The organism is Leptospira perdikensis (assembly GCF_004769575.1).
Taxonomy (GTDB): domain Bacteria; phylum Spirochaetota; class Leptospiria; order Leptospirales; family Leptospiraceae; genus Leptospira_A; species Leptospira_A perdikensis.
Genome location: NZ_RQGA01000002.1, coordinates 1 through 92119, shown reverse-complemented (window position 1 = coordinate 92119; position 92119 = coordinate 1). Strand labels below are relative to the sequence as shown.

The 92119-nt window shown below is 38.7% G+C and carries 69 protein-coding genes; 37 read left to right on the top strand and 32 right to left on the bottom strand.

What is annotated here, in order from left to right; translation table 11 throughout:
* The coding region (locus EHQ49_RS01290; protein WP_135575592.1) for an alginate export family protein at positions 1–1693 on the top strand (1693 nt) is incomplete at its 5' end.
* A gap of 134 nt (positions 1694–1827) precedes the next feature.
* On the opposite strand, the gene EHQ49_RS01285 is transcribed toward EHQ49_RS01290, so the two are convergent.
* Entirely contained in the window at positions 1828–2511 is a 684-nt protein-coding gene (locus tag EHQ49_RS01285) for a TetR/AcrR family transcriptional regulator (RefSeq protein ID WP_135575590.1), read from the bottom strand.
* Between the two features lie 134 nt (positions 2512–2645).
* On the opposite strand from EHQ49_RS01285, the gene EHQ49_RS01280 reads away from it, so the two are divergent.
* Complete coding sequence (locus EHQ49_RS01280; RefSeq protein WP_135575588.1) at positions 2646–3605, top strand: NAD(P)-dependent alcohol dehydrogenase; 960 nt, start codon at positions 2646–2648, stop codon at positions 3603–3605.
* 67 nt (positions 3606–3672) lie between these two features.
* Here EHQ49_RS01280 and EHQ49_RS01275 read toward each other — a convergent pair whose 3' ends face one another.
* Positions 3673–3960: a hypothetical protein gene (locus tag EHQ49_RS01275; RefSeq protein WP_208732141.1), complete on the bottom strand. Its 288-nt coding sequence runs from the start codon at positions 3958–3960 to the stop codon at positions 3673–3675.
* 81 nt (positions 3961–4041) lie between these two features.
* A complete protein-coding gene (gene trhA / locus EHQ49_RS01270; protein ID WP_135575586.1) occupies positions 4042–4869 on the bottom strand; it encodes a PAQR family membrane homeostasis protein TrhA in 828 nt (275 codons plus the stop codon).
* A 137-nt stretch (positions 4870–5006) separates the two neighbouring features.
* Here trhA and mgtA point away from each other — a divergent pair, with 137 nt between their 5' ends.
* Positions 5007–7553, top strand: coding sequence for a magnesium-translocating P-type ATPase (mgtA, locus tag EHQ49_RS01265; RefSeq protein ID WP_135575584.1), 2547 nt, complete (start codon positions 5007–5009; stop codon positions 7551–7553).
* Positions 7554–7685: 132 nt separating this feature from the next.
* Here the strand turns inward: mgtA and EHQ49_RS01260 are convergent, their stop codons facing one another.
* Positions 7686–8024 (bottom strand): EF-hand domain-containing protein, encoded by a 339-nt coding sequence (locus tag EHQ49_RS01260; protein WP_135575582.1) that lies wholly within the window; start codon positions 8022–8024, stop codon positions 7686–7688.
* 161 nt (positions 8025–8185) lie between these two features.
* Here EHQ49_RS01260 and EHQ49_RS01255 point away from each other — a divergent pair, with 161 nt between their 5' ends.
* On the top strand, positions 8186–9367 hold the full coding sequence (locus tag EHQ49_RS01255) for a serine hydrolase domain-containing protein (protein ID WP_135575580.1): 1182 nt from the start codon (positions 8186–8188) through the stop codon (positions 9365–9367).
* A 141-nt stretch (positions 9368–9508) separates the two neighbouring features.
* On the opposite strand, the gene EHQ49_RS01250 is transcribed toward EHQ49_RS01255, so the two are convergent.
* The gene (locus EHQ49_RS01250) at positions 9509–11257 is read right to left on the bottom strand and encodes an acyl-CoA dehydrogenase family protein (protein WP_135575578.1); all 1749 of its coding nucleotides are present in this window, start codon (positions 11255–11257) and stop codon (positions 9509–9511) included.
* Positions 11258–11266: 9 nt separating this feature from the next.
* On the bottom strand, positions 11267–13264 hold the full coding sequence (locus tag EHQ49_RS01245; RefSeq protein WP_135575576.1) for an oxidoreductase: 1998 nt from the start codon (positions 13262–13264) through the stop codon (positions 11267–11269).
* Positions 13265–13392: 128 nt separating this feature from the next.
* Here EHQ49_RS01245 and EHQ49_RS01240 point away from each other — a divergent pair, with 128 nt between their 5' ends.
* Both EHQ49_RS01240 and EHQ49_RS01235 read left to right on the top strand, forming a co-directional pair.
* Positions 13393–14043 carry a TetR/AcrR family transcriptional regulator gene (locus EHQ49_RS01240; protein ID WP_135575574.1) on the top strand — a complete coding sequence of 217 codons (651 nt, stop codon included), beginning with the start codon at positions 13393–13395 and terminating at the stop codon, positions 14041–14043.
* 84 nt (positions 14044–14127) lie between these two features.
* Positions 14128–15612, top strand: a complete 1485-nt coding sequence (locus EHQ49_RS01235; protein WP_135575572.1) for a hypothetical protein — start codon at positions 14128–14130, stop codon at positions 15610–15612.
* A gap of 7 nt (positions 15613–15619) precedes the next feature.
* On the opposite strand, the gene EHQ49_RS01230 is transcribed toward EHQ49_RS01235, so the two are convergent.
* Together EHQ49_RS01230 and EHQ49_RS01225 are read right to left on the bottom strand one after the other, a co-directional pair.
* Complete coding sequence (locus tag EHQ49_RS01230; protein ID WP_135575570.1) at positions 15620–16279, bottom strand: TetR/AcrR family transcriptional regulator; 660 nt, start codon at positions 16277–16279, stop codon at positions 15620–15622.
* Between the two features lie 93 nt (positions 16280–16372).
* A complete protein-coding gene (locus tag EHQ49_RS01225) occupies positions 16373–18526 on the bottom strand; it encodes a neutral/alkaline ceramidase (protein ID WP_135575568.1) in 2154 nt (717 codons plus the stop codon).
* A gap of 423 nt (positions 18527–18949) precedes the next feature.
* On the opposite strand from EHQ49_RS01225, the gene EHQ49_RS01220 reads away from it, so the two are divergent.
* Positions 18950–21049: a cellulase family glycosylhydrolase gene (locus tag EHQ49_RS01220; protein WP_135575566.1), complete on the top strand. Its 2100-nt coding sequence runs from the start codon at positions 18950–18952 to the stop codon at positions 21047–21049.
* Positions 21050–21213: 164 nt separating this feature from the next.
* Here the strand turns inward: EHQ49_RS01220 and EHQ49_RS01215 are convergent, their stop codons facing one another.
* Both EHQ49_RS01215 and EHQ49_RS01210 read right to left on the bottom strand, forming a co-directional pair.
* The gene (locus EHQ49_RS01215) at positions 21214–22050 is read right to left on the bottom strand and encodes an SDR family oxidoreductase (RefSeq protein WP_135575564.1); all 837 of its coding nucleotides are present in this window, start codon (positions 22048–22050) and stop codon (positions 21214–21216) included.
* A 54-nt stretch (positions 22051–22104) separates the two neighbouring features.
* Positions 22105–22878 carry a helix-turn-helix domain-containing protein gene (locus EHQ49_RS01210; protein WP_135575562.1) on the bottom strand — a complete coding sequence of 258 codons (774 nt, stop codon included), beginning with the start codon at positions 22876–22878 and terminating at the stop codon, positions 22105–22107.
* A 231-nt stretch (positions 22879–23109) separates the two neighbouring features.
* Here EHQ49_RS01210 and EHQ49_RS01205 point away from each other — a divergent pair, with 231 nt between their 5' ends.
* Positions 23110–24090 carry an LLM class flavin-dependent oxidoreductase gene (locus tag EHQ49_RS01205; protein ID WP_135575560.1) on the top strand — a complete coding sequence of 327 codons (981 nt, stop codon included), beginning with the start codon at positions 23110–23112 and terminating at the stop codon, positions 24088–24090.
* Positions 24091–24111: 21 nt separating this feature from the next.
* The gene (locus tag EHQ49_RS01200; RefSeq protein ID WP_135575558.1) at positions 24112–25140 is read left to right on the top strand and encodes an extracellular catalytic domain type 1 short-chain-length polyhydroxyalkanoate depolymerase; all 1029 of its coding nucleotides are present in this window, start codon (positions 24112–24114) and stop codon (positions 25138–25140) included.
* Between the two features lie 37 nt (positions 25141–25177).
* Here EHQ49_RS01200 and EHQ49_RS01195 read toward each other — a convergent pair whose 3' ends face one another.
* Together EHQ49_RS01195 and EHQ49_RS01190 are read right to left on the bottom strand one after the other, a co-directional pair.
* Positions 25178–26464 (bottom strand): alanine racemase, encoded by a 1287-nt coding sequence (locus EHQ49_RS01195; protein WP_135575556.1) that lies wholly within the window; start codon positions 26462–26464, stop codon positions 25178–25180.
* A 74-nt stretch (positions 26465–26538) separates the two neighbouring features.
* Positions 26539–27249, bottom strand: a complete 711-nt coding sequence (locus EHQ49_RS01190) for a hypothetical protein (protein WP_135575554.1) — start codon at positions 27247–27249, stop codon at positions 26539–26541.
* A 487-nt stretch (positions 27250–27736) separates the two neighbouring features.
* On the opposite strand from EHQ49_RS01190, the gene EHQ49_RS01185 reads away from it, so the two are divergent.
* Entirely contained in the window at positions 27737–28102 is a 366-nt protein-coding gene (locus EHQ49_RS01185) for a hypothetical protein (protein WP_135575543.1), read from the top strand.
* A 57-nt stretch (positions 28103–28159) separates the two neighbouring features.
* Here EHQ49_RS01185 and EHQ49_RS01180 read toward each other — a convergent pair whose 3' ends face one another.
* Genes EHQ49_RS01180 through EHQ49_RS01170 form a run of 3 tightly spaced genes read right to left on the bottom strand, consistent with a single transcriptional unit; the run spans position 28160 to position 29906 of the window.
* Positions 28160–28645: an SRPBCC family protein gene (locus EHQ49_RS01180; protein ID WP_135575541.1), complete on the bottom strand. Its 486-nt coding sequence runs from the start codon at positions 28643–28645 to the stop codon at positions 28160–28162.
* 1 nt (position 28646) lies between these two features.
* Positions 28647–28994: an ArsR/SmtB family transcription factor gene (locus tag EHQ49_RS01175; RefSeq protein WP_135575539.1), complete on the bottom strand. Its 348-nt coding sequence runs from the start codon at positions 28992–28994 to the stop codon at positions 28647–28649.
* Positions 28995–29036: 42 nt separating this feature from the next.
* A complete protein-coding gene (locus EHQ49_RS01170; RefSeq protein WP_244241291.1) occupies positions 29037–29906 on the bottom strand; it encodes a glutathione S-transferase family protein in 870 nt (289 codons plus the stop codon).
* 182 nt (positions 29907–30088) lie between these two features.
* Between EHQ49_RS01170 and EHQ49_RS01165 the strand changes: the two genes are divergently transcribed.
* Together EHQ49_RS01165 and EHQ49_RS01160 are read left to right on the top strand one after the other, a co-directional pair.
* Positions 30089–31051, top strand: coding sequence for a hypothetical protein (locus EHQ49_RS01165; protein ID WP_135575537.1), 963 nt, complete (start codon positions 30089–30091; stop codon positions 31049–31051).
* Positions 31044–32042: a DUF1554 domain-containing protein gene (locus EHQ49_RS01160; protein ID WP_135575535.1), complete on the top strand. Its 999-nt coding sequence runs from the start codon at positions 31044–31046 to the stop codon at positions 32040–32042. Before EHQ49_RS01165 ends, EHQ49_RS01160 begins: the two co-directional genes overlap by 8 nt.
* 28 nt (positions 32043–32070) lie before the next feature.
* On the opposite strand, the gene EHQ49_RS01155 is transcribed toward EHQ49_RS01160, so the two are convergent.
* From EHQ49_RS01155 to EHQ49_RS01140, 4 genes are all read right to left on the bottom strand, one after another.
* On the bottom strand, positions 32071–33174 hold the full coding sequence (locus EHQ49_RS01155; RefSeq protein ID WP_135575533.1) for a helix-turn-helix transcriptional regulator: 1104 nt from the start codon (positions 33172–33174) through the stop codon (positions 32071–32073).
* A 59-nt stretch (positions 33175–33233) separates the two neighbouring features.
* A complete protein-coding gene (locus EHQ49_RS01150) occupies positions 33234–33467 on the bottom strand; it encodes a cysteine-rich CWC family protein (protein WP_135575531.1) in 234 nt (77 codons plus the stop codon).
* A 295-nt stretch (positions 33468–33762) separates the two neighbouring features.
* Positions 33763–34539: an ethanolamine ammonia-lyase subunit EutC gene (gene eutC, locus EHQ49_RS01145; RefSeq protein ID WP_135575529.1), complete on the bottom strand. Its 777-nt coding sequence runs from the start codon at positions 34537–34539 to the stop codon at positions 33763–33765.
* Between the two features lie 4 nt (positions 34540–34543).
* Positions 34544–35929: an ethanolamine ammonia-lyase subunit EutB gene (locus tag EHQ49_RS01140; protein ID WP_135575527.1), complete on the bottom strand. Its 1386-nt coding sequence runs from the start codon at positions 35927–35929 to the stop codon at positions 34544–34546.
* Positions 35930–36384: 455 nt separating this feature from the next.
* On the opposite strand from EHQ49_RS01140, the gene katG reads away from it, so the two are divergent.
* Both katG and EHQ49_RS01130 read left to right on the top strand, forming a co-directional pair.
* Positions 36385–38616 (top strand): catalase/peroxidase HPI, encoded by a 2232-nt coding sequence (gene katG / locus EHQ49_RS01135; RefSeq protein ID WP_135575524.1) that lies wholly within the window; start codon positions 36385–36387, stop codon positions 38614–38616.
* 2 nt (positions 38617–38618) lie between these two features.
* Positions 38619–38993, top strand: a complete 375-nt coding sequence (locus EHQ49_RS01130; protein WP_135575522.1) for a high-potential iron-sulfur protein — start codon at positions 38619–38621, stop codon at positions 38991–38993.
* Positions 38994–39057: 64 nt separating this feature from the next.
* Here EHQ49_RS01130 and EHQ49_RS18765 read toward each other — a convergent pair whose 3' ends face one another.
* Positions 39058–39549: a hypothetical protein gene (locus tag EHQ49_RS18765; RefSeq protein WP_208732140.1), complete on the bottom strand. Its 492-nt coding sequence runs from the start codon at positions 39547–39549 to the stop codon at positions 39058–39060.
* A 190-nt stretch (positions 39550–39739) separates the two neighbouring features.
* Positions 39740–41062 (bottom strand): lactonase family protein, encoded by a 1323-nt coding sequence (locus EHQ49_RS01120; protein ID WP_135575520.1) that lies wholly within the window; start codon positions 41060–41062, stop codon positions 39740–39742.
* Between the two features lie 223 nt (positions 41063–41285).
* On the opposite strand from EHQ49_RS01120, the gene EHQ49_RS01115 reads away from it, so the two are divergent.
* From EHQ49_RS01115 to EHQ49_RS01105, 3 genes are all read left to right on the top strand, one after another.
* Positions 41286–43226: a sensor histidine kinase gene (locus tag EHQ49_RS01115; protein ID WP_135575518.1), complete on the top strand. Its 1941-nt coding sequence runs from the start codon at positions 41286–41288 to the stop codon at positions 43224–43226.
* A 1-nt stretch (position 43227) separates the two neighbouring features.
* Positions 43228–43992: a helix-turn-helix domain-containing protein gene (locus tag EHQ49_RS01110; RefSeq protein WP_135575516.1), complete on the top strand. Its 765-nt coding sequence runs from the start codon at positions 43228–43230 to the stop codon at positions 43990–43992.
* Positions 43993–44349: 357 nt separating this feature from the next.
* Positions 44350–45558, top strand: coding sequence for an Lcl domain-containing protein (locus EHQ49_RS01105; protein ID WP_167482976.1), 1209 nt, complete (start codon positions 44350–44352; stop codon positions 45556–45558).
* Positions 45559–45985: 427 nt separating this feature from the next.
* On the opposite strand, the gene EHQ49_RS18800 is transcribed toward EHQ49_RS01105, so the two are convergent.
* The gene (locus EHQ49_RS18800; protein ID WP_244241290.1) at positions 45986–46318 is read right to left on the bottom strand and encodes a hypothetical protein; all 333 of its coding nucleotides are present in this window, start codon (positions 46316–46318) and stop codon (positions 45986–45988) included.
* A 64-nt stretch (positions 46319–46382) separates the two neighbouring features.
* Between EHQ49_RS18800 and EHQ49_RS01100 the strand changes: the two genes are divergently transcribed.
* From EHQ49_RS01100 to EHQ49_RS01075, 6 genes are all read left to right on the top strand, one after another.
* Positions 46383–47282, top strand: coding sequence for a sensor histidine kinase (locus EHQ49_RS01100; protein ID WP_244241289.1), 900 nt, complete (start codon positions 46383–46385; stop codon positions 47280–47282).
* 82 nt (positions 47283–47364) lie between these two features.
* A complete protein-coding gene (locus EHQ49_RS01095) occupies positions 47365–47889 on the top strand; it encodes a chemotaxis protein CheW (RefSeq protein ID WP_135575510.1) in 525 nt (174 codons plus the stop codon).
* A 15-nt stretch (positions 47890–47904) separates the two neighbouring features.
* Positions 47905–49425 carry a HAMP domain-containing methyl-accepting chemotaxis protein gene (locus EHQ49_RS18845; RefSeq protein WP_135575508.1) on the top strand — a complete coding sequence of 507 codons (1521 nt, stop codon included), beginning with the start codon at positions 47905–47907 and terminating at the stop codon, positions 49423–49425.
* A gap of 8 nt (positions 49426–49433) precedes the next feature.
* Complete coding sequence (locus tag EHQ49_RS01085) at positions 49434–51299, top strand: chemotaxis protein CheA (protein WP_135575506.1); 1866 nt, start codon at positions 49434–49436, stop codon at positions 51297–51299.
* The gene (locus EHQ49_RS01080; RefSeq protein ID WP_135575504.1) at positions 51299–52327 is read left to right on the top strand and encodes a protein-glutamate methylesterase/protein-glutamine glutaminase; all 1029 of its coding nucleotides are present in this window, start codon (positions 51299–51301) and stop codon (positions 52325–52327) included. The genes EHQ49_RS01085 and EHQ49_RS01080 overlap by 1 nt, the downstream gene beginning before the upstream one ends.
* A 12-nt stretch (positions 52328–52339) precedes the next feature.
* Positions 52340–52708 (top strand): response regulator, encoded by a 369-nt coding sequence (locus EHQ49_RS01075; protein ID WP_135575502.1) that lies wholly within the window; start codon positions 52340–52342, stop codon positions 52706–52708.
* On the opposite strand, the gene EHQ49_RS01070 is transcribed toward EHQ49_RS01075, so the two are convergent.
* From EHQ49_RS01070 to EHQ49_RS01055, 4 genes are all read right to left on the bottom strand, one after another.
* Positions 52705–53250, bottom strand: coding sequence for a chemotaxis protein CheD (locus EHQ49_RS01070; protein ID WP_135575499.1), 546 nt, complete (start codon positions 53248–53250; stop codon positions 52705–52707). The genes EHQ49_RS01075 and EHQ49_RS01070 overlap by 4 nt on opposite strands.
* A gap of 195 nt (positions 53251–53445) precedes the next feature.
* Positions 53446–54330, bottom strand: a complete 885-nt coding sequence (locus EHQ49_RS01065; protein ID WP_167482975.1) for an LIC_13355 family lipoprotein — start codon at positions 54328–54330, stop codon at positions 53446–53448.
* Positions 54331–54645: 315 nt separating this feature from the next.
* On the bottom strand, positions 54646–56067 hold the full coding sequence (locus EHQ49_RS01060) for a RecQ family ATP-dependent DNA helicase (RefSeq protein WP_135575495.1): 1422 nt from the start codon (positions 56065–56067) through the stop codon (positions 54646–54648).
* Positions 56068–56175: 108 nt separating this feature from the next.
* Positions 56176–58020 carry an adenylate/guanylate cyclase domain-containing protein gene (locus EHQ49_RS01055; RefSeq protein ID WP_135575493.1) on the bottom strand — a complete coding sequence of 615 codons (1845 nt, stop codon included), beginning with the start codon at positions 58018–58020 and terminating at the stop codon, positions 56176–56178.
* Between the two features lie 322 nt (positions 58021–58342).
* On the opposite strand from EHQ49_RS01055, the gene EHQ49_RS01050 reads away from it, so the two are divergent.
* The 7 genes from EHQ49_RS01050 (at position 58343) to EHQ49_RS01020 (ending at position 68641) form a co-directional block, all read left to right on the top strand.
* Entirely contained in the window at positions 58343–58744 is a 402-nt protein-coding gene (locus tag EHQ49_RS01050) for a hypothetical protein (protein ID WP_135575491.1), read from the top strand.
* Between the two features lie 7 nt (positions 58745–58751).
* Positions 58752–59027 (top strand): hypothetical protein, encoded by a 276-nt coding sequence (locus EHQ49_RS01045; protein WP_135575489.1) that lies wholly within the window; start codon positions 58752–58754, stop codon positions 59025–59027.
* A 5-nt stretch (positions 59028–59032) separates the two neighbouring features.
* Complete coding sequence (locus EHQ49_RS01040; protein ID WP_135575487.1) at positions 59033–59608, top strand: WG repeat-containing protein; 576 nt, start codon at positions 59033–59035, stop codon at positions 59606–59608.
* A gap of 9 nt (positions 59609–59617) precedes the next feature.
* Entirely contained in the window at positions 59618–61198 is a 1581-nt protein-coding gene (locus EHQ49_RS01035; protein ID WP_135575485.1) for a C1 family peptidase, read from the top strand.
* A gap of 454 nt (positions 61199–61652) precedes the next feature.
* Complete coding sequence (locus EHQ49_RS01030; RefSeq protein ID WP_167482974.1) at positions 61653–62480, top strand: DUF1554 domain-containing protein; 828 nt, start codon at positions 61653–61655, stop codon at positions 62478–62480.
* A gap of 374 nt (positions 62481–62854) precedes the next feature.
* Entirely contained in the window at positions 62855–66760 is a 3906-nt protein-coding gene (locus EHQ49_RS01025; protein ID WP_135575481.1) for a fibronectin type III domain-containing protein, read from the top strand.
* Positions 66761–67069: 309 nt separating this feature from the next.
* The gene (locus EHQ49_RS01020) at positions 67070–68641 is read left to right on the top strand and encodes a 7TM diverse intracellular signaling domain-containing protein (RefSeq protein ID WP_135575596.1); all 1572 of its coding nucleotides are present in this window, start codon (positions 67070–67072) and stop codon (positions 68639–68641) included.
* A 133-nt stretch (positions 68642–68774) separates the two neighbouring features.
* Here EHQ49_RS01020 and EHQ49_RS01015 read toward each other — a convergent pair whose 3' ends face one another.
* Positions 68775–69641 (bottom strand): LamG domain-containing protein, encoded by an 867-nt coding sequence (locus EHQ49_RS01015; protein WP_135575479.1) that lies wholly within the window; start codon positions 69639–69641, stop codon positions 68775–68777.
* A 219-nt stretch (positions 69642–69860) separates the two neighbouring features.
* Between EHQ49_RS01015 and EHQ49_RS01010 the strand changes: the two genes are divergently transcribed.
* The 3 genes from EHQ49_RS01010 to EHQ49_RS01000 all read left to right on the top strand — a co-directional run bounded on the left by EHQ49_RS01010 (position 69861) and on the right by EHQ49_RS01000 (position 77756).
* On the top strand, positions 69861–73556 hold the full coding sequence (locus EHQ49_RS01010; RefSeq protein WP_135575477.1) for a LamG-like jellyroll fold domain-containing protein: 3696 nt from the start codon (positions 69861–69863) through the stop codon (positions 73554–73556).
* Positions 73557–74010: 454 nt separating this feature from the next.
* Entirely contained in the window at positions 74011–76521 is a 2511-nt protein-coding gene (locus EHQ49_RS01005; RefSeq protein ID WP_135575475.1) for an ATP-binding protein, read from the top strand.
* A gap of 26 nt (positions 76522–76547) precedes the next feature.
* Positions 76548–77756 (top strand): EAL domain-containing response regulator, encoded by a 1209-nt coding sequence (locus tag EHQ49_RS01000; protein ID WP_135575473.1) that lies wholly within the window; start codon positions 76548–76550, stop codon positions 77754–77756.
* A gap of 60 nt (positions 77757–77816) precedes the next feature.
* Here the strand turns inward: EHQ49_RS01000 and EHQ49_RS00995 are convergent, their stop codons facing one another.
* From EHQ49_RS00995 to EHQ49_RS00980, 4 genes are read right to left on the bottom strand one after another with little or no spacing between them, the layout of a single operon-like run.
* Complete coding sequence (locus tag EHQ49_RS00995) at positions 77817–80795, bottom strand: PP2C family protein-serine/threonine phosphatase (protein WP_135575471.1); 2979 nt, start codon at positions 80793–80795, stop codon at positions 77817–77819.
* Positions 80792–81220, bottom strand: a complete 429-nt coding sequence (locus EHQ49_RS00990) for an ATP-binding protein (RefSeq protein WP_135575469.1) — start codon at positions 81218–81220, stop codon at positions 80792–80794. Before EHQ49_RS00990 ends, EHQ49_RS00995 begins: the two co-directional genes overlap by 4 nt.
* Positions 81221–81230: 10 nt before the next feature.
* Positions 81231–81572, bottom strand: a complete 342-nt coding sequence (locus EHQ49_RS00985; protein WP_135575467.1) for an STAS domain-containing protein — start codon at positions 81570–81572, stop codon at positions 81231–81233.
* The gene (locus EHQ49_RS00980) at positions 81572–82507 is read right to left on the bottom strand and encodes a hypothetical protein (protein ID WP_135575594.1); all 936 of its coding nucleotides are present in this window, start codon (positions 82505–82507) and stop codon (positions 81572–81574) included. Before EHQ49_RS00980 ends, EHQ49_RS00985 begins: the two co-directional genes overlap by 1 nt.
* A 163-nt stretch (positions 82508–82670) precedes the next feature.
* Here EHQ49_RS00980 and EHQ49_RS00975 point away from each other — a divergent pair, with 163 nt between their 5' ends.
* The 3 genes from EHQ49_RS00975 to EHQ49_RS00965 all read left to right on the top strand — a co-directional run bounded on the left by EHQ49_RS00975 (position 82671) and on the right by EHQ49_RS00965 (position 86087).
* Positions 82671–83471 carry an alpha/beta fold hydrolase gene (locus tag EHQ49_RS00975; RefSeq protein ID WP_135575465.1) on the top strand — a complete coding sequence of 267 codons (801 nt, stop codon included), beginning with the start codon at positions 82671–82673 and terminating at the stop codon, positions 83469–83471.
* A gap of 214 nt (positions 83472–83685) precedes the next feature.
* On the top strand, positions 83686–85320 hold the full coding sequence (locus EHQ49_RS00970; protein WP_135575463.1) for a PAS domain-containing hybrid sensor histidine kinase/response regulator: 1635 nt from the start codon (positions 83686–83688) through the stop codon (positions 85318–85320).
* Positions 85321–85511: 191 nt separating this feature from the next.
* Positions 85512–86087, top strand: coding sequence for an LIC12231 family lipoprotein (locus EHQ49_RS00965; protein WP_135575461.1), 576 nt, complete (start codon positions 85512–85514; stop codon positions 86085–86087).
* A gap of 117 nt (positions 86088–86204) precedes the next feature.
* Here the strand turns inward: EHQ49_RS00965 and EHQ49_RS00960 are convergent, their stop codons facing one another.
* Positions 86205–86924 carry a DUF1554 domain-containing protein gene (locus EHQ49_RS00960; protein ID WP_135575459.1) on the bottom strand — a complete coding sequence of 240 codons (720 nt, stop codon included), beginning with the start codon at positions 86922–86924 and terminating at the stop codon, positions 86205–86207.
* 803 nt (positions 86925–87727) lie between these two features.
* On the opposite strand from EHQ49_RS00960, the gene EHQ49_RS00955 reads away from it, so the two are divergent.
* Positions 87728–91630: a fibronectin type III domain-containing protein gene (locus EHQ49_RS00955; RefSeq protein ID WP_135575457.1), complete on the top strand. Its 3903-nt coding sequence runs from the start codon at positions 87728–87730 to the stop codon at positions 91628–91630.
* Positions 91631–92119: the final 489 nt, after the last annotated feature.

Here is a 92119-nt window from a genome sequence, read left to right as displayed (position 1 = left end):
ACCTCCTCCCCCGCCGCCACCGCCTCCTGTTCCTCCAGAAGAACCCGCGGAATATGTAAGCCCAATGAAGGGAAATTTATCTGGCGAATTTCTAAAAAGCATTCAGGTTACCGCCAAACAAAGAAAGGCGATTCAGGAAAATACCAACCTTTGGTTTGCTGATAGGTTTCGCGTTGGTTTTAGCATTCGACCGAAGGCCGATTCACAGTACAATACAGACTTTGATCGCTCAACTCCTGATAACAGAAATACAGTCAGCAACCAAACTCAGTTTTATCTGATTGGAGATTTATCACCGAACATTGCTTTCAAACTTTCTTTTCAAGATGTAAGACTTTGGGGAGGAGAAATTGTCAATGGATCTGCCGACCAAAAATTAGCAGTTATTCCGAACTCAGGAATTTTAGTGGATACCTCTAAACAAAAAGAAGTAGCACTCAATAATTATACCGGGTTTCGAGAAGCCTTTTTAGATTTAAAAACAACCAACCAAATGTTCCGTTTAAGAACTGGTCGCCAAATTTTAGACTTTGGTGACGGAAGGATCGTTGGATCGAGAAACGATAGTTTGAATGGAAACTCCTTTGATGCGGTACGAACTACGATTACAGTACAAAAACAAACTTTAGATTTTTTCGGTGCCGTAATTGGATCTGAAAATAATGCCAATAGTATGGTTTCCAATAATTCCACTCGGCTTGGGGGAACCGGGAATGCCTCTTATTACGGTGCCCATTACGGATTCAAACCTTGGGAATGGTTAGGAATCGAAGTTTATAACTTCACTCTATATAAACAAAAACAAAAAGCCACAAATACAACCGCCAATTATGGATCCGATATCTACTACAGAGGTCCAGACCAACTCAATACCTCAGGTTTCCGTCTAACAAACCGTACAAAAGGGAATATGATCGCTAGTGAAACGGGTATCGACTGGATGGTGGAAGCTGCTTGGCAAACGGGATTTACTGGCGAACGTGTTTCACCAGATTGGTTAAACAAAACGGGGACCTACACTACGGATAAAAAAACAGGGGAAGCTCCTCCCTTATCCGATGTTGTCCGTTATAAAGCAAACATCGTTGCCGTTCAATTGGGATATACCCCTGTAAAAGAATTTCGAATTGGCGTACAATATGTTCAAGCATCTGGAGATCCCAATCGAAATGATGGAAGTGTAGCCACTTACAATCCACTCTTTGCTACAAGACGAATGGCAGGAGGAGGCCTCCCTTTTGCTGGGAACGGTAACTCTGGGATGGTTTTTTGGCAAAACATTAAAGATTATTCTGTTCACATCAAATATGAATCCGCGAAATGGGGGACATTTATTTTAAATCCTCACTGGTATTACAAAGTAAAACTCCAAGATGGTTACTATGATAACAATAGCTATGTGGCAGGAAGTAAAGCGACGGGAGAAACAGCTTCAACGGAAGATTATTTTAATACAGAGGCTTACAACCAGAACCGTCCAAAACTAGGAAAACATGTGGCAACAGAAATCAACTTTATCTATATTGTCACTCCATTTGAAAATGTTTCGTTCTGGTTTGGGGCAAGTTCTCTTTATGCAGGAGATGCAATCCGGAATCAAAAAAACAATCCTTATGAAACAGATCCTTACCACAGATACGATTTCAAACCAAACTCTAGTTATTTCACAATCCAGAGTGTATTCGCGATTTAAAACAAAAACACTCACCCTCTACAATCTAAATACTGTTAGTTTGCAAAAACTAACAGTAAAATATAAAATCTGGCATTCTAGTGATACCGAAAAGAAAAAACACCAAGGATCAAACTCCAAGGGAAAAATAGATTTTACTGATGGTCCAATCCATCTAAAATCAAATCTAAACCAAATTCAAAATCATGTAACCCATTATATTTACCAGAAATCACTTCTTTTGTGAGATTAGTTAAATAGGTAAAAGGACTCCTCTCCAATAGAGGCAAAAACCCTTCTGCTTTTTTCGCATACTCCTTTGGGTCGATAGGAAAATTCAATTCTTGTAATATAAAACCATAAGTATGACTATCAATCGTATTGATAATGTGATCGGCTGTTTGTAAAGAAAAACCTGCAGAGTGAAGGCAACCCAATGTGGCATCAAAGTAGGTCAACATGGCTACCCCTACATTCATTCGGGAAACAACAAGAAAAGTGGCCCAGGGATGCCGAATTAAAACTTCACGAGCAGACTTAGCTCTCTTCTTCATTTCTTTTTTCCAATCACCACCTATTCTCGGTAATGCGATCTTTGAAATTACAAGATCAACAATTCCATCCAGAACTTCATCTTTATTTTTCACATGATTGTATAAAGACATAGCCTCAACACCCAAACTAGATGCCAAATGGCGCATAGACAATTCTTCCAGCCCAAACTCGTCGGCAAGGCGAATGGCAGATTCTAAAACGAGTTCTTTAGATAGGGTCTGTCTTTTTTTGAGCTTTTTGGAGAGTTTTACAGAAGTTAACTTGGGTTTCTTTTTTTGAGGCACGTCCTCTCCTTTTTAGATTTTCTATCACAAATTTGGTGTTATTTCTATTGTTTTATCCACAATCCGGGTAGAAATATATTTCCTTGACAAACTTACAGCGTAAGTATAAATAGTGAATTCAGGAGAGTTCCCCATTGAAAGTCATCACTGCAAGAAAGTACGGAAACCCAGAAGTATTTCAATCTGAAGAATGGGAAACCCCTTCCCCAAAAAAGAATGAAATCCGTATCAAAAATCACAATTCCGCAGTCAATTCCGCCGATTGGCGGCTTCGCAAACCAGATCCGAAACTAGTTCGCTTGTTTTTTGGGCTTACCAAACCAAGACAACCCATCCTCGGGACTTCTATTTCCGGCGTGGTAGATGCTGTTGGTCTAGACGTAACCAGGTTTAAAATAGGAGACAAAGTGTTCGGATCGATGGGCATGCGGCTAGGAGCATATGCCGAATCGATATGTATCCAAGAATCTTCTGTCATCACAATCCTTCCAAAAGAAATTTCTTTTTCCGAAGGTGCAGCCCTACCGTTCGGAAGTTTAACCGCCATTGACTTCCTACAGAAATGTAAACTTCAAAAAGATCAAACAATCATTGTTTATGGAGCTTCCAGTTCCGTGGGAACTTCAGCCATCCAATTGGCAAAACATTTTGGCGCAATCGTTACAGCAGTTTGTAGTAATGGGAATTTTGAATTGGTCAAATCCATCGGCGCAGATTTTGTTATGGATTATTCTGAATTTCATTCAGAGAATCATAAAAAAAAATATGACGTTGTATTTGAGTGTGTCGGAAAATCATCCATCTCATCCAATCTACGTTGTCTACTACCTGGTGGTGTTTTAGTTTTAGTCGGTGCATCCTTCAAAGATATGTTTCAAGCAGTTTGGATTTCTTTAACAAAACGAATCAATATTAAATTTGGACCCATAGCAGAGACTTTGGAAAACTTAAATTTCTTAACAGAACTTACAAAAAATGGAAAATTCAAAGTGGTGATCGACCAGTCTTTTCCACTAGAAGCAATGACAAAGGCGCATCAATACGTAGAAGCCGGCCATAAAAAAGGAAATGTGGTGATCGATATTTGTAAATAATAATTAGATAGATTCTATCCGATTCAAAAACTACCACAGGTTTTTGTGGTAGTTTTTCCCAGTAGGATTAGTTGAATTTGATTTGAGTTTTTTGATTTTGTTTTAAAGTTTCTGCAAATGTAAGATCATTGTAAGAACGATCAACTTTACAAACTTTTACATTGGCTGCTGTGGAACAAGATGCTGTTCCAGAAATTTTACAACCTTTTGCTTCACATGCTTTTCTATCTTTCCCGCGGCACTGCTCACAACCATTGGAGCTACCACTACCACATAGAAAACAATCTTCCGCAACTAACGCAGTTGATCCCAGAACTGTCATTAGCATAAAACTAATCGTGACCAATGTTCTCATATTCTCTCCTTACTTTCTGTTTCACAAACAGAAAGAGGAATGAAGTTTAACTACATGCAATTAATTGACAAATCAATTTTTCTATTTTGGTATGGGGGGAAGGACATAAAACAAAATAGCAAAAAAATGACAGAGACTTCCCGAGAGAACAAATAAATGCCAGATCGCATGGTTAAAAGGCAAACGGTCCCAAAGATAAAAAATAACACCTACCGTATAACTGAGACCTCCTGCCACGAGCCAAGAAATCCCACCCATACCAATGGCTGTTCGAATGTCTTTGACAACAAAAATGGCAAGCCAACCCATAAGAATATAAACCACAACCCGGGCACCACTGTATTTTCCAGGAAATAGTAACAATAACAGAACCCCGGTAAAAGCTAAAACCCAAATGACAAGAAACAATGTCCATCCCCATTCGGAATGTTCACGCAAACTAACAAGAGTAAACGGAGTATACGTACCAGCAATCAACAAATAAATGGAAGCATGATCTATCACTTTAAAGATCCGTTTTGTAGCTGTATGGTAAATACCATGATATAAAGTTGATGCAAGATACAAAATGATGAGAGTGGCTCCATAAATAGCCGAACTAACCACATGCCAAATATTTCCGTACAAAACCGCCATCGTAAGTAGAAGGGAAAGTCCCGCAATGCTCAAACCCCCGCCAATTCCATGTGTAACGGCATTGGCAATTTCATGACCAATCGAATATTCATGAATGGAATCGATAAGTTCAGTGACCGTATGATTTGGTTTTGAGTCTGAGAAAATAACGGACTCGTGAACACTAATTTGTTGAACTTTCTTTTGTTTGGAGACTGTAGTTCGTTTCTTTGATTTTTTTTTGGCTTGTGTTGATTTTTTTCGAGGTTGGGATTTAGACTTTTTCGCTTTCATTGGATGATTCTCCATAAGAAAAGAACAATCCATTCATAACGTCAATCGAAAGAAATCTTAAGATTGACGTTAATCACCGAGAGAACAATTTATAAAGAATCAACTTATCCTCTTCTGTTCTTATTTGAGGTTCACATATGCAAACCAGGTCCAATCTCTCTCCTTGGTGGCAAAAACCATTGAATGATACATTAATTTCATTAGGTGTAGGAAACTATGGTTTAAATGCAGATGAGGTAACCTCAAAACTAAAACAATTCGGTGAAAATGTTTTTGTAGACCGCAAAACAAAACCTATATGGCAAAAACTATTAGCTCGATTTAGAAATCCTCTAATTCTACTTCTATTATTTGCTAGTGCTGTTTCTGCGTTTATGGGAGAATTTTCTAATTTCATCATCATTGCCATTTTAGTTTTTTTTAGTATTCTTCTAGATTTTATCCAGGAACACAAAGCGGGGAAAGCGGCAGACAGTTTGCGCCATTCTGTTTCCGTCCATACAACAGTTGTTCGCGGTGGAAGACCAACGGACATTCCTGTTTCCAAAATAGTTCCAGGAGACCTAGTATTACTTTCTGCAGGTGATTTAGTTCCTGCCGACGGACGGGTGTTAGAGGCAAAAGATTTTTTTGTCAAACAAGCTTTACTTACTGGCGAAACATATCCTGTGGAAAAACATCCAGGAGAACTGGGTCCAATATCGAATGATATCACGGATGCATCAAACGCCGTTTTTATGGGAACCTCTGTGATTAGCGGAAGTGCCAAAATCCTAATTGTGAATACAGGTTTGGATACTGCGATGGGAGCCATTGCAGAAAACCTAACCGTCACACCACCACCTAATTCCTTTGAACTCGGTACGGAAAAGTTTGGAATTCTCATCATGAGGATGACCATTCTTCTTGTACTTTTTGTTTTATTGGTCAATGCAATTTTGCACAAACCTTGGCTTGACTCTTTTTTGTTTGCAGTGGCTTTAGCAGTTGGTTTGACACCGGAGTTACTGCCGATGGTAACTTCCATCACACTTTCCCGTGGTGCCATTATGATGGCAAAAAAGAAGGTTATCGTAAAACAACTTTCTTCCATCCAGAATCTTGGATCAATGGATACACTTTGTACGGATAAAACAGGAACTCTGACAGAATCAAAAATTAAACTAGAGAAACATGTAAACATTCATGGAGAATCGGATACGCGTGTATTAGAGTTGGCTTTCCTAAACAGTTATTTTGAAACTGGATTAAAGAGTCCATTGGATGAGGCCATTTTAGAACATAAAGAGGTTCAAACAGATCGTTGGACAAAAATTGATGAAGTGCCATTTGATTTCGAGCGGCGGAGGGTTTCTGTTTTATTAGATCATTTAGATAAAAACAACAGAGAGCTTGTGGTAAAAGGTGCCCCAGAAGAAATCATTCGACTCTGCACTCACTATGAAACAGAACAAGAAACGATTGAACCCATAAACTCGATTGTTTTAGAAAAAATTCGTTCCGTTTACACTTCCTTAGAAAAAGAAGGATACCGAGTATTAGGAATCGCCTGGAGAGAAGAAACAAAAGAACACAAACATGCAGTAGTCAGTGATGAAACAGAACTAACACTTTCTGGATTTGCCGCTTTTTTAGACCCACCGAAAGAAAGTGCAAAGACCGCCTTATCTGCATTAAATGAAATTGGAGTTTCTGTAAAGGTCATTACTGGTGATAGTGAACTTGTAACTTTACATGTATGTTCTGAATTAAAAATGCCAGTCCAGGGAGTTCTCACAGGCAAAGAACTGGACCAAATGGATGATTCGGCATTGAAGTTTCATATAGAAACCACCAATCTATTTTGCCGGATGAATCCATCGCAAAAAAACAGAATCATTTTAGCACTAAAAGAAAAAGGTCATGTGGTTGGGTATTTGGGGGATGGTGTCAACGATGCACCGTCCTTGCACTCTGCCGATGTAGGATTGTCTGTGGATTCCGCAGTGGATGTGGCCAAAGAGGCCGCGGATATGATTTTATTAGATCATGATTTACATGTATTGTATGAAGGAGTGATGGAAGGCAGGCGAACTTTTGGGAATATCATGAAATACATCATGATGGGAACAAGTTCCAATTTTGGGAATATGTTCAGTATGGCAGGAGCCGCTTTGTTTTTACCATTCCTTCCCATGTTACCCACACAAATCCTTCTCAACAATCTTTTATACGATATTTCGGAAATACCCATTCCCTTAGATGAAGTAGATAAAGAAGAACTAAAATTCCCAAGAATCATGGACATTGGTTTCATTCGAAACTTTATGTTAACAATAGGACCAATCAGTTCTGCTTTTGATTTTTTGACCTTCTATGTAATGTTAACTCTTTTACATGCAAACGAAACTTTATTCCAAACGGGTTGGTTTGTGGAATCGCTTTGTACCCAAGTTCTTGTGATCTTTATCATTAGAACACGTGGTAATCCAATCAAAAGTAGACCAAACCGAATCCTTGCAATGGTATCATTCAGTATCGCGGCGATTGGTGCTTTGTTACCATTCACATCCATCGGATCTTATTTTGGACTGATTCCCCCGCCATTGGAGTTTTATGCGATATTGGCTTCAATGGTTGTGATTTATTTGATTGTGGTGGAATCGGTGAAACGAATGTTTTATCACTTTCAATTTAGAAAATAAAATTCCAAGCGCCAGGGATCGTAGTGGAAATCCTTTGCACGGATGTGCAAAGATTGGAGCGGAGAGCCCGGTCGGATCACAATCAATTGATTGGATTGAATCCAGTCCGAGGCGCCCACACCAACATGGATGTTATTCGGAAGGTTTAGACTTTTTTTCGTCTTTTTTCTTTTTGGTTTCTTTGACTTTGTCTTTCATTTCTTCTTTTTTTTCATCCCGTTTTTCTTTCCTTGCCGATTTCATTTCTTCTAAAGTCACAGATCCATCTGCGTCTTTATCAAGTTCGGTGAAAAATCCCTCATGAGATTTTTGCCATTCTTCTTTGGAAATTTTGTTATCACCATTCGTGTCCATTTTTTTAAAATGATCACCTGCCATTCCATTTTTTCCGTGACCTTCTTTGTCATGAGCAACAAGGGGTGCGAAGGAAAGAAAGGTTATACCTGTCAATAGGGTTAGAATTTTTTTCATAGAAAAACCTCAGCAGTAGTTTTGGGTAAATTTTTTTCCGAGTCAACACCTTAGTTAGAAATTTATTGATTTCCTATTTTTTATATTGATTCTAGTTTCTTATTTCCGAAACGATTCTTGTTCGTTTATCGTTATGAATCAGGAATGGATGGGTAATTCAATTGAAACAAACGAAACACTTTCTAACGATTGGCCTTTTTATTTTTTGTTGGATTCATTCGACTCTAGATTCGAATCCCAACTCTACCACTGATTGCCCAAAACCCATTGCCGATGTCGACTGGCAAATTGCGGAGTCCATCGATTCAGAATTTGAGAAACAAAAGTTTTGTGAATTAGTCAAAGAGGCCACAGACGCAGAAAGCGAAATACATTCGTTTGTGATAGAACGTCATGGAAAATTAATCACAGAAATATATAATACAAAAAAAGACAAACCATTTAACAAACGCTATGGACTAAGACTCCCCTTTGATGGGGAAACAAAGTTTGATATAAACACTTTACACGATGTTCGTTCCGTAAGTAAGTCGGTGGTTTCTTTACTTTTTGGAATTGCCATTCACAAAAAAATTATCGGGGATCTGAATGCATCTGTTCTTTCTGACTACTCCGAACTTTCTATTCCAAAAGAAGACCCCAGGCATAAAATTACTTGGGAAAACCTTCTAACTATGAGTAGTGGGTTAGATTGGGAAGAATGGCGGTATGGATTTTTATTCAGCGATGAAACAAGGCTTCTTTGGAAAAAGGATATAACAAAATTTGTTTTTGATAGAGAGATTCTTTTTCCACCAGGAACCAAATTCAATTACAACGGCGGAGGCACATCAGTACTTTCCGATATACTAATCAAAAAAACTGGCAAACCATTAAAAAATTTGGCCAAGGAATGGTTATTTGACCCACTAGAGATTCAAAATTTTGAATGGGTGGAAGATCAAAATGGAAGAGCACTAGCCCATGCCGGTCTCCGATTAAAACCGAGAGATATGTTAAAAATAGGTAGGTTTGTATTAAATGGAGGAAAATGGAAAGGCAAACAAGTTGTTCCAAAACAGTGGTTAGTTGATTCTTTACAATACCATATAGATTCAGAAGTAAAGATTTTTAGAAAAAACGAAACAACCCTCGGTTATGGTTACCACTGGTGGCTCGGGGAAACTGTTTTACCAAATAAAAAAATTCCTTGGTCCCTTGCCTTGGGAAATGGTGGGCAACTCATCTTTCTGATTCCTAGCTTGGATATGGTAATCGTTACAACGGCCGGAGGTTATGGAAATCCCAAGGTGATCCAAGACATTCTGGAATTCGTAGACAAAATCATATCTACCGCTAAGTGAAAATTTTTGGGTCGATCAAAGCTATTATACCTTTCGATAAACAAAAAATGGCCAGACTCCCTCAAAGACTCTGACCATTTCATTTCTTCTTTGGATTTTATCTATTGAAACGTAGACAAAGGAACCATAACGATACTTTCTTTATCCGAAATTTTGAATTCGATACAAAGAAGATTGAGCAATGGCTGCACTATCGATCACAAAGGCTCGGCTATCTTTTTCCCAAGAAACTTTTGCATTTGAGTCTGTGATTTTTGGAATCGATTTTTCGTATAACAAACTACAGAGGTAACGAGCCATTTGGATCATTAAGTTTTCTGCAACGGTTTCTTTTCGAACCTCTTCTTCAATCCCTCGCATGACTCGAATGGATTCTTCCAATACTCTCTCTTGTTCCAATAAAAAAGAGGATGGTGATGGAATCTCAGCCTTTAGGGAACTCAAGTACTTTCTAAAATTTCCATCTCCTGCCATACCCGCAAGGATTGCCCCTGTAGCAATGCGAACATGGATTTGACTTGTCCCTTCATAGATGGTATTGATACGAGAATCACGAAACATTCGTGAAATATCATAATCTTCTGTGTACCCTGCCCCACCAAACACCTGCACTGCGAGATTTGTACATTTATGTCCTTCTTCAGAACTATAATACTTTGCAATGGGAGTGAGAGTGGAGGCAAGAGTAGACCAATACTTTACTTTTGTATCTTTTCGGATTTCCCGATCATCCTTTCCTGCTTTTTCCATTCGAATTTGGTGGTGTTGGTACATATCAATCACTCGAGCGGTTTCTAAAGTAAGAAGTCGCATAGCATTGGTTTCACGTTTGATTTTATGAACCATTTCTGCTACTGCCGGAATCTCACCAATGGCTTTTCCAAATTGTTTTCTTTCATTGGCATACTTTACACATTCATAATAAGCAGCAGCTCCCCCACCACATCCACCGGAAGCACTGACAAGACGCATAAAATTTGTCATACCGGCTGTATAACGAGTGAGGCCAAGACCTTCTTCGCCTAAAATTTCGCCGTAAGTGTTTTCATAAACAATCTCACAAGTAGGAGAAGCATGAATTCCCATTTTTTTCTCGATACCAGCTACAAAAACATCTTCACTTTTTACAATGAATACAGAGAGTCCTCTGGCTCCACCCTCTGATTTTCCGGTGCGTGCCAAAGTGAGAAGAAGAGCAGGATGATCACCCAAACCACAACCTTGTGAGATAAACCGTTTGGTTCCTGTTAAACGGTAACTTCCATCTTCTTGTTTGACTGCATAAGTTCTGACATTATTAAGATCCGAACCGTAATCAGGTTCAGTGAGAGACATAGCAAACAAACATTCACCAGTCGCAGCCTTTGTGGCATAGGTTTCCACTTGTTCGGGAGTTCCAAACCGGTCTACAATTTGTGCTAAGTTGAGTAAGGTGGTTGTCATACAAAATGCAACATCGGCTCTTGCCATAAGCATGGCATAAAGGGCACCTACCGTTGCAGGGAAAGCAAGCCCACCTGCTTCCCTAGAAAGAGAATACGCCATAAGGCCGGTGTTACGAAATTTTTCGTAGATCTCAACGGTTTCTTTTGGAAAAATCACCTTTCCATTAGAATACTTTAATTCATTACGATCCATAGTTTGGGATTTTTGGGAAACATCGTTTCCGAAAAAATCTCCCATCGCATCCAAACTGGATGTGTATAATTCGATGGCTTCTTCTTTTGTGGAAGGGGCCATTTCATATCGAGGATTATTTGTTTTTACAAATGTTTGGTGGTCAAAAAAACCTTCGCCTTCGGTTTCCTTAATGATGGAATCCCAATCAAGAAGTTGGTTAAAAATTATCTGTAAGTCTTCGTCTTCTGAAAAATAGTTATTTGCGATCATATTTATCTCCTAATGAATGCTATGTGCTGCTTCTAAACCTTCTAAAAATGCTCTTTTGGCATCAATATTCCTTGGATCTTTCGCCCCACCAATCACGATGGTTTGTTTGTTTGGGTATTTGGTTTGGAATTCTTCTAGAACGGAAGGTTCCTTTTCCTGACCAACACACAAAACAAGAGAATCACAAGGATACAAAAATTCTTCTCCGTTTTTTAGTTCTACTTTTAATCCCTCTTTTGTTACTTCTTTGTAAGTAAGTCCATGATAGAACTCAACTCCCACAGACTCTAACTCTTGTTTGAGTGCCCAAAACGTTGTAGGCCCAAGACCCGCTCCATGTTTTCCATTCCTACGAAACACGGCAACATCTCGGTGTGCTTTTTCTTTTTGAACCACAGCATTGGTAAAGGAACTGATATTGTATTTTTTATCATAGGAGTTTAAAGTAGGATCTTCTTCTTCCGTCAATCTATGTGCTACGTCCACACCAATCCCTCCTCCCCCAATCACTGCCACTCGTTTTCCAGGTTTGAATTTTCCTGTGAGATAATCAGTATAATTTCCCGAAGGAAGATTTTCTAGCCCTTTTAATGAAAACTCACGCGGTTTCACACCGCTTGCAAAAATGGTAACATCTGGATTTTCTGTTTCTAACAATGTTAAGGTTGCCGTGGTATTCAAACGGATCTCAACACCAAGGGCCGGAAGTTCGTTGGAAAAATAACGAATGGTTTCTTTAAACTCTGACTTACCTGGGATGTTGGATGCCAATTGGAATTGGCCACCAAGTACATTTGCTTTTTCCAACAGAGTGACTTTATGCCCAAGGCTCGCACTCGCACGCGCGGCTTCAAGTCCCGCAGGTCCCGTTCCAATCACGAGAACTTTTTTTGGATCCTTTGTTTTTGATTTTGTAAATTCCAATTCATGTACCGCTTCTGGATTCACAATACAAGATACAAACTTTTCTTGGAAGGCATGATCAAGACAAGCTTGGTTACAAGCCACACAAGTGTTGATTCGGTTCGACATTCCCTCTTGGAATTTTTTGACAATGGATGCGTCTGCAAGGAATGGCCTTGCCATTGAAATGATATCGGCTCTGTTTTCATCAAAAACTTTTTGCATCGTGATAGGATCGTTCACTCGGTTAGAAGCAATGATCGGAACACCTGGTGTGTTCTCTTTGATACGACTGGCAATAGGGATCCAGGCCCCTCTGGGAACTAATTGGCTAATAGTCGGGATTCTTGATTCATGCCAACCAATCCCAATATTTAAAGCCGATACTTTTTCATCTCGCAAAACTTGTGCTAATCGAATCACTTCTTCAAAACTTGGGTTTCCTGGGATCAGATCAATTCCTGACATACGAAAGATCACAGGAAAACCTTCGGGAAGTTGTTTTTTAACGGCTCGAAGCACCTCAATGGATAAGTTCATCCTCCGTTCTGCATCCCCACCAAAATAATCATCTCTATGGTTTGTCACAGGAGAGAAAAATTGATTTAAAAGATAACCTTCACTCCCCATAATTTCTACAGCTCCAAACCCAGATTCTTTTGCGAGTTTTGCAGCCAGTCCGAAGTCTTCGATGGTTTTCCAACATTCATCTTCCGTAAGAGCTTTTGGCACATAACGATTGATTGGTGCACGAACTGCGGATGGAGCCACACAATTTCTATCAGCAGCATACCGACCTGCATGAAATAGTTGGGCACACATTGTCCCTTTGCCGAGAAGCAGTTCGTTCATACGTTTTAATTCACTGGCATGTTCTGGATTTTGGATGTTAAAAAATGTCCGAGAACCTTTTCCCTCTTCATTCACACTGATCCCACCGGTAACAATGAGGGAAACTCCACCTTCGAACCGTTTGCCATAAAAAGCGGCCATCCTTTCGGCAGTTCCGGTTTCTCCTTCCACACCGAGGTGCATGGATCCCATAATAAAACGATTGGGGAGAGTTAAGTTTCCAATGGAAATAGGTGAAAATGCTGTATTCATACTCGTAAAATATCCTTAGATCTGAATAATTTACCATTGGTAATATATTTAAAAATAACGACAAGCCGTAAATTTACCACCGGTAATTAACACTAGTCATGAATAGAGTCTGCAGTAGAATTGGGGAAATGGCGGTTTCGAAAAAAAAAATTAGTCCCAAAAAACCAAAAGCTGCGGGTCGACCCTCCAAAGAAAATGGAATGAATGTCCGTGAGGCTCTCATCCAGGCAGGGGTAGAACTACTCGAGAATACTTCTTTGGAAGATATTTCGCTTCGTAAAGTGGCGGCAAAAGCAGGAGTGAGTCATGTCGCCAGTTACCATCATTTTGAAAACAAAAATGCTCTCTTTTCTGCGATTGCCGAAATTGGGTTCCAAAAGTATTTCGAAACTTATCAAAAAGAATTAGAAAAAACAGACCAAGACTTTAAAGGAAGATACCGGGCCCTAGGATGGACTTATTTTCAATTCATCATGGCCAACAGACAGTTCGCAAGGATTATGTTTGGTGGGATGGGTGTGGATCTGAAAAACCATCCTACACTTTCTGGTGTATCAAGAAGGACCTATCGACAGTTACACGAAATCATTCGAATGGGCCAAAGACTCGGGTTTTTGGAACCAGGAAAAACAAGAGAAAAAACTTTGGCTTCTTGGGCCATGATCCACGGGATTGCAATGTTGTTTTTAGAAGGCAGGTTGCAGATGAAAAACGATCCAAAGGAGATGGAAAATTTCATCCAAACGGTCACAGAGTACGCATATATCGGAATGAAATAAATCACTTCGATTTTGTGTAAAAAACTAAGGAAATTTATTGCTTTATTGTCAAAAACAGATCTCCTAATTAACTTTAGATCTGTTATGCGAAAATATAGAAAATTTCCTAAAACGAACCTAAGTTTTATTTTTTTACTTATTTTTTTCCAATTCCACTGTTTATTAAATCCTATCGTTCGGGAACTTTTGGATTTAGACCTTAATAAAAAAAATGACAATCTTTTCCAACTTGGTATCCTCCTCGCTTTGTATGGAGGCCCTTCCCCTACCATCACTCCGTCCGTCGGATTTGTCATTCTCACCAACACAAAAATCCGCGTAGTATTCAATCGAAGTATGAATCCGACCTCTCTCTCTGCAATTCTCGGAACTCCACTCGACCAAACATGGTCAGATACTTTCGCGGCCAATGACACTGTAGTTCTTTCCGGTTCCATCCCCGTGGGAACAAATACTTTCCAGTTGGACGGAACGGATGCATCTGGTTTTCGTATGACAACCGTTACAGGAACTTACACTGTCCTTGCTGCTAATACAAATTTATACTATGTCAGTCCCTCTGGAAATAATGGAAATTCAGGAACCACACCAGGAACTGCCAAACTCACCATTCCCTCTGCCATAGTAGGAGCTACACCACCCGCAGCCATTTTGGTCTCAGAAGGAAACTATCTAGTGGACAGTGGACTCGGAACTCAAGTCAATATGACAAATAATGTTTCCGTTTATGGCGGATTTAGTTCTGATTTTTTAAATCGTAATTCCAATTTATACATCGCAAGAATTGTTGATACGGCAACGGCAAACACCGATACCATAACAATCAATGCCGGTGCAGGAATCACATCCTCTACTGTTGTGGATGGATTTACAGTTCGAGGGGCATCGAACCCCAATGCGCCGAATGCATCCATTGCATTCAATTGTTTATCAAGCTCTCCGACAATCACAAACAACCGATTCGAAGGTGGTGTTGTGAGTAATGCTATATCCGCAGCCATATATGTTTCGGCCTCTTCATCGTTGATTACAAACAACGTCATTTTAGGGGGGACTTCTGCGGTAGCTTCTACTTTCGGAATTTATATTGAAAACAATTCCTCTCCGAGTATTGTTTCTAATACCATCCATGGGGGTGACGCACCTGCAGCTTCTGCACATGCAATCTACAATGCTCCGCAAACAAATACTCCATCCATCATAGGGAATACTCTTTTGGGTGGAACGGGGTCGATTTCCTATGCCTTAAATACAAGCCCTCCATCAAACCCAACAGTGACGAACAATAGTATGGATGGAGGAGCTGGGATTACGAGTAGAGCACTTTATTTTCCAAGCGGTTCAGGGAACTTTGGCATTTACCAAAACAATATACTTTTTACTTCTGGTGGAACCAACCGGTATTGTGTGTATGAACAAGGAGGGACCAATCCTTTCATTTTCAATGGAAACCGTCTTACGGATTGCCCGACAGCTCTATACTTCGATGAAGGTACGACAATCATTAACAATATAGGAACTGTGAATGGTGGAACAGTGAATGGTTCCACCTATTCAGGAAATTACTGACAGTTTTCTACTTAGGTTTGCAGACTTCCGGTAGATAATTCTTTAAATAAGAGATCGTTGCTTTTTTAGCTTCCCCCACCATCCAAGGAGTGAAATCTCCATAAGTTCTGTAAGAATGTTTTAACAAAGAATCTGCAATGGAAAAGGCAACTCCAAAGATTTGGTCCGTATGTTCCAACTCTGGCAATTCAAACCGGTCCATCAGTCCCAGTTTTGCAAGGTTTGCCAGTTTTGCATCTAACTCTTGTCCTACTTGTCGCATTTCGGGATTACTCATTCGGTATCCATAAATCAAACGTGGAAAAGCAATTTCTTTGTTCGTCACTTCCACTGCCACATCAATGGACCGTTCGATGTATAACTCCCAACTAACAAAGGTTTCTCTTCTCAATAAAAGTGATTTTTCAATTAGGCTTTCTGAGTGTAATAATCGGATTCCATGAAAGATGGCTTCGACATTGGGAAAAAAATGGTAGGCGGAAGGCCTTGGGATTTTTGCCTCTTTGCAGATGTCGGCAAAACTAATCTCTTCGGGAGATTTTTCCCGGAGGAATTCCAGAGCAATTGTTAGTAATTGAGTGCGTCTATTTCGCCCTTGTTTGCTCGTAAACTTAAAAGGCCTAGAAGCGAGGTCAGGGGATAAGGATGCGTCGACCAATTTATCCATAGTACGAGCCTCCTAGGAAATGATACCTAGTCAATCCCGTTGCAAAGAAAATACCTGACCTTTTTACGGGCCAGGTGAGTGATTGTTCAGATATTACTGCACAGTGAAATTGTTTGTGACTCCTTGGTAGGCACTGATGGCACCCGTCCAACCACTCTTCCAGTGGCCACGGTGGCGGAGGCGGTAAGTCCCAGATGGGAAAGAACTTGTTTTCCAGGTAACCGTGATTTTGGAATTCGCCACTCCATCTCTTTGCCACCTGTAAGTAGTGGATGGATCATAATCCCTTGCGACCACAGTCCAAGTGGATCCATTTTGTTTTTCTACATCCACAAAACTACTTCCGATGAGCATATTGTTTTTTGGATGAGCGCCCCAGAACACAGCACTGACTGTGGCACCACTGCTATAGGAAGCGGAAGGTTGGGTTTGTACGTTTCCAAAACTTTTAAAAAGAGGGACATCATCAAAAACCACTCCTGTTTGAAAGGTAGCTTGGTTATTGGTTAGGTCCGCTGGTGTTGGGCCTGCAGGAGAGGCACTTCCATTTCGCAAAGCACTTGCTAGTTTTCCAAATTCTTGTTCGTACCCCAAAAGAGTATTGGGACCAAACTGTGTGGAGGCACCCTCATACTGTTGGGAAGAGTATTCTTCTCTTGTGGTCAAATAAGAAGTATAGGAATTGGAAAGTGCGGCAACCACCGTATATTCATTTTCCAAAACATTTTTCACTAGAGAACGAAGTCTTCGTCCTGCCATAGTAGACACTTCTGCCGGAATGGCAAGAATCGCTAAGTTACCAATTTTGATAATCTGCATAGGAATCACTGGAGGTGTCCAAGGATTCCCGTCGAAGCTAGCAACCCCTGTCGGAATGAGGACTGGTTTTTCGGCGTGGCAAAGTTTGTAAGCTTCACTTGTAGAGGCAGGCCAAAGAACACCGAGTGCCCCACCAAGGAAACTAGACTTAAACGCATCTGCTGAATTGGTATTCCAATCCAATGAATCAACCGTAGTTCCTTCATCAAAAAAATCCACTGAGACTGCATTGTCCTCCACACTTCCAGCAGAAAAAGATGCTCCCATACCGGCTTGGCAGGTTGTGGTTCCGACACTACTTACATACAGATTTGAAAAGTTAACAAAGGTGTGGCGAAAGTCAACAGAACCAGAAAGTTGAGTTGTGGCAGAAGAATAAAGAGACTGGGCTCGGTTTAATTGTTTTTCTGCAATGATGTTTTGTCTCGCATAATCATTCACACCATCCGCTGGGCCCCAAAGGTTAGGAGTGACATCTCCTGAATTTGTTTGCGCAAAAGCAGCCACAAAGGTTTGGTTTGCTGAATAATTAGTTCCTTTTGTTTTTTCAAAAAGATACGAAGCAAGACCCTTGTTATCACCACCGATGAGTTTGTTTGTCGGACCTACGTTTGTAGGGTGGACTGCAAACCAGTTCACAAGTCCTAGTTCTCGCCCATCGGCCGCAACTAGTTTCAAAAGAGTCATCGTTTGATCCACGTTTGAAGAATAATAACTTCTTTCTGCCGCCGGGTTTTTATCATAAGCTACAGCTGAACGGTTTTTACTCGCATCCGTTAAATTCCCTTGGTTGATATAAACATTTCCTGGAACTAAGTTTTGATGTGCGATTTTAATGGAACGATAAATTCCATCGACAATCACATCAAAGTTTTCTTTGATAAATCCTGATGTTGTGGCGTTGTATAAAAAATAATGAGAGTATCCACCAGGGCCACTATGTGTATGTGTTGCAGAAAGAAGAATATTCGCCTGATTGTAGTAAGGTGATAGTTCTGTATCCAGAGCAATTTTTTTACTCACTGCTTGTTTGATGGATTGGAAAATCATTCCTAAGTCAGCACTGACAAAAACCACTCGTTTCGATGCGTCTCCAATGATATAGGCTCTCGACCAAAGGCGCATATAAATCCCTTCCGTTTTTTGCGCTGACTCGGCAAACCCCATCATCCCTACTTCGGCAGCAGGTCCAGTGATATCATAAATCCCGGCACCCACAAGATACGGCGACGAACCAAGAGAAGGTGCTACCGCACGACTCACTCCGGAGGCACCGACTGAGTCCGAATTTGTGGCCTCAGACGTAGCCGAGCTCACAAGCCCAAGGATAGGGGATGGGGACGATTTTTCGTCAGAACAGGTCAAAACGAAAAAACAACAAACAATCGTTAAACCCAAGCGCACTTGGGAATCAATTTTGGAATTCATATACTCTCTCCGAATCTAAATTTCTAAATGAAATCGTTTTCGCATCTTTCCCTGGGTCTCAAGGACTGAATTCAGGCCAAACTCGGTTCCTGAGTCTAAATGATGTTAAAAATATGGCAACAAAAATAATCGACATTTGTCGGTTTTTATAGACCACCGTTCAGAAATTTGCTACAAAGGGCGAGAGAATACCGTAAATAAAGGGCAAAAAGGGGTGAAAGTTTCCCTTTCGACTTTCGATAGAAGGGAAAACTTACCGTAAAATCGAAAACCTTAGCGGGAGCTTCTTAGGATTTTTGCGATCCAAAATATAGGACAGCATATTTATGGAAATTTGATGGCAATTTTTTAATCGACAAATGTCGGCTAGTATGATGCAAGTGGGCAGAGTTCCATTCCCTAAGGATTGGAAAGAGAGGATCTATGAAATCAAAATGGAAAACCCAATCCGTTTTCTGGGCTGCGAGTACTGTCTTATTGTCTACCTTTGCCTGCGCTCCTACAAAAGAGGTAACGTCGGAAACCCTCGCCCTACTTTTACCAGGAAGTGCCAATATAGAAACAGATAGAGCAGGAACCAATCTTCCGACACGATCTATCTCGGTAACAAATTCCCTTCATAGTTTGGATTATTCCACTTCACAAAATGAAAGAGCGATTTTGATTTCAGAAAAAACAAACAACCAATTCACAGACCAAATCTTTGTGGATGGGCTCGGACGTGAAGTCAGTTTCCGAGGGTTTAATATCTCGGGAAATATGAAACTATCTCAACATGGATTTAAACCTTTTGCAAATGACTCAGATGCAGAGATTGCTTTTTCAAGACTTGGCAAAACAACTGGATCCAATATCATCCGTTTTACGATCGCCTGGGAAGGAGTCCATCCTGTCGTTGATACAATTGATTATCAATATTTAGACGCGGTCATCGCTCAAATGAAAAAAGCTACCGCCAAACGAATGTACATACTTTTAGATTACCACCAAGATTTATTTTCTCGCCATCTCTTTAACAAAAACTCATGGCATACAGGAAATGGTGCGCCGGCTTGGATCACAAAAGGAGGAAGTTATCCTGCTGAATACTGCGGAATCATTTGTGCCAGTTGGAGCCAAAACAATTTAACCAACGAAGCGGTAAGAAGAGGGTTTCGTAACTTTTGGAACAATTCTCCTCTTTCGACAACGCAAGGAACGAGGAATATGCAAACCGAATTCCTTTGGCAAATCGAAAAAACAACAGCTTACCTTCGAGAAAAATTAAGTGCAGAAGAATTTTCTTATGTACTCGGCCTTGATCCATTCAACGAACCTGTGGATGGGGGAATGGAAGGATTGACACCTGCACAATGGGACAATCAAAAACTTTGGCCTATGTACCAAAAAATACGAATCATTTTAAATCAAAATGGATGGGAAACTAAATGGGTATTTGCAGAACCACTTGTGTTCTGGAACACAAACATAGGTTCGGCGATTGCACCAGCTACCGGAGGAGGACATTTATTATCCCCACCTGGCCCTGGTTTTGTTTTTAACTCTCACTTTTATGATGCCGGCCGTATGGGAACCGATCTCACAGGAATCGACAATGCTACTTATTTTAAATACTTAGATGAAATCAGAAAGGAATCTAGGTTTTTAAAAATCCCTGTTTTCCTCAGTGAATTTGGTATGTGGTTAAAAGGAACTGGGGCAAAGGATACACCGAGAATGATCAATGCCGTTTACCAAGCCATGGAAGTATCAGATGGAAACCAAACTTCGAAATCAAGGTTTGCCGATTTTTACAATCCAATTGTTTCGGGAACACAATGGCATTGGGATTATTATTATAACAACCATGCTGAGTATATGAATGGAAATCCTTCTAAACTTATCACAACAAAGGATGCTTGGAATGAAGAAGACTTTTCTGTGATTGGAAATTATGGAACAAGTTTTAATTTAGACCAACGTGTGATCGGACGAGGTTATTTTCGAAAGGCCCAAGGCCGGGTGATGAGTAGCCATTACAATGCAGTTGGCTCAGATACTTGGAATAAAGTTTTCACTTGGACGGCCATCAAACCAGGAAATACAGAAACCAAATATTTTACGGATAAAAAATTCCAACTGGTCATTTGGAAAGGAAGGTTTTCTGATGCGCCCACAGAAGTATATCTTCCTTCTCATTTTGATTCCACAAAAGCAATTTTAATTTCCGAAAAAAGAATTTATAACCAAAGCATTCCGATAACACCAACCCAAGAGGCAAATGAAGCCATCATCATTCCGGATCGTAATCGAGAGACCGGTTCCGGAAATATTTTACATATCTGGGATGATTTGGATGTAGAGGAAAATCCAAATTCTTCATACCATTATGTTTTGGTTGTGGATGGAGGAGGAACATCCTATTCAACGCAGACTTTACAAGAGATCCAATCCAAACTCAACACTAGGATTCTATTGGAACAAAAAAGTCCCATTTATCTAACAGGGAAAATGACTTATAGTGGATACCCCACCGAACAGTAATTAGAGAATGTTTTAAAGAATAAACTAAAACCTGACTCAATCGCAAAGTTCTAATTTGATCTCACTAGGATTCATTTTTCCTAGTGAGATCTTTACACCAACCAAGCGAACTAATTTGCTAAAATTCTGAAGATTTTCTCGGAAACGATGGTTCCAAAGGCAAATCAGATGCTAGATTGAGTAATTTTCCAAATTCCTGATTTGGCTGTTTCTTTCACATAAGTGCCAAAGTCTTTTGGTTTTCTGCCAAGTGCCAATTCCAAATCATTCACTACCGATTCGTTTCGTCCATCAAGAACTGTACGAAATAAATAATCAATGAGCCAAAGTACATCTTCAGGAAGACCAAAACCCTTTAAGGTTGTGATATAATCATCTAATGGAAGTTCTTCGATAGGAATGGATTGGTTTGTTGTTTCCGCTATCTTTAAAATAACATCCTGAAAACTCAAAAGTTCAGGGCCTGTCAATTCATACACCTTGTTACGATGTTTGTCTGTCACCAGTGATTCAAAAGCTAGATCGGCAAGATCATCCAAATCCACAAATGGTTCCTTAACTGTTAACCTAGGTAACAAAACCCTTCCTCCTAAGATTTGGTTCAGGAACATTCCTTCGCTAAAATTTTGCAAGAACCAACTCGAACGAAGGATAGTCCACTCCAACCCTGAATTTTGTACAACTTGTTCGCAAGTCTCTGCTTCCGGTTCCCCCCTACCCGATAACAAAACCAGCCGTTTCACTTGATGTTTTTTACAAACTCTCACCAATGTTTGGATCGCACTTAGCGAAGAAGGAACTGCTAAATCTGGCTGGAAGCTGATATAAACTAAATCGACCCCCTGGATGACGGTTTCCCAATCCTCTGGTTTTTCCCAGTCAAAGGCCGGTGTTTCTTTTCTTGATCCCAATCGAACAGGATAACCTGCTGCTTTAAGTTTGGATAGGATTCTTGATCCAGTTTTTCCACTGGACCCAATGATAAATGTTAATGGTTTCATAACCATAAGGATACAGGAACCTGCATTTTAAAAATTGGACAAACCCGACAGAACTTAAATTTTTTCTCGGAACCGAAAAGGTTTTTGTTTGGTAAAGGATTTGAATTGGCGAATGAAATGGGACTGATCAGAATACCCACTCGCATAGGCAATATCAGTTAATTTTGAATTTTGATCACCATTTAACTCAAGTAAGCTTGCCTGAAACCGAATGATGGTTGAAAATTGTTTCGGGGTAAGTCCCACATAATTCTGAAACCTTCTCTGCAAAGTTCTTTCCGACAGACCATGTTTTTTGGATAACTTTCCGACTTCACAAATTCCCTTAAGATCTAAAATCTCTTCCATACAAGCATGTAAAACAGGATCTGGTCGAAACCTCTCTCCTTTTTGTATAATGTATTCGACCAAAGCAGATGATGCCAAAGTCGGAGAAAAACGGTCAATCGCCGACTGAAAGTTAGGTTCATTTACCCATTCCGCAGGAGAAATGGTCCAACAAGAATTGGTAAGTTCGAGTATAGGGATTCCTAAGGTTTCTTCTACAACGGCAGGAAAAAGTTGTACCATAACAAAGAAAAATGGACCTTCGATCTGAATACGAATGGGTTCAATAGTTTGTCCGTAAACAAAAACAGGATCCATCACTTTGGATTCAGAACCTACAAAAACAGTGACAGGGTTTTCTGAATGGAAAAATACAATCCCTGGAAATCCATCTGCATAAAAAGGGAGGTTGTATTCTTCTTTTGAGTCTGACTCAAATACATATACCGATTGTATGAGAGTTTTTTCCTTCGAGTTTAGATTCGGTTGGGATACTTTCATATCAGATTTCGATTCTGACGATTCCACTTCATCGGCGCTACTCTAAAATTGATTCCGCTTCATCAGAGTCCTTAGACTATGATTTTGTATCTTTGGTTGTGTTTTTTATAAATGAAATGGACAGAAGTTCAAGACCAATATAACAGATGTATGTAATTTTTAAAATTTAAATCGCAATTTTAATTTTTTCCCCATTTACACTGAAGAGGCGAAAAAGGGAATGTGTTCTTAATGGTGCAACTATCAATTCTTGATCTTGTTTTTATCAACGAAGGAAACAATCCCAACATGGCTCTTTCCAACTCTGTGCGAGTTGCAAAGGTTGCAGAGGACTTAGGTTATCATCGCATTTGGGTAGCAGAACATCATAACTTCCCTGCTATCGCCAGTGCAGCCACCTCCGTAGTGATTGGTCATTTGGCAGGGCATACCAAGAAAATTCGGATTGGTGCAGGTGGAATCATGTTACCCAACCATTCTCCCCTTGTTATCGCAGAACAATTTGGAACCTTAGAAAGTTTGTATCCAGGAAGAATTGACTTGGGACTTGGTAGGGCACCGGGAACCGACCAACTCACCTTACGAGCATTACGTCGAGATCCGATGAGCTCACAACATTTTCCAGAGGATGTCAAAGAATTACTTTCCTATTTTGAAGACGACCAAAATCAATTACCAGTTCATGCAATCCCTGGAATGGGAACCAACGTACCTGTTTGGATTTTAGGATCGAGTTTATTCGGAGCACAATTGGCTGCTCTACTTGGTTTACCTTACGCTTTTGCATCTCATTTTGCACCGGCAGCTTTGATGGAAGCTATCTCCATTTACAGAAAACAATTTAGGCCATCCAAGTATTTGGATCAACCTTATGTAATGGTGGGTGTCAATGTGATTGCGGCAGACACTGACAAGGAAGCAAAATTTTTATTTACCAGCTCCCAACAATCCTTCACCCGCATCCTTCGGAACCGACGAGGTACATTCCCACCACCAATCGAAGATATCGAAACTTATTGGAGTCCAGAAGAAAAACAAATCGCCTCACAAATGTTATCCTATTCTGTTGTTGGTTCTAGAGAAACGGTAAAATTAGGACTCACTAAAATATTAGAAGAAACTAAGGCGGATGAACTGATGACGGTGACTTCTGTTTACGATACAGATGCCAAAATTCGTTCCTTAGAAATTTTAGCTGGCATTGAGATCTAAACGACCTACTTAAGGATAAGTATGAAATACAAATCTCAAATCCTCTTTATTTTGCCCTTAGTTTTGTTATTTTTTTCGACGGAGTTCTGTTCTCGAGGTTGGTTACGCACAAAAATCAAGGAACGGTTCGAAAAAAGAATGGAAGAAAAACCAGCGCCCATTGCCTCTTCTGACCTAACTAAAAAAATCGAAACACCAGGTGATTATACATTTACCTTCACTCATGCGGACATTCCCCGTTATTATAAAGTCCATGTTCCCAAATCCTATTCTCTAAACAAACCGACTCCCCTTCTTTTTGTATTTCACGGAGGTGGAGGTGATATGGACATCCAATCCAATGAAGAGTATTACCACCAAATTTCTAAATCCGAAGAAAATGGCCATATCACCATTTTTCCGAATGGTTATAGTAAGTTCAAATCCGGGAAAATTGCTACATGGAATGCAGGCAACTGTTGTGCAGATGCTCGAGACAAAAAAATAGACGATGTTGGATTTGTGAAAGAAATATTAAATTTTGCCACAAAACAACTGCAAATCGACAAATCCAAAGTATACGCAACTGGTATGTCTAATGGTGCGATGATGAGTTATCGTCTTGCTTGCGAAATGACAGACCAATTCACTGCTATCGCAACCGTTGCCGGAACCGATAACACCATAACCTGTCATCCAACAAAACCAATTTCCGTATTACATATCCACGCCAAAGATGATGATAAAGTATTGTTCTATGGAGGTGCTGGTAAAAGTTTCCGAGATAGATCGCTTGTGACAGACTTTGTTTCTGTCCCCAAAACCATCACCCAATGGATCAAGTTTAATGGCTGTAATCAAACACCCAAACGTGTATTAGACGAACCAGAAGTCACTTGTGATGAATATAACGAATGTAAGAATGGTGTGAAAGTAAAACTTTGTGTCACAGAATCAGGAGGCCATTCCTGGCCAGGTGGTAAAAAACCTTCGTTTTTCTTTGGAGGTGCTACTCCTTCGAAAGCCATCATAGCCAATGATATGATGTGGGACTTTTTTACTGAGAAATGATAACAAAACACTTTTAGTATGTCTTATTTTAGATATACTAATTGATAAAACACTTCCAAGTTCCTACAAGTTTTCCTTTTCTAAAAAGGACTACTTCGCCCATCTCTGCCATTACCTTTTCACTTTGTGTGGGGCGATAAAAAACATAATCATCAGGTTGTAAATTTGTGGCACGACTCCCATTCAAAATCCCTTGGTTTGTACTCGCACCATAAAGGCTGTTATCAAAAAGACCTTTTGGGGATTCTTTTTTTGCAAGATAAGCACCACCATAAGTAAAATAAGTAACTTGTAAGTTAGGATTCCATAATGCAAACAAAGACGATAAAGATTCTAAAAATGGAATGGTTGTTCCTTCTAATCTTTTTAGAACAGGGGCAGCAATGAAAAAAGCTGGTTTGTGTTCCGTGAGTGTACTCACATCAAAATCCGTAGGCATTACAAGGGCCGATCCTACAGAAACATCATTCACAACATGATTGTTCTTCTGATAAAAACGATAAGTTTTGCTACCGCCACCATTTAAAAGAAGTTCCTTACCAAATAATGAAGGAAAGTATTCTTTACCCGAGGTTACAAATCCTTCATACCTGGACAAAGATAATTGGATTTCTCTTTCGATCGCATCATTTTTTTCACCAAAAAGATTAGGAACAGAAGTTACATGAGGTTCATAACCCATAAACCCATCGAACTCTAAATTGGCTTGATTTGCCTGAATCAGAGAAAGCGTTTTTTTCGTTTCTTCTGGATTTAAAAATCCACCGCGATGGAGCCCTACATCAATTTCTAAGACAACATGTAATTTTATATTTTTCGATTTTCCAAATTCCAAGTATTGGTTCAGTCTTGTTTCTGTATCTACCAACCAATGGATCTTTTGAAAACGATCCACCTTTGTTTTTTTATATATATCTTCCAATGCACGAAGGGGCATGGGTTTACCAAGAAGAATATCAAAAGTAGAAAACTCGGGTTCACCGAGTAACATTACCAAATCGCCAGAATGGAAAACCATAAGACGATTGGTTTTTGTAGCTTTTGTAATATAACGAAGAATATCTAGTGATGGAAGGGACTTCACCACTATTCTATAATGTAACGGAGGTGGGATGTTTTTAGAAAGGGTCGATAAATTTTCATCCAACCGATCCAAATCCAAAATGACAACCGGTTTTCCAAAACCATTTGTTTTCAGTTCTTGGTTTAGATTAGAAAAGTAATCCTGATAAGCAAAACCTTCATCCTTCGGCCGTAAGAACAAAACAAAAACAAATCCAATTAGTAGAAAAAGAAAGATACGAAAGGAACGGATTTTGAACATAAAATACCAGGTGGAAACGATGAGATTATGGTTTGTTTGGTAAAAATAATTTACCAAACAAACTTAGAATCAAGTTATTTTTCTGTGAGATAACTCCAAGGAGTCTCAGTAAAAGATTTTTTAGAATCTTCTTTAAATTCTTTCAACGTTTCTTCGTCTTTTGTATGAGATACCAAAGTTCCAAGTAAATCTACAGCAAAGAAATTTCCAAACAATCCAGTTTTCTCCAACATTCCAGGTTTTAAAATGTTCGCATAATGTTTTTGGTTTTCATCTGCTTGTGCAAATTCTTTGTTTGTGTCGACAAGAAAACTTCCCATATAAGCCAACTGACCTGCAGCTACTTTAGTTTTAGATTTTTCTGCAGTTTCTTTGTTTGTGATTACAGTAAATATAGTTTTTCCACCACCGGATGATGTTGTTACAGTAACGTTACCAGAAGTAGTTGAAGAAGTTTGTTGAGCTTGTTGTTCTACTTCATATTCGAAAGCCACAACCACGTATTCACCTGGTTCTACGTTTAGGTAGTAAGTTATACCACGATCAGCCCAATTGGAAGCAATGACCGGAGTTTTGGAGATTAGGGTTTGACCAGGATTTACTTTTTTATCAACACGTACGACATGAACGCGCGATGCAGATTTACTGCCGAGAAATTGTTTTACCCTTACTTCAACAGCCAAAACGGAGCTGTCTTTTGCTGCGGGATTTTGTGTAGGAATAGACTTACATCCAACTGCGATGAATATCAAAATCATCAATGGGAGTATCTTGTTAAATTTCATAAGGGATCCTTTATACCTATAGAATGATTTGGCAATCAAAACATTACCGGAAGAGTTGTAAATAGAAAAACTTGTTGTCGTTATACGAAGACAAAAACACCTATTTTTTGTTATCTGATGCCCCTGGTTTTCTTTTTTTTTAGCATTTTGGCTTAATTTTTATCACAAAATAAGTGTTCTGTTTTCAGTCGCTTAACATTCAGCTAGTCTGCCCCAAGCAAACACTCGTTCTCCTCCTCAAAAAAGGAAATTCATTACGATTTAGTACCAATTTTACCAATTGTTTTTTTCGAATGGATTCAGTTTTCCCAGATTTTTAGGCTTCAGAACAAAAATAAATCGAGCGACGATCCTCTGTTCATTCGAACCGTTCCGCTGAATCTAATTCTTCGATTCCTTTTTTTTCACTGCCAAATTAGAAATTTTTCTAAACCTAGCCAGATTTGTCCTACCTACCGAGTATTCTGGTTCTTAGAGGTTAACAAACATGGAATACATTGAATCCCTACTCGATGAGTATTATGATCTTTCTTTGAAACTGGCGGCACTTGGTGGCCCAACAAACCATTCAGAACTATACGATGAAATTCTGTCCATTGAAGAAGAAATTTGTTGGGAATGTTCCCTTCCAGCATCCGCGAAGAACCGCCAACTCTTTCAATTCTTTAATCCGAACGAATCGAAAGAGACAAACATTCAGAATTCTCTCCAATCTTTGGAACGAACAAGGGCCAAATACTTTTATAAACCAGAAAAAACTTTTTTTCAGTATACCGAAACGGAAAACGATATCAAAAATATAAGAGTCCCTATGATTAATGGTACTTTTTACGAATTTTTGTATCCTGTTTGAATCCTTAGTCAGTTCACATACTAAAAATTTACCGAGGGCTTCCAGTTTAGGGAGCCACTAGGAAAACTCTTTTTCAAGTCGATCAAATCCTGCGTTTGTACCTTCTACACGACCACGGACTTCTTCATCCAAATTGAACACATTTTTACTATCAGGATCGTTCAAGAGGATAATCTGTTCGGTAAACAACATTTTGGTTCTGCCAACAACAGGTGATTCAAATAAAACCGTCACAAGAGATACAGAGATCCGAATATCATTTACATACATACCAAAAGCATAGACAATTCTTTCATTGGGGATGATATCATAAAAGGTTGCATCAAAAACATGCCGACTTCCTGAAGGTGTTACGACTAAATTAGATTCTTTTCCGCCGACTTTAAAGTCCAAATTGAATTCGACAGTCTTCCAATCGTCATGGCATGCGAACCATCTTCGTTTGGAATCTGCATTGGCCCAAGCAGCAAAAGATCGTTCTTTAGAAGCAGGTAAAATCCTTTCAATAGTAAATGTTGAGTGTGTTACTTGACCTTCTTTCATTTTATTCTCCGTCGGAATCCTCATCCGATGATTCGATTAAAAATTTTCCCAACCGATCAAAACTTCTGTTCCAAGCGGCCTTTCTATCAGCCATCCATAAATCGATTGCTGAAAGTCGACTCTTATCCAATTGATATGTACGAACCCTACCTAACTTTTCTGAAATAACTATACCACCATCTTCCAAAACTTTTAAATGTTTCAAAGCAGACGGTAAAGCCATGTTTAAAGGTTCTGCCAATTCTTTGACAGAAAGAGGTCCAAAACTCAATCGTTCCACCATAGACAAACGACTCCTATCCGAAAGAGCATGAAAGATGTTTTCTAAACCAATGGCATTAGTCTTCATAAAGCGATATGAGTCATTGTTTTATATATTTGATATTGATCCTTATTTTTTTTCATTTAAAAACCTTTTGGGAATTTTATCAAAAAGTGGATACATATGAAAATAGGGTGAGGCTTCAACTATCGTACGTTTTACGGACTGCCTTTCTAATAATCTTTCAAAATAAGCGGTAAGTTTTGGATGTGTATTACGAAAACTTAAAATCGTATCCGCATAAAACAAAGCAGGAACTGCCGAACAGTCTGCCATACTAAAATTATCACTAACAACAAAGGAATGAGATTGTAATTGTCCCTCCAACATATCATAAGCAATAGGCAATCTCTGGTATGCTTGTTCCACTCCGAGTTTGTCGTTTTGCCCCTCTGGCCGCAAACGATCGACAACAATCTTCTGCATCGGTTCGCTGATATAAAGATCAAAAAAACGATCCCAAAGCCTTGTCTCGAGAGCCAATGAAAAATCCGAAGGAATGAGTTTTACTTTGCCGGGATAAAATTCATTTAAATATTCAATGATGATGGAAGTCTCAGGGATTGTTTTCTCTCGTTTTCTATCCCGAAGCAATGGAATTTTACCCACAGGCCAATAGGCCAAAAGTTCCGCGCTAGACTCTTCTTGCATTAAATCCACGATCCGGGATTCAAATTCTGTATCATTTTCATAAAGGGCGATGAGAACCTTATGGCAAAAGGAAGCGAGAGGGTGAATGTAAAGTAATAGGTCTGGGGTTTGATAGTTATCCATTTGGAAAACTATCAAAGAACCCTCAAAAGTTGGCAAGTAAAATAGTTTCCCAAATGGATAACTATTTATAAAAATATATCCTGTGAAATAGGTAAGTGAGTTTCGAATTTTAGTGGCTCGAAATCGAAAGGAACTTTCCTTATTGGATACTAGTAAAAATCTCACTCACTTAAGAATTCCAGTCGCAGGAAAAAGAAACGGGCAAACCTTCTCTTACCTGACTACCTATTCAAAAAACGAAAATCCGACCTAAGAAATTCCAAACATGACATTTGGGATAGGCCCTTTCCCCCACTCATGACATCCAGGACATGGTAAACGAAACGAGTTCATGTTATTTTGGGAGCATGAAAACATTTAAACCAATTCAAAAACATTTGGAGAGGATTCGTAATAGAGGAATTCAGTTTGTTCGTTGGAACCTTTTGGTCCTACTCATCACAGGACTTTCTCTTTTCTTCTTAAAATGCGAAGGTAAATCTTCCGGAAAGGAAACACATTTGGTTCCTATCTTACTTGCCTCTGATCCGAACACAACCTCTCAACTAGGAAACAACCAAGGGGGATCTGCAGGAACGGAGCTTCCGATTGCTGTGGAAGATACTTCTGCCGGTGTTCCCATCCTCAATGAAATCACTTACATCACAAATGATGCGAATCCAGCGGATGATCCCTATTCCACCAAAGGTTTACTTCAATTTCAAAAATCGAGTGTGAGTTTTCAGAAACCTGTCCCTGCAAATACTGAGGTCTCCCTCTACTTCGGTAAAAAAAATATGGAACTCCAACCCGATGGAACGGTGACAAATGCACTTCAGTCCCTCAAACGAACTGCTGCCAACTTCAGTGGTTATACTTATCTTACCGATGCCGACAAAAAAATCAAAGTATTCGTAGTGGCAAAAAATCAATTTGGAGTTTCCACCAAACAACTAACGATAGGCCATCCAAGAAATTGTGCAAATGCATTAAAAATTCCGGCGACAGTTGGTGATTGTAATGATCATTGTTTTGATATAACAAAAATCGGTGATACTGTAGAAATTACTGCAAAATACAACCTTCCTATTGATGGAACATCCTTATATTTAGACTTAGTCGGATCAAGTCCCAGAAGTTTACCAGACAACATTGCAAAAGCAGTCAATTTAGAAATCCCCTCTCCCAAAGTTGGACTCCACACAGTCAAAACTAGTTTTAACATCTATGAAAAAGAATACCTTTGTACAAAAGTTATATCCTTTCTCACCATAGATCAACCTTTACGTTTTGCCATTGCACAAGGATATATTAGTATCCCCAATGATTGAGAGAGTCTTCAAAAAATCCAGATTTGACTTTGATGAAAATAAAAAATACAAATCTGGATCCGAGGTTCATTCAACGATTTTTATTTGGCTTTTTTCTCTAGGAACCTTATTTAATTGCGATCCTTCTACAATGGAAAACATCTGCGATACAAACTCGGGATCTTTTTCTAAAACTATGGCAGCAAAATCAATATTAGGTGACAATAGTGCACACTGCACCGTGAGTACCAAATCGGGAACAAGTGGGTTTACTATCGGAGGGAAAGTGTTAGGACTTACAGGAAGTGGATTGAGATTGATTTTAAATAAAGAAACTCTACTTTCTCTTCCCGCAGGAAGTGCGGAATTCTCCTTTCCTGATAAGATTCCGATTGGCACCGATTATGAAGTTAATTTTGTTAGACAAGCTCAAGGAAACTTTTGCGAGTTGGTAAACCCGATTGGAAAAATTTCCAATAAAGACATAAAAGAAATTGAAATCCATTGTTATCCATCGTGTAACAACTGTATCGTATACATAACACAGAACTCTTATCCTGCCAATATCGGTAAGGCATCTAATTTTGATTCATACTGCCAGTCCGATCCAAACTATCCTGGTACGGGCAGGTTCAAGGTCATGGTAGTCGACGGGGAATCACGACGAGCCAGTAATACTACAAATTTGGGAGACAAACAAATCGATTGGGTTTTTAAAGCGAACCAATCTTACGTTCGAGACAACGGCATAGGGATTGAGACCGCAAACGCAAATGGATTATTTACAGGTATCTCTACACCCATCACTGCCTTAACTTCGGATCATTGGACGGGGCTTAATCCGGATTGGACAACGAGTGCCAACGGAACTTGTAAAAAGTGGACAACAAACTCTCCTACCGAATCTGGAATTGTGGGGGACGCTTATACTCAAGATGTGGTGACACTCACGGCAGGAAAAGGTTCACAACTTTGCTCCGTCAATCACGAATTAGTTTGTGTAGAACAATAACAAAACTTTAAGCCAATAGAAGAATCCTTTATTTATCAGGCACATCTTCAACTAACTTTTGTTTTGATAAAAATACAGTCAAACGTTGCAATTGGTCTTTCGAAGTAGAATTGGATTCAGGAAGTACTTTTGAATAAATATTTTTCAAATGATTCCGCAAAGTTCCATCAGAAACATTCAGAATCAAACGAATGAACGAACGACTATGCCCTTCTGCAATCAATTCACAAATTCTCAATTCTTGTTTGGATAAACCAAAATCCCCAAGGGACAATGAAAAGGAAAAATTAGGTTTCTCATCTTTGAAAGTAGTTTTGAATAAATATGCGAAAAATAAAAGACTGGTTAAGGTAGTAACAATGGAAGTCGCCAATTCCTTAAAAGGAAATCCCGGAAGAATTCCTAAAACCAAAATTCCAACAAATAAACCAACAGCAAGTGAAATCAAAATAGAAGCAATTAAACTATAAACACTGGGTCTTGAGGCATTAAATCGGTTTAAATAAATGGAGAATAATACAGAAAGAGTTGCATCCACTACTGGATGAAAAGGGGGAAAATTAAATCCATACATCGGCAAAAAATTAGAAAAAAGGCCAAACCACCAAACACATAAAGCAATGATAAATGTTTTTCGATCAAAAAAGGAATTCCACTCCAATGGAGAGAGGACAAAATACAAAGAAATAGTGATCGCAAAAAAATGGACAGAACCACCAAGAATCCCACCAAAAACGGTAAGTAAAGGTGCCATTCCAAAGGAAAGTAACGCAAATTCATACACAAAATTCTTCGGTATCGACGAACAAAGTAAATCCACAATCAAAGCGTATATAGCAATGATTATGGTAGCTTTATTGAATAACTTTCGCCCCGTACAAAACGAACATAAAGAAACAAGCACAGGTGCCAGAAGAAAAAAAGAATGGCACTGAAAGATCCAAAAAGCCAAACCCGTAGTTTCATCCGGTGCAAGGCAAAGCGCAGCTGTTGCCGCATTCTGAACCCCTATGGTGAAATAAAACACACTCAGTAAACGATGGAAACGGTGGTCACGTGTTATGTTTTCGATAAAACAACTAACATTTGCCAAGGAAGCAAACAGAGGCACCAAAAAGAATATGTTAGTCAAACGGAATTCATCCTTCTAAACAAATAGAACAACTACCTAAATATTTTTTCCATCCAATTTTAAAAATTCCAAGTGATTGACTTATATGATTTTGTGATTCTATATTCGAAGGCCAACTTTTCCATACATTGGTAACAAAGACAATCGGCAAATTGTAAAGCTAAATAGTCCCTCTCTTCCAAACTAAGGGTCACTTTCGTACATTGACAGAGACTAATGGAACCAACTTTACATTCAAATATCCGAGAACAATTGGGACAAATTTTCTCCTCGTGTTTTAGGGATTCTTGCATTTGATCGAACCTTTTTTTGTTGGGTACTTTGGATTTTTCCAAGGTGTTTCTCCTCTAAACCCGGAACCACACAATCTCTGTTTGGTGGAGAATTGGACATTCCGGAATCATTTATCCGGGGCCCTTTTAGAAAATTTAGGAACGAATGATCGTTTACGGGCGATTCATTTGTGGGAAGATCCGACTTTTCCTTCCAAAAATTGGAAATAGAATTCACGGTTGCACCGTCAGTTGAGGAATTTCACCCCATTCCTCCCGGAATTGATTCTATTAAAAATCAAAGGGACGGATTCTGTCAATCAATCAGGGATGAATTGTCTTTCGATTTTAACAAAAACTCTGGAGGCATTTCATCCTTCAATTCAACACCAGAGATTTTCCTTCGAATGGATTCCTCTATGAGATACATGGTTTTTGCTACAGCACTTTCAAAACCAAAACCAGTCGGTCGAATATTAGAAATACAATTTCGACTTTCATCAGTTTTACCAACTTGCGGGCTATAGGTGATATAAACACCGAGACTATCAGCCGAAGACAAACCAGGCCTCTCTCCAATCACAACAATCGAAACTTTCGTATTCAAAATCTCTCCGATTTCATCTCCGATGGCAACCCGTCCTCCTTTAACCAATACCAAAGGTCCCAAAGTTAAACCTTTATTCTCAATGGCAGACATCAAAATCTTTAAAAAGGGAACCAAATTTTCATCCAGCGCCTTTGCCGAAAGCCCATCCACACAGGCAATCACCAAATCACAATCGCCAGCTAACGATTGCAAAAGCTCATGTGATTGCGAAGACAACTTTTTCCCTAAATCAGGTCGTAATAAATATTCTTCTTTTGAATGAACTTTAGTTTCTACAAATAAAGTTGGGATTTTTTTTGGTTTACCCAAAACTCCCAAATCCTCTTGTAGCTGTATAAAATTGGGACTGAGCAAGACAGCATCTCTAGCTCTCGCATGGTCCAACCGAAACCTTAACACTTCTTTGGTGGATATTGATCCTCCAAATCGTGTAAGTCCTATTCTTGCATTACTAAACTGTTTCCATTCGTCTAAAAAAGTCATAAATCTAGTTTCCCAATAAATCTTCGAGTAAAGTTAAATGCCGATTTTCTTTCGGTAAAAATCCATTTTGATTGGAAAAAATCCCTCTCTCGATTAACCAATGTTCGAACTCAGGTGCTGGTTTTAATCCCAAAACTTGGCGAAGGTACAAAGCATCATGAAAAGATGTACTTTGGTAAGACAACATAACATCATCAGCACCCGGGATCCCCATAATGTAAGTACAACCTGCAACACCTAATAAAGTTAGAAGTGTGTCCATATCATCTTGATCAGCCTCGGCATGGTTTGTATAACAAACATCCACACCCATCGGAAGTCCAAGTAACTTCCCACAAAAATGATCTTCCAAACCCGCCCTGATGATTTGTTTTCCATTGTATAAATATTCCGGGCCAATGAACCCAACGACTGTATTGACAAGGAGCGGAGAAAACTCTCTTGCCACTGCATAGGCTCTTACTTCTAACGTCTGTTGGTCGATCCCATGATTGGCACAGGCAGACAAAGCACTACCTTGACCCGTTTCAAAGTACATAACATTGTCACCGACAGTTCCCCTGCCGAGAGAAAGCGCCATCTCTCTTGCTTCTTTCAAAATAGAAAGGCTAACACCGAAACTTTTATTTAAATCTTCTGTTCCCCCAATCGATTGAAAAACTAAATCGAGAGGTGCTCCTCGTTTCATTACTTCCATCGAAGTTGTTACATGTGATAAAATACAAGACTGTGTAGGAATCGAATATTTTTGAATCAGGTTGTCCAACATTTCCAAAAGAGCAATTGATGTGGGAATATTGTCTGTTGCAGGATTAATTCCAATCACAGCATCTCCACTACCCAAAAGAAGTCCATCAAGTAGGCTTGCAGCAATTCCTTTTGGATCATCAGTGGGATGATTGGGTTGTAACCTTACTGAAAACCTTCCTCGTAAACCCAGAGTATTTCTAAATTTTGTGATCACACTAATTTTTTGACTCACCAAAATCAAATCTTGGTTAGACATGAGTTTGGATACGGCCGCTACCATCTCCGGAGTGATTCCCCATTGTATAGAACGAATCACCGCTTCGTCAGTAGTCTCGGCTAACAAAAAATCGCGAAATCCGCCCACAGTGAGATGAGATATTAATTTGAAATTTTCTTTATTATGCGAATCTAAAATAAGACGAGTCACCTCATCTTTGTTTGCTGGTATTAGTTCCACATTTAAAAATTCGGAAAGGTAAACATCAGCAAGTGTCATTTGAGCCGCCACTCTTTCTTCCTGACTGACCGCCGATAACCCTGCAAGAACATCTCCAGAACGATGAGGACTTGCCTTTGCTAAAAGATCTTTTAATTCAGGGAAAAAATAAGTTTTGGAACCAAGGATGATACGATAACCCATACCACAATACTATCTCAATGAGAAAAATTCGGACAGAACTTTTCCGCACTTTCTCCTTGTTCTTTTTTAGCGTTCCCCATCTTTCCTAAACCCACCTAATATTCATTAGGGGCCGAGCTCGTCCGGGGTGCGCTTTCGCTCCCGTCCCTCACTTACGTTTGAGTGACCAAGCCCTTCCGATCTCTAACGCGAGAGGAATCTTCTCTAAAAACTGAAAACCCACACAACTGGGGACCTGGACCGAAGATCCAAAGACGCCACCATCCTCCCGGAAGCACCGACCGAAAAACGAACGGAATAAAGAATTAGATTCAGATTTTTTTTCCGTTCGCATTGACAGATTCTCGTTTTTCTCTCCTTAACAGCATAAATTTAGACTAAATCTAAAAAATGGCTTGATTTGTATCTCTAGACTTATTCTAAATTTAAATTAAATCTAGAAAGTGAGGGACAATATGAGAACAACAAACATTTCTGCAATTGCCATTTTGGTGCTTGCTCTAAGCCCACTGGGAGCTGCGGACACCAAAGAATCGTCGAGTTCTACGGATCGCCAAACGATATCCAATCAGTTTTGGTGGCCAGAACGACTCGATTTAGCACCACTCCGCCAACACAGTGCGGAATCAAATCCGATGGGACGACAATACAATTACGCCAAAGAATTCAAAGACCTGGACATCCAAGTGGTCAAAGAAGAGATCAAAACTTTAATGAAAACCTCCCAAGATTGGTGGCCTTCTGACTATGGACACTACGGACCATTTTTTATCCGGATGGCTTGGCATAGCGCTGGAACTTATCGCATTGCAGATGGACGCGGAGGTGCTGGTGGTGGACAACAAAGATTTGAACCTCTCAATAGCTGGCCTGATAACGCCAACCTAGACAAAGCTCGTCGCCTACTTTGGCCGATCAAAAAGAAATATGGAAAAAAAATATCTTGGGCCGACCTTATGGTTCTTACTGGAAACGTAGCTCTCGAATCTATGGGTTTTAAGACTTATGGATTTGCTGGAGGAAGGACAGATGATTGGGAAGCTGACCTTGTCTATTGGGGCCCTGAAAAAAAATGGTTAGCCGACGAACGATATGAAGGCGATCGTAAGTTAAAGAATCCACTTGGTGCGGTTCAAATGGGATTAATTTATGTAAACCCAGAAGGTCCCAATGGAAATCCTGACCCATTAGCAGCCGCTAAAGACATTAGAGATACATTTGGCAGAATGGCAATGAACGATGAAGAAACTGTTGCTCTCATTGCCGGCGGTCACACTTTCGGGAAAGCTCATGGAAAAGCAGACCCATCCAAACACGTAGGAAAAGAACCAGCAGCTGCCGGAATCGAAGAACAAGGATTTGGTTGGAAAAATAACTTAAAAAAAGGAAATGCAGAAGATACCATCACCAGTGGTCTCGAAGGAGCATGGACAGCCAACCCAACCAAATGGACTACTCAGTATCTAAACAACCTTTTTGGTTTTGAATGGGTTCAGTCTAAAAGTCCAGCCGGTGCCATCCAGTGGATTCCGAAAGACGGTGCAGGAGCTAATATGGTTCCCGATGCCCATGACAAAACACTACGACATGCACCGATCATGTTTACGACTGACTTAGCATTGAAGTTTGATCCAAGTTACAAAGTCATCGCCAAAAAATTCCAAGAGAATCCAAAAGAGTTCGAACTTGCATTTGCTAAAGCATGGTTTAAACTCACACACAGAGATATGGGACCACTTTCCCGTTATATCTCAAAAGATTTACCAAAGGAACCACTAATTTGGCAAGATCCACTTCCAGCCGTAGATCATAAGTTAGTTGGACCAAAAGAGATTGATAACCTCAAAGGTAAAATTCTAAAATCGGGACTTACGATTCCAGAACTAGTAAGAACCGCTTGGGCATCTGCTGCCAGTTTTCGTAGCACAGACATGAGAGGGGGAGCCAATGGTGCGAGAATTCGATTGGCACCTCAAAAAAATTGGGCCGTGAATGATCCTGAGGAACTTACAAAAACCTTAAAAAAATTGGAAGAAATTCGATCCGATTTTAATGAATCAGGAAACAAAATCTCACTCGCTGATTTGATTGTCCTCGCTGGAAGTGCTGCCATTGAAGAAGCCGCAAAAAAAGCAGGAGAGAAAGTAACCGTTCCCTTCACACCCGGGAGAACGGATGCTACTGTGGAACAAACGGACGTATACTCCTTTTCGGTTTTAGAACCAAAGGCGGACGCATTTCGTAATTTCTATGGTGCTAGTAACTCACTTTCACCTACAGAGATGTTAGTGGATCGATCCAATCTACTTTCCCTTACCATTCCGGAGATGACAGTTCTTCTAGGAGGTTTACGAACTCTTGATGGTAATTCTGCCAAATCCAAACATGGTGTTTTAACCAATCGTCCAGGAGTTCTCAGTAACGACTTTTTTGTCAATTTACTCGATATGTCGACCAAATGGCAAAAATCTCCGCAAACAGAAGGCATTTACGAAGGTGTAGACCGCAAAACAGGCGCTAAAAAATGGACTGCCACTTCGGTAGATCTTATCTTTGGTTCGCATTCCGAACTTCGTGCCGTTGCAGAAATCTATGCAGCCGATGATGGTAAAGAAAAGTTTACAAAAGACTTTGTTAGTGCTTGGAACAAAGTAATGATGTTAGACCGGTTTGATGTGAAGAAGTAAAAATGCCCAAAACTTCACGTAAAACTTTTTTAACCAAGGCATTGTATTTGGTAACCTCTCTGGCTCTTCTTGAGAGAGGTTTAGGTTTTTCCTCAGAAGTCAGGGCAGAAAACAAACCCTCTGGATCCATTCCAGAGGGACTCGTCCCGGTTTCTGAAGCCGATCCAACTGCCAAAGCACTCGGTTTTCATCAAGATGCAAAACAAACAGACTTCGCTCTTTATCCCGAAAGAAAAGAACCCTCTGCCAAAAATCATTTTTGCAAACATTGTGTTCAATATACAAAATTAAATGAGGGATGGGGGAAATGTAATATCATCACTGCAGGCGCTGTATCTTCGTTAGGTTGGTGTTCCGCCTGGTCACAAAAAACATAATTTCTATCCGATCCCTTAGATCAGGGATACAAAAAGTCCTACTAATACAACTTTAGCAGGACTTTTATTTCCAAACACATTGTGTTAAATCTACCTTTTCAAAAATCCAAGGTTTGTGTGCATGTTTTGCATTTTTGTCTTCTATCAAATCAAAAGATTTTGCTTCGGAAGAAATACTTTGAAAATGTAAAGTAAAAGGAAGATTCTTCATCTGGGTTCTTTTGGGACAAAACCCAACTCCCTCCGACTTTAGAAAAGAATAGGAAGTTCCTAAATCATCGCGAAAAACCATCCCCTCTTTTAATACACAAACCTTCTTCAATTCCTTAGTAAACAATTCCAGTTGGGTTTCGGTTTCAGAAATACAAACCTTACTTAGAACAACGACACCTAAAAATTCAGAATGTAGTTCACAACACTGCGGAGTTGGACTCCAAGCTCGTTTGGTAGAACTGGTTTTTTCCACGGGTTCTACTGCACTCTCTTTCACAGGTTCCGTGGAACAGGAAAACAACAAAACTAAACTACATAAGAATATCAGAATATACGTTTTCATAAAATTACCTTATATTTTAAACATTCGAAACAATGTAAAATTCACTTGGATTCCCAAAACTATAAAAGGTTCTTTTGGACTTGCATCCCTTTTTTCCTGTTTTTTTAGAAATACGGATCAACCAAAAAGATTTTTCAGACAGAATTTGGCATGAACCAAAAAACCCTAACCTCAATTGAGGAATCAAAATTTAAGGGGGATTGATTCCAGCTGTCACAATGGCACCAGGCAAAGTGCTCGTACCCACATTGCCACTGGAAACCAAACTTCCATCAACCTCGTTGATCCGAAACATATCAACTGTATTGGAAAAAAAATTGGTAACATACAAAAATTTACCTGAAGAGTCCGTAGTAATGGCAGATGGACCATCACCTGTTCCCATCAAATTTGTAGAACCTGGGGACAAAGTTCCACTCACAGGATCCACACTATAAATGGAAACAAAATCTGATCCTTGGTTTGTCATATAAAGAAATCTACCCGTTGGGTCGGAGGCAAGTGCTCTCGAATTTAAACCCATAGGATTAGTTGCTGGTAAAATTAAATTCATAAATCCAGTATTAGGATCTAATTGGTAAGTTAAAATATTGTTATCGATATCGTTTACTACATATAAAGTTTTACCATTCGAAAGTATCTCCAAGTTTCTTGGATAAGCACCACTAACGATTGATTGTATCACATTAGGATTTGGGATTCCTGTAGTTTGATCCACACGATAAGAATCAATTACCTTCCCATTATAATTAGGAACGTACAAAAAATTCCCAAACGGATCGATGGCGATACTGGAGGCACCAGTACTTGCAGGCATTGTATTGATTAATGTTAGATTTCCGGTCACACTATGAACCAAAAAGGTAGTAACGTTCACGGAATTTCTTATATATAGTATATTTTTTGAAGGATGATATGTAATTGCGAGAGGAGAAAATCCACCGCTGGCAATTGTTTCCACTAAAGTTAAATTTCCATTCGTTGGATTGATTGAAAACTGAGAGAGATCATTACTACTACGATTTACGACAGTAAGAAATTTTTGATCCGGACTGATCGCCATCGATTCCGGACCACCACCAGCAGCAATCGAACCATTGGAGGTAAGCACTCCTGAGTTTGCATTGATTGAATACAAATTCACTATTCCAGTGGTTGTATTTACAACATAAGCATATTTAGGAAAATACAATGACTTGATTATTAATGGAATTGTTGTCTGTTTATTACGATTACTGGCAGTAATCCAATATTTAGTAGAGTTCATTCCAAAAAGAGGAGTTCCAGAAATAGTACAATTCGACTCATTCAAAACCAATCCAGTCGGCAAACTAGGAGAAGATTGGCAATGTTCAATTGGTTCCGAAACAAATGGTTTCATTTGACCGATGGATTCATTTTGCCGTATGACCAAAAAATCAGTATTGTAACGCAGTCGCAATGGACTCAAACCTGAGAATAAAGGACACAAAAACAATCCATCATCAGAACCAAACTCTAACAAGGCGGTCATTGCAAAACTTTCACTCTCAGGATCACAAGTTGAATTTAATTGAGAAGGACTACACTGAAGATTTAAAGAAAGAGAATAAAAACTGAACAACAAACTAACAATATTGAATTGATTCTTCACCACACAAAACCTTAGTGTGTATTCTAATTCAAAAGAGGAAATTCGTCGTCCGGGGACGGGAATCCGGAGTCGTATTAAATTGTTAGGATGACAATGACTACAAATGACTCATTATAAACGGAATCATCTATGGATTTGCCGTAGTGTTATCAACCACACTAAAACCCTCATTGTGGTTCTAATGCTCGCCTCATGCCAAAAAATATCACCTGACAAAAGTTTACCGAAAGTTTTGGATGGGAAACTAACCCTCACCGAATCAATGTTTCAGGATCAAACTTCAATTCCCTTGGATGGTGAATGGGAATTTTATTACCAAAAACTTTTAAAACCGGAAGATTTCAGAATCACTCACTCAAAGTTAGAAAAGGAAACAATCAGATTACCCGGATTCTGGAATGAAATACAACGAGACGGAAATATTTACGATCCGCGAAATTTCTGCACCTTTCGGTTACACCTAACACTCCCAAAACAATCCATTAAAACTACCTTAGGATTCTATATCCCACACGCATTCACTACCTATCGAATGTATTTAAACGGTTCCGAGATATCTGAAAATGGAATTGTAGGAACATCTGCAAAAGACACAAAAGAATACTGGTTACCCAAAGTTGTATTTTTTACCCCCGATTCCGAAACGGCAGAGATCATCATCCAAGTAGCAAATTTCAAATCCTTAAACGCAGGTTTTCGACAGAGTATAGAAATTGGCACACAAGAGTCCATAATACGAACCAAACAGATTAGGCTCGCGTTCGATATTTTTCTCATTGCCAGTTTATTCGTAATTTCCTTATACCATTTCACACTTTATCTATTACGTAAAAAAGATTTGAGTCTACTCTACTTTTCCTTGTATTCCTTTGTTAGTTTGATTTATAAAATTACAAGTGGAGAGTTTTTTTTACTCATACTATTTCCTGATTTTGAATGGTTATGGCTTATTAAACTTTTTTTTCTTTCGATCTATTTAACATTTCCACTTTTGCTTAGTTTTATAGGAAAAGTTTTTCCCAACGAAATTAACAAAATACCAAACCATACATTCCAGTTTTTATTTTTTTCATTTTCTCTACTGGTTCTTGCCCCTGATTCCCAATGGATAGAAGAAACATTATTCCCTGCAGAAATTGTTATGTTATTTTGTTGTATTTATATTTTTGGAATTTTAACAAAAGCAGTTCTAAACAAAAGAGACAGTGCACTCGGATTTTTATTCGGATTTGTGTTTTTGTTCTTAACCGTTTTAAACGACATTTTATTTGAAAAAAATCTAATCAAAACAGAAGTATATGGGCCAATAGGAACATTCGTTTTGTTTTTCTCCCAATCTTTTTTTCTTTCAAAGAACCATTCAAAACTTCATATAACAATCGAAAAACAAAAGGATGAATTAGAACAATCAGTCTTCCTAAAAGATAAAATCTATCATACCAATATTCATTCCAAACGAATGGAATTGGAGTTGTATAAAAAATCGATCCAACCGCATTTTTTAATGAATTCACTATCTGCCATTCGATATTGGGTATCAGAAAGTCCAGAAAAATCTGCACTAATCTTGGACTCACTTGTTGGAGAACTTCGAATCATCTTAAAAGTTGCCTCCAAACAATTAATTCCCATTGGGGACGAACTGAATTTATGTAAATACCATATCGGTGTGATGGCTATGAGAATGGAAAAAGAATATAAATTCAAAACCTGGGGTATCGATTCTACCGAACTCATTCCCCCACTCATCTTTCATACACTCATTGAAAACGCCTTCACTCACGAAGATTCGCCAGAGGCAAAACTGAGTTTCGGAATCTTTAAAAAAAATATAGGGAAGGATGAGAAATTATTTTCCAATTATTGTTTTATAGTATATCACCATGAAAAAAACAAAGGAACTAAACTGCAAAACAGCGGATCAGGAACTGGCCTTGAGTATATAAGACTTCGTTTGGAAGAATCTTATCCGGGCAAATGGCATTTAACTCATGGAAAATCAAAAAACGGTTATAGAGTTTTAATCCAAATTCAAAAGATTTAAAATGAAAATACTGATTTTAGAAGACGAACCGGTTCATGCCAAATATCTAACCAAACTATTAAACACAATTAGTGGATCAACCATTCATGAAATCCATCACCTAACATCAATTGATGAAGCAGATTCGTATTTAAATCAAAGTTTGGTTGATATATTATTTTTAGATCTCAACATTTTTGGATCCGACGGCTTCGAAGTTTTAGATAGAATTCCAACAACAACCATGAGTACAATCATTGTGTCTGCAAACACCGACAATGCAATCCGAGCTTTTGAATACGGGGTTATTGATTTTATCGCAAAACCTGTATCAGAAGATAGATTGAGATTGGCATTGGATCGACATGCACTTTTTACAAACACCTACCAGAGAACGGGAGAAAATCAAAACAATACAAAATCACGTTTGTTGCAAGTGGACCTGGACAAACTTCAAAATCGATTGTCCCGTCTTATGGATATTGAAAAACTGTATCGAAACGAAGACCTTTCCCTAGAAGTTCTAGCCAGCGAACTGGAGTTACACCCTAGACAATTATCCGAATTTTTAAATGGAAAAAAACAAACTACGTTCAATTCCTTTTTACACAGTTACCGCATTAGAGAAGCAAAAGACCTTTTGATCAAATACCCTGAAAAAAACGTAAGTGATATTGGGTTTGAAGTTGGTTATAAATCCCTATCCAGTTTTTACGAGGCTTTCAAAAAAGAACTCAAAATCACCGCCTCCGAATTCAGACAAAAACTTCCTGATTCTTTCAATTAGAGTTACTCTTTCCCAGTTTTGATTCCATTTTTAAAGCTCCGTAACTTTCCCCATTTTCGTACCAACTGTTCCAAGAAATACTGCCCAAGTAGATAAATCACTTGTCAATAAATTCCACCTCTTGTTTTATCTAAAAACAACTCACATGATTCGAGGCAATTTCTGAAGCGACAAGATATGAAACAATGCCTTAGCCGCAGCCCCAAGATCAAAACCTTCTTTTGCTTAGTTTCTGTACTTTTTTTTGTTGGATGCAAATCTCCCGAACTAGAGAACCTTTGTGACCCGAAATATAAGGGTTATCTGGAAACGATACTTTTCAAAATTCTTTCTGGAAATACGTCAAACCATTGCGGTGTGAATTTAAATCAGGTCTTTGCCCCTTTTTTCTTACCGGCACCTGGACATTATACCGAACCTCATTTCATCTCCATTTCTACAATCACACCAGGGGCAACCATCTATATCACAACCGACGGCTCAGTGCCAACCGCAAACTCGACACCTTACACATCACCTGCTTCGATTTGGCGGCTAGCAGGACAAAGAATTCGTGCCATCGCCATCAAACCAGGAATGGATAACAGTCCCACTGCAGAAGCTACCTATTCCCTCATTCCTTTAAAAACGGGCCAAACTACTTCTTATGCGACTGGAGATGATTCCAATATTGGCTCCGGAATTTCTCCCAATTACGTAGGCCCGAGTCCAGATACAACCTACCCAAATGACTACACAACCTTCGACCAATCCACAGGGATTCTTTGGAGGACATGTTCACAAGGTTTGAATGGCCCAACTTGTGCACTTAACTCAGTGACTTCAGGCAACATTTCCACTTTAACTGCCTCCTGTTTGGCTCTCAATTCTTTGAACTCAGGGAATGGATATGCAGGATACAAAACATGGCGCCTTTCCACATTGAAAGAACTATTGACTACCAATGATGCAAGTAAAGCAAATGCAACTATTATCAATCCAATAGCGTTTCCTGCAACTGTCGTCTACGCATATTGGGCTTCAACGCCGAATCTTCCAAGTCCAAGCGACAGTCGATATCTTGATTACACCCGTGGAGATTCTTATGCAACAACTTCAATTGCATACTACGGTCGTTGTGTTGCCTCACCACCACCAATGGAAACGCTTTCCTATACCGACAATGGAGATGGAACTATAAAAGATAATACCACTGGCCTCACTTGGCAAAAATGTTCATATGGACAAACTAATGACTCCACTTGCACAGGAGGAGGAAATGTTTCAGACTGGGCATCAGCGCTAACCTACTGTGGTAGTTTGTCTTTAGGCTCTAGAACTTGGAGACTACCAAATAGAAATGAATTGGCAAGTTTGTATGATTATACAAAAGCTACTGGGCCACTGATTGATCAAATAGCTTTCCCAAACACTAAATTCTCGGCAAGTGAATACTATTGGACATCAACTACGTTTGCACCCGGCACTACGAGTGCATGGTATGTTAATTTCACAACGACAAACAATAATATTTTTGAAGGAATCAATAAAACAACCAATCTTTACGTTCGTTGTGTTTCACAGTAACCGCATCCAAGTTTAGCAAAATCCACCACGGACCACAGGAACAATCACTATTTAATTTCAGAATATTCGTTTATACGTATATTCTTCTTAAAATTTGTATTTTAAACGAACTTGTAAAAAACCCAATACTCGGAACCTGGAAATTGGATTGTTTTGTTTGAATCATACAGCCTTCCAACTGCTTTCCTTAAGCGACATAATAGAAAATCGAAATAAAAAGAGAGGAAAGGATCCTTTCAGTAAATTTTTAGAATTTTCGGATCATCTAACGATCAAAAACGAATATTCCCTACTATAGCAGAAAGGGAGGTTTCTTTTCCTCGGATTTCTCCGGGTTTCGGCTGACTTCTGAACGGAGAATCTTTCCCGAGGATTTATGAACATTTTTTCACATACTCTCTTGTATTAATGAATTAATGTGTTATAACTAGAGTCCGTTCAGAACGTATTCAAATTCTGAAACAGCAGGTGAAATGGCCGGAATGTCTACGGAAAGTACAATCAAATCTTTTGCGAGTGCAGTATTCCCTTCTCTACCATCAGGAACGTACATCCTTCTTTCCGAAAGTGGCCAAATTGTAGAAGCCTTTGCTTCAGAAACAAATCCTTGGCAAGTTGGATCAAACACAGTTGGAAAATCTATCGAGGAATTCTTACCGCCAACGTATGTAAACCTGAGAGAAACCATCTCTAGAGTGGCCGATACGGGTGTACCTTTTTCCTCTCGATACACCTTTCCTGAATTCCAACTTTTTATCAAAGTGGCTCCTTTTGTTTTTGGCACCCAACCTCAAAAATATTTACTCATCTCCGTCTTGGAAATCGTGGAAGAAACAGAAACCTTAGTCGATCTCTCACAAGTTGAGAAAGCGGTAGTCCAGTATGAAGAGAACCTTCATAAAGAAATCATCAAAATCTTCAATTGGCGCCATGAGATTGAAGGCAAAGGAAGCCATAAAGATTGGATGGAAAAAGCTCTACCTAACCTCAATACCTCGCTGATGCAAGGATCTGGTTTAGGGGCGCTTGTCACAACGGTTGGTTCTCTTCTCAGAAAGGCAAAAAAAGAAGGGGAACGTTATTTCGTTCCTTCCACAATTTTCGAATTGATAGAAGATAACTTTCGTAGCACAAAAAAATTAGTCCAAACTTTAGCAGAAGCCCAGGTAGTCTTTGAAGGTAGTGCAGTCATTACAGAAACTACGATGTTAAAAGACCTGCACAATATGGTACAAGAAGAAGTGAACTATCTATCCGATATGAGCACTATCAAAAACCAACGTTTTCATCTTTCCAATTTACAAAACGGGCAAGAAAATCAATTCAACTGTAACTTCAAACTTTTACGAACAGCCATTCGAGAACTTCTGATCAACGCAATGAAATATGCACCAGAGAATTCCAGTATCTACATTTTGTTTATGAGAGCCGGAGATAAATTTTCACTTAAAATTTTGAATGCACCAATGGATCCTTCCATCCACCAGTTTGATTTCAAAATGTCAGAAGAGATTATTTTATTCCAACCTTTCTACCGAGTGAATAAATACGTAGACGAACGTTATTCCAAGGAAGAATTCGGATTGGGACTGGGGTTACCTATCGTAAAAAAAATATTAGAAGATATGAATGCGAAAATTTACTTCAATGTATTGGATTCAAATATTTATAACAACAAATCTTCTGAAGTTTCAGTAACTTTGGAATTTGATATCATTCCATAATAGAAACATAAATTTGTATGTTTTTTAATTTTAATTGCATTTCTTTCAAAAGACTATTTTTCGCTCACAAGAAGGTGACAAAATGAACAACTTGGATATGGAACCTCTATCTGATGAAAACGATGATTACGATGAAGAGGATACACTTGATGGTCGTTACCTAATCTTTTCACTTGCAGACCGAAGTTACGGAATCGAAATCAAATTCATCACCGAAATTGTAGGTATGCAAAACATTACGGAAATCCCAGATATGCCCAGCTTTATCAAGGGAGTGATCAATCTCCGAGGAAAAGTCATTGCTCTCATTGATGTGCGAGATCGATTCCGAATGCAATCCATTGGTTACAATGACAAAACTTGTGTGATTATCTTAAGTGTAAACCAACAACTCATTGGACTGATTGTAGATACAGTGAGAGAGGTAATCAAAATTGCCCCGAACAACATGGAAGAGGCACCCAAATTTGGAGAACACCAAGGGAATCAATTTATCAAATCTATAGCAAAAGTCAGCGACGATGTAAAAGTTTTACTCAATATCGAAAAACTTCTCAAAGACGAAGACAAACTAGCATTAGACGCAGCAATCAGCAATCAATCTTAAAAGAGGAAATAGAATATGTTAAATTTAAAATCCATGACAGTAAAAGGAAAATTGATCCTCGGATTCAGTTTGCTAATACTATTTATAGGCATTGGTACAGGTTCTGGAATTTACAGTGTCAATATTTTCAATAACAAAGTAACGGACCTAGTTTTGATTTACTCTCCGAAAGTGCAGTTTGCAGAAAAACTTAGAACAAAATTTATGTGGTTAATCCGAAACGAGAAGGATTTGATTCTTGAACAAACAATGGATTCAATGAACACAAGACTCACAAACCGGATCAAGTATACCGCCGAGTTATTTGAATATATTGATAAGTTAGAAAAACTAGGAAACGAAAAAGACAAAGAAAAGTTAAAGGAACTGAGAAGTACATTCAATGATTATGCGCTTGCTTTTGAAGAAGTAAAAGTGATCGCGTTAAAAAACCTTACCCAAGAAGCACAAGCCATATCCACCAAAAAAGGACGTCCTGCTGCGAACCGATTTGATGCCGTATCGAATGAAATTGCAAAAATGGCTGCTGATGATATGAATGAAGCCAACAAACTCACAGACGAACTGTATGCAGGAATTTTTGTTTTTATGGCTGCACTCTTTGGCATATCTGCGTTTGTTTCCGTTCTGATTGCCGCTTGGATTATAGTAAGCATTACAAAAGCATTAAACTCTGCGGTAGAAATAGCGGCAACGGTATCCACAGCAGCGGAACAAGTTTCTTCCACAGCTTACTCCTTAAGTCAAGGTGCCAGCGAACAAGCTGCTTCCATAGAAGAATCGACAGCTTCCATTGAAGAAATGTCTTCATCGGTAACCCAAAACTCGCAAGCAGCAAGTGAAACCAACCAAATTGCTTCTACATCTGCAAAAGAAACAACCCGAGGTAGAGAAGCAGTTTTTAAAACTTTAGATGCAATGAAAAACATTTCTTCTAAAATTAAAATCATTGAAGAAATTGCTTACCAAACCAACTTACTTGCATTAAATGCTGCAATTGAAGCGGCACGTGCCGGTAAACATGGAAAAGGGTTTGCTGTCGTAGCTGATGAAGTCAGGAAACTAGCAGAAAGAAGCCAGGTTGCCGCTCAAGAAATCAATCAACTATCTTTCAATAGTGTTTCCTTAGCAGAGGAAGCAGGGAAAGTAATTGAAGAAATTGTTCCGAGTATTAGAAAAACAGCTGAACTTGTTTCTTCCATTGCTGATGCATCGAGTGAACAATCCTCTGGGATCAACCAAATATCTTTAGCGATGACTCAAATGGATCAAACCACTCAAATCGCAGCATCATCTTCTGAAGAACTAGCAGCAACATCGAATGAACTGAAAGAACAGTCAGGCCACCTATTGGAAATTATGGGAACACTTGTTAAAGTAGATAAACAAAAGTTAATTTTGTCAAAACAGCAAAAAAATATAACGAACAAACCAGGTGATCTTAAAAATATTGCGGCTGAATTTGGGAAAAACAACAAGTCACCGAATGCTTTTGGCTCGGCACTTGAACATAACTCCCTCACTGAAAAATTTTGAGTTAAGATATGGGAAGAGAACAGCTCTTACTCGATTTTATCCCTGAAGGATTTGAACTGATAGAGGTTTGCGAATCAGCCATTCTTTCTATCGAGGAAATCAATGACCAAACAGGCGAATATGATGAAGAGTTAATCAACAACCTATTTCGTGCCGTACATACACTCAAAGGTTCGGCAGGTTTATTAAAACTGGAGAGCCTTGTAAAAGTTTCGCACGAAGCGGAAACCTTAATGGATATCCTCCGTAAGGAAAAAATACTTCCTAACGAAGATATATGCCAAGTGTTAATCAATACTTGCGACCAACTCCGGAGATTATTGGAGATAGTTGACGAAACCAAAACAAATCCGGAGTTAGATGAAGAATCAGAAGCAATTATTGAAGTTTTAAAAAGAGAAATCAAACGTTTAAATTCAGAAACAAAAGTTATCGATGCGGAAACCGAACCGGCCCCAAAGAAGAAAAAAAGTTTCGAAATCTTTGGTGAAGAAAATACAACAGTAACAGTAACCACGACCACAAAAAAACCTGCCTATGAAATTTTTGGTGAGTCGACACCTACATCCAGTATAGAAGAGGTTAAAACTGTAGAAATTTCCAAATCACAGATTGATTCGGGAAAACCAATTCAAGAATCATTCTCATCTACTAAAACTCTGGTTGATAAAGAAGTCACAGGACCTTCCTCGGCTGTCCATCGCAAAGAGATCAAAGTCGCAAATGAGAAGTTAGATGCCCTAATGGATTTAGTAGGTGAACTTGTCATTGCAGAATCAAATGTAACTCAACATCCCCTTCTTAAATCTTTGCGAAACGAAGATTTCAATTCTTCACTCAATAGACTACGTAAAATTGTATTAGATTTACAAGAAGTGGCTCTATCAACACGGATGATACCGATCAGTGGAGTTTTTCAAAAAATGTCTCGTTTGGTAAGAGATCTGCAAAAAAAAGCCAACAAAAAAGTGGCTCTATACATTAGCGGAGAAGAAACAGAAATTGATAAATCCATTGTTGATCTCATTGCAGACCCAATCATTCATATTTTACGAAATTCCATTGATCATGGAATCGAAAATTCGGGAGATCGGACCCTCGTTGGAAAACCGGAAGTGGGGACTATCCAGTTAAGTGCAAGGCAATCAGTAAATGAAGTTTGGGTAATGATTCGTGATGATGGCCGAGGACTTAACAGAGAGAAAATTATACAAAAATCTCTAGAACGAGGAATTCTAAGTGGTGATACAGAAAACTTATCCGACCAAGAAGTTTATAATTTAATTTTCGTACCTGGATTATCAACAGCGGATGCAGTGACTGATATTTCTGGACGCGGAGTCGGAATGGATATCGTACGACAAAACATCGAAAGAATGGGTGGAAAAATTGAAATACATAGTCGTATAGGTAAAGGTACAAGTTTCATTTTAAGAATTCCTCTTTCGCTCGGTATTATGGAAGGGACCGTAGTTCGGATTGGCAAAAAGTTTTTTACAATTCAAACAATTGAACTGAGAGAGTTCGTTAGTCTCAATAACAAAGAAGAAATTCCATTAGAGGACAATCAAAAAGTCATCGATGTCCGTGGTGCTTTCATACCTATCTTTGACATCAATCAGATTCTAAATCATAGAGAAGAGATTGTTTATGATAATTTGGATCCGCTTATGATTGTACTTGAATATGAAAAAAACTTAATGGGAATCCGTGTAGATGAAATTATTGGGAATCAAAATGTAGTTATCAAACCTTTACAAGGAATTTTGGAAGAAGCCAATGGAGTGAATGGTTTTACGATCCTTGGAAGTGGTAATGTCAGTTTGATTTTAGATGTTAAATCCATTTTTCAAAAAATGCAAAGAACCAACTAATGATTAAGTTATTGATTGTGGATGATCAAACAGTGGTAAGGAATGTCCTTTCGGAAATGTTTTCCAGTGACAAAACAATTCAAGTTGTTGGAACTGCATCAAACGCATTGGAAGCAAAACGTTTGATTCCACAACTGAATCCAGATGTAATCAGTTTAGATGTTGATATGCCTGGAATGACAGGAATCGAGTTTTTGGATTGGCTTATGCCAAACTATCCAACCCCGGTGATAATGCTTAGTACCTACACTGTATCAGGTGCTAATGCAACCATTCAAGCTCTTCAGAAAGGAGCCATGGATTTTGTAAAAAAACCAGATGGAAGTGAGGCCGATTTTTTGCGAATGTTGGAAGAACTAAAGATCAAAATCAGGAAATTAGGACTTACTTCAAAACCCAAACAATCATTAACAACCGTTAATACAAAGTTAGCTGGATTAAAGGGGAAACAAACAGACATCAAACTAATTGCCATTGGTGCATCCACTGGTGGAACCCAAGCGCTTGATTTTATATTACACCAACTCCCAAATGATCTACCGCCCATAGTCATCGTTCAACATATGCCAGAACACTTTACAGCTTTATTTGCACAAAGACTCAACCAAACCACAGGCCTTCCGGTAAAGGAAGCCGGACATGGAGACATTTTAGAGCAAGGCCATGTTTATTTAGCACCAGGAGACCAACATTTACTCGTTCGTCGTCTGGCTGGACGTTTTTATTTGGAGTTAGAAGTTTTTGAGAAAGTCAGTGGACATCGCCCTTCTGTTGATGTTTTATTTGATTCTATTGCAAAAGGAAAAATGGGAAATTATTGTTTAGCAATATTACTCACCGGAATGGGAAGAGATGGAGCCGTCGGATTAAAAGGGATCAAAGATAAAGGCGGACGAACCATAGGCCAAGATGAAGAATCATCTGTAGTTTATGGAATGCCGAAAGAAGCATTCCAACTTGGCGCCGTTGAAAAACAAGTGAACCTTTCTTCAATACCGAACGTTATTTTACAATTTTTAGAACAATAGAGGAGATTCAATATGTCAAAAAAAATATTACTTTGTGACGATGCACCAACGGCTCTTAAACTTATGGAGATGGTCTTGGGAGATGAAGGTTATGAAATATTCAAAGCCGAAAATGCAGAACAAGCAATGAAAAGTTTAGAACTCAACGGCCCCTTTGATGGATGTGTCTTTGATGTGAATATGCCAGGTAAAAACGGAATTGAATTGTCTCGAGATTTTTTAGCCCATCCCAAAGGAACTGGAGCGAACATTGTCATCGTATCAACAGAATCTAGTGATCACTTACGTCAAGCCGGCAAGGACGCAGGTGTAAAAGCCTGGATTGTAAAACCATTTGATGATGAGGATTTGATCGAAGTTCTGAAACGAATCACTAGCTAAAATGTAAATACAGAAGTTTTTTTAACCATTCTCTCGCGAACTTTAGTTTCAAAATGTTTTTCTTGTGTAAGAATTTCAGTAGATAGGTTCGCAGGAATTCTTGTTATAAAAACATCATAAGTATCTGTATGAAAAACTAATTTCCGATACAACTCTCCACCAGTGTCCTCACTGATGATGGGAATTTTTTCTGTTTGTAAAAACTCTTTCACAAATTTTACATTATTCGGGCCTGCGTGACTCGTTGTGAGTTTCAAGGTTTGAGATCCACCGAATATTTTTGCTTTTAATTCGGTACGAGGAATATTCAATTTCACAAACTCATTGATAATGAGTTCCATAGAAGTAATTCCATACCGTGAACTTTTTTTATCTTCGGCTTTGTCTAAACTCCCAGGTAGTAGGATATGATTGATTGCACTATGTTTTGTTTTTTCGTGATACAAACAAACAGAAACACAAGACCCCAATATGGTTCTAATTTCATAGATACCTGAAGTAAAATAAGCTTCCCCAATGTTTAAATAAACTTGTTGTTTCATAAAAAAAATGAATCCAGTAGAAAGGTCTAGATCAACTTCCACCAGACAGACTAATCATTCTATTTTATTTTTCAAGTGAAAACAATTGAGAGGGATCCCAAAGAAAATTGTTTTGTTCTGACTTGTAAAAAACCAAACCCACCCAAGTAGGATAACCCTAAAAACCTTAGGTGAAGTACAGATTGTTACAAAATTTTACCTGATTGCTCGATACCGTGCATACACTCCGTCGATATCGGGACCATTGGAGATGGCCTCTTTTACGAAAGCCAAATTTGTATCTGGATTTTTCCAACGAACAGAAGAGGCAGAAGATAACCTAATATAGGTGAATCCACTTTTTAATTCATCTCTTAAAATGGAAGTACAACCTGTCCCTCCAGCAGAATTTGACACCTCACTGAGTTCATCTAAGTCAAACCCATCTCCTCCAGAGTTTGCCGTATCAAAGACCAAACTAGGGTCATATCCAAAATTTTTAGTTGTTTCATGGAACAACACAGAATTCCTTCCAGCAAACCTTGGCCAATCCGCCGGATTTTTAGAATAGGTTGTTTCTGGTGAAAAACTATAATTTGGATTAAAACCACACCAGTTGGTTGTATCGTTACTGACTTCGACAATGACGATATCCATAAAATATGTACTTGGGTTTGAAACCTTAAATGCATTTTCAAAAACAATAAAATCAATTCCAGGGCCATTAGTAATTTTATGACCCGACCATTCTAAAATGATATGATCGTTTGCTAAAGTATAAGCCAATGAAAACACATCCGTTCCACCACCAGTTAGCCCAGCACCTCGAACTCCATTCACCGCGTTGTTACTGTTTCCAATCCCCGAACCAGTATGTCCTGGAGCTGATTTTACAGTATCTGCCAACCAAACACCGGGGTTCGAGTTTGGTGCACCAGGGGTTGTTTCTTCTGGGTTTCCAGATCCAGTGTTCGGAATTGTATGATCCGTTTGCAGAAGTGGTAAAAATAACGTAGAATCTACGTTAGACGATTTTGTTTCACAATTCCAGACCATAAGAAAGGAACTGCAGACAAGTAGTAAGGTTGTTTGAATTTTCAATTTTGTCTCCTTTGTTGTCATTAGGAGCGCAGAATTTGTTTAGTTGTGATGTTTGCATTTTCAACGACCCAATGACATATTTGTCCGGGGCCCTGAAAAAAATTTTCGGTGCAAATGATCGTTTACGGGCGATTCATTTACGGGAAGATCCGACTTATTCCATAGTTGTATGGAAATCACGGTTGCGCCGTCAGCTGAGGATTTACACCCCATTCCTCCCGGAATTAAGTCCAGTTTTTAAAGATCGTTAATTAACACAAGAAATAAAGAATATACTTTTAAATGTAATCCGAATCACCAAACATACGCTAATGATCAAAGAGCTTTGAGGCATAAATCGCAGTTCCCACAACCATGAAACGTCGAATCAAAGTATTCGTGAATGAACTTCCGGCGACACTCTTCTGTTTTTGTATACAAAACTGTTTGGTATAACCGCTTTTGGTTTTCCTTTTTTTTATCCAAAAGTTCTGATTCTGAAAATATAGAATCAGACCATGAGCCTTCTATTTGTAATGTTCCTCGCTCGAGGTCTCCAGAGATAAGCCCCCGACTCGCAAGTAAAGTTAGAGCTGTTTGGATTCTATGATCACCTTTATTTTTAAAGGTCATATAAGATTGTAAAGTTCCATAGTCCAATCCAGATAGTTCGTTCTGTTTTTGTGATAGTAGAGTGAAAAGTTTTTTTAAATAATTTAGATCTGGATTTTGCCATTCAATGAACTCCATTTGAACAGTCAGGTCATCTTGACAGTAATAGAGTTTACAAAAAGAAGGATCACCATCTCTTCCTGCCCGACCAATTTCCTGATAATAGGATTCTATACTGCCTGGGATTTGTGCATGGTAGATATTACGGATATTAGGTTTATCAATGCCCATCCCAAAAGCATTTGTTGCAAGGAGGATTCCATCTTCAGATTTGAGAAACAGTGATTGGACTTTATTCCTCCTATCGGCCGATAATTTGCCATGATATACCGAATGTTTTTTTCGTTTCGTATCCATCCAGTGACTGAACTTTTCTAATTCCTGAATCAAACTAAAATAGATAATGGTTGCACCTTTCGATTTTTCTAAATCTTTTAAAATCGAATTGTATTTCGATTCTGTATCAAAACAATCCACTACAGATAATTTTAAGTTCGGACGAAACAAACCATCATCAAAAATTCGAATTTTATCTTTATCAATTCCTAGTTGTATCAGAATATCTTCTTGTACTCGTTTGGATGCAGTAGCAGTCAGTGCGATAGTAGTTGGAAATCCTAATACTTCACGAAACCAACTTATTTTTGTATAGTCAGGTCTAAAGTCATGTCCCCATTGGCTGATACAATGGGCTTCATCGATTGCAAGAAGAGATACGGTTTGTTTACTGACTGCATCCAAAAATTCTTTTTTTTGAAATCTTTCTGGTGAAACATATAAAAGTTTATAATCGCCAGAAGTTAGTTTGGCATACCGTTCCATTCGTTCCGTTTTTCCTAAACTGGAATTGATAAATTCAGCCGGCAGGCCTTTTTTTTGCAAGGCAGCTACTTGATCTTTCATAAGAGCAATGAGAGGTGATATTACGACACAGATACCAGGCATACCCAATGCAGGGAGTTGATAACATAAGGACTTCCCCATTCCCGTGGGCATAAGCACAAGCGAGTTACCTAAGTTCAATACATGTTTAATGATAGCTTCTTGTTGTCCACGAAACTGCGATACACCGAAAGTTTCGCACAACTGTTTCCAGTTTTCCGATGATGGAGGGGAGTTTTTACTTTCAATATTCAGGAATGATACCTGAAATCACTCTCCCTAAGAGATTCCACTTGAGTCATTTACTTTTTGTTAATTTTTTGAATCATGTGTTAGAAGAAAAACTTCGATTGGTTTTAACTTTCCCTTCACAGTCTCCTCTGCTATGAACTTCGTGTAGAATACTTCAGGATGTTCTAAATTTTCGATCGTAGCCCCAGATACAAGTACATCAACAGAATATTTTTTGGTTAATCCTTCTAGGCGACTCGCTGCATTCACAGTATCACTAATCACAGTTGAATCCATTCTCCTGTTTTCACCGATGGTTCCAAGCATCAAGGGACCGGTATGAATCCCAATTCCAAACTCAACCGCTTGATAACCACCTCTAACCCTTCCATCATTGTATTCCCTAAGTGCATGTCTCATCGCAATGGCCGCCGCCAACGATTCGTCAGGTGGTCCAGGGAAAAGAGCCATAATTCCATCTCCTAAATATTTATCAACAAACCCGTTATGGTCTCTAATGATGGGACCAAACAATTTAAGAAAGGAATTGATAAATTTAAAATTCTCTTTGGGGCTCATTGACTCAGACAAACCTGTAAAGTTACGAATGTCCAAAAAAAACACAGTCATCCTCATTTCAGTAAAATCACCTAACGCAATCTCTGTTATGCTTTTTTTGTTCAATAAACCTAAAACTTCGCGAGGGATGAACCTTTCTAAAGAAGAATTGACTTTCTCTAGGGCAGCAGAATGCATTTCACTTGTGGCAAATGCATTTGCAAAAAGACGTGCTACAACTAAGGACTGTGCTAATAAAAAAATGAATGTTCCTACATTTACCAAAGAAGGTAAATCCCAAAAAAAATGACTTTTAATAATATCAAGAAGGACTGTCAAAAGAAAAAGAAGTGTTCCCCCTACAAATAAACCAGCACCTGGTTCTTTATGGAAAAGTGCTCGACCAACAGTGATTAAACTATAAACTCCAAAAGATAGTAGAAGCAACTGGAATGGGACAAGAAGTGTTGTTGTCCAAACGATCGGTGCCACTAGATTGATCACAGCATAAGATATCCCTCCAAAAACGGTGAGGAAGGTTGCCGGCCGGAATGAAAATTGAGGATACAATCGATCAACAAAGGCAGCAAAACTAACAAGGGCCAAAGCCATCGTTGCATAAACTCCGCGAATGACAAAATACCAGCTAACATTAGGAAATATTTCTAAAAACAAAGTTTCACTATAAAGAGTCGAACGAAATGAAATCATCAAACAAAACAGGCCAAACCAAAGTGGTGCCCTATTTTGGCTCCGAAAAAAGAACGAACCACAGTGATATAACCCCATAAGAAAGATGGCACCGAAAAGAAAAGCTTCCCAAATAACAGCTTGCGTTCTTATTGTTTGTATTTGTTCCAATGTACCAAGTGTTAGGCTATAATAAATTCCACCAAATTGATCATCCCAATTGGATGCTTCGATTGCCAGGTTGATCTCAGTTTTCCCTGCGGTAGGAAGTAAAATGATCCTTGGCCGATAAGAAGGAGTTCCGGTATCCGGTGAATGAGAAACAACTCCCTCTTTTGCAATCGTTTGCCCATCAACTGACAAACTAAAGGCGGTTCCAACCAACGGTGACAACAAAGCTAAGTCAGAAGAATTTTCCGGCAATTTTATTTTCAACTGATAGGTTCCGTGACCCATCGGTGCTCCGTGAAACCCTTTTGTCGAAGGAACTTCCCAAGGAGCTCCATCAAGTGTCCATTCTCCGTCCATCAAGACAGTTCCCTGATCCCAGGACCAAACACTTAAATCCAATATCCCTGCAGAAGCGACTGGATTTTGCGACTGCCCCACATGAGTCGAACACATCGAACATAAACAGAAAATAATCAAGACAGCCGACTTACGAATATGTAGGAACATTTCCTGGAATACTAACGGATAGTAGGAGATTGTCAATCGAATTAGAATCTTTGACAAAAGTTATAAATAGAAGAATAGAAAATTAGTAATGTGTCCATCGTTTCTATAACTGGAGAAATATTCGTAAACATAGTTTTCTAAAACTGACCAGAGATCAATTCCTCTAAAAAATACGGTGAACTACTAATGATGACTATTGATACAAAATTTCCATACAACAAAGTATATGAAATGAATAACGCATAGGAATTGAGAAGAAGATCCAAAGAACTTGACAGTAGATTTTTAAAACTTTAGAGTTTTATAATCTAAAGGAGTCTGAATGAAATATCTTTTTTTTACAATCACTCTGGTTTGTATTTTTTTTACGCTGGTTGTATCCATTTCTGCACAAAAAGGACAACAACAAGAAGCGAAACCAGAAGGCGGTTTCACAAAGAAATTATCAGGTGTTTGGGACTGCGGTGAATTCGGAAAACTAACTCTCCAACAAAACGGTATTTCTGTCACTGGTATATATGATTCCAATGGAGGAAGTTTGCGAGGAACTATTAATGGAAATATTTTTAGTGGTGTTTGGTCCGAATCAGTCACCAATGACTCAGGGGCTTTCGAATTCGAACTCGCGATCAAACGTATGTCTCCCGATCCGACTCATTTAAACGGAAAGTGGAATCACACAGAAAATCGCACTTGGCAATCGGGTTGGAACTGCGTTAAGTAGAGGTAATATGGGAACTTTAATAAAATCTATTTTCATTATTGCCGGCTGTGTATTGTTTGGTGGCCTTCTAGGATTTTTTGGTCCTTTTATCATCGCACAATTTGATCAAAATGGGGCTGCATGGTCGATGATTACAATGATTACGGTTCCAATTGGTTTGGTTCTGGGACTCGTGATTGGACTCTTCTTCGTATTTGGTTTTTCTTTTCCAGCAGTCATCGTTCCGATCTTTGCGGTGTTACTTCTGCTTGCACTCGTTTACATTCTTATTTTCAATCAGTAGGTTCTATGAAATTCATACTTATATTTTTAGCATTTACATTACCTCTATTAGCACAGGCAAATCTTCCCACTTCTTTTGAAGAAAATGATCTTTATGGTTTCAAAAATAAATCAGGGAAGGTAATCATCAAACCACAATACCAACATGTCATGGACTTCACAAAAGAATTAGTGGCATTCGTAGTAAAGGATAACAAATGGGTTTGTATCGACACAAAAAATAAAACACTTTTGGATGTTTTTATTTATGACAATGGACCTGATTATTATTCGGAAAAACTCGCTCGTTTTGTAGAAAACAAAAAGTTCGGTTTTTTCGATTCCCATTGTAAAAAACAAATTCCGGCTAATTATGATTTCGTTTATCCTTTTGAAAATGGTTTTTCTATTGTTTGCAACGGATGCGAATCTAAATCCGATGGAGAACATAGTACAATCGTTGGCGGGAAGTATGGGATCATCAACAAGAAGGGAAAAGTAATACTTCCTGTTGAATACGATTCCATCGATTCGATTGACTTCAAAAAGAAAACCGCAATTGTTACGACCAATAAAATAAAAAACACAATCAACTTTAAATAGGTTAGAAAAATGCCAATTCGAATGACAGATGATGATAAAGAACCAGAAGAAGGTTCTAAATCGAAAGGAAACTCTTTTTTTCTAATCGCAATTTTCGTTTTCCTCGGAGGGTTACTTTTTAAATACCCAAAAGTGATGATCCCTATTCTTGCGATAGGACTGTTGGGACTCATTTGTATAGGCAGTATATCTGATGACTCTGACGCAGAGGATGAAAAGTCCACCGAATCGGCGTCAGATGGCCCTCATAAATTAGGCGCAAAATTTGATGCAGAACGATATGACCGCGCACAAGTTTACGAACCCCTTTCGGAAGAGTATGGCAATGAAATGCCTTCTGAAGTTTCCCTACTCAAATATGCACCGAAAAGACAAAACCAAGGAGAACAAGGCTCTTGCACTGGTTGGGCAGTATCCTATGCTGCTCGCACTATTTTACATGCAAAATCTATAGGAGAAGATCCAAATAAAATTAGTTTTAGTCCAGCGTATCTTTTTAACCAAAACACTGATAAAAACTGTGATGGTGCTTACCCAGTAGATCTACTTGATGATTTAAAAAAACAAGGAACGTTACAACTATCTGAATTTCCATATAATGAAAACTCTTGCCGGACCAAACCAACAACGGAACAAAAGGAGAAAGCAAAAGAGTTTAGAATCGAAGGATACCAGCGCCTAACTGAAGATGGCGAAAAGTATGAAACAGACATTGAATCCGTAAAACAATATTTATCCCAAGGATCTCCTGTAATTATTTCGATGGAGGTTGGTGGAACTTTTTTAGATTTAAACAAATCCGTTTGGTTACCAACGGAAGCGGATTACCAAGCTGTCAAAAAATATAAAAAAGGTAAAGACAAGTCAGGGGATTGGGGTGGCCATGCGATGACTGCCATCGGATATGATGACAATAAAAATGGTGGTGCCATTCAAATTATGAATTCCTGGGGAGAAAATTTCGGTAACAAAGGGATCTTTTGGCTTCGTTATGAGGACTTCAATCAATTTGTTCGAGAAGCTTATGCTTTTTACCCTCCAAAAACATTTGAACCCAATGAAACCTTCTCCTACCAGCTGGGCCTTGTGGACAATGCCACAAAAGAATTCATCCAACTAAAACAAGTCACATCAAACCTATACCAAACAAAAAAACCGGTAAAGATAGGAACACGTTTTAAAGTAAGTGTTAAAAACCAAAAGCCAATTTATCTCTATATCTTTGGACAAGAGTCGGATGGCAGTTCCTATGTGCTTTTTCCTTATACTGACAAACACAGTCCCTATTGCGGAACCAGTGGGGTAAGAGTGTTTCCGAAAAAACAAAGTTTAGAAGTCGATAACGTTGGTAAAAAAGATAGCATTGTCATTGTTTTTGCAAAAAAGCAGTTAGACTATAAATCGATCAATGCACAAGCCAACCGATCGAAGTCAAACTCCTATCTGGAAAAATTTCAATCTGCTTTCCAAACAAAAATTTCAAAGTCTTCCCAATTCAGCGAAGGTGGTGATAAGATGGAATTAGTTTCTACCGATCATAACCCAGAAACCGTAGACTTTATCGTCATTGAGTTTGCTAAAGAAAAATAATCATCACAAGAAAAGCAGGTTGATAAGGCTCTGATTTTCAAACAACCACATGAAGAAAATGTGATAACCAATTTTTAAAGCCTACCAATAGGAATCAACACCAGTTGATTCCTATTCTTTCTTGTCGTATAATGAGTCTATGACTCAAACGATAATTCTGAATTCAAAATACAATGAGACTAAAAAATACTGCAGTAAACAAATCCACTACAACTAAGAATCCCTTCTCTATGATTCCACGATTATCATTTAGGGAAAATCCGATCTACATCTTATTAATTTATAGTTTCTATCATTGACAGAGTTGAACTTTTGAAATAAATTTACAAAGCATTCAATGAGAATCAAATTTATAAATATATGCATTCTGTTTTTTGTATTTCTGCAAGCTTGTAAACCGACTGGACTTTGTAATTTTAAAGATTTAAATAACAGTTGTGGCATTTCGAATTTTTTGGTTCAATCGAATTGTAGCATCACTCCAGACCCACCAGCGAAACCGCAAAATATAGTTGGATCTACATTCAATAGCTTAGTCGTAATCAACTGGAATCCTGTTCATTGTGCGAGTCATTATAATGTGTATTGGTCAACAACACCAAACGTCAATATCCTTACGGCAAATAAAATTGTGACTCAAGAAGCAAAACTGAATCATACTGGTATCATCAATGGGATCACTTATTATTATGTTATCTCTGCAGTAAATTCCTTCAACAGAAAGGAAAGTCTCCTTTCTGACGAAGTTTTCTTTTCACCAGTCACAACCACTTTAAAAACTTTTGTTACATCCATAACCTATTTCATTTCAACTATCGGAAGTGTTGCCGGGGCAGATGCCATTTGTAATAGCGACAGTGGTAAACCTGCAGGAACATCTAGTTACAAGGCCTTACTTGTCGATGAATCTGGTTGCAGTGGCATCCCTTGCAGAAGGGCGTCTTTCACTGCAAATTTAGGCGACAATCAAATAGACTGGGTATTAAAACCAAACACAAACTATGTGAGATCGGACGGAGTGACCCCAATTATGACCACCAATGTGAATGGTCTTTTTATTTTTGGAACCTTAACCAACAGTTGGACGAGTGCAGTAACTACTGGAATCAGCGGAATGTCGGGTACCTGGACTACTTTCGGAGGATTAACTTGTAATAACTACAGTGAATATTTAACGGGTTCATTGACGTCAACCCAATATAACCAGACAGGTAGTGGATCACTTTCAAATGCATCTTCATCCTGCACAAATGCTTTTACCTTACTTTGTATTGAGCAATAGAAGTTTAGGTTAAAACGACTATTTTGTTCCAAGAGAAATTTCCCAGAGGAATGATAGATTCTTGCGACAAGGAAAGAATCTATCATTCGATAATCATTATTTCAGAATATGAAAATATCTTTTCATAAGTCTTTAATTACAGGCAATAAACAAGTTTTGGATAATAGAATTTCCACTTTAAAAAACTCAATCAATGGCAATTTATACTTGGGGAAATTGCACCAAATTTCCTATCTAAAATAAGTAATTTCACGAAGGTTGTGTATTTCCTAAATCTTAAGCCAATAGTAAAAGAAAATTATTGACTACTTATACCATATAACTGCAATTATCTCAAGCTTGTAAATGTATCCGTCGGATATGGGGAATATTGAATGAAGATTCATCTACTTTTAACTATCTGTGGGTTAGCCACATTATCAAATTGTATCGCCTTTATTGATAGTTTTAGCGATAGCCAAAAACATAAAGATACCTTCCGTAAAAACTTAGGGTTACTGAGTGCCGGTGTATCAATGGGCAACGCGTTAGCAGGTCCCGAGGGAACAGTTTTTACTTCGACCGATGGGAAGTTACAAATCATGATTCCACCCGGTGCAATGAAAGATACACAACAATTCAAAATCACTCGTTATACGCCAACGTCGCAGATTCTGCCTTCTGGATATATTCCCACTTCAGCAGTTTATGAAATAACACCTTCCTATCGTTTTAACACTGATATCTCTATTTCCCTCGTTGTCGATAGTAGCCAAATTCACTCGCTTAATTTGGTTTCAACAAAAACTTCTGGTTTCTCGGCGAGCCTCACACCTCCCGATGAATCAACGGGCAGATTTCCTGATTGGGGTAGTCATGATTCGCGTGTTGAATCGGACCGTGTTCATTTTACAACAAGAACATTTTCTTATTTTGGTGCAGGCACTCCTCCCGTTGGAAATCTTCCTCCTGATATTCGAGGAGCTTATTATTATTTTAAACCTAATTGTTCCTATGTTCCATACCAAGTGAGGACACAAATCATTGAACCTGACGGCGATAACATGACGGTAAATCTCATTATAGGTAAAGTCGGAGGTGGTACCAATTATATACCGATGACACGTGAAGGGATGACACAGTGGTATGTTGCTTCGATCCCATATGAAGCAATGGGGAACACCGGTGTTCAGATGCAAGTTAGTGCCACTGACCAATGGGGCGCAACCACATCACGACCCAGCACTTCTATATTTCAATATCCTACGGATTCTGGTGATTCAACATATATCAATAATTATGATATAGATCAGGACAATGACGGTTATAACGATGTTTGGGAAGTTGACCATGGCTACAATCCACGAAATGCTTCAAATCCAACAGGGATCGTTGATAGCGACTCAGATGGTATCCCAAATATAAGCGATGCCACTCCCAATGGAGAATCCAATCCTCCGATTGATTCACTAAACATTTTTCCACTAACTGTAACAGCCGATATAACAGAGAACATTGTATTTGGTGTCTCTGCCAGTTACTTGGGACAACCCAGATTTGTGAATCCTACTTTTGTGAGCACAGGGAATGGATTAAGTGGACAACCAGTAGGAAATTTATCCGGCGGTATGTTTACTGCGGTTCGACCAGGTGTTGCAGGAGTCATCGCAACAGTAGGAGCTTTGAATGCAACTGCATCTGTTACTGTCAATGATACAGTTGGACCGAATGCAATTGCTGATTTATCTGCTTCTCCGCGGTCACATACTCGGATTCGATTGCAATGGTCAGCGCCTGGTAATGACGGATCCTTTGGTCGTGCAGCAGCTTATGAAATCAAACGTTCTACTTCTAGTATCACGAACGATGGAACTTGTAACACGGCAACGCCAGTGGCCCATACTCTAGTACCAAAACCTGTTGGTCTTCTAGAAACGCTTGAGATAGATGGTCTTTCTCCTGCAACGACTTATTATTTCTGTATTCGCGCTTATGATCTTAAGGGGAATCGGAATATTTGGACAGGTTCGGTGAATGCCTCTACATACTCTGTTCCTGATCTTACTCCACCGGCTTCCATCTCAACTGCCACAGCAAATGCGTTAGACGGTTCAACAATCCAATTAAATTGGACAGCAGTTGGAGGTGATGGAATGACAGGCAGTGCCTCGGCATATGAAATTAGAAAATCAACATCTTCTATTGGATCCGATTTAGAATGTGATGCTGCCATATTTGTTCCGAACACGGTCGGTATTATCAGTGCAGGGAGTCCCGTTGGCTTTTCGGTAACTGGGCTAACACCAAATACCGTATACCATTTCTGCATTCGTGCATATGACTCGTCTGGCAATCGTAGCATCTGGTCAAATTTACTCACTGCAACAACACCATATGTAAACTCTCCCCCCATTGCCAATGCAGGAACTGATAGTATTGTAGAACCAGGTGACACGGCTTATTTAGATGGAACTGCTTCTTCGAATCCGGATGCAACACTTTGTGGAGTCTCTTCTGGTAATTACCTTTTCAAATGGACTTTTGTTCGTAAACCACCTACATCAGCACTGACAAACACAAATATCATTGGGGCTTCGACTCTTTCCGCTAGTTTTGTTCCTGACGTCGCTGGAATCTATGAGATTGCTTTAACATTTACAGATTCCCCTGGTTCTTGTGCGGGCACTGCACGTTCTTCTACTGATTCAGCAATTGTTGATGCACGTCCAGCAGGTTGGTTTGGTTTTTTTGGTCCGGCTAACAACATGTTGATTCCGAGGAATAATCTTACAACACCAGATGGTGGTATGATTACTTTTTCGACAAGTTATGCAGATGTTCCTACTTTCGATGGGAAAACTCCACGTATAGGTTTTGGCAGTTATGGCTTAGCAACTATGGTTGTGAAATTTAATTCAAAAGGTAGAGTCGACTGGTATACTTTCATTCCTGGGGCCGACGCTGCGAGTTTTCCTGCGAGACTTGCTGACGGCAGTTATATTTTTTCTTCCTGGGCCTCTACGGCAGTACCTTCCATAAACGGAACTTTTCCGATAGTCCCGTTTAACAATGGTGCTCAAGACGCAATGGTAGTAAAATTATCTCCAAACGGAATCCTCCAATGGTATACTTTTGTTGGAGGTACAGACAGCGATTATCCACCATATGGAACTCGAACACTAGAAGTCACAGCAGACGGAGGGATCGCATTCATAATAGCATCTAGAAGTACTTCTCTTATTTCAGGGACGGTTCCATTGATGGCTCACTCGGGTCTACCTGAATACAACCTTTTGATAGCAAAACTTACTGCAAATGGTATCCTTCAATGGACAACTTTTCTGAGGAGTTTGTCTACTGGGGAACTAAGTGCAAGAAATGACGGTACTATATTATTTTCTGCGACAGTCGGAGCAGTGCAGCCGACAAACATCAACGGCATCTTCCCTAAACTTACTTATTCGGGCGGAACTGATTCTGTTGTTGGTTCCTTGGATTCCACAGGCAGTTTACAATGGTGGACGTATTTAGGAGGAACAGGGGCAGATAACCTTAGAATGTTGCCAATGAGTGACGGTGGCATCACAATGTATGGAAATTCACTTAGTTCCGTGGAATCACTCGGGGGGGTTCTTCCATGGATCAGTGCGAAAGGAAATTATGATCCACTAGTGATTCGACTGAATGCAACGGGAGATGTACAATGGTTTACTTTTTTGGGTTCTGCGGGGAGTGATCGTGGTTATGGTATTGTAGAGACCCCATCAGGTGGATTGGTACTCGTTGGTTCAGTCGGGGGAGCTTTGTCTGGCTTAGAAGGTAAAAATCCTATTCGCGGTTATACTTCCGGGGACGACGGTGCCATTTGGATGCTTAAGCCCGATGGACATTTAGATTGGTATACACAAATCGGGGCTGCAGGTATAGATTATCTTTCGGATGTCCAAAGGCTTTCCACCGGTAACTATTTAGTTACAGGCAATACACAAGTAAGCATTCCATCCCTAGGTACAGTGACACCTATCAATCCATATTCAGGTCAACAAGATACTACACTCTTTATGATGGATGCCGCTGGGTCGATATCTTGGTACACCCATCTTGGACCAGGAGTTTCGGGAGGGGGTTTTGTACACACTTCCCCTACACCTCAAGAAGGATCTGATGGCACACTTTATGGATTGTTACAAGCTACTCGTGGCCGATCCCTCCTTATGGGGAAAACACCATTGTATCTGTTTCCAAGTGGAAGTACTTTCAGTGGGATGATCCTCCGACTGAATCCAGATGGTAGTTTTTAAAGAAAAACAGACGAGAAGATTGAAGTCGCTAACATAAAACATAGAATCATTTTCTAAAAATAGCCATGATGTTTAAGAGCGGTAACTTAGGAGAAGGTAATGCCATGGATCGGTATGTTACCTTCTCCTAAAAAAATCGGCATACTTTCGCATAATGATCGGTTGTTAAGTGATAAACTTCAATGAATGATGAGTATACCAAAAGGTCGCGACATACCAAAGTCGGAGTGACTCCGTTTTTTCATAAAAAAGCTTGTCAACGACTAGAATCCGATCAGAACATTGTGTTCGATGAAAAATATTTCCTGGATGTTCATTTTGTTCCTTGTGATGACTGGGACTTCCTGTACACCCGATGGAGCTGAAAACCAAAACGTAACCAATCACTTTGAATTTTTCCAAGACCCTTCTATGGAAATTCCTTTTGACCAAATTCAAAAACAACAAGTTTGGAATTCCATTTCCAAGAACCAACTTTCTTTTAATTTCACAAACGATGTCATTTGGCTTCGAGGGAAAACAAATGAAGAAGGTTTCTCACACGGAAAGATCCTTTCTTTGGAATGGAAAGCTCTCGACTTTGCAAGATTGTATTATCCAGAACAAAATAAAGAATTCATAACCTTTGAAACAGGAGACACGATCCCTAAATCAAAATGGATTTTACCAGAAGCACTTTATCCTAGTTTCCCAATCCCAAAACAAAAATCTGGAGATTACTTTTATATTCGAATCCAATCAAAGTCTTTAATCTCTTTTCCCATTCGCTCCCTAAGTGAAAGGTCACTTAACAAACGTATAATTTTCGAAACTGCAATCACATGGCTCATTATAGGAGTTTGTGGAGTGATGTTTGTATTTGCGTTATTTTATTTTTTTGCTTTTGGATTAAGTGAATTTTTCTTTTATGCAGGGTATGTTATTTGTACAGTTCTTTGGTACAATGGTCAATATGGAAATGCTTATGATGTATTGTGGCCAGAATCTCCTTGGTGGCAGAACAAAGCCATACTCGTATTTTCTACTCTTGGTATCCCTTTTTCCTACCAATTTGTGAGAATGTTTTTAAATACAAAAGAAAACAATCCAAGGATTGATAAAATTTTATTGATTATGGGAATCATCGCAATGTTTTGTATCCCTGCGATTTTTACTTCCTACACCACTAAAATTTTTTCTAGAATCGCAACTTATATCTATTTGATCTCCATTCCTCTTATCCTTGGAACTGCCTTACAAAATTATTTCAAAGGGGAAAAACGAATCCTTTTCTTTCTAATCAGTTGGGGATCTTATTTTATTGTGAGTTACAATACGATGTTTTATTTTTTAGGAATCCTACCTTATTCCACCCCCCTTCTCTATTCTGCTGTATTTATATTTCCCATTGATCTATTTTTTTTATTATTTAATCTATTACAAAAGTATGAAAAACTAGAAGGAGAACGAAATGAAATCCTCCATCGTATCCTTACTTTAAATATTGATTCAAATAAAAACGAACGTTATTTGAAATCTAAGTTAAACTCGATCAATACAGAAGAATCTCTTGCCAAACTAGAATTTTGGATGTTAGAAACAAAACCATATCTGGATGAAAAAATTGATTTAGAAATTGCTTCTATGGCTATTGGACTGACTGTCCAACAAACGTCCGAACTACTCAACTCTAAATTAGGTGTTAGTTTCCGGAGTTACTTAAATTCATTCCGTATTTCAGAAGCAAAAAAATTATTAAAAGAAAACCCTGAAACTTCCATACTTTCTGTTGCTTATGCCACGGGATTTGGTTCCAAAACAGCCTTCAATGTAGAATTTAAAAAAACTACAGGTATGAGTCCTGTGCAATATAGACAAATAGGTGAACCAAACAAAGATTAATTTATAAATTTCGCTAAGTGATTGGATAAATTAACACATCTTTTTTCAACTTGGCAGAAGAATATAGAGGGAACACCTAGATCTGTCGTTCCTACATATTTCAGAAAGTAAGAATAGAAACAATTTCCGTTGATCACTCTACGAAAACAAATCCAGTCTGATACATTTGACCAATTTGATTCGCATTTAAGGCAATATTGTAAATCCTGACATCATCCAAGGCACCTACCCAGTAGACAGCAGGTCCCCCACTTCCAGTCCAAGTTCCTATCGCAAATGATGTACTAATCGTATTGATTGGCCCCGTTCCTACAAAAGGAGCAGTGGCGATAAAAATTCCATTCACATAAAAATCTGCCGTATTTCCTCCGTTATACGTAGAACATAAATGAGACCAAGTGTTCACCGGCATTGTATAATCGGCAAGGGCATCATAACCAGATCCTAAAAACGAAACCTTATTTCCTGATGCATTGGAAATTGCTAAAACGGCGAAACTACCGGAAACATTAGGATCTCCATAACGGAAGACCACACGATGAGAGCCATTCCCGGGAAGTGAAGTAGGTTTGATCCAGGAACAAAAAGTTCTTGGACTCGCTCCGAGTGGCAAACTGGCATCGCTACCAGTATAGTGTTGGTTATTCGCAGTGAAATTGAGGGCACCATTCGCGTCGCCGTCTTTGCCAGATGTAAATCCTGGTGGAGCTTCTTGGTTACCTAATGCAAGAACCAATGATCCAGAGTTCACTAAGGAACCAGCAGTAAAATTATATTGTACCAACGGTTGGACCGTCGTACGTACCCCACCGGGAATACAAGAAGTCCCCTTCAGTAAACAAATCAATATTTGAGTTTCATTAAATTCACGACTGTATACATCGTTTGCGTTCTGCAAATCAGAAGGGCTACATTGGATGAAAGAAAATAAGATGAGTAGATATCCTAACCAATACGAAACTTCAGGGCCAGGGAAACGCAAAAAATAAAACTCATACATTTTCATCTTGGCCAATGAGTATAATGGATTTTATGACATCGGTCGTTCCGATATATATTTCAGAACCTAGTGATTTAAAAATTGTTCCCCACCAAGACGAAAAGACCGAGGGATGGTACAAAAGTTTCGTATATTTTCCAATCAAAGCAAACTATACGCCGAAAAATCTTGATTAAAATCGCAATCTTTATAGAGTTCAATTAGCCCAGGGATTCCCAAATGAAGAGATTTACTTTAGCCTTTGTATTCTTATTCCTCGCTTCCTGTGGACTCCCTTCACTCCAAAGAAGCCCCTTGGATTTTTTGGCTTTTCTTCGTTTTTTCACCGGTCCCCAGTTTACAGGACATAGTATTGGCGGTGCCGTATCGGGACTTCTTTCCGGAACATCGGTCACACTCACAAATAACCAAGAATCAATAACCGTGAGCTCTGATGGAAACTTCGTCTTCCCAACAAAACTCAGTTCAGGGCAAAGTTATGATGTCAGTTTTGTCACCAATGGTGCAGGTCTAGCCTGCTCCATCACCAACGCCCAAGGTGTTGTCCAAAGTAGCAATATAACAAATGTAAGTATCACATGTGGGCTTGGTGCCAACTTTTATGAAGTGGGTGTGAACGTATCCGGACTCAGTGGAACGATCTCCGTCCAAAACGGAGCAGAAACATTAAACATAGCAACTACTGGTCTTACTAAATTTACAACTCTTGCAGCGACAGGATCCAACTATGCAGTGACAATCACTTCACAACCTGGAGGTTCGATCTGTACCTTTGATGATCCAACACTGACTGTTGGGACAATGGCAGCTGCCAATGTAACCTTATTTATAACATGCGTTAGCGGATACATTGTAGGAGGAAATATCCACCCAACTCCAAGCTCCGACCTCGGAACCAGTTTGATTGGAAGAAAAACATTTATCAGAACTAGAGTTGGATCCTATCCAACCAATGCTGGTGGTGGAGGTGCGATTACAGGAGGGGCCGTTCCCACTGCTGGACCAACAGTGGCTCGGTTTAATGGCCCGAGTATGATTGCTACTGATGGTAACTTTATTTATCTTGCTGATTCTATGAACGCAGTGATTCGAAAGATTGATAAATCCAATGGAACCACCACCATCCTTGCTGGCGGAAATTCAGGTGGAGGAACTGTTTGCCCCGGTACAGTCACAACCAATTGCCAAGACGGAGTCGGAACCGCAGCTCAGTTTAATGGGATTACTGGTCTTACCACCAATGGTAACAATTTATTTATTTTAGAATCGGCAGGCAGAAGGATTAGAAAAGTCAATCTTGCTACCTCCGTAGTATCTACGTTTGCTGGAAGCGGAAGTGCTGCTTCCGCGGATAACGTTTCAGGAATTCTCGCTTCTTTTAATAATCCTTCTTCGATTACCATTTTCAACGGAAGTCTTTATGTTGTTGATCGTGGGAACTGTACCATTCGTGAGATCAACCCTACAACAACTGCGGTCACCACTATTGCTGGTGGTGCTACTTTATGTAGTTTTGCTGATAATACAACAGGAACTAACGCTCGCTTTGTGTCTCCGATAACAGCGATAGGTCTAGGAGGATTCCTTTACATTACAGATCTTGGGGCTGGCGGTGGCCATAAAATTCGTAGACTTTCTCTTAGTGGCACTAATGCAGTAGATACGATCGCTGGCGATGGAGTACAAGCCTCTACTGATGGAATTGGAACGGCTGCCCAGTTCAATGACCCACATGGACTCACAACAGACGGAACCAATTTGTTTATTTCTGAATGGTCAGGACATAAAGTCAGACATCTCAATCTATCAACAAATAAAGTCACAACCCTCGTGGGAAGTAACTCTGGATATGCTGACAATACCGGAGGAAATGGATTTTTGAATTTCCCTGGGTATTTATTGTCAGACGGAATCAATATCTATATCGCTGATTCGGGGAATCATTCCCTTCGTTACCTAGAACCATCAGAATTACTTCGTTATACTTATGATGGAAATACGAACGACTCCATTGGAACAAACAACGGCTTGGTGACTGGTGCGCCAACCCCTACTATGGATGAAAATGGGCTCGCAAGCGGTGCTTATGAATTTCATGGAGGTGGAGAATTCATCCAATCTACATCCAACATCAATCCAGTGATTACCGATAATTTAACAATCTCTGCCTGGGTATATCCTTCCGGCGGTGTTAGTACTCAGTTTATATTCTATAATGGTCTGGGAGGTTCCAATGGATATGGCCTCACTTTCGATGGGAGCACCCGCAGTTTGGGTGTCAGCCTAGGTGCCGTTGCTGGTAGCGGAAACACCACAATGAAACTACCTTTAAACCAATGGTCTCATGTCGTTTTAACTCGTAATGCAACCAACTGGAAAATCTATTTCAACGGCAAAGTGGATTCCCTTATTTTTACTGTGAACCCGAATCCACCAGCAAACAGTTTCAAGGTGGGAGATGCAGGAAATGGGTTTTTCTTCAGAGGAAAAATTTCCGATGTTCGTTTCTTTAATGGAGCCCTCGACAATGATGAAATCCAAAAATTAGGAATACAAGTTCCTTCTGGACTTGTATCGTATTTTCCTTTGAACGGGAATGCAAAAGACTACGGAAGTGCTGGAAACAATTTAAACATTTCGGGAGCGGCCACCACTACGGATCGCAGTGGCCATCCAAATGGAGCCTATTATTTTAACGGTGCTTCCTTTATGCAAAAATTAAGTCCGAGTGGTTTACCCGTAGGAAATAATCCACGAACGATCTGTGCCTGGTTTAATAAATCCAGTTCTCTTGGTGAATACATTGTGGGATATGGATCCTTCACTACCTCACAAGGAAATGGCCTCGTGGTGTCTGATACCGTCACCGGTATGTTTGGTGTGGCTGATGATGTGACCACCTTTCACGAAGGTTTTCGAAACCAGTGGATGCATCTTTGCGGAACTTATAATTCTACAACTACCGAAGTCTATGAAAATGGAGTTTTACGTACTTCCGGGCCGAAATCATGGTCCACAGTTCCTGGTCCTAGCCTAGAAGTGGGAAGGCGCCTTGATGGGATCGCTAACTTTACTGGTGATCTAGATGAAATTCGAATCTACGATCGTGTCCTTAGTCTTTCGGAGATCAGAGCATTGTCAGGTCATTATCCGACTCAAGTCAGTAGCTGGAACCAAACACCTGCTAGTAGTAGCTTAAAGTTGTTCCTGATGCCGGAAGCGGCTTCCTTTGGCCCGGGACTTTGTCAAACAACAACCAATTGTGTAGGGGTATTGGATGACCGGAGTGGGAACGGGCTTCACGTAAGCCAAGGATTGGGAGTCCAACAACCAATGTTTAATGCCACAGGGATCAATGGATCCAAAAGTTTACGTTTTACGGATGTAACGGGAACATTTCTGTCGAGAGCCTGTACTCCTGAATTAAATACTGCCAGCAATTCCATCTTTGCCGTATTCAACGATATGCAAGGAGGAGGGAGTGATGGAATTTTTCATAATGGTGACACTGGGAAGTTATTATATTTACCGGATGGGGGAGGAGGGAGTTTACTTACCATGTTTGATTTACAAAGTGGCACTCCTCGATTGTATTCCAATGCTTCCTATAGTGCAGTAAACGAAAACATTCTCATGTCACTCGATCACAATGGAACCACTGGCAATCTTTATAAAGGTGGTACTTTTGCGAGTTCTACTAGTTCAGGACCACCCGCTTACAATTGTTCTAGTGGGACCTTGGATATAGGCAGATATTTTTACGGCGGCCTTCCACCTTTTGATGGTGATTATTTAGAAGGTTTTCTTGGCGATTTGATCTATTTCGACCAGGTTCTTTCCACAGCAGATAGACATATTGTAGAATGTTATCTATCCAATAAATACAATCTCCCTGTGAGTCATCCTTGTCCATAACGACAAGGATCATGGCAAAGACCAACCAGGATCCGGCCTTACCATTTAATTGGTTTACAATAAGAATTCCAAATCATAAGAAAACTAGAATTACTACCTAGCACAAACCCGTATTTACAATGTTTGGTGCATTCATAAACACAAACCACTCAAAAAAACTCTCCCTAAGTCAAAGGTAACTTACAAAAGATATCCTCGCTTGGAATTCATTTGCGAACTTTGTTCGCAAAATGGAAAAATAGCATATTCTAATTATTGCATCAATATATTTTATTTTACCATTTCTCTAAATATTTTTTGAACTCCGATCTACTATTATAACTACATTAATCAAAACTCGTAACAAATTCCCATAAATGTACTTTATATCAAATACGTTTTGTGGTTGCATACATTACTATTTTCGATTGAACTAAAGTTTTGATAATTTTTACCATAATACGGAAAAAACAAAATGGAAAACGAGGAGCTCACTTCAGACATTACTTTAAAAAACAATAAACTATATCCAATCGATTTTAAAAATATTTTCGAGTCTCTTTCCGAACTCTATATGATCTTAGATTTAGAATTTAATATCATTGATGTTAGCGATGCTTATGCAGAAGCCACACTCATCAAAAGAGAAAACGTAATTGGACATAATATTTTCGAAGTATTCCCAGACAACCCAAACGACGAAAACGCTGACGGCGTCAAACAACTCAAAGCCTCCCTACTCCGAGTTGTAAACTACAAAGTCGCAAGCACAATGACATTACAAAAGTATGATGTTCGAAAGCCGGATGGGAGTGGTTTCGAAGTTAAATATTGGAGCCCTAGAAACTCGCCAGTCTTTGATAAAGATGGCAACTTACTTTGTATTGTCCATCGAGCAGAAGATGTAACAGAATTTGTTCGCCTAAAACAACAAAAACTGGAACAGTCCGAAAACACTGAAGAAATGCGGGAACGTATTGCCAAAATGGAATCGGAAGTATATACACGTGCAAAAGAAGTCATTGAAAAAAATGATGCCTTATTAAATAGCGAACAAAATTTATCAATTACCTTAAGTTCGATTGGTGATGCTGTACTCACTACAGATGAACATGGTGTGATCAATCGTTTAAACCCTGTTGCTCAAGAATTAATTGGTTGGACAGAAAAAGAAGCAATGGGTCACCAAGTATCAGAAATTTTAGAACTAGTTCATACAAAAACTGGCGAACCAAAAGTAATTCCGATATATGAAGTAATTTCTTCTGGGAAGGCAAAAGGTGACAATCAAGATTCCCTTCTCATCAATCGAGATGGCATTAGAATCAATATTTCAAACAACTGTGCTCCGATCAAAAATAAATCAGGCAAAATCATTGGTTCCATTTTAGTTTTTCGCGATGTAACAGATGAATTTGTAGCAAAAGCATTTTTAGAAAAAGCAAAAGAAAAAGCTGAGTTAGCAAACAAAGCAAAAGACTCATTTCTTGCAATCATGAGTCATGAAATTCGAACTCCTCTAAGTGGATTGATTGGGATGTTAGAATTACTTTCCCAAACAATCCTCAGTGTTGATCAGAAACGTATGGTTCAAAATGCTATGGAATCAGGAAATAGTTTACTCCGAATTTTAAGTGATATTCTTGATTTGTCAAAAATAGAAGAAGGAAAACTAGAGTTATCTCTTCAGGTAACATCAATCAATCGATTACTTTCCGAAGTAGTTTCAACATACTTTCATATTGCCAATGCAAAAGGATTGACTTTAAATTATAAAATTGACGAAGAGATACTCGTCTCACATCTAATTGATCCACTAAGATTATCACAAATATTAAACAACTTTGTTAGTAACGGAATCAAATTTACAAAGAAAGGTGAAATTACAATCTCTGCAGAGTTAGTAAAAAATCTTACATATGCACAACAAATACGTTTTTCAGTAATGGATACAGGAATTGGCCTCACCACAGAAGAACAATCTCGATTATTCCAAAGTTATTCTCAAGCAACAGCAGATACCGCTAGATTGTATGGTGGCACTGGACTTGGATTAGCTATCTGCAGACGACTTGCAGATCTGATGGATGGAACCATATCGATTGATAGTAGTCCAGGGGTTGGCTCAACATTTAGCCTTACATTATCACTTCCCACAATCAACATCGATACCAACGGTTTAAATTTTCTTACGGCTGAAGAACATCACATTGAGCCCATCATTCATTCAAAATCATACGTTCCGAGAATTCTTGTAGTTGATGATCACTCTGTGAACTTAGAACTACTAGTTCGCCAGGTTGAAATGTTAGGTTTCCAAGTAGATAACACCGATGATGGTGAAAAAGCCCTGAAATTATGGTTAGAGAACAAATACGATCTTATCATTACCGATTGCCATATGCCGATCAAAGACGGATACACACTTGCGAGAGATATCCGAAATATAGAAGAGAAACGTTTCCTTAAAAAAATTCCAATCATAGCCTACACTGCAAATGTACTAAGCGAAGAGAACGATCATTGTTTTGATGCGGGAATGGATGAAATTCTAATTAAACCCGCACGAATTGCGACACTCAAAAAAACCCTCCTAAAATGGCTACCCAACTTACTAAATCCTTTGCCCATAGATTCTTCAGATCATCTTACTAATGAAAGTTCACCTATTGATATAACGAATCTACAAAGTATTGTTCCGGACAAAATGGGGCAGGTATTAATTTTAAAGAAGTTCAGAATGCATCATCATGAAGATTTAATGAAACTGATTGCTGAATTGTCAAACAAAAACCTAACAGAAGCAGCGCACCTTGCTCATCGCTTAAAAGGATCCTGCAAAATTGCAGGAGCACGATATTTAATCAACGGATATACAAAAGTTGAATCATTGATCCTCGAAAATGAGGTCAACAAAGCCTTAGAGGAAATCGAAGGGATGAAAAGTGACATTGTAAAAATCGAATCTTTTATTGATGATTTATAAACATCAAATTTCAACTAGGTAAACATATGAATGCAAATGATTTAACTTTTCTCATTGTTGAAGACGATGACTTTCAAAGAGATGTGATCGTAGACATTTTATTGCGATTGGGTGCAATGAAAATTAGTGAAGCGAGAACAGGAACAGAAGCTCTTAATATACTAAATCAATCAAGTCCGAATTCCGTTGATATCATTCTCTGTGATTTAAATATGCCTGAGATGGATGGAATGGAGTTCTTACGACATATAGGAAACGCACATTCTCCTGTTGCAACCATCATCATGAGTGCCTTGGATGGAGCTTTAATTGAATCTGTCAGAAAAATGGCTGGTGCTTATGGGATATATTTACTTGGTGCTATAGAAAAACCAATAACACCTGCTCATCTAATTCCATTATTTTCCATTTATAAATCTCGCGACCTAAAACAAAAAAATGAATCGAAAGATGGTTCCAGTTATACTTTAGGGGAAATTCTAGAAGGATTACTCGAAGGTCAATTTTCCCCCTTTTTTCAACCAAAACTTGAATTAGCTACTGGCAGGTTGATTGGTGCAGAAGCCTTGGCAAGGTGGATTCATCCTCAATACGGAATCGTAACTCCAAATGCATTCATTGATTTATTGGAAAAATCAGGTAACATCGACATACTAACATTCATTATGCTTGAAAAATCAGCGAAAACCTGCAAAGAAATGCACACACATGGTCACAAGATTTCAATTTCAGTCAATCTTTCACTTACATCTTTAGCAGATACAAAACTTGCCGATAAAATTACCCAAATTGTGTTAAAATCAGAGTTAGATCCTAAATATATTATTCTTGAAATTACCGAAACCGCCGCAATGACAGAAATGGCGCCAGCTCTTGAGAACTTAGCACGTCTACGTATGAAGGGATTTGGTTTATCGATTGATGATTATGGAACCGGGTATTCCAGTATGCAACAAATCACTCGAATCGCATTTACCGAGTTAAAGATAGACCAATCTTTCGTTCGCGATATGACCAATAGCAATGTATCGCGAGTTTTAATTAATTCTAGTATTGAAATGGCTACAAAACTTCAAATCAAATGTACTGCAGAAGGTGTTGAGACCAAAAACGATTGGGAACAACTAAAAAACATGAATTGCGATTTGGGACAAGGTTATTTCATAGCAAAACCAATGAGTTTTGTTCAATTTTTAGAATTCTGTAATCAAAACTTAAAAGAATCTATTCGATAAAAATATAGGATTTCCTAATATGCTAAGTGAATGACCTCAATTGTTTTAATATATTAAAGTTTATTTTTTCCGGATCACAATCATTGCGATATCATCGGAGAGTGTAGACATACCTGGTTGTGATAAATTTTGAGATGTATGTTTTTCCAATTCAAGAACCATATTCTTTACCAGGTCGTTTGCATGTTCACCTCCATTTGCCAATAGTTGTTTAGCGATTTTTGGTTTACCAAAAAAATCTCCTTCGATACTTCTAGCTTCATCCAACCCATCTGTATATTGAAAAAAGAGGTCACCCGAATCCAATATAATGACTTTTCTTTCGATAGTAGATTCAAAAAACGAATTTTCATCCATCCCTAAAGGCAAACCTCCTGCTGGTAATTCATGAATTTTATTGGTAGACGCATCATAAAACATTGGTTTTACGTGGCCTGCGGAAATGTATTCTACTGAAGATTTTTCCGGATCAAAAACTCCTAAAAAAAATGTCACAAAGATATGATCGGGTGTATCTTCATACAAACTCCCATTCACTTCGAGAAGAATCTTTTTAAGATTTCGTTCTCCTTTTCGAAAAATGGAACGGATCTGAGCACGAAATAACGCCATAACAATCGCAGGCCCAACCCCATGGTTGGATACATCACCAATGCAGAACGCAAGTTTCCCATCATTGAGTTCAATAAAATCATAATAATCGCCACCTACACCTGTCATCGCTTTATAAAAAGCTGCAAGTTCAATTTTATCTTCTAAACTTGTCGGTAGATTACCAGGTAACAGGCGTTTCTGAATTTCTTCTGCTGCAACGAGCTCACCTTTCATCTCTTCTCGTTCTTTAAGGCCATGCACCATATCATTTAATGACTCACTAAGAATCCCAATTTCATCGTAACCCGCTTTTGGAAACGAAACATCTAAATTTCCTTTTTCAATTTCTTCCGTTTTTTTGCTGATAATTTTTATTTTCCGAACAAAGAACCAAGCAAGTAGGTAAGCAAGAAGAATGCCCACGATAGCGATGACACTTGCATAACGAATTTGTTCTTCCCTATTCTTTTTGATTTGCCGATAACCTTCTGTTCGATCAATGATGATGACATTGAATCCAAGCAAATCTTTTTGTAGTAATTCATAAACCAAACCAGAAACATTTTCTTTAGAAAGAAGAATTGGAGTTTCGTCCAAATTCCACATCATTTCTTCTGCTTCCGTTCTGCTCCGTACGAGAATCCCTGAATCAGAAAACGAAAATTTTCCTTTGAGTTTTGGTAATACGGTTTCTGAATTTCCAGAGAGAATCCATTCCCTAAATTGTTTATGTTTGATAGCTTGGATTTCCCTTTCCTCTTCATTCTTGTAATAACGCATCAAACTTGACGGACCCGTTTGAAATGGCATGAATACAAAATCTTCTAGAGCTGCATCCCGAATTCCATGGATTGCATCATTCAATTTCGCTTCTTTAAAAGATGACCAGTCATCTTTACTAATCGCAACTCTTTGAATCTGATCATTAGTTTCTTCAAGTAATGCTTCAAGATTTCTGATTTTTTCTTGGATCTCTTCGAGTGTAAAAACAGTTTCTCCCTTTTTTGGTGGGGATTTTAATTTTTCTTCCCATTCGACTATTTCTTTTGCGATTTGTTTTTTCTTCTCAACGAGTGCGGAATAATCTTCATTCCAATTTTTCATACGCAACTCGAATGCCGATTTATTTGGCATTAATTCTTGAAATTTCAATTCACGTTTCTTAATTAACCCTCGATAGGAATCGGCAAGGCTACGATAAATTGGGTCAGCACCTGGTTTCACCTTACCTTCTTTTCGAAGTTCGGTGACTCTATATTTTAATTTTAAAACAACTTCCCTAAGTTGTTCTGAAATTTTCAAATCCTCTGCGAAAAATTCCAAATAACTATTCTCATCGTCAGAAAGTAACTCGGTAATTAACTTTGCGCGTTCTGCAGTTTTTGGATTTCTAAATACGGGTCGAAAAACAACTTCATATTGCCTACCACCAACTTCATAACTAGTAGGTAAATAATTTTCCTTTACTAAACTCATCACGTTTTTTTCAGAAAACAAAATCCTTTTGTTTTCCAAATAATCCGATTGTTTTAGAAGTTTTTTGCCAGTTCCTGAGGATTCAGGAAATAATAATCCGGTATCTAAGGTTTCTTTACCCATTCTGTCATAAGCAAATATTCGAATTTTATCAGGCATCAAACCAATAGAGGTAATATGATCTTTATAAGATCCTCTAAAAAAGTTTTGTAATGCCTTTGTTAAAAGCGTTTCGTAATTTAAAGATTTTCTTTCATTTTCTGGAATAATTTTTTCATTTAACTTACGTTCAGTGATGATGGCTAATTTATCGGCTATCAAAGTTTTTTTTCTTTTGAGGTTTAGGTCCTCCGTCAATAACTCAGATTCGAGTGATTGTAACTCTTCTTCTATCTCAATCAGACGTATTTTGGCCCGTTCTACATTGATTCGAGCTAGGGCTGTTTTCTCGGCAAAACCTTTTATATATTTATATGTTGAAGGATCAATCGGCGCCCCATTTTCTTTGCGCAGTTCAGCCTTTACCTTGTCTTCAAAATCATCGATTTCTTTCTCGGAAAGATATCGAGTAAAATAAGTATCCACGGATCGATATACATTATTTCTTTTCAGATTGAGTCCAAGAGATTTACCAAAATCTTTCAATGAACCTAGTAATCCAGTTTCTTTACTAACAATCGTTCGTTTAAAACGACTCAATTCTTTCTTTTTCCCTTTGACCCTTACCTTAAATTCTTCAATCATCACAAGGCTTCGAGTTAAATTTTCCAAATCCAAAACAACAGAATTGATATATTCCAATGGAGTTTTTAGTTCCGATTCTAGTTTATCTTCCAGCGCTTTTTGCTGTTGGTTATAATGTAACGATGAAGTAATCGCTAAAATCGAAATCACAAGGATGGCTGTAAAAAAACTTAACTTAGTTCTGATGCCCGGAACAATCGCCCGTAGTATTCTTTTTTTATTCAAGGTTCGTTCCTAACATAACTTAGTCTTAACTCATTTAAAGATTCTGCAACTAATCGTTTGTATTCGATTGTCATAATTTTTTTTACAGAACGAATTCCAAATCCGCCGTCTAAACCAGCTTCGTATAAATGTTTCCAAGTATCCGATTTTTTTTTGTTTGGGTCAAAGGGAATACCACTATCGGTGATTATGAATTCCACCTGCTTTGATATTTTTTTCATTTTTATTTGAATCAACGATTGAGTTTGGTTAGGAAATCCATGTTCAATGATATTTGTGACCACTTCATCTACACAAAATACGAGTTTACCGGTTATATCAGAAGGAAGGTCATTTCCCAAAAAAGATCTTACTGTTTGCCGAACCAAAGACAAACTGTCTAAATGGTTGGGAACTTCGAGAACCTGTTCTTCGTTTGGTTCCAAATTATTTGCCCTAAAAACCGGCGAGAGCTCCGTCCAAGTTTGGAAACACCTTAACTTTTTTGGTAAAATACATCAAATCCATCGTATCTTTCACTTCTTTCGATAGGTTCACCAAAACAACTTCCCCTGATTTATCTTTTAAATACTTTTGTATGGAATTTAAGACACCAATCCCTGCGGAAGAAATATAAGTTAAATCACTAAAATCTAATACAATCTTAGTTGCTCCATTTTCAATCGAAAGCTCCAACTTAACTTTTAGCTCAGGAGCTGTTTTCGCATCAATTTCGCCAGATACCTGAATTACAAATTTATCGCCGTGACTTTTTTCTTTAAAGTTTATATTAGCCATTAGGTTCCCCTTCTTAAATCTTTCATTAATTCTCGCATTAATCCTTTCTTTTGGATAATTCCGTATAACTTTCGTTCCAATGCATCAATTTCGTAACTAAACTTAACGTTAGGATCACCTTCAAAAATATAAGCAAACTTTCGGATACCTTGGATTGCTTTTTTCGTGTTTCCTTCCATTATTCCTCTAGTGACCGAATAATATATATCTATAGCAAGTGAATCCCAAAGGTTTTGCCTAAACCCGGCCTCCCTTTTATCAAGCGCAACAAGTAAGGTTTCTACTTCGGATTTATTAAAACTTTCGAATTCATTATATGTAATGATATAACGAGTTAGTAACTTTTTACATTTTGCGAGATTGTTAGATTTTGTAGCCGTCAAAACTTGTTGGTATAAAGTATGTAGTTCTGTTTCCACATACACTTTCTTTCGCGTTTTATCTAAACGAATGGGACTAAAAGCTGTTTGTAAATCTTCGGCAGTTAAATTCGCAATTGTCTCTTCAAATTTTTTCTCGTTGGATTCATTTGTAATTTTCGCAAACTCTTTTAGAGGTTTTTCAATCGCATAAATAAAGTCAGTCGCTTCAACCGAAGCAGCAAGTTCAATGTTTTCCTGAACTCGATCCAGAAAAAAAATACAGGAATCACCTAAAGCGGACAAACTTTCAGTCAAACTTTGAGAAATCAGCCGTTTGCATTGATGTGCGATGGTATGTTTATAGGCTGGATCTTCTATGTCTTGGTGGATCTTATCCATCAGCTTAGCAGTCGATGATCCTAAGTGTGCTTTATCTCGTTCCCAGCCTGAAAATACAAGCGGGTCATACAGGTAGGTTTTAAAATTCTTTTTTCCTGAGAGGGCAAGTAATCTGATATTTTTTACAATTTCTTGGGCTAAGTCGGGAGAAATAAAAGTTCGTTTATTGGCCATTTTCAATGTTACACGGAACATTTTCAATTTGCGGATATCCCGAAAAAAGAGTAAAGACAAATCTCTAGATTCAACGAGCCAAAATATTTAGAAATAGCAAGAATCGGGTTTTCGAATCTTAACATTCGTTCTAAACTTTTATCGATCGATTTAAGGAAAAGAAATGAAAACTTTTATTCTATTACATGGCTCATACCACGGTGCCTGGAATTGGCACAAACTTGTACCACACATTCACAATAGTGGGCACCGAGCGATAAACATTGACATGCCGGCACATGGCATTGACCGAAATAAAATACATTCAGTAACACTTGATGACTATGTAAATAAAACGATACAAACAATTCAAGGAATAGAAGGGAAAGTGATCTTACTTGCTCACAGCCGTAATGGCATTGTCATTTCAAAGGTAGCAGAAAAATACCCGGAAAAAATTGAGAAATTAATATATCTAGCAGCGTATCTAATTCCAAACGGAAAGTCGATGATGGACTATGCTCTTTTGGATCGAAATTCGCTCGTCATTCAAAACACAATTCCCAAAGTTTCTATAAAACTGGCAACCTCATTGCTTAAAAATTATACTGGTTATAAAAAAACATTAATCGATATATTTTTACCAAAAACCTTTCGAACACATCGGCTGAGTCCTCATATTTTCCGTGAAGCCTTATATCATGACTGCCCAGCTGAAATTACAGAGTTAGCGAATGTTTTACTCACTCCGGAACCGAACTTGGGTGGTTTTGAAAAATTGAAGTTAACTAAAGAACGATATGGTATAGTTCCCAAAATATACATTGAATGTTTGCAAGACAGAGCGGTTACGCTTTTTATCCAACGGAAAATGCAAAAAGATTCACCCTGTGATCATGTTTTTCAAATAGACTCCAGTCACTCTCCCTTTTTTAGCAAACCCGAAGAGTTATGTAGAATACTAAATGAAATTGCCTTGAAATAAAATCCTTCCAGTCCAAAAATACAGAAGTGGGTTTTTCGTAGCAAAAATAGACTTTTTGAATACAAAAACCCTAAACGATGGACGACCCCTCTCTTGAATTTATATCCTTTTTAGGATTGATTCGGAAAATAATTTTACCTTTCCACCGTCTCATCTTACAGGAGAAGATCCGCCAAACTGGAGAACTCTTCTTGTTACCTAATAACGAAACATAATGAGCCAGATGAATTCAAATAATAAAGGAGAGGATAACGACGACAGACAAATCATTCGGCACGAAAGGCATCGTTTTGCAGAGTTAGTACGGGCTATGAATGCCGGCACATGGGAAACGGATCTCATCAACAACACAAGTATTGTCAACAATCGATATGCAGAAATTTTAGGTTACACACTAGAGGAACTTGGACCTGTAGATTATGAATTATGGACGGGCCTCACTCATCCCGATGACATGATTCGAATCAACGAAGAACTTGAAGAACATTTCGCAGGAAAAAAAGCCTATTATGAATGCGAAGTGCGGATGAAACATAAAAATGGTCATTGGGTTTGGATTCTTGACAAAGGACGAGTTGCAGAATGGACAGAGGACGGGAAACCGGCCTTTATGTTTGGATCGCACCAAGACATAACATCCATTAAAGAAACTGAGGAGCAGTTAAGGTTAGCAAAGGAAGCGGCCATTCGCGCTACCCAATCGAAATCAGAATTTCTTGCGAACATGAGTCATGAAATTCGAACACCTTTAAATGCAGTGATCGGGTATCTGGACTTGATGCTTCACGGAAAAGAAGATGAAGTTCGAAAGGAATATTTAGAAATTGCACACACATCAGCTCTATCGTTATTAGATCTAATTAATGATATATTAGATTTTTCGAAAATTGAAGCGGGAAAACTAGAACTACATTACGAATTTTTTCCCGTTCGAACTTTAATTGATCAACTAAAATCGATATTGTTGTATTCTTTTCAAAAAAAGAATATTGAGTTCAAAATTCAAATCGACTCTAAGATACCTGATTTTTTAAAAATGGATTTGATTCGTCTTCGGCAAATTCTGATCAACCTCATCGGAAATGCAGTCAAGTTCACTGAAAAAGGTTTTGTCATTTTTAAAATTCAAGTTTTGGAAATCATCGACGAATATCGAGTCAGTCTTCTTTTTAATGTGCACGATACAGGAATTGGGATCGAAAAAGAAAGTTTTGATAAGATTTTTGAAATGTTTTCTCAGGAAGATTCTTCTACAACAAGAAAGTATGGGGGAACAGGTCTTGGACTTACGATTACCAATCGTTTACTTGGTCAGATGAATTCATCATTACAATTGGAGAGTGAATTCGGGTTCGGAAGTAGTTTTTCGTTTGAATTAGAAATGGAATACCTTAGTTCTCCAAATGACCCCGCTATCCAGGATTCCAGCGAATCAGAATTCATTCGGACAGACCGTTCACTCAGTTCCATCCAATCAAAAATCTTAACAGTAGACGATAATGAAATCAATTTAACTCTACTTAGAACAATGCTCCAAAGAATTGTACCGAATGCCACAATCGTTGAAGCGAAAAATGGTGAGGAAGCGATCGCTGTTTATCAGAGTGAAAATCCCGATTTCATTTTTATGGACATTCAAATGCCAAAAAAAAATGGGTTGGATGCTACTTTAAAAATTCGAGAATTCGAAAAAGCAAAACATAAAAAGACGACTATTGTTGCATTAACTGCAGATGAAAGTTTAGATGAAAAAGAAAAATGCTTTCAGGTTGGGTTTGATGATTTTATATCAAAACCAGTAGTTTCAAAAACCATAGGAAATTGTCTTTCCAAATTCCTTTTAAAGTAAACGCCCCCATTTCGAACCCAAAGGTTCACCCTCCACATCTCATTATGTATCATCTAAAATGGTTAGAATTTCTTAGACTCATAGTTATGGATCTATCAGAGAAAAAACAAAAGACTTCCCAAAGCAGTAAAACGGTTGAATATAATTAACGAACTGATAGACTTGTGCAAAACTATAACAGAGGTTTAAAGATGAAATTCATTCATTTACTGTTTTTGCTAATTCTAACTTTTTCTTCCTGTATCACACGTTACAGGGATTATCCGATCATTGATTCTCCACCGAAGACAACAACTGCATCGAAAATCAAATTATTCTACAATTTAGAGCCTTTCCCAATTTTAGAATTTGGTGGTTACACTGCTTTAAAATCCTTCTTTAAAACAAATCTAAAATCAAAGTTTGCCGATACGGAAGAAATTTTAGACCCAAAAAATATTCCTCAAAAAGGAGTTTACTGCAAGGTATCAACACAGTGGGCCCCTATTTCTGCTCAGGCCCTGATCTTCGGATATATTTCCATGGCAACTGCAACCATTTTGCCGGCTTGGAGTTCGAACGAAGGATTTGATGTTACCTATTCTTTGTATAAAGATGGGCAAAAGGTAAAAGACTTTACCTATTCACCAAGAAGATCTATTTTCCTTTGGATCTTTACTTTACCAGTTATCTGGGTTAATTTACTCACATCCTCTGAAGAAGAAGTTTTTAAGGCTATGTCTTACCAATTTTTGGAAGATGCAAAACCTTACATAAATGAATTATAATATTTAATAGAGTTGGATTTTTAATTCATCCTACATTTAATTCACACTCTAAATTTCTCAAAACCTACAAGGAAAGAATATAAGACAAACATTGTTTTATATTCTTTCTATATGTTGTTATTGTTCCACACAGACAAGTGAATGGGAATTATTACAAAGATTAGATGCAGCCCCGATAATCGGGTTTGTGCTTTGGTCATTGAGTGTTCCCGTAAACGTGTTCGTTCCCTGAATCCAATCATCACAATGAAGGCTGGGCTCAGTGATCCAATTCGAACGGAACCCGAGCCATGTCGTAACACCGGTAGTGGTTACTGCATTCGTTTGGGTCAGCAAAAGACCATTACTGTTGGTTGTCCCAATAGGGATCAAACTGGTAGCACGAACATAATCTTTGTTCGGTTGTAATACCCAATTTTGATGTTCCGATGGACCGCCACTACAATTTGCCGTTATACATGCCCATCTTGCAATTGAATCGGACAGAAAGGCTTTATAGATACCAGTGTTAGGTTTATTACCATCGATGTTACATTTATTATCGGCTCCTGCAATTCCGCCCAGGGCACCAGAATATGGATCCGCGGTCACAAAAATCCGACAAGTTCGGCAGGATGACTCTACACTAACATCATTCTTAATATTGATTTCACAAAATGTTTTTCTATCACTAGTAACCATTTTATAGACAAGGCCAACCGCATAATCTTTAGCAGAAGGGTCACAAGGATTATTCATTGTTAGTTTAGAGCATTGAATCAATAATAGGGAGGCAAAAAACAATAAAATGTTTCCCATCGAAGTAAAACTTAATCCATTCCACCTTTCTTTTGACATTTGAAGAAACCCTTTCCTGCTGGAATCTAATAGTCAAAAATTTCAAGACCAAGTCAATAACTTATAACCTAAACCAAACCAACAGGATCTCATTATTAATGGATTTTACAAGGACAATGCATCAGAATCCATTGATAATACCAATCACGAGTCGAGTCATTTTCCTTCTGACCTACACGTAACAAAAAAAACACAAAGAAAGAATGACTCCTCCCAAGAAACTTTAACAACAGAATAAACCCTCCTTTCAGAATTTCTCCAAGGAACAAATTTGGATTCAATAGGATTGTTGAAAGAACAAGAGTAACCGCAAACGCCATCTCAAGTAGAAAAATTCCTAAACGCAGATCAATATGCAAAATTAAAATAATTTGGATTTTGAAAGATATGTCCAATCATACTAAGATTATAAATTAACAAAAGATTGTGTATCAGAATACAATGAAGCCTTCAAAGGCATTTAGAATCAAATCGGTAATTGCCTTAGCGATTAAAGGTCAAACTTTGCCTTTTTATGACGAAGCATATACCTTTCAGCAACACCTACCATTTGGTAGATACGCCTTCGAACCAAAAAGTTTCATTGATGGTTCTACAAATACTTTTTCCTCAAATCAATCCTACAGAAACAAGTGAACTAGGGATATGGATAAAAAAAATAGATTGAGATGAACATGGATCTGCGTATTTACCAAAGCGTATCCATTTTTATGTTAGTCGACTAGAAAGATATTGACCGCTCAAAACAATCGAATCCTTTTTGGATTAAGTTAAAAATCTCTATATGAATTTAGGTAAACTATATGAAATTAAAATTTTTTTTATTCTGTTGGTGTATATTATTATTTTCTAATTGTATTGCGTTTTTAGACAATTTCTCCTCTGGAATCAATCCAAAAGAAGAACAACTCAAACAACTTGGACTACTTGGTGCGGGTGTATCCATGGGATCTAAGGAGGTCGGACCGGGAGGAGCTATATTCACTTCTGCTGATGGTTTTATTAGAATTATGATTCCTTCCGGTGCAATGGATGAAACTCGTGAATTTACAATCACGAAATATTCCCCTGCTTCACAAGCATTGCCTTCTGGTTACATTCCAACATCACCAGTTTACGAGATCACTCCTTCTTATCGATTTAAGAAAGACGTATCCGTTTCGATAATTGTGAATTCCAGTCAAATCCAGTCACTTAATTTGGTTTCGAACAAAACTATAGGTTTTTCTGCAAGTACAACCTCTCCTGATACAACAAGTGGCAGGTTCCCCGACTGGAGTAGCCATGACTCTCAATTAGAATCTGATAGAATTAACTTCACAACAAGAACATTCTCCTTTTTTGGTGCAGGAACTCCCCCTAATGGGAACCTCCCTCCCGATGTTCGAGGTGCTTATTACTACTTCAAACCAAATTGTTCTTACCTACCTTATCAAGTACGTGCTCAAATTGTTGAACCAGATGGTGATACAATGACAGTGCGCTTAATTACTGGTCGGAATGGAGGAGGAACTAATTATTTTCCAATGACTAGAGAAGGAAGTACTCAATGGTATGTTGCGACAATCCCATATGAAGCTATGGGATCTACAGGAATCCAAATGCAAGTGAGTGCTACAGACCAATGGGGGGCGAATACCTCACGCCCAAGTACTTCTATTTTCCAATATCCTCTCGATTCTCTAGATTCAACATATATAAATCAATATGACACAGATCAAGATAATGATGGTTATAATGATGCATGGGAGGTTGATAACGGTTATAATCCAAGGAACGCATCTAGTCCAACAGGACTTGCCGACTCCGATGGTGATGGGATTCCGAACACATACGATTCAACTCCAAACGGCGAAACAAATCCACCGATTGATTCATTAAACATATTCCCATTAACTGTGAACGCAGATATTTCAGAGACTATTGTATTTGGAGTGTCTGCTAGTTTTATGGGCCAACCAAGGTTTGTTAATGCTAGTTACGTGACAACTGGAAACGGATTAAATGGTCAATCAGTTGGTACAATCGCCAGTGGCGTGTTTACTGCTAGTCGACCAGGAGTCGCCGGGGTTATTGCAACTGTTGGAGCACTCAATGTTACTGCCTCTGTAACCGTGAATGATTCAGTGGGACCAAACCAAATCGCTGATTTATCTGCATCACCAAGATCCCATACACGAATCCGATTACAATGGACTAGTCCAGGAAATGACGGAATTTATGGTCGAGCGACTTCATATGAAATCAAACGTTCTACTACAATCATTTCGAATGATGCAACTTGTAATTCGGCAACGCCTGTTTCACATAATTTAATTCCAAAACCAGCAGGCCTCATAGAAGCCTTTGAGTTAGATGGTCTTTCTCCATCATCTCAATATTATTTTTGTATTAGAGCATTTGATTTGGCTGGGAATAGAAACACATGGACAGGTAATGTAAGTGCAATTACTTATTCTGTACCTGACTTAAATCCCCCGGCACCTATTACGAATGCCACTGCAGCAGCCGTTGATGGAAACACGATCCAACTAGCCTGGACATCGGTCGGAGGAGATGGGATGATAGGTTCAGTTTCCTCCTATGAAATACGTCGCTCAACTTCATCGATCGGCTCTGACTCAGAATGTGATGCTGCAATTTTAGTTCCAAATTCCATTGGGGTAACGGCTACTGGTTCCCCTTTGAGCTGGAACGTTTCAAATCTTTCCTCGAATACTGTTTACCACTTTTGTATTAGGGCTTACGATTCATCTGGAAATCGTGGTATCTGGTCTGGAATACTTTCCGCTACCACCCCGTTTGTGAATACACCACCCATTGCCAATGCTGGATATGATTTCGAGTTAGAACCTGGAGATATCGCTTATCTAGATGGCAGTGCTTCCTCAAATCCAGATGCTGTCCTTTGCGGAGCCAATACAGGAAGTTATCAATACCAATGGTCATTTCTTCGTAAACCCCCTGCTTCGACTCTTACTAATGCAAATATCAACAACGGGACGACCCTTTCACCTAATTTCATTCCAGATGTAGCTGGTGTTTATGAGTTATCCTTATCATTCACTGATTCTCCTGGTTCATGTGCTGGTATCCCCCGTGTTGCAACGGACTCTGTTGTGATCGAAGCCCGTCACTCAGGTTGGTTTGGTTTCTTCGGACCAATTGGAAATACCATAGCTCCAAGAAGTAGCTTCGTAACTGCAGATGGAAGTTTTATCACACTTTCCACAAGTATGGCAGACATTCCTTCCTTTGCAGGAAAAACTCCTGTCGTTGGATTTGGAAGTTATTCGAGAGCGGGCCTTGTGATCAAATTTGATAAAAAAGGTAAAGTTGATTGGTATACATTTATACCAGGAATTGATCCACAAAATATTATAACCCCCGCGGGAGATGGAAGTTTTGTCATCAGTGGCAGAGCGCAAACAAATATTCCTTCAATCAACGGAATCAATCCGGTTGCATCATTCAACGGAAATGAAGATACGATGGTTGTTCGAGTGAATCCAAATGGAACCATTCGTTGGTATACTTTTTTGGGAGGAAATGACTCTGAAAGCACTGCTTATAGCATTATTCCAGAAACACAAGACAACGGATTCATCGTTACCTTGTTTTCCAGGAGTACATCTCTCATTTCCGGAGAAACTCCTATCATTCCACATTCTGGTGCACCCGAATACAATGGCCTCATCACCAAACTTTCATCAAATGGGAACATTGTCTGGACTACTTTCGTAGGAAACGGATCCAACACCTTAAAAGTGTATCCAAAATCCGATGGATCCATCTTATTTTCAACTCATTCAGGAATGACAGGCGTAAGTAACTTAGGTGGCATTCCACCAAGAATCGCACATAGTGGTAATGTCGATACAGTGGCAGGTTCCCTCTCAAATAATGGAAACCTTCAATGGTGGAGTTATTACGGAGGTAGTGGGGCAGATTATTTAAATTTACGACCTATGGCAGATGGTAGCCTCACATTATACGGATATTCCGCAAGCACAATCAATTCGTTAGACGGTGTTCTTCCCTGGATCAGTGCCAAAGGTGATTTTGATCCGTTAATCATCAAACTCAACGCTACAGGACAAGTGCAATGGTTGACATTTTTAGGAACATCAGGTAGTGACAGAGGATACGGAATGGCAGAAACTCCTAACGGAGGTTTAATATTGGTTGGAAATGTACCCACTGCAATGTCTGGGCTAGAAGGGAAAACTCCATTAAGACCATATACTTCGGGTGAAGAAGGAGCCGTTTGGAAACTCAGGCCGGATGGTCATATCGATTGGTACACACACTTAGGTGCCAGTGGTTATGAGTATCTAATGGATGTTCGCAAACTAACAAACGATCGTTATATAATTGTAGGAAGTTCACAAGTTAACATTCCTTCGCTGGGGAATGTCACACCAATTCATCCCTTTACCGGACAATACGACACCACTTTTTTTATGATGGATGCCGCGGGTGAAATTTCCTGGTACACTCACATAGGCCCTGGTGTCTCAGGAGGGCAATTTTCACCTACAGCATCTTATATGCAAGAAAGTCCAGATGGAACACTTTTTTCTTTATTTTATGCAAGTCGCGGAAGAACAACCCTAATGAGTAAAACTCCGCTATATATGTTTCCTGGAGGTTCAAGTAATACCTCTGGTATGATTCTTCGTTTAAACGCAGATGGGAAATTTTAATGATTTAAAATGAAAGACCGTTTACTGTTAAAGATATTAGAATCCGAATCAACTTCGGATTCTAATATAAAGATCAAGGAATTAAAACAAAATTAGAGATACCTTTATCGCAGTATAACAGAAGTTTCATCCTTATAACAAAAAATCACTGATCCATGGAGATAGTTCGGATATTCCATACAAGTGGGGATGATGATAAGATATTCCCCATTAATGGTTTTATTTTTTTTCTGGGATGGTATTCTTGAGTTAATCATTTCGCTAGATTTTGATTAAACCCTTTTGTTGCAGAATCCCTATCCGACTCCTGCCAAGCGATATTCCTCTTCAGACTGCCGAGCTCCGCACTCCTTGCCGCTTCCGTCAGAAACGCATTCTGGTTTGGGTTTCCGATCCAAGATCGAAATTGGATTTAGAAATATATCCGAACATAAAAAAAGCCTCACATCAATTGACGTAAGGCTTTTCCCAACAAATGTATACGACATG

Excerpts from the sequence above, each read along its gene's own strand:
- EHQ49_RS01275 (WP_208732141.1), bottom strand. The coding sequence starts at position 3,960 with ATGAGAACATTGGTCACGATTAGTTTTATGCTAATGACAGTTCTGGGA.
- trhA (WP_135575586.1), bottom strand. The coding sequence starts at position 4,869 with ATGAAAGCGAAAAAGTCTAAATCCCAACCTCGAAAAAAATCAACACAA.
- mgtA (WP_135575584.1), top strand. The coding sequence starts at position 5,007 with ATGCAAACCAGGTCCAATCTCTCTCCTTGGTGGCAAAAACCATTGAAT.
- EHQ49_RS01260 (WP_135575582.1), bottom strand. The coding sequence starts at position 8,024 with ATGAAAAAAATTCTAACCCTATTGACAGGTATAACCTTTCTTTCCTTC.
- EHQ49_RS01250 (WP_135575578.1), bottom strand. The coding sequence starts at position 11,257 with ATGATCGCAAATAACTATTTTTCAGAAGACGAAGACTTACAGATAATT.
- EHQ49_RS01245 (WP_135575576.1), bottom strand. The coding sequence starts at position 13,264 with ATGAATACAGCATTTTCACCTATTTCCATTGGAAACTTAACTCTCCCC.
- EHQ49_RS01240 (WP_135575574.1), top strand. The coding sequence starts at position 13,393 with ATGGCGGTTTCGAAAAAAAAAATTAGTCCCAAAAAACCAAAAGCTGCG.
- EHQ49_RS01235 (WP_135575572.1), top strand. The coding sequence starts at position 14,128 with ATGCGAAAATATAGAAAATTTCCTAAAACGAACCTAAGTTTTATTTTT.
- EHQ49_RS01230 (WP_135575570.1), bottom strand. The coding sequence starts at position 16,279 with ATGGATAAATTGGTCGACGCATCCTTATCCCCTGACCTCGCTTCTAGG.
- EHQ49_RS01225 (WP_135575568.1), bottom strand. The coding sequence starts at position 18,526 with ATGAATTCCAAAATTGATTCCCAAGTGCGCTTGGGTTTAACGATTGTT.
- EHQ49_RS01220 (WP_135575566.1), top strand. The coding sequence starts at position 18,950 with ATGAAATCAAAATGGAAAACCCAATCCGTTTTCTGGGCTGCGAGTACT.
- EHQ49_RS01215 (WP_135575564.1), bottom strand. The coding sequence starts at position 22,050 with ATGAAACCATTAACATTTATCATTGGGTCCAGTGGAAAAACTGGATCA.
- EHQ49_RS01210 (WP_135575562.1), bottom strand. The coding sequence starts at position 22,878 with ATGAAAGTATCCCAACCGAATCTAAACTCGAAGGAAAAAACTCTCATA.
- EHQ49_RS01205 (WP_135575560.1), top strand. The coding sequence starts at position 23,110 with ATGGTGCAACTATCAATTCTTGATCTTGTTTTTATCAACGAAGGAAAC.
- EHQ49_RS01200 (WP_135575558.1), top strand. The coding sequence starts at position 24,112 with ATGAAATACAAATCTCAAATCCTCTTTATTTTGCCCTTAGTTTTGTTA.
- EHQ49_RS01195 (WP_135575556.1), bottom strand. The coding sequence starts at position 26,464 with ATGTTCAAAATCCGTTCCTTTCGTATCTTTCTTTTTCTACTAATTGGA.
- EHQ49_RS01190 (WP_135575554.1), bottom strand. The coding sequence starts at position 27,249 with ATGAAATTTAACAAGATACTCCCATTGATGATTTTGATATTCATCGCA.
- EHQ49_RS01185 (WP_135575543.1), top strand. The coding sequence starts at position 27,737 with ATGGAATACATTGAATCCCTACTCGATGAGTATTATGATCTTTCTTTG.
- EHQ49_RS01180 (WP_135575541.1), bottom strand. The coding sequence starts at position 28,645 with ATGAAAGAAGGTCAAGTAACACACTCAACATTTACTATTGAAAGGATT.
- EHQ49_RS01175 (WP_135575539.1), bottom strand. The coding sequence starts at position 28,994 with ATGAAGACTAATGCCATTGGTTTAGAAAACATCTTTCATGCTCTTTCG.
- EHQ49_RS01165 (WP_135575537.1), top strand. The coding sequence starts at position 30,089 with ATGAAAACATTTAAACCAATTCAAAAACATTTGGAGAGGATTCGTAAT.
- EHQ49_RS01160 (WP_135575535.1), top strand. The coding sequence starts at position 31,044 with ATGATTGAGAGAGTCTTCAAAAAATCCAGATTTGACTTTGATGAAAAT.
- EHQ49_RS01150 (WP_135575531.1), bottom strand. The coding sequence starts at position 33,467 with ATGCAAGAATCCCTAAAACACGAGGAGAAAATTTGTCCCAATTGTTCT.
- eutC (WP_135575529.1), bottom strand. The coding sequence starts at position 34,539 with ATGACTTTTTTAGACGAATGGAAACAGTTTAGTAATGCAAGAATAGGA.
- EHQ49_RS01140 (WP_135575527.1), bottom strand. The coding sequence starts at position 35,929 with ATGGGTTATCGTATCATCCTTGGTTCCAAAACTTATTTTTTCCCTGAA.
- katG (WP_135575524.1), top strand. The coding sequence starts at position 36,385 with ATGAGAACAACAAACATTTCTGCAATTGCCATTTTGGTGCTTGCTCTA.
- EHQ49_RS01130 (WP_135575522.1), top strand. The coding sequence starts at position 38,619 with ATGCCCAAAACTTCACGTAAAACTTTTTTAACCAAGGCATTGTATTTG.
- EHQ49_RS18765 (WP_208732140.1), bottom strand. The coding sequence starts at position 39,549 with ATGAAAACGTATATTCTGATATTCTTATGTAGTTTAGTTTTGTTGTTT.
- EHQ49_RS01120 (WP_135575520.1), bottom strand. The coding sequence starts at position 41,062 with ATGACCGCCTTGTTAGAGTTTGGTTCTGATGATGGATTGTTTTTGTGT.
- EHQ49_RS01115 (WP_135575518.1), top strand. The coding sequence starts at position 41,286 with ATGACTCATTATAAACGGAATCATCTATGGATTTGCCGTAGTGTTATC.
- EHQ49_RS01110 (WP_135575516.1), top strand. The coding sequence starts at position 43,228 with ATGAAAATACTGATTTTAGAAGACGAACCGGTTCATGCCAAATATCTA.
- EHQ49_RS01095 (WP_135575510.1), top strand. The coding sequence starts at position 47,365 with ATGAACAACTTGGATATGGAACCTCTATCTGATGAAAACGATGATTAC.
- EHQ49_RS18845 (WP_135575508.1), top strand. The coding sequence starts at position 47,905 with ATGTTAAATTTAAAATCCATGACAGTAAAAGGAAAATTGATCCTCGGA.
- EHQ49_RS01085 (WP_135575506.1), top strand. The coding sequence starts at position 49,434 with ATGGGAAGAGAACAGCTCTTACTCGATTTTATCCCTGAAGGATTTGAA.
- EHQ49_RS01080 (WP_135575504.1), top strand. The coding sequence starts at position 51,299 with ATGATTAAGTTATTGATTGTGGATGATCAAACAGTGGTAAGGAATGTC.
- EHQ49_RS01075 (WP_135575502.1), top strand. The coding sequence starts at position 52,340 with ATGTCAAAAAAAATATTACTTTGTGACGATGCACCAACGGCTCTTAAA.
- EHQ49_RS01070 (WP_135575499.1), bottom strand. The coding sequence starts at position 53,250 with ATGAAACAACAAGTTTATTTAAACATTGGGGAAGCTTATTTTACTTCA.
- EHQ49_RS01055 (WP_135575493.1), bottom strand. The coding sequence starts at position 58,020 with ATGTTCCTACATATTCGTAAGTCGGCTGTCTTGATTATTTTCTGTTTA.
- EHQ49_RS01050 (WP_135575491.1), top strand. The coding sequence starts at position 58,343 with ATGAAATATCTTTTTTTTACAATCACTCTGGTTTGTATTTTTTTTACG.
- EHQ49_RS01045 (WP_135575489.1), top strand. The coding sequence starts at position 58,752 with ATGGGAACTTTAATAAAATCTATTTTCATTATTGCCGGCTGTGTATTG.
- EHQ49_RS01040 (WP_135575487.1), top strand. The coding sequence starts at position 59,033 with ATGAAATTCATACTTATATTTTTAGCATTTACATTACCTCTATTAGCA.
- EHQ49_RS01035 (WP_135575485.1), top strand. The coding sequence starts at position 59,618 with ATGCCAATTCGAATGACAGATGATGATAAAGAACCAGAAGAAGGTTCT.
- EHQ49_RS01025 (WP_135575481.1), top strand. The coding sequence starts at position 62,855 with ATGAAGATTCATCTACTTTTAACTATCTGTGGGTTAGCCACATTATCA.
- EHQ49_RS01020 (WP_135575596.1), top strand. The coding sequence starts at position 67,070 with ATGTTCATTTTGTTCCTTGTGATGACTGGGACTTCCTGTACACCCGAT.
- EHQ49_RS01015 (WP_135575479.1), bottom strand. The coding sequence starts at position 69,641 with ATGTATGAGTTTTATTTTTTGCGTTTCCCTGGCCCTGAAGTTTCGTAT.
- EHQ49_RS01010 (WP_135575477.1), top strand. The coding sequence starts at position 69,861 with ATGAAGAGATTTACTTTAGCCTTTGTATTCTTATTCCTCGCTTCCTGT.
- EHQ49_RS01005 (WP_135575475.1), top strand. The coding sequence starts at position 74,011 with ATGGAAAACGAGGAGCTCACTTCAGACATTACTTTAAAAAACAATAAA.
- EHQ49_RS01000 (WP_135575473.1), top strand. The coding sequence starts at position 76,548 with ATGAATGCAAATGATTTAACTTTTCTCATTGTTGAAGACGATGACTTT.
- EHQ49_RS00985 (WP_135575467.1), bottom strand. The coding sequence starts at position 81,572 with ATGGCTAATATAAACTTTAAAGAAAAAAGTCACGGCGATAAATTTGTA.
- EHQ49_RS00980 (WP_135575594.1), bottom strand. The coding sequence starts at position 82,507 with ATGGCCAATAAACGAACTTTTATTTCTCCCGACTTAGCCCAAGAAATT.
- EHQ49_RS00975 (WP_135575465.1), top strand. The coding sequence starts at position 82,671 with ATGAAAACTTTTATTCTATTACATGGCTCATACCACGGTGCCTGGAAT.
- EHQ49_RS00970 (WP_135575463.1), top strand. The coding sequence starts at position 83,686 with ATGAGCCAGATGAATTCAAATAATAAAGGAGAGGATAACGACGACAGA.
- EHQ49_RS00965 (WP_135575461.1), top strand. The coding sequence starts at position 85,512 with ATGAAATTCATTCATTTACTGTTTTTGCTAATTCTAACTTTTTCTTCC.
- EHQ49_RS00960 (WP_135575459.1), bottom strand. The coding sequence starts at position 86,924 with ATGTCAAAAGAAAGGTGGAATGGATTAAGTTTTACTTCGATGGGAAAC.
- EHQ49_RS00955 (WP_135575457.1), top strand. The coding sequence starts at position 87,728 with ATGAAATTAAAATTTTTTTTATTCTGTTGGTGTATATTATTATTTTCT.